This is a genomic window from Shimia sp., assembly GCF_039969785.1.
Classification (GTDB): Bacteria; Pseudomonadota; Alphaproteobacteria; order Rhodobacterales; family Rhodobacteraceae; genus Shimia.
This window is the reverse complement of the sequence record NZ_JBDVNC010000037.1, coordinates 1-115343: the sequence shown is the minus strand read 5'-3', so window position 1 is coordinate 115343 and position 115343 is coordinate 1. Positions and strand designations below refer to the sequence as shown.

The 115343-nt window shown below is 56.0% G+C and carries 103 protein-coding genes, 1 tRNA gene and 1 pseudogene (1 of these 105 running past the window's edge); 65 read left to right on the top strand and 40 right to left on the bottom strand.

Features of this window, described 5'->3' with window-relative positions; translation table 11 throughout:
• The 12 genes from ABJI08_RS17455 to folD form a co-directional block, all read left to right on the top strand.
• A protein-coding gene (locus ABJI08_RS17455; RefSeq protein ID WP_348403131.1) for an energy transducer TonB crosses the window boundary here: on the top strand, positions 1-967 show its 3' portion. The gene continues 110 nt to the left of window position 1, outside the view; 967 of the gene's 1077 nt are visible here — the last part of the coding sequence; the start codon falls outside the window, past its left edge; its stop codon occupies positions 965-967.
• Complete coding sequence (gene tolB / locus ABJI08_RS17450; RefSeq protein WP_348403130.1) at positions 964-2280, top strand: Tol-Pal system beta propeller repeat protein TolB; 1317 nt, start codon at positions 964-966, stop codon at positions 2278-2280. The genes ABJI08_RS17455 and tolB overlap by 4 nt, the downstream gene beginning before the upstream one ends.
• Before the next feature lie 74 nt (positions 2281-2354).
• Positions 2355-2864, top strand: a complete 510-nt coding sequence (gene pal, locus ABJI08_RS17445) for a peptidoglycan-associated lipoprotein Pal (RefSeq protein WP_348403129.1) — start codon at positions 2355-2357, stop codon at positions 2862-2864.
• A 5-nt stretch (positions 2865-2869) separates the two neighbouring features.
• Positions 2870-3700, top strand: coding sequence for a tol-pal system protein YbgF (ybgF, locus tag ABJI08_RS17440; protein ID WP_348403128.1), 831 nt, complete (start codon positions 2870-2872; stop codon positions 3698-3700).
• Entirely contained in the window at positions 3691-4905 is a 1215-nt protein-coding gene (gene tilS, locus ABJI08_RS17435) for a tRNA lysidine(34) synthetase TilS (protein ID WP_348403127.1), read from the top strand. Before ybgF ends, tilS begins: the two co-directional genes overlap by 10 nt.
• Positions 4906-5017: 112 nt before the next feature.
• A complete protein-coding gene (gene ftsH / locus ABJI08_RS17430) occupies positions 5018-6940 on the top strand; it encodes an ATP-dependent zinc metalloprotease FtsH (RefSeq protein ID WP_348403126.1) in 1923 nt (640 codons plus the stop codon).
• A gap of 63 nt (positions 6941-7003) precedes the next feature.
• On the top strand, positions 7004-7786 hold the full coding sequence (locus ABJI08_RS17425; RefSeq protein ID WP_348403125.1) for a methyltransferase domain-containing protein: 783 nt from the start codon (positions 7004-7006) through the stop codon (positions 7784-7786).
• A gap of 13 nt (positions 7787-7799) precedes the next feature.
• Positions 7800-8378 (top strand): sulfurase, encoded by a 579-nt coding sequence (locus tag ABJI08_RS17420; RefSeq protein ID WP_348403124.1) that lies wholly within the window; start codon positions 7800-7802, stop codon positions 8376-8378.
• Between the two features lie 87 nt (positions 8379-8465).
• Complete coding sequence (locus ABJI08_RS17415) at positions 8466-9173, top strand: cyclic nucleotide-binding domain-containing protein (protein ID WP_348403123.1); 708 nt, start codon at positions 8466-8468, stop codon at positions 9171-9173.
• Between the two features lie 176 nt (positions 9174-9349).
• Complete coding sequence (locus ABJI08_RS17410) at positions 9350-11026, top strand: formate--tetrahydrofolate ligase (RefSeq protein WP_348403122.1); 1677 nt, start codon at positions 9350-9352, stop codon at positions 11024-11026.
• A gap of 66 nt (positions 11027-11092) precedes the next feature.
• The gene (locus ABJI08_RS17405; RefSeq protein ID WP_348403121.1) at positions 11093-11389 is read left to right on the top strand and encodes a chorismate mutase; all 297 of its coding nucleotides are present in this window, start codon (positions 11093-11095) and stop codon (positions 11387-11389) included.
• Between the two features lie 74 nt (positions 11390-11463).
• Positions 11464-12366, top strand: a complete 903-nt coding sequence (folD, locus tag ABJI08_RS17400; protein ID WP_348403120.1) for a bifunctional methylenetetrahydrofolate dehydrogenase/methenyltetrahydrofolate cyclohydrolase FolD — start codon at positions 11464-11466, stop codon at positions 12364-12366.
• Positions 12367-12420: 54 nt separating this feature from the next.
• Here folD and ABJI08_RS17395 read toward each other — a convergent pair whose 3' ends face one another.
• Entirely contained in the window at positions 12421-12798 is a 378-nt protein-coding gene (locus ABJI08_RS17395) for a PaaI family thioesterase (protein ID WP_348403119.1), read from the bottom strand.
• Positions 12799-13050: 252 nt separating this feature from the next.
• Here ABJI08_RS17395 and ABJI08_RS17390 point away from each other — a divergent pair, with 252 nt between their 5' ends.
• Complete coding sequence (locus ABJI08_RS17390) at positions 13051-13743, top strand: LytTR family DNA-binding domain-containing protein (protein ID WP_348403118.1); 693 nt, start codon at positions 13051-13053, stop codon at positions 13741-13743.
• Positions 13744-13769: 26 nt separating this feature from the next.
• Here the strand turns inward: ABJI08_RS17390 and pdeM are convergent, their stop codons facing one another.
• From pdeM to ABJI08_RS17350, 8 genes are all read right to left on the bottom strand, one after another.
• Positions 13770-14432 (bottom strand): ligase-associated DNA damage response endonuclease PdeM, encoded by a 663-nt coding sequence (gene pdeM, locus ABJI08_RS17385; RefSeq protein ID WP_348403289.1) that lies wholly within the window; start codon positions 14430-14432, stop codon positions 13770-13772.
• A gap of 116 nt (positions 14433-14548) precedes the next feature.
• The gene (locus ABJI08_RS17380) at positions 14549-16972 is read right to left on the bottom strand and encodes a ligase-associated DNA damage response DEXH box helicase (RefSeq protein ID WP_348403117.1); all 2424 of its coding nucleotides are present in this window, start codon (positions 16970-16972) and stop codon (positions 14549-14551) included.
• Positions 16973-16989: 17 nt separating this feature from the next.
• Positions 16990-17280 (bottom strand): metalloregulator ArsR/SmtB family transcription factor, encoded by a 291-nt coding sequence (locus ABJI08_RS17375; RefSeq protein ID WP_348403116.1) that lies wholly within the window; start codon positions 17278-17280, stop codon positions 16990-16992.
• A 167-nt stretch (positions 17281-17447) separates the two neighbouring features.
• Positions 17448-18167, bottom strand: coding sequence for a hypothetical protein (locus ABJI08_RS17370; RefSeq protein ID WP_348403115.1), 720 nt, complete (start codon positions 18165-18167; stop codon positions 17448-17450).
• 40 nt (positions 18168-18207) lie between these two features.
• Entirely contained in the window at positions 18208-19440 is a 1233-nt protein-coding gene (locus ABJI08_RS17365; RefSeq protein ID WP_348403114.1) for a mandelate racemase/muconate lactonizing enzyme family protein, read from the bottom strand.
• A 64-nt stretch (positions 19441-19504) separates the two neighbouring features.
• Positions 19505-20593, bottom strand: a complete 1089-nt coding sequence (locus tag ABJI08_RS17360; protein ID WP_348403113.1) for a Zn-dependent alcohol dehydrogenase — start codon at positions 20591-20593, stop codon at positions 19505-19507.
• An 80-nt stretch (positions 20594-20673) separates the two neighbouring features.
• Entirely contained in the window at positions 20674-21882 is a 1209-nt protein-coding gene (locus ABJI08_RS17355) for a TCR/Tet family MFS transporter (RefSeq protein WP_348403112.1), read from the bottom strand.
• 270 nt (positions 21883-22152) lie between these two features.
• Entirely contained in the window at positions 22153-22338 is a 186-nt protein-coding gene (locus ABJI08_RS17350; protein ID WP_348403111.1) for a DUF6324 family protein, read from the bottom strand.
• Between the two features lie 71 nt (positions 22339-22409).
• Here ABJI08_RS17350 and ABJI08_RS17345 point away from each other — a divergent pair, with 71 nt between their 5' ends.
• The 5 genes from ABJI08_RS17345 to ABJI08_RS17325 all read left to right on the top strand — a co-directional run bounded on the left by ABJI08_RS17345 (position 22410) and on the right by ABJI08_RS17325 (position 32249).
• Positions 22410-22901: a GNAT family N-acetyltransferase gene (locus ABJI08_RS17345; RefSeq protein WP_348403110.1), complete on the top strand. Its 492-nt coding sequence runs from the start codon at positions 22410-22412 to the stop codon at positions 22899-22901.
• 43 nt (positions 22902-22944) lie between these two features.
• Positions 22945-23021, top strand: a tRNA-His gene (locus tag ABJI08_RS17340).
• A gap of 245 nt (positions 23022-23266) precedes the next feature.
• On the top strand, positions 23267-25624 hold the full coding sequence (locus ABJI08_RS17335) for a FecR domain-containing protein (protein WP_348403109.1): 2358 nt from the start codon (positions 23267-23269) through the stop codon (positions 25622-25624).
• A gap of 5 nt (positions 25625-25629) precedes the next feature.
• Positions 25630-30510: a PKD domain-containing protein gene (locus ABJI08_RS17330; protein WP_348403108.1), complete on the top strand. Its 4881-nt coding sequence runs from the start codon at positions 25630-25632 to the stop codon at positions 30508-30510.
• A complete protein-coding gene (locus tag ABJI08_RS17325) occupies positions 30510-32249 on the top strand; it encodes an adenylate/guanylate cyclase domain-containing protein (protein WP_348403107.1) in 1740 nt (579 codons plus the stop codon). The genes ABJI08_RS17330 and ABJI08_RS17325 overlap by 1 nt, the downstream gene beginning before the upstream one ends.
• 31 nt (positions 32250-32280) lie before the next feature.
• Here ABJI08_RS17325 and ABJI08_RS17320 read toward each other — a convergent pair whose 3' ends face one another.
• Positions 32281-32574, bottom strand: coding sequence for a DUF6476 family protein (locus tag ABJI08_RS17320; protein ID WP_348403106.1), 294 nt, complete (start codon positions 32572-32574; stop codon positions 32281-32283).
• On the opposite strand from ABJI08_RS17320, the gene ABJI08_RS17315 reads away from it, so the two are divergent.
• From ABJI08_RS17315 to ABJI08_RS17290, 6 genes and pseudogenes are all read left to right on the top strand, one after another.
• On the top strand, positions 32573-33604 hold the full coding sequence (locus ABJI08_RS17315) for an RluA family pseudouridine synthase (protein WP_348403105.1): 1032 nt from the start codon (positions 32573-32575) through the stop codon (positions 33602-33604). The genes ABJI08_RS17320 and ABJI08_RS17315 overlap by 2 nt on opposite strands.
• 246 nt (positions 33605-33850) lie before the next feature.
• Positions 33851-34747 carry an RNA polymerase sigma factor RpoH gene (rpoH, locus tag ABJI08_RS17310; RefSeq protein ID WP_348403104.1) on the top strand — a complete coding sequence of 299 codons (897 nt, stop codon included), beginning with the start codon at positions 33851-33853 and terminating at the stop codon, positions 34745-34747.
• 78 nt (positions 34748-34825) lie between these two features.
• Positions 34826-35764: a hypothetical protein gene (locus tag ABJI08_RS17305; protein WP_348403103.1), complete on the top strand. Its 939-nt coding sequence runs from the start codon at positions 34826-34828 to the stop codon at positions 35762-35764.
• A 63-nt stretch (positions 35765-35827) separates the two neighbouring features.
• Complete coding sequence (locus ABJI08_RS17300; RefSeq protein ID WP_348403102.1) at positions 35828-36796, top strand: Gfo/Idh/MocA family oxidoreductase; 969 nt, start codon at positions 35828-35830, stop codon at positions 36794-36796.
• Between the two features lie 91 nt (positions 36797-36887).
• Positions 36888-37156, top strand: a pseudogene (locus tag ABJI08_RS17295) (DksA/TraR family C4-type zinc finger protein).
• Positions 37157-37474: 318 nt separating this feature from the next.
• The gene (locus tag ABJI08_RS17290; RefSeq protein WP_348403101.1) at positions 37475-38344 is read left to right on the top strand and encodes a delta-class carbonic anhydrase; all 870 of its coding nucleotides are present in this window, start codon (positions 37475-37477) and stop codon (positions 38342-38344) included.
• A 79-nt stretch (positions 38345-38423) separates the two neighbouring features.
• On the opposite strand, the gene ABJI08_RS17285 is transcribed toward ABJI08_RS17290, so the two are convergent.
• The 3 genes from ABJI08_RS17285 to ABJI08_RS17275 all read right to left on the bottom strand — a co-directional run bounded on the left by ABJI08_RS17285 (position 38424) and on the right by ABJI08_RS17275 (position 41598).
• A complete protein-coding gene (locus tag ABJI08_RS17285; protein ID WP_348403100.1) occupies positions 38424-40244 on the bottom strand; it encodes a M3 family oligoendopeptidase in 1821 nt (606 codons plus the stop codon).
• Positions 40245-40369: 125 nt separating this feature from the next.
• Complete coding sequence (locus ABJI08_RS17280; RefSeq protein ID WP_348403099.1) at positions 40370-41308, bottom strand: alpha/beta hydrolase; 939 nt, start codon at positions 41306-41308, stop codon at positions 40370-40372.
• Positions 41308-41598, bottom strand: coding sequence for an SCP2 sterol-binding domain-containing protein (locus ABJI08_RS17275; RefSeq protein ID WP_348403098.1), 291 nt, complete (start codon positions 41596-41598; stop codon positions 41308-41310). The genes ABJI08_RS17280 and ABJI08_RS17275 overlap by 1 nt, the downstream gene beginning before the upstream one ends.
• An 82-nt stretch (positions 41599-41680) precedes the next feature.
• Here ABJI08_RS17275 and ABJI08_RS17270 point away from each other — a divergent pair, with 82 nt between their 5' ends.
• The 6 genes from ABJI08_RS17270 (at position 41681) to ABJI08_RS17245 (ending at position 47570) form a co-directional block, all read left to right on the top strand.
• A complete protein-coding gene (locus tag ABJI08_RS17270; RefSeq protein ID WP_348403097.1) occupies positions 41681-42250 on the top strand; it encodes a tetratricopeptide repeat protein in 570 nt (189 codons plus the stop codon).
• Positions 42251-42282: 32 nt separating this feature from the next.
• On the top strand, positions 42283-45111 hold the full coding sequence (locus ABJI08_RS17265; protein ID WP_348403096.1) for a helicase-related protein: 2829 nt from the start codon (positions 42283-42285) through the stop codon (positions 45109-45111).
• Positions 45112-45114: 3 nt separating this feature from the next.
• Positions 45115-45492 (top strand): RNA-binding S4 domain-containing protein, encoded by a 378-nt coding sequence (locus tag ABJI08_RS17260; RefSeq protein ID WP_348403095.1) that lies wholly within the window; start codon positions 45115-45117, stop codon positions 45490-45492.
• Between the two features lie 50 nt (positions 45493-45542).
• Positions 45543-45881, top strand: coding sequence for a ferredoxin FdxA (gene fdxA / locus ABJI08_RS17255; protein WP_348403094.1), 339 nt, complete (start codon positions 45543-45545; stop codon positions 45879-45881).
• A gap of 284 nt (positions 45882-46165) precedes the next feature.
• Entirely contained in the window at positions 46166-46684 is a 519-nt protein-coding gene (locus tag ABJI08_RS17250) for a CarD family transcriptional regulator (protein WP_348403093.1), read from the top strand.
• Between the two features lie 115 nt (positions 46685-46799).
• The gene (locus tag ABJI08_RS17245; protein ID WP_348403092.1) at positions 46800-47570 is read left to right on the top strand and encodes an ion channel; all 771 of its coding nucleotides are present in this window, start codon (positions 46800-46802) and stop codon (positions 47568-47570) included.
• Between the two features lie 10 nt (positions 47571-47580).
• On the opposite strand, the gene cobS is transcribed toward ABJI08_RS17245, so the two are convergent.
• The gene (gene cobS / locus ABJI08_RS17240; RefSeq protein WP_348403091.1) at positions 47581-48327 is read right to left on the bottom strand and encodes an adenosylcobinamide-GDP ribazoletransferase; all 747 of its coding nucleotides are present in this window, start codon (positions 48325-48327) and stop codon (positions 47581-47583) included.
• Positions 48328-48409: 82 nt separating this feature from the next.
• Between cobS and cobT the strand changes: the two genes are divergently transcribed.
• A complete protein-coding gene (gene cobT / locus ABJI08_RS17235) occupies positions 48410-49420 on the top strand; it encodes a nicotinate-nucleotide--dimethylbenzimidazole phosphoribosyltransferase (RefSeq protein ID WP_348403090.1) in 1011 nt (336 codons plus the stop codon).
• Positions 49421-49441: 21 nt separating this feature from the next.
• Here cobT and ABJI08_RS17230 read toward each other — a convergent pair whose 3' ends face one another.
• Entirely contained in the window at positions 49442-51325 is a 1884-nt protein-coding gene (locus ABJI08_RS17230) for a cation:proton antiporter (protein ID WP_348403089.1), read from the bottom strand.
• 21 nt (positions 51326-51346) lie between these two features.
• Complete coding sequence (locus ABJI08_RS17225; RefSeq protein WP_348403088.1) at positions 51347-51802, bottom strand: Lrp/AsnC family transcriptional regulator; 456 nt, start codon at positions 51800-51802, stop codon at positions 51347-51349.
• 156 nt (positions 51803-51958) lie between these two features.
• On the opposite strand from ABJI08_RS17225, the gene hppD reads away from it, so the two are divergent.
• Together hppD and ABJI08_RS17215 are read left to right on the top strand one after the other, a co-directional pair.
• The gene (hppD, locus tag ABJI08_RS17220; RefSeq protein WP_348403087.1) at positions 51959-53056 is read left to right on the top strand and encodes a 4-hydroxyphenylpyruvate dioxygenase; all 1098 of its coding nucleotides are present in this window, start codon (positions 51959-51961) and stop codon (positions 53054-53056) included.
• 137 nt (positions 53057-53193) lie between these two features.
• A complete protein-coding gene (locus ABJI08_RS17215; protein WP_348403086.1) occupies positions 53194-54072 on the top strand; it encodes a haloalkane dehalogenase in 879 nt (292 codons plus the stop codon).
• Positions 54073-54119: 47 nt separating this feature from the next.
• On the opposite strand, the gene ABJI08_RS17210 is transcribed toward ABJI08_RS17215, so the two are convergent.
• Entirely contained in the window at positions 54120-56570 is a 2451-nt protein-coding gene (locus ABJI08_RS17210) for a hypothetical protein (RefSeq protein WP_348403085.1), read from the bottom strand.
• Between the two features lie 167 nt (positions 56571-56737).
• Between ABJI08_RS17210 and ABJI08_RS17205 the strand changes: the two genes are divergently transcribed.
• On the top strand, positions 56738-57418 hold the full coding sequence (locus tag ABJI08_RS17205; protein WP_348403084.1) for an SIMPL domain-containing protein: 681 nt from the start codon (positions 56738-56740) through the stop codon (positions 57416-57418).
• A 49-nt stretch (positions 57419-57467) separates the two neighbouring features.
• On the opposite strand, the gene ABJI08_RS17200 is transcribed toward ABJI08_RS17205, so the two are convergent.
• From ABJI08_RS17200 to ABJI08_RS17185, 4 genes are all read right to left on the bottom strand, one after another.
• Positions 57468-58760 (bottom strand): O-acetylhomoserine aminocarboxypropyltransferase/cysteine synthase family protein, encoded by a 1293-nt coding sequence (locus tag ABJI08_RS17200; RefSeq protein ID WP_348403083.1) that lies wholly within the window; start codon positions 58758-58760, stop codon positions 57468-57470.
• A gap of 143 nt (positions 58761-58903) precedes the next feature.
• On the bottom strand, positions 58904-59548 hold the full coding sequence (locus tag ABJI08_RS17195; protein ID WP_348403082.1) for an SDR family NAD(P)-dependent oxidoreductase: 645 nt from the start codon (positions 59546-59548) through the stop codon (positions 58904-58906).
• Positions 59549-59561: 13 nt separating this feature from the next.
• Positions 59562-60014 carry a DUF1178 family protein gene (locus tag ABJI08_RS17190; protein ID WP_348403081.1) on the bottom strand — a complete coding sequence of 151 codons (453 nt, stop codon included), beginning with the start codon at positions 60012-60014 and terminating at the stop codon, positions 59562-59564.
• Positions 60015-60101: 87 nt separating this feature from the next.
• Positions 60102-60575 (bottom strand): NUDIX hydrolase, encoded by a 474-nt coding sequence (locus tag ABJI08_RS17185; protein ID WP_348403080.1) that lies wholly within the window; start codon positions 60573-60575, stop codon positions 60102-60104.
• A 177-nt stretch (positions 60576-60752) separates the two neighbouring features.
• Here ABJI08_RS17185 and iolB point away from each other — a divergent pair, with 177 nt between their 5' ends.
• Positions 60753-61559, top strand: coding sequence for a 5-deoxy-glucuronate isomerase (iolB, locus tag ABJI08_RS17180; RefSeq protein ID WP_348403079.1), 807 nt, complete (start codon positions 60753-60755; stop codon positions 61557-61559).
• Positions 61560-61608: 49 nt separating this feature from the next.
• Here the strand turns inward: iolB and ABJI08_RS17175 are convergent, their stop codons facing one another.
• The 3 genes from ABJI08_RS17175 to ABJI08_RS17165 all read right to left on the bottom strand — a co-directional run bounded on the left by ABJI08_RS17175 (position 61609) and on the right by ABJI08_RS17165 (position 65770).
• Positions 61609-62781 (bottom strand): glycosyltransferase family 87 protein, encoded by a 1173-nt coding sequence (locus ABJI08_RS17175; protein ID WP_348403078.1) that lies wholly within the window; start codon positions 62779-62781, stop codon positions 61609-61611.
• Positions 62782-63909: a glycosyltransferase family 2 protein gene (locus ABJI08_RS17170; RefSeq protein WP_348403077.1), complete on the bottom strand. Its 1128-nt coding sequence runs from the start codon at positions 63907-63909 to the stop codon at positions 62782-62784. It abuts the gene before it with no gap.
• Positions 63910-64075: 166 nt separating this feature from the next.
• Positions 64076-65770 (bottom strand): adenylate/guanylate cyclase domain-containing protein, encoded by a 1695-nt coding sequence (locus ABJI08_RS17165; RefSeq protein WP_348403076.1) that lies wholly within the window; start codon positions 65768-65770, stop codon positions 64076-64078.
• 190 nt (positions 65771-65960) lie between these two features.
• Between ABJI08_RS17165 and ABJI08_RS17160 the strand changes: the two genes are divergently transcribed.
• On the top strand, positions 65961-66851 hold the full coding sequence (locus ABJI08_RS17160; RefSeq protein ID WP_348403075.1) for a peptidoglycan-binding protein: 891 nt from the start codon (positions 65961-65963) through the stop codon (positions 66849-66851).
• A gap of 48 nt (positions 66852-66899) precedes the next feature.
• On the opposite strand, the gene xylB is transcribed toward ABJI08_RS17160, so the two are convergent.
• From xylB to ABJI08_RS17115, 9 genes are all read right to left on the bottom strand, one after another.
• Positions 66900-68333, bottom strand: coding sequence for a xylulokinase (gene xylB / locus ABJI08_RS17155; protein WP_348403074.1), 1434 nt, complete (start codon positions 68331-68333; stop codon positions 66900-66902).
• Positions 68334-68392: 59 nt separating this feature from the next.
• Positions 68393-69340 carry an ABC transporter substrate-binding protein gene (locus ABJI08_RS17150; RefSeq protein ID WP_348403073.1) on the bottom strand — a complete coding sequence of 316 codons (948 nt, stop codon included), beginning with the start codon at positions 69338-69340 and terminating at the stop codon, positions 68393-68395.
• A 34-nt stretch (positions 69341-69374) separates the two neighbouring features.
• The gene (locus ABJI08_RS17145) at positions 69375-70373 is read right to left on the bottom strand and encodes an ABC transporter permease (protein ID WP_348403072.1); all 999 of its coding nucleotides are present in this window, start codon (positions 70371-70373) and stop codon (positions 69375-69377) included.
• An 11-nt stretch (positions 70374-70384) separates the two neighbouring features.
• Positions 70385-71908 (bottom strand): sugar ABC transporter ATP-binding protein, encoded by a 1524-nt coding sequence (locus tag ABJI08_RS17140; protein ID WP_348403071.1) that lies wholly within the window; start codon positions 71906-71908, stop codon positions 70385-70387.
• Positions 71905-73041 (bottom strand): Gfo/Idh/MocA family oxidoreductase, encoded by a 1137-nt coding sequence (locus ABJI08_RS17135; RefSeq protein ID WP_348403070.1) that lies wholly within the window; start codon positions 73039-73041, stop codon positions 71905-71907. Before ABJI08_RS17135 ends, ABJI08_RS17140 begins: the two co-directional genes overlap by 4 nt.
• Positions 73041-74096, bottom strand: coding sequence for a sugar phosphate isomerase/epimerase (locus ABJI08_RS17130; protein ID WP_348403069.1), 1056 nt, complete (start codon positions 74094-74096; stop codon positions 73041-73043). Before ABJI08_RS17130 ends, ABJI08_RS17135 begins: the two co-directional genes overlap by 1 nt.
• A 19-nt stretch (positions 74097-74115) precedes the next feature.
• Positions 74116-75411 (bottom strand): xylose isomerase, encoded by a 1296-nt coding sequence (xylA, locus tag ABJI08_RS17125; protein WP_348403068.1) that lies wholly within the window; start codon positions 75409-75411, stop codon positions 74116-74118.
• Entirely contained in the window at positions 75408-76469 is a 1062-nt protein-coding gene (locus ABJI08_RS17120) for a LacI family DNA-binding transcriptional regulator (RefSeq protein ID WP_348403067.1), read from the bottom strand. The genes xylA and ABJI08_RS17120 overlap by 4 nt, the downstream gene beginning before the upstream one ends.
• A gap of 257 nt (positions 76470-76726) precedes the next feature.
• The gene (locus ABJI08_RS17115; RefSeq protein WP_348403066.1) at positions 76727-77638 is read right to left on the bottom strand and encodes a LysR substrate-binding domain-containing protein; all 912 of its coding nucleotides are present in this window, start codon (positions 77636-77638) and stop codon (positions 76727-76729) included.
• A gap of 177 nt (positions 77639-77815) precedes the next feature.
• On the opposite strand from ABJI08_RS17115, the gene ABJI08_RS17110 reads away from it, so the two are divergent.
• From ABJI08_RS17110 to ABJI08_RS17075, 8 genes are all read left to right on the top strand, one after another.
• Positions 77816-79321: an ABC transporter substrate-binding protein gene (locus ABJI08_RS17110; protein WP_348403065.1), complete on the top strand. Its 1506-nt coding sequence runs from the start codon at positions 77816-77818 to the stop codon at positions 79319-79321.
• A gap of 62 nt (positions 79322-79383) precedes the next feature.
• Positions 79384-80298 carry an ABC transporter permease gene (locus ABJI08_RS17105; protein ID WP_348403064.1) on the top strand — a complete coding sequence of 305 codons (915 nt, stop codon included), beginning with the start codon at positions 79384-79386 and terminating at the stop codon, positions 80296-80298.
• A 3-nt stretch (positions 80299-80301) separates the two neighbouring features.
• Positions 80302-81237, top strand: coding sequence for an ABC transporter permease (locus ABJI08_RS17100; RefSeq protein WP_348403063.1), 936 nt, complete (start codon positions 80302-80304; stop codon positions 81235-81237).
• Positions 81230-82861 (top strand): ABC transporter ATP-binding protein, encoded by a 1632-nt coding sequence (locus tag ABJI08_RS17095; RefSeq protein ID WP_348403062.1) that lies wholly within the window; start codon positions 81230-81232, stop codon positions 82859-82861. The genes ABJI08_RS17100 and ABJI08_RS17095 overlap by 8 nt, the downstream gene beginning before the upstream one ends.
• Positions 82858-83829, top strand: a complete 972-nt coding sequence (locus ABJI08_RS17090) for a 2-hydroxyacid dehydrogenase (protein WP_348403061.1) — start codon at positions 82858-82860, stop codon at positions 83827-83829. The genes ABJI08_RS17095 and ABJI08_RS17090 overlap by 4 nt, the downstream gene beginning before the upstream one ends.
• Positions 83826-84866: a DUF475 domain-containing protein gene (locus ABJI08_RS17085; protein ID WP_348403060.1), complete on the top strand. Its 1041-nt coding sequence runs from the start codon at positions 83826-83828 to the stop codon at positions 84864-84866. The genes ABJI08_RS17090 and ABJI08_RS17085 overlap by 4 nt, the downstream gene beginning before the upstream one ends.
• Before the next feature lie 47 nt (positions 84867-84913).
• Positions 84914-85639, top strand: a complete 726-nt coding sequence (locus ABJI08_RS17080; protein ID WP_348403059.1) for a ribonuclease activity regulator RraA — start codon at positions 84914-84916, stop codon at positions 85637-85639.
• An 84-nt stretch (positions 85640-85723) separates the two neighbouring features.
• On the top strand, positions 85724-87241 hold the full coding sequence (locus ABJI08_RS17075; RefSeq protein ID WP_348403058.1) for an aldehyde dehydrogenase (NADP(+)): 1518 nt from the start codon (positions 85724-85726) through the stop codon (positions 87239-87241).
• An 82-nt stretch (positions 87242-87323) separates the two neighbouring features.
• On the opposite strand, the gene ABJI08_RS17070 is transcribed toward ABJI08_RS17075, so the two are convergent.
• Both ABJI08_RS17070 and ABJI08_RS17065 read right to left on the bottom strand, forming a co-directional pair.
• Positions 87324-88091: a glutathione S-transferase family protein gene (locus ABJI08_RS17070; RefSeq protein WP_348403057.1), complete on the bottom strand. Its 768-nt coding sequence runs from the start codon at positions 88089-88091 to the stop codon at positions 87324-87326.
• A 17-nt stretch (positions 88092-88108) separates the two neighbouring features.
• Entirely contained in the window at positions 88109-88870 is a 762-nt protein-coding gene (locus ABJI08_RS17065) for a sulfite exporter TauE/SafE family protein (protein WP_348403056.1), read from the bottom strand.
• A 210-nt stretch (positions 88871-89080) separates the two neighbouring features.
• Between ABJI08_RS17065 and ABJI08_RS17060 the strand changes: the two genes are divergently transcribed.
• The 8 genes from ABJI08_RS17060 to ABJI08_RS17025 all read left to right on the top strand — a co-directional run bounded on the left by ABJI08_RS17060 (position 89081) and on the right by ABJI08_RS17025 (position 96951).
• On the top strand, positions 89081-90004 hold the full coding sequence (locus ABJI08_RS17060) for a TAXI family TRAP transporter solute-binding subunit (RefSeq protein WP_348403055.1): 924 nt from the start codon (positions 89081-89083) through the stop codon (positions 90002-90004).
• Between the two features lie 61 nt (positions 90005-90065).
• Positions 90066-91958 (top strand): TRAP transporter fused permease subunit, encoded by a 1893-nt coding sequence (locus ABJI08_RS17055; protein WP_348403054.1) that lies wholly within the window; start codon positions 90066-90068, stop codon positions 91956-91958.
• A 9-nt stretch (positions 91959-91967) separates the two neighbouring features.
• Positions 91968-92549, top strand: a complete 582-nt coding sequence (locus ABJI08_RS17050; RefSeq protein ID WP_348403053.1) for a cupin domain-containing protein — start codon at positions 91968-91970, stop codon at positions 92547-92549.
• Positions 92550-92572: 23 nt separating this feature from the next.
• Positions 92573-93232, top strand: a complete 660-nt coding sequence (locus ABJI08_RS17045) for a GntR family transcriptional regulator (protein ID WP_348403052.1) — start codon at positions 92573-92575, stop codon at positions 93230-93232.
• Positions 93233-93352: 120 nt separating this feature from the next.
• Complete coding sequence (locus tag ABJI08_RS17040; RefSeq protein WP_348403051.1) at positions 93353-94381, top strand: C4-dicarboxylate ABC transporter substrate-binding protein; 1029 nt, start codon at positions 93353-93355, stop codon at positions 94379-94381.
• Between the two features lie 75 nt (positions 94382-94456).
• Positions 94457-95092 carry a TRAP transporter small permease gene (locus ABJI08_RS17035; protein ID WP_348403050.1) on the top strand — a complete coding sequence of 212 codons (636 nt, stop codon included), beginning with the start codon at positions 94457-94459 and terminating at the stop codon, positions 95090-95092.
• Positions 95089-96444: a TRAP transporter large permease gene (locus tag ABJI08_RS17030; protein ID WP_348403049.1), complete on the top strand. Its 1356-nt coding sequence runs from the start codon at positions 95089-95091 to the stop codon at positions 96442-96444. The genes ABJI08_RS17035 and ABJI08_RS17030 overlap by 4 nt, the downstream gene beginning before the upstream one ends.
• A 9-nt stretch (positions 96445-96453) precedes the next feature.
• Positions 96454-96951: a heme-binding protein gene (locus ABJI08_RS17025; protein ID WP_348403048.1), complete on the top strand. Its 498-nt coding sequence runs from the start codon at positions 96454-96456 to the stop codon at positions 96949-96951.
• Here the strand turns inward: ABJI08_RS17025 and ABJI08_RS17020 are convergent.
• Positions 96948-97493 carry a cupin domain-containing protein gene (locus ABJI08_RS17020; RefSeq protein ID WP_348403047.1) on the bottom strand — a complete coding sequence of 182 codons (546 nt, stop codon included), beginning with the start codon at positions 97491-97493 and terminating at the stop codon, positions 96948-96950. The genes ABJI08_RS17025 and ABJI08_RS17020 overlap by 4 nt on opposite strands.
• Positions 97494-97531: 38 nt before the next feature.
• On the opposite strand from ABJI08_RS17020, the gene ABJI08_RS17015 reads away from it, so the two are divergent.
• A complete protein-coding gene (locus ABJI08_RS17015; RefSeq protein ID WP_348403046.1) occupies positions 97532-98902 on the top strand; it encodes a hypothetical protein in 1371 nt (456 codons plus the stop codon).
• 112 nt (positions 98903-99014) lie between these two features.
• Here the strand turns inward: ABJI08_RS17015 and ABJI08_RS17010 are convergent, their stop codons facing one another.
• Together ABJI08_RS17010 and ABJI08_RS17005 are read right to left on the bottom strand one after the other, a co-directional pair.
• A complete protein-coding gene (locus tag ABJI08_RS17010) occupies positions 99015-100409 on the bottom strand; it encodes an SLC13 family permease (protein ID WP_348403045.1) in 1395 nt (464 codons plus the stop codon).
• A 190-nt stretch (positions 100410-100599) separates the two neighbouring features.
• Positions 100600-101517 carry a LysR family transcriptional regulator gene (locus ABJI08_RS17005; protein ID WP_348403044.1) on the bottom strand — a complete coding sequence of 306 codons (918 nt, stop codon included), beginning with the start codon at positions 101515-101517 and terminating at the stop codon, positions 100600-100602.
• Positions 101518-101598: 81 nt separating this feature from the next.
• Between ABJI08_RS17005 and ABJI08_RS17000 the strand changes: the two genes are divergently transcribed.
• The 5 genes from ABJI08_RS17000 (at position 101599) to ABJI08_RS16980 (ending at position 106466) form a co-directional block, all read left to right on the top strand.
• On the top strand, positions 101599-102609 hold the full coding sequence (locus ABJI08_RS17000; RefSeq protein ID WP_348403043.1) for a TRAP transporter substrate-binding protein: 1011 nt from the start codon (positions 101599-101601) through the stop codon (positions 102607-102609).
• A 64-nt stretch (positions 102610-102673) separates the two neighbouring features.
• Positions 102674-103207 carry a TRAP transporter small permease gene (locus ABJI08_RS16995; protein WP_348403042.1) on the top strand — a complete coding sequence of 178 codons (534 nt, stop codon included), beginning with the start codon at positions 102674-102676 and terminating at the stop codon, positions 103205-103207.
• Entirely contained in the window at positions 103204-104586 is a 1383-nt protein-coding gene (locus ABJI08_RS16990) for a TRAP transporter large permease (protein ID WP_348403041.1), read from the top strand. Before ABJI08_RS16995 ends, ABJI08_RS16990 begins: the two co-directional genes overlap by 4 nt.
• Positions 104587-104682: 96 nt before the next feature.
• On the top strand, positions 104683-106170 hold the full coding sequence (locus ABJI08_RS16985) for an aldehyde dehydrogenase family protein (protein ID WP_348403040.1): 1488 nt from the start codon (positions 104683-104685) through the stop codon (positions 106168-106170).
• On the top strand, positions 106167-106466 hold the full coding sequence (locus ABJI08_RS16980) for a DUF2218 domain-containing protein (RefSeq protein WP_348403039.1): 300 nt from the start codon (positions 106167-106169) through the stop codon (positions 106464-106466). The genes ABJI08_RS16985 and ABJI08_RS16980 overlap by 4 nt, the downstream gene beginning before the upstream one ends.
• A 37-nt stretch (positions 106467-106503) precedes the next feature.
• On the opposite strand, the gene ABJI08_RS16975 is transcribed toward ABJI08_RS16980, so the two are convergent.
• Positions 106504-106965 carry an MOSC domain-containing protein gene (locus ABJI08_RS16975; RefSeq protein WP_348403038.1) on the bottom strand — a complete coding sequence of 154 codons (462 nt, stop codon included), beginning with the start codon at positions 106963-106965 and terminating at the stop codon, positions 106504-106506.
• A gap of 24 nt (positions 106966-106989) precedes the next feature.
• Complete coding sequence (locus ABJI08_RS16970; protein WP_348403037.1) at positions 106990-107490, bottom strand: hypothetical protein; 501 nt, start codon at positions 107488-107490, stop codon at positions 106990-106992.
• 455 nt (positions 107491-107945) lie between these two features.
• Here ABJI08_RS16970 and ABJI08_RS16965 point away from each other — a divergent pair, with 455 nt between their 5' ends.
• The 7 genes from ABJI08_RS16965 to ABJI08_RS16935 all read left to right on the top strand — a co-directional run bounded on the left by ABJI08_RS16965 (position 107946) and on the right by ABJI08_RS16935 (position 115019).
• Entirely contained in the window at positions 107946-108725 is a 780-nt protein-coding gene (locus ABJI08_RS16965) for a coniferyl-alcohol dehydrogenase (RefSeq protein ID WP_348403036.1), read from the top strand.
• Positions 108726-109306: 581 nt separating this feature from the next.
• Entirely contained in the window at positions 109307-110491 is a 1185-nt protein-coding gene (locus tag ABJI08_RS16960; RefSeq protein ID WP_348403035.1) for a 4-hydroxybenzoate 3-monooxygenase, read from the top strand.
• Positions 110492-110610: 119 nt separating this feature from the next.
• The gene (locus ABJI08_RS16955; protein WP_348403034.1) at positions 110611-110979 is read left to right on the top strand and encodes a protocatechuate 3,4-dioxygenase; all 369 of its coding nucleotides are present in this window, start codon (positions 110611-110613) and stop codon (positions 110977-110979) included.
• Positions 110980-111008: 29 nt separating this feature from the next.
• The gene (locus ABJI08_RS16950) at positions 111009-111860 is read left to right on the top strand and encodes a class III extradiol dioxygenase family protein (RefSeq protein ID WP_348403033.1); all 852 of its coding nucleotides are present in this window, start codon (positions 111009-111011) and stop codon (positions 111858-111860) included.
• Between the two features lie 295 nt (positions 111861-112155).
• The gene (locus ABJI08_RS16945; protein WP_348403032.1) at positions 112156-113163 is read left to right on the top strand and encodes a TRAP transporter substrate-binding protein; all 1008 of its coding nucleotides are present in this window, start codon (positions 112156-112158) and stop codon (positions 113161-113163) included.
• A 4-nt stretch (positions 113164-113167) separates the two neighbouring features.
• Positions 113168-113728, top strand: a complete 561-nt coding sequence (locus ABJI08_RS16940; RefSeq protein ID WP_348403031.1) for a TRAP transporter small permease — start codon at positions 113168-113170, stop codon at positions 113726-113728.
• On the top strand, positions 113718-115019 hold the full coding sequence (locus ABJI08_RS16935; protein WP_348403030.1) for a TRAP transporter large permease: 1302 nt from the start codon (positions 113718-113720) through the stop codon (positions 115017-115019). The genes ABJI08_RS16940 and ABJI08_RS16935 overlap by 11 nt, the downstream gene beginning before the upstream one ends.
• Positions 115020-115343: the final 324 nt, after the last annotated feature.

The window sequence follows — 115343 nt, the reverse complement described above, 5'->3', positions numbered from 1 at the left end:
GTCTGTGATCACCACTGAAGAGTTTGAGGCTGTGTTGAAGGCGCAGGAAGCGCCGACGCCCTCTACGGACGTGGCGGTGCCTGTGATTCCAGAGGCCGAGATCGAAACGCCAGCGGTGACATCGCGCGCAGATGCGCCGGTTGATGTGCCCACACCAACAGAAGCTGAGGCAGGCGAACCAGACGCCACGCCGGACCTGAGCGATCTGACAGCCCCCGAGCCGCAAGACGTGACAGATGAGGCACCGGTTTTGCCCACGCCGGAAGTTGATACGGCGGTGGTCATCCCCGAGCGGTCGTTGCGCCCCGTGCCGCGTCCGGTGCCGCGTGTGGCCCCGGAACCTGTGGCCCAGCCCAAGCCCGACACCACAATTTCGGACGAGTTACAGGAAGCCATCAAACCGGATGAGAGCGGCAAGGCTGCCGAAGAACCCAAGGAAGAAACGTCGCCCGAAGCGGCCAGCAGCGAGATTGTCACCGAGCCTAAAGAAGCAGACGCACCAGCCGCGAGCGCCGCGCCAAGCCGGTCGGTGCGCCCGCGTGTGCGTCCGGCCACCCGCCCGGAGCCAAGCAAGGGCACAGATGCCGCCGTTGCCGCAGCACTGGCCGAAGCCTCCAGTGAAAGCAGCACACCAGCGGCCCCATCCGGCCCACCGCTGACCAGCGGAGAGAAAGACGGTTTGCGGGTTTCAGTTCAGCAATGCTGGGTGGTTGATGTGGGCTCGCGCGCGGCGGATGTGACTGTGACGGTCGGGTTTTCGCTGGATCAGTCCGGCAAGGTTCAGGGCGACATACGGCTGGTAAATGCAACGGGCGGAGACGAATCCGCTGTGCAGACGGCCTATCAATCGGCGCGCCGCGCAGTTTTAAGATGTCAGAAAACCGGCTATGAATTGCCGATCGAGAAATACGATCATTGGCGTGACGTCGAAATTACGTTTAATCCAGAGAAAATGAGGCGCAAATGATACGGCTACTGGCGACCCTTTTGATGGCATCCATGATGTTGGGGCAAATGGCTCTGGCACAAAACGGACCGTTGCGGATCGAGATCACCGAAGGGGTGATTGAACCGCTGCCTTTTGCGGTTCCTGATTTTGTGGCGGAAAGTCAGGGGTCCAATCAGATTTCCAAAGACCTGAGCCGGGTGATTGCCGAAGATCTGAGCGGCACCGGGCTGTTTCGCGAAATCCCGGCCTCGGCGCATATCTCGACGATCACGCATTTTGGCAGCCCGGTCCAGTTTGCCGACTGGAAGGCGATCAACGCACAGGCGCTGGTGACGGGTGGTGTCACGGTCAGCGGCAACAATCTGGAAGTGAAGTTCCGCGTCTGGGATGTGTTTGCCGGTCAAGAGCTGGGCAACGGGTTGCGGTTCAAGGGCACAGTGGATGGCTGGCGGCGCATGGCGCACAAGGTGGCCGATGCGGTTTACAGCCGGATCACAGGCGAGGGCGGATATTTTGACAGCCGTGTTGTTTATGTCAGCGAGACCGGTCCCAAAAATGACCGCAAGAAACGTCTGGCGATCATGGATTACGATGGGGCCAACCTGCAATATCTGACCGACAGCAGCGCGATTGTGCTGGCGCCGCGGTTCTCTCCAACCGGCGACCGGGTTTTGTACACAAGCTATGAAACCGGGTTTCCGCAGATTTACGTTGTGGATGTCGGGTCGGTGCGCAAAAAGGCGCTGTCCAATGACACCGGCAGCATGAGCTTTGCGCCACGGTTTTCACCGGATGGCAAAAGCGTGCTGATGTCCGTGACAGAAGGTGGCAATGCCGACCTGTTCCGTATGGATATTGCCAGCGGCAAACGCCAGCGATTGACCAACGGTCCGTCAATTGAAACAGCCCCCAGCTATAGCCCGGACGGCAGCAAGATTGTCTTCGAGAGCGACCGGTCGGGGACACAGCAGCTTTATATTATGGGGTCCAATGGTGGCGAGGCGACGCGGATCAGCTTTGGTCAAGGGCGTTATGGCACGCCCGTCTGGAGCCCACGCGGTGATCTGATCGCCTTTACCAAACAAAACAAAGGCCGTTTCCACATTGGCGTGATGCGCACGGATGGCTCTGATGAGCGTCTGCTGACATCATCCTTTTTGGACGAAGGACCAACTTGGGCCCCCAATGGGCGCGTGATTATGTTCACGCGCGAAACTCGGGGTGCCGAAGGTGTTTCGGTGTTGTATTCGGTGGATGTGTCCGGACGTAACCTGAAACGGGTGCGCCTGAACGGTGGCGGATCAGACCCAAGTTGGTCGCCGCTGCAGTAGGCGATATTTATAAGGGGCGGTCATTATGATAAGAGACCGCTTAAGAATAAGGGATAAGAGGCGAGGCAATTGAGATGAAATATTTGACAAAAGCGGCCTTTTTGGTGGCCGGGCTGGCTCTGGCGGCTTGTAACGACACAAGCGGTTTGGCCAGCGGTACCAACTATGACACAAACTCGGCCATCACACCTGAGGCCGGAAGCGTGGAAGATGCGACGTCGGTGGCGCATTTTCAGCAGGTGATTGGCGATCGGGTGTTGTTCGATGTGGATCAGTCAACGCTGAATGAAACCGGTCGTCTGACCGTGTTATCCCAGTCCAACTGGCTGATGGCAAACGCGGAATATATTGCCGTGATCGAAGGCCATGCGGATGAGCAGGGCACACGAGAATACAACCTTGCACTGGGGGCTCGCCGTGCCAGCGCGGTGCGCGAAATGATGATCTCGCAAGGGGTGGCCGCAACGCGGTTGCGCACACTGAGCTATGGCAAGGAGCGCCCGCTTGAAGTGTGTTCCGAGGAAACCTGTTATGCGCAGAACCGCCGTGCTGTCACTGTGCTGACGGCCGGTGTGTCGGGGTAAAGATGATGCGTCGCTTTATTGCTTGTGCGTTTGGAGCTGCTCTTTTGATGGCACCGATGACGGGCGTCGCGCAGTCGCGCGACGAGACGCTGGCGGATATTCGCCAGCAACTGTCGGTTCTTTACGTCGATATTCAACGGCTCAAGCGAGAGTTGTCGACCACCGGCGCGCCGGGATCGGTCAACGGGTCCAACACGTTGGAACGGCTGGACGCAATCGAGGCGCGGCTTCAGGATTTGACTGGCAAGACTGAACAGCTGGAATATCGTGTGCAGCGGGTGGTTGATGACGGCACCAACCGAATTGGCGATCTGGAATTCCGGCTGGTTGAACTGGAAGGCGGCGATCTGAGTGCGTTGGGAGAAACCACAACTTTGGGTGGTGACACTGGTTCCGGGACCATAATTGTACCCGGTTCAAATGCTGGATCGAATGACAATTCAACAGAGTTGGCAGTGGGCGAGAGCGCGGATTTCGGACGTGCACAACAAGCGTTGGACGGTCAGGATTATCGTGCGGCTGTGGACCAGTTTACAGGGTTTGTGGATACGTATCCGGGCAGCCCGCTGGAAGCCGAGGCGCATCTGCGTCGCGGGCAGGCACATGAGGGGCTGGGCGAAAACACCCGCGCGGCGCGAGCGTTTCTTGAGGCGTATTCCGGCGCCCCACAAGGATCAGTTGCGGCTGAAGCGTTGTTCAATCTGGGTCGCTCGCTGGGCAAGCTGGATCAGATCAACGAAGCCTGTGTGACGTTGAACGAAGTGGGTGTGCGGTATCCCGGCGCGCGTGAAGTGGGGCTGGCACAGGCTGAAATGACCCGCCTGCAGTGCCCGTAAGTCTGACAGACCGGCTGGCACAATGGCTGGCCGGAGTTTTTCCTGAAGAGTCTATGCCCCGGATCGGGGTTGCCGTGTCCGGCGGCGGGGACAGCATGGCCTTGCTGGATCTGCTGAGGCAGGCTGGTGTGCCTTTGGCGGTGGTCAGCGTGGACCACGGTTTGCGCCCCGAGGCGAGAGACGAAATCGCACTGGTGGCGCAATATTGCAGCGCGCACGGGCTGGATCATGATATTTTGCAGTGGCAGTGGGACCAGCGCGGCAGCGTACAACACGCCGCGCGTGACGGGCGCAGTGCGTTGATTGCAGCATGGGCGCGTGATCTGGGTTTGCGACATGTGGCGCTGGGGCATACGGCAGATGATCAGGCCGAAACGGTGCTGATGCGGTTGGCGCGGGGCTCTGGCGTGGACGGGCTGGCGGCGATGCGCGACGTGGCGACACGCAACGGGGTACACTGGCTGCGCCCGTTGTTGGATACGCACCGAGAGACTTTGCGCGTCCATTTACGCGAGTCGGGTATTGGCTGGGCGGACGATCCCAGCAATGAAGATCCCACCTATGATCGGGTTAAGGCGCGTCAGGCTCTGGAGGTGCTGGCGCCACTTGGGCTGAACGTCGAACGTTTGACGCGCACCGCTGCACATATGGGGCGGGCCCGGAACGCGCTGGAATATGCCCTGGACGCTTTAGTGCGCGATGCGGTGACGCTGGAGTGCGGTGACGTGGTGATCGCGCAGGTCATATTTTCGCAGGCACCGCAAGAAATTCAAACCCGATTGGTAGCTCGTGCGCTGAACTGGGTATCGGGTCAAACGTACAAACCCCGGTTTTCGGCTTTGCAAGCGGCGCTGGCCCGCCCGGAAATTTCAGCGCTGCAGGGATGTTTGTTGATCCAAAAGGCTGGCAAGCTGCGTATTACTCGAGAATGGGCTGCGGTGGCGAAAACCCGCTGTGACGTCACGTCAGTGTGGGATGGTCGTTGGGTTCTGGCTGGCCCGCACGAAAAAGGGCAGGAGGTCAGGGCATTAGGGGAAGGCGGATTGGCTCAATGCGCGGACTGGCGCGCCACAGGGTTATCACGTCAAAGCGTGTTGGCGAGCCCGTCTGTGTGGCACGGCGAGTCGTTGTTGGCGGCGCCCTTGGCGGGGTTGTCTGAGGGGTGGTATGCTGAAATCATAGCGGATCGGTCGGATTTCTGCTGAATGTCTGGTTTCTAATGGCAATTATCGCATTGAACATGGCGGTGTGATGTCTATTTAACTGTAACGACCGCTGTGCTAGGGACAGCGTCGATCTTTACTTGGGAGATTTGCCTTGGGCAACGCACGCAATATTGCATTCTGGGTCGTTTTGTTTCTGTTGATTCTTGCTCTGTTCAATTTGTTCAGTGGCGACAGCACGACATTGCAAAGCCGCGAAAACAGTTATTCCGACTTCGTCTCGGCCGTTGATAACGGCACCGTATCCAGCGTGACACTGGATGGGGAAAAGGTGCGTTATACCACGAATGACGGATCAAGCTTTGTGGCGATCAAGCCCACAGATGCCGAAGTCACGACGTTGTTGATCGAAAACAACATTCCCGTGCGGGCCGAAAGCCAGGAACAATCCGGGTTTCAGTCGTTCCTGATCAGCCTGTTGCCCTTCCTGCTGCTCATCGGTGTGTGGATTTATTTCATGAACCGTATGCAGGGCGGTGGCAAAGGCGGGGCGATGGGTTTTGGCAAATCCAAGGCCAAGATGCTGACCGAAAAACATGGCCGGGTGACGTTTGACGATGTTGCGGGCATTGATGAAGCCAAGGAAGAGCTGGAAGAGATCGTGGAATTCCTGCGCAACCCGCAGAAATTCTCGCGTCTTGGCGGCAAAATCCCCAAAGGTGCGCTGCTTGTTGGTCCTCCGGGCACAGGTAAGACGCTGCTGGCGCGCGCGATTGCGGGCGAGGCGGGTGTTCCGTTCTTCACAATTTCCGGTTCCGACTTTGTTGAGATGTTTGTCGGTGTGGGTGCAAGCCGTGTGCGCGACATGTTTGAACAGGCAAAAAAGAATGCGCCTTGTATTGTGTTCATCGATGAGATTGACGCCGTTGGCCGCCATCGTGGCGCCGGATATGGTGGCGGTAATGATGAGCGTGAGCAGACGCTGAACCAGTTGTTGGTCGAGATGGACGGATTTGAAGCCAATGAAGGCGTGATCATTCTGGCCGCGACCAACCGTAAAGACGTGCTGGACCCTGCGCTGCTGCGTCCCGGTCGTTTTGACCGTAACGTGACCGTTGGCAATCCCGACATCAAAGGCCGTGAGAAAATTCTGGGTGTGCATGCGCGCAAAACGCCGTTGGGCCCTGATGTGGATCTGCGCATTATCGCGCGTGGTACGCCCGGCTTTTCGGGGGCTGATCTGGCCAACCTCGTGAACGAAGCTGCCCTGATGGCGGCACGTGTGGGGCGCCGGTTTGTCACCATGGAAGATTTCGAATCTGCCAAAGACAAGGTCATGATGGGCGCCGAGCGTCGGTCGATGGTGTTGACGCAGGATCAGAAAGAAAAGACCGCCTATCACGAAGCGGGTCACGCGGTTGTGGGTCTGGCTCTGCCGGAATGCGACCCGGTTTATAAGGCGACGATCATTCCGCGCGGTGGCGCGTTGGGGATGGTTGTGTCGTTGCCTGAAATGGACCGGTTGAACTATCACCGCGATGAATGTGAGCAACGTCTGGCGATGACCATGGCCGGTAAGGCCGCGGAAGTCATCAAATACGGCGAAGACCACGTGTCGAACGGTCCGGCGGGTGACATCATGCAGGCCAGCCAGCTGGCGCGTGCGATGGTGATGCGCTGGGGCATGTCGGACAAGGTTGGCAATATTGACTATGCCGAAGCACATGAGGGCTACAGCGGCAACACAGCCGGGTTTTCAGTGTCAGCGCATACCAAAGAGCTGATCGAAGAAGAAGTGAAGCGGTTCATTCAGACGGGCTATGACAAGGCGCTGGAAATCCTGACCGAGCGCAAGGACGAATGGGAACGGCTGGCCGAAGGTCTGCTGGAATACGAAACCCTGACCGGTGAAGAAATCAAGCGTGTGATGAAGGGCGAGCCGCCCAGTGCGGGTGATGATGACGATGGTGACAACCCGGACGAGGGCAACGCGCCCAGCGTGACGGCCATTCCGAAAACCAAACCGCGCAGCAAACCCAGCGGGGATGGCGGATTAGAGCCGGAACCCACAGCATAAATCAAAGAAGGTCGGGGATTTCCCGGCCTTTTTTCTTGGGCGGTCGAAGAAAGGTATTCTGACATGAGCGATTGGAACCCCGCTAGTTACGGGCGCTTTACAGATCAGCGTTTGCAACCGGCTTTGGATTTGTTGGCGCGCCTTGGCGCGGTGCCGGATGGCGATGTGGTTGATCTGGGATGCGGGAGCGGGGCCGTGGGTCCGGCTTTGGCGGCCCGGTTTGATGAGCGCCGCATTATCGGCGTCGATAATTCGCCAGCGATGTTGGCCAAGGCTGAGGCAACGGGTGCCTATGCGTCTTTGACCTGCGAGGATATTGGCACGTGGTCGGCTGAGCAGGCCGCCCCGTCGATAATTTTTTCCAACGCGGCGCTGCAATGGCTGGGGGATCACCAGCACCTGATGCCGCGTCTTGCGGGCACTGTTGCGCCGGGCGGTGTTCTGGCGGTGCAGATGCCGTTTCAGAATGCTGCCCCGTCCCATCAGGGATGGGGCGCGGCCTTTACCGCGTTGTTTGGCAACCGTGCTGTGGCGCAGGGACCTGATATTCTGTCACCTGAGGCGTATTTCGACCTGCTGTCGCCTTTGGGTGATGTGAGCCTGTGGGAAACCCATTACCTGCAACATTTGCCCGCGGCGCCCGGCGGCGCGCATCCGGTGCGATTGTTCACCGAAAGTACGTTTGCGCGCCCGTTTCTTGAGGCAGTTGACGCGTCCGGGCGCAGTGCCTTGGTTGCGCAATACGAGGCAGCCATGGCACAAGCTTATCCATTGCGGTCGGACGGCTCTGTTCTGTTCGCTTTTCGCCGCTTGTTTTTCATTTTGCGCCCCGAGGCGTCTCGTTGATCAGAGGGCTGATATGCCTGCCTTAAAACCTACGCACTATTATGCAGAAATCGTCTGGTTGGGGCGTGTCGTCCGCAATGATGACAATCTGAAATCTGAGGCGGTGCAGGCACTGACACTTGGGCTGGACGGACCAGAGGGCGAAGTACATGGCGGGCGGACACGCAAATCCTGTAGCCGGGTGTTGTCACAACATCCACGCGGCACAGAGATTGCCAACACGCGCCAGCTTTCGATTATGTCGCAAGAGGAACTGGACCTGATTGCGCAAGGGATTGGCCTTGATGCGCTTGACCCACAGATGCTGGGCACCTCGATCGTGGTGCGGGGTATTGATGATTTCACGCATGTTCCGCCGTCGTCACGATTGCAGGGCGACAGTGGGGCCACGCTGGTCATAGACATGGAGAATCGCCCTTGTGTGCTGCCGGGGCGGGTGATTGAGGATGCACATGCAGGACATGGCAGGGCCTTCAAAACAGCTGCAAAAGACCATCGCGGCGTGACTGGTTGGGTCGAGCGTGGCGGTGTGCTTAAACTGGGCGATATCCTGCGGTTACACATCCCCGATCAGCGTCCATGGTCTCCCTGAACGGGGCCAGCACAAAAAATCATTTTGCCGATTGCCCAAGCCGCGCTATCACATTGCGGTTTTGATTGAGTGAACAGGCCGTGTGTTGTGTCACAGACCTTAATATTTGAAATTGCCGGATTGATCGGTGTCGGGTTTTATCTGGGCAGTTACGCGCTGCTTCAGGCCGGTGTGCTGAAAGGCAATGGCTATGCCTATGCCGGGTTGAACCTTGCCGCTGCCAGTTTGGTGCTGGTTTCGTTGTTCAACGGGTGGAACCTGTGGTCCGCGATCATTCAGGCCAGTTGGATAACCATTTCGATCATCGGCATGACGCGGGTTTGGTTGCTGACGCAGGGATTGCGGTTTTCGCCGGAAGAGGAAGAGTTGCGGCAACGCCATTTCGCCCATATGCGGCGGCTGGATGTTAAACGGCTGTTTCGAGCGGGAGACTGGCGGGAAGGACAGCCCGGAGATCCACTGACCGAAGAGAACAGGCCGGTTGCCCAGCTCAGCTATGTCGCAAAGGGCGGTGTGGACATTGTTGTGGCGGGCAATGTGATTGCGGCTGTGGGGGCGGGTGAGTTCATTGGCGAGATGGCGGTTTTGGCCCGTGGTCCGGCCAGCGCAACAGTGGCGATTAATCAGCCGTCGCGATATTTCGCAATCACATCCGAAGCCCTGCAAAAGCTTATCCGACACAACGGAGAGATTGCGGCGCATCTGGAGGCGGCGTTTTCACACAGCGTGCGCGCAAAGCTGATCGCGACCAATGCCCGGTTGGAACAGGCGCTGCATGGCAATGCCGCCGAATAGGCAAAACCGATCACAGACCTGTCTTCGCATACAAGTCGGGGGTTTCCAAAAAGAAACCTTTGCACCGATTCCCGACGCAAGACGCATGGAAAATGTCGGAAATGCCGCCCGGCGGGGCTTTCGAACCGGTTACTAATTTGACCAGATGCAACAACATTGCCTGAATAGGGACCGCCATGAGTTTTAAAACTGACATCGAAATTGCCCGCGAGGCAAAGAAACGCCCCGTTCAGGAAATTGGGGCCAAGCTGGGCATCGGGTCGGACGATCTTTTGCCGTATGGTCATGACAAAGCCAAGGTGAGCCAGGAGTTCATCAACTCGGTTCAGGATCGTGAAAACGGCAAGCTGATCCTTGTGACCGCGATCAACCCAACTCCGGCGGGTGAAGGCAAAACCACAACCACCGTGGGGCTGGGCGACGGTCTGAACGCGATTGGCAAAAAAGCCGCGATTTGTATTCGCGAGGCGTCATTGGGCCCGAACTTTGGCATGAAGGGTGGCGCCGCCGGGGGCGGATACGCACAAGTTGTTCCGATGGAAGAGATGAACCTGCATTTCACAGGCGATTTTCACGCGATCACCAGCGCGCATAACCTGCTGAGCGCGATGATCGACAACCATATTTACTGGGGCAACGAGCTTGAGATTGACGAGCGTCGTGTGACATGGCGCCGGGTTCTGGACATGAATGACAGGGCGCTGCGCGACACGGTCACATCGTTGGGCGGCGTGATGAACGGTTTCCCGCGTCAGACAGGTTTTGACATTACCGTGGCGTCCGAAGTCATGGCGATCCTGTGTCTTGCCAACAATCTGGAAGATCTGCAAAAACGTCTGGGCGACATGATCGTTGCCTATCGCCGCGACCGCACACCGATCTATGCGCGTGACATCAAGGCGGACGGCGCAATGACGGTGCTGTTGCGCGATGCCATGCAGCCCAATCTGGTGCAGACACTGGAAAACAACCCGGCTTTTGTACATGGTGGCCCATTCGCCAATATCGCGCATGGCTGTAATTCGGTCATTGCCACAACAACGGCGTTGAAAGTGGCCGATTACGTTGTGACAGAAGCCGGTTTTGGTGCCGATTTGGGTGCTGAGAAGTTCATGAACATCAAATGTCGCAAAGCCGGGCTGGCGCCTGATTGCGTGGTTTTGGTGGCGACAATCCGCGCCATGAAGATGAATGGCGGCGTGGCCAAGGCTGATCTGGGTCCGGAAAATGTGGACGCGGTCAACGAAGGGTGTGCCAACCTTGGACGTCACATTGGCAACCTGAAACAGTTTGGCGTGCCGGTTGTGGTTGCGATCAACCACTTTGTCACGGACACGGACGCCGAAGTGCAGGCGATCAAAGAATACGTCGACGGTCAGGGCGCCGAAGCGATCCTGTGTCAGCACTGGGAAAAAGGGTCCGAAGGCACAATCGCGCTGGCTACCCGGGTGGCAGAGATCGCCGATGCTGGCGTGAGCCAGTTCGCACCGCTCTACAAAGACGAGCTGAGCCTGTTTGACAAGATCGAGCGGGTGGCCACTGCGATTTATCGCGCGGATGAGGTGATGGCGGACAAGAAAATCCGTGATCAGCTGCGCGCGTGGGAAGATGCCGGGTACGGACATCTGCCGGTCTGCATGGCCAAAACGCAGTATTCGTTCTCTACCGATCCAAACCTGCGCGGCGCACCAACCGGCCATTCGGTGCCAGTCCGCGAAGTGCGGCTGAGCGCCGGTGCTGGCTTTGTTGTGGTGATCTGCGGTGAGATCATGACCATGCCCGGCTTGCCGCGCAAACCGGCGGCTGAGAATATTCGCATCAACGAAGAAGGATTGGTTGAAGGGTTGTTCTGATACTCGATTGCGGATCGGGGTCAGGCGGGGTAGGGCATGCGCAGATTGTCCACAAGGAGAGCTGTGATGCTGAGCCCCGCCGACTGCCCCGATATGCCTGCCCTGCGGGCCCAGATCGACGCGTTGGACACTGAACTTGTTCAGCTTTTGGCGCGGCGTGTCGGCTATATCGACCGGGCGGTAGACATCAAGAAAGAGGCCGGATTGCCGGCCTCAATTCCGGCACGTGTCGAAGAGGTGATCGCCTCGGTGCGTGCCACAGCCGTTGACGGGGGATTGGACCCGGAACTGGTAGAGGCATTGTGGCGCCACCTGATCGACTGGTCGATTGCACGTGAGGCGCGCAGCATTGAATTCAGCTGACAGGCCGTGAGGTGTGGCAGCATTGGCAAAACGGTCAGGCTGGGGTCTGATCAGGATCCGACAGGAGACATGAGATGACGGCTCAGATCATTGATGGGAAAGCTTTTGCGGCTACGGTACGGGAAAAAGTGGCAAGCCACGTGACCCGGTTGAAAGAAGAAAACGGCATTACACCCGGTCTGGCCGTTGTTCTGGTCGGTGAAGATCCGGCCAGCCAGGTTTATGTGCGCTCAAAAGGCAAGATGACCGTCGAAGTGGGCATGAGCAGTTTCGAGCACAAGCTGGACGCCGATGTATCCGAAGCCGAGCTGTTTGCCCTTATTGATAAATTGAATGCTGACCCTGCAGTTCATGGTATTCTGTGTCAGTTTCCGGTTCCGGATCATTTGGACGAACGTGCAATTGTGGCCCGAATTGATCCTGCGAAAGATGTGGATGGGCTCAGTGTGACCAACGCGGGCCGTTTGGCTGCGGGCCAGGCCGCATTGATCAGTTGCACACCCCTTGGAAGCCTGATGTTGCTTCGGGATCGTCTTGGATCACTGTCGGGCCTGAATGCAGTGGTCGTGGGGCGGTCAAACCTTGTCGGCAAGCCGATGGCGCAGCTGTTGCTGGGCGACAGCTGTACCGTGACGATTGCCCATTCGCGGACCAAAGATTTGCCGGATGTTGTGCGGCGCGCGGATATTGTTGTGGCTGCGGTAGGGCGCCCGGAAATGGTACGCGGAGAATGGATCAAAGAGGGTGCGACGGTGATTGACGTAGGCATCAACCGGATCGACGCCCCCGAAAGAGGCGAAGGCAAAACGCGGCTTGTGGGTGATGTGCATTTCCAAAGTGCTGCCGCGGTCGCGGGTGCTATCACCCCTGTACCCGGCGGTGTCGGTCCAATGACGATTGCGTGTTTGCTGGCCAACACAATCACCGCCTGTTGCCGTGCCAATGGGTTGGAAGAACCCGAGGGGCTGACGGTCTAAGTTATTGACCTAATGTGAAGAATTTAGGGGCGGCTCTCTGGACCGTCGCTGGTTTTAAGCCTTGGAAGTGGCTGATACGGGGATCATTGTGCCGGTCAGAAAGGCGATATGACTGCGGTCCGAACCAGTGCAGGCGAATACGTCGGCCTGAACAATCACCAACCGTTTTCCAGTTTTTATGACGCGCCCGATGGCGTGCAACATGTCGCCCCTAGCCGGTGCCAGCAGGTGGATTTTCATTTCCGACGTCAACACTTCGGTTTCCAGCGGCATGACCGACAATGCCGCGTACCCGGCCGCCGAATCGCCAATGCCAAAGGTCAGTGCGGCGTGGCCAAATCCGTGCTGCTGAAGACAATTTGCGCCTACCGGCGCACTTATCTCAACCCGTCCTGGTTCTACAGAGACCAGTTTCGCTGAAAAAGTGGCCATCATCGATTGCTTCACGAAACTGTGTTTCACTTTTCTTTCGATTTCGGGAGATAATTGCATAAAAGAGGGTCTCTTTGATTAATAAGGCCGCGACGAATTGGAGTGTTTAATTGAATTACGGAATAGTCCAAAAGAAGATGAATATCTTATTCCAAAAGGGGCAGGGCACTAGGTGATACAGTGAAAAGGACGAGTTTCGTTTTTCGGCTGACGTTTCAGTCATTGTTTAAGCCCCGATTGTGGGCAATTTGTTTGTTGTTGTCGGTTGCCGCGATTGGGGCGGGGCCATTTGGTACATTTGTGTCCATGGATGCCGGTCAGCGGAGCGTCTATTGGTCATTGATTATAACATTGTCAGTGGTTTTGGGATATAGCGGGCATGCCCTGTCGCTGTTGATGATCAAAAAATGCCATGTGATCACTCGCTTTGCGCTGGAAGGGATCATATCTACGTCGTTGATTACACCTGTGGTCTGGGGGGTAGGGCGATTGTCGATATTTGCCGACGCTTCGGTGGATATTTCTTTTGCTCAGGCTTTTGGTTACGTGGCGTTGATAACGGCCGCGGTGGTCACTATCCGGGCCATTGTGATGCTGTCTTTTGGTTTGGAATCACGTGCCGTCACCCGGGTAAAACCACGTTTGGCACAACGCCTGCCAGACGATATTGGCAGTTATATTCTGTGCCTGTCAGTGTCGGACCATTTTGTGAAAATCGTGACGGATCGCGGTGAAAAATGTGTGCGTATGCGGTTGAGCGATGCGATCGCCGAAATGGAGGGCGTTGAAGGGTTTCAGGTGCATCGGTCTCACTGGGTAGCAAAAGATGCCATTCGGAGCGCGCATAATGGTCAGGGACGTGCGATGTTGTCACTGGCATGCGGTACGCAAGTTCCTGTCAGCCGAAACTATCGTCCAGTGTTAGAGAAGGCCGGGATTTTGTGAAGAAATCAGCGGGTCGTGCGGCGAAGCTAGCGCGGCATGGACACCATGCGGGGCGTTTGCCCGGTGATGATCGCGCGCGCCTCGGGGCGCATCAGGTCGCTCAATACGTCGTCTGAACTGCGCAGCCCGCCGGTATAGGTACCAAAGGCAGGCAGAATGACACGGTCGCTGTCAAACAGAAACGCAGGTCGCGAAATAGCGCGCAGGCGGGTTTGTACCCGAACTTTGGGGTGATAATGCCCTGAAATTTCGCCGCTTTTGCCCGGTTGCGCAATATGGCGAAAGGTCAACGGTGGCAGTGGCAGTTCGGCCAGATGCGTGCCGCCCAGATCAATCGGCCCGGGGTCATGATTGCCTTCGATCCAGACCCAGCGGCGTCCGGCCTGTAAGCGATTGATCCAAAGCCGGTCCGTTTCGGGCAGGGAACGCGCGGCTTCATTATCGTCAAAACTGTCGCCAAGACACACGACGGTGGCCGCATTGGTCAGGGTCAGGTCATTTTCCAGACGGATCAACGTATCGCGGACTTCGTAAGGTGGTAAAGCCGCGCCGCCGCGTCGTATGATCCGGTCAGATTTCCCAAGGTGCAGGTCGGACAGGACCAGCAACCTCTGTTCCTCCCACCAGAGCGCCCCGGAGCCCATGGCGGTGAGGGTTGTTCCGGCAAGGGAAAACTGCAAACCGTTCATGATACGTTCGTAGCGGTACCGGCTAACTGACGCAAGAGACATGTGAGACGGCTTGATCATATCGAACATTCGGCCGTCAATTGGGGGCAATTTTGTCCGCGCGTTCGCTCCAGATGCTACATTTTGGCGAGCCCGCTTTCCTTCATCAGCGCGTCGGTCTCCTCTGCCAGAAGACGTTCCTCTGCGCTGCCGCTCTGGACAGAAACCTTACCCATTTCCAAAAACAAAGGCGCGGAAAATGGGGTTACATGGGGGGTGCGTTTCAGATCGATCCGTCCCGAGACGCGCTCCAGCATGTCTTCAATGCGGGCAAAATCGACCAGCCCGCGCATGGCTTCGGTCCGGGTGATCTGCATCAACAGGTGATCAGGGTCGTATTTCAGCAAAGTGTCATAGAGTATATCAGAGCTAAATGTCGCCTGACGCCCGGATTTGCGTTTGCCCGGCGTGTTGCGTTCGATCAGTCCGGCAATTGTGGCGACGCCGCGAAAGGTGCGTTTCATCAAGGTATTGCCCGCCATCCAGCCGTCAAGACCATCGCGCAAAGCATTGAGATCAAACAGAGGCGTTGGATCAGTCACTGCGTCCAGTCCCCAGATCAATGTTGCATAATCTGTGGATACGAACCCCATGGGCGCGAGGCCGGTTTCCTCCATACGCTTTGTTAACAGCAACCCAAGGGTTTGTTGCGCGTTGCGTCCGGCAAAGCCGTAAACACATATGTTTTCGCGCCCGTCACGGGGAAAGCTTTCAATCAGCAACCGCCCGGGTTCCGGCAGGCAAGACATGCTTTTTTGCAGGTTCAGCCAGTCGGCGGTGTGCGGTGGCAGTTCGGCCCAGCTGTCTTGTTGAAGGTAGCGCAGGATGCGCTGGTTCAGCTGTGTCGACGTTGAGAATTTTGTGCCTGAAAACACAGCAATGCGCGGCTTTCTTGCAGCATTGCGCGAAACTTCGACGGTCATTTCGCGCAGGCCTTCATACCGCACAATCTGCCCACCGATCAGAAAGGTGTCACCGGCGCTGAGTGAGGCCGCAAAGTTTTCCTCAACTTCTCCCAGCGGCTTGCCACCGCGATTGCGTTTCAGGCGTACTTTGAGCGTATCGGTGTCTTGAATCGTGCCCGCGTTCATGCGGATAGCGGCGGCCGCGCGTGGGTCGCGCAGTTGCCATTGGCCGTCAGCGCGCTGCAAAAGCCGCTGCCAGCGATCATAGGCCCGCAATGCGTACCCGCCGGTGGCACAGAAATCCAGACAGGCGTCAAACGCGGCGCGTGTCAGGTCAACAAAGGCCCCGGATGCGCTCATTTCAGTATATAAATCGCCGGCATCAAAGGGCCCGGCGGCGGCGGTCAGCAGGATATGCTGGCACAAGACGTCATGTGGTCCGGCGCCGCGCGGGTCGCCATCCAGATCATGTGCGTGGGCGGCCTGAAGTGCTGCGACGCATTCAACGACTTCCCAGCGATTGGCCGGAACGAGTATCGCTTTGGATGGCGCGTTATAGCGGTGATTTGCGCGTCCGATCCTTTGAACCAGACGTTTGACGTTTTTAGGCGCGCCAACCTGAATGACCAGATCAACATCGCCCCAATCGATGCCCAGATCCAGTGACCCGGTGCAGACGATGGCGCGCAGGTCGCCGCGCACCATAGCCGCTTCGACGCGTTCGCGCTGAACCCGGTCAAGGCTGCCGTGATGGATGCCGATTGGCAGGTCGTCGTCATTGGCCAGCCAGAGGTTATGAAAGAAAATCTCGGCCTGTGCGCGGGTGTTGTGAAAGATCAATGTGGTTTTGTGCTGTTTGACCTGTTCGAGCACGGCCGGAATAGAATAAGCCGCACCGCCGCCGGACCATGGCGGAGCCTCGGTTGTTTCCAGCATGGTGATGTCGGGGTCAGGGCCGGGGTCGGCGGTGACAATTTCGCAAGGGTCAGGGTTGCGGGCGAGCAGGGTGGCGATGTCCTCGGGGCGGTTCACGGTGGCAGACAAGCCGACGCGGCGCAGGCCCGGGCAAAGCGATTGCAGGCGCGCCAACGCCAGAAACAGCTGATCGCCGCGTTTGCTTTCGGCCAATGCGTGAATTTCGTCGACGATCACCCGTTGCAGGCCTGCGAAAATGCGCGGCGCATCCGGGTAGGATGTCAAAAGCGCGAGGCTTTCGGGGGTTGTCAGCAGAATATGCGGAGGATCGGCGCGTTGGCGTTTTTTGACTGTATTTGACGTGTCCCCGGTGCGGTCCTCGATACGGATATCGAGCCCCATTTCATCAACCGGTGTGCGCAGGTTGCGTTTAATGTCTGCGGCCAGCGCCTTGAGCGGAGAGACATAAAGCGTGTGCAGGCCATCATGCGGCGCCCGGGCGAATTCGGCCAGCGTGGGCAGAAAACCGGCCATGGTTTTGCCGCCCCCGGTCGGGGCGATCAGCAACAGGCAGGGGGCTCCGGCGCGGGCCACCATGTCGCGTTGGTGCGGATGCGGGTGCCAGCCACGCCGGGAAAACCAGTTTTCGATATCGGGGGGCAAGGCGCCCGGATCGGCCAAGTTCGGTCTGCCCTCAGTCAGTCTGGGTTCGGGCTGCAAAACAGCCGGTAGAGCATTCCAATGACTTCGGCAGTGTTATTATCGGCCAGAGAATAATGGATTGTCTTGCCATCACGCCGTGTGGTGACAAGCCCCTCTTCGCGCAAACGGGCCAGCATCTGGCTGACGGCGGCCTGACGGATTTCCAGCAGGCTTTCCAGTTCGCCCACTGACTTTTCCCCCGAGCCAAGATGGCACAGGATCATAAGGCGTCCTTCGTGAGCAAGCGTTTTAAGATAGGCGGCGGCAGTGGCGGCACTGCGGGCCATTTCAGAGGGCGGGGCTGGTGGTTTTTGCATATTCACGCGCGTCGTTCCTTGGTCTTGCCTCCTCCTCTTAACATGGGATTGTGAACAAGGCGAGATTGCAGGTTATCAGAGCTTCGTGAACACGAAGTGGCATCAGGTCGGTCAAAACTGTGCTTGGGCTTGCGACCCTAGAAAATGGCGTTTTGGGCTTTGAGTATGCGCAGATTGCCCACGGTTTGAAATTCGTTTTGAATTGCAAAGGTAAGATCAGCACCGGATTCATAGCCCACCAGGGCGCAACGTTCATCCATGGAAGCCGCTGCGTTCACTGCGTCGCCAAATTGTGCCCCGGTGGGGTTTTCGCTAAACACATTGGACAGTCCCAAACAGCCTTCTGAACGGTTGACGATACATCCCGCGACAAACCGGTTTTGGTCAAGACGACCAAGAAAACAGACGTCTTTGCGATCAAGCAGGGTTTCTGGAAACATGCGTTGATCGGTTGGGGAGCCATTGCGTCGCCATCCGTCTTCCCACAGTTCTAGGTGTGTCGCCTCACTCACGACAGCCCACCCATCTGGCATCTTTGAAGGTTTCGGGTCCCTCCAAATCCACGATGCCTCAAACAGAACCTTGAAACCGTGTGTTTGTAAATCGAGCTGGCAAAAGCTGTCTTTGATACCCAGTTTGCCGCCAAAACGCGCTGACAATCGGGCCAGCTCTGACAGGATCGCATCCCAGGGTTCGGGTGAGGTTATCGTCATGTTGGAATAGTAAGGAGGCGCCGTGTCCAGTCCGACAAAGGCATATGGCAGGCGCTTGAATTGAAGCCGGTGCGCCGCGAAGACCGCGCCATACCAATCCGCATTGTTGTGCGCTGCCGCAATTGCACGTTGATCTGTTTTCATGGGTCACCGAATTGCGAAAGGTTGTATCTTGTGCCCATTGTCATTCTGTTTTGACCGGAGCGCCCCCGACAAAGTTGTTGCCGCCCCGGTAGGCGCAGGGCGCATCTTGCATTTCCAGATGCAGGCCGGTGTCGGTGTAGGGATGCGCGCGGGCGAGGTCTTCGTCGACGGTGATGCCAAGCCCCGGAGCCGTGGGTGCGGTGATGAACCCGTCTTTGACCGAGATCGCATGACGGATCAGGTTGGCGTGAAACTCGGTTTCGATGGTTTCAATCAACAGGCAGTTGGGGATTGATACGCCCAGCTGGATATTTGCGGCCCATTCGATGGGTCCTGCATAAAGGTGGGGCGCCATTTGAGCGTTATAAACCTCGGCAATTGCCGCCACCTTTTTCATCTCCCAGATCCCCCCCGCACGTCCAAGTGCCGGTTGCAGGATGGTGGCCGCGCCCTGGCGCAGAACCTCGCCAAACTCCGCCTTGGTGGTGAGCCGTTCACCGGTTGCAACTGGCGTAGTGACAGCGGCCGCAACCTTGGCCATTTCCGCAATATTGTCTGGCGGGACCGGTTCTTCGAACCAGAGGGGTGAATAAGGTTCCAATGCCGTGCCAAGACGGATTGCGCCCGCCGTGGAAAACTGGCCATGCGTGCCAAACAAAAGGTCCGCACGGTCGCCAATGGCCTGGCGGATAGCGCTGCAGAAGGCGACGGATTTCGTGATGTCGTTCATCGCGGGCATGTGTCCGCCCCGCATCGTATAGGGGCCTGCGGGGTCGAATTTGACGGCCGTAAAGCCTTTGTCGACCATGGCCAGCGCGCTTTCTGCGGCCAGTTCGGGTGAGGACCAGAAGGCGTCGATGTCATGATGTGGCAGGGGGTAGAGATAGGTATAGGCGCGCAAGCGGTCGTTCATCTGACCGCCGATCAGTGCGTATACCGGTCGATCACGATCTTTGCCAAGGATGTCCCAGCAGGCGATTTCTAACCCGGAAAACGCGCCCATCACCGTGAGGTCGGGGCGCTGGGTAAAGCCCGACGAATATGTGCGACGGAACAGGCGTTCGATATTTTCAGGGTTTTCGCCCGAGAAATACCGCTGAAACACGTCCCGGATGACAAGTATCATGGCGTCGGGACCAATCGAAGATGCATAACATTCGCCCCAGCCGATGATGCCGGTGTCGGTTGTAACTTTGACCAGTATCCAATAGCGCCCGCCCCAGCCGGGTGCGGGTGGCGCCGTGACGATGATGTCGAGATCTTGCAGTTTCATGATCGGTCCTTGAGATCGTGCGTACAGTTGTTCTCCGGCGAGGGGGTATTGAGAAACGACTGGTTCAGGTGTCGAAAAGGATAACGTTGCGCTTGGCTGAGCCGGATTTGGTGTCTTCGATGGCCTCGTTTATCTGATCGAGCGTCCAGCGGCCTGAGATCAGCTCGTCGAGTTTCAGACGGCCCTGCTGATAAAGATCAACCATCCACGGGATGTCGCGCTGAATAACTGCGTCGCCCATTTTTGAACCGATCATGCCCTGACCGATGGCTGCGAGGATCACCGGTTCGTAGGTGGATTTCGCGCCGGAATGGGGCATGCCAACCATGATTACCTTGCCACCCCGACCCAGATAGCGGGGCGCTTCGTCATAGGCCGGGATTGCACCAACCGTGACAATCACTGCGTCCGCGCCTTTGCCCATGGCGCGCATGGCACGAATCCATGGTTTCTTTTCGGTCGCCAGAATGCCATCGGTGGCGCCGAATTCTTTAGCGATTTCAAGTTTCTCTTCGCTCATGTCAATTGCGATGATGCGGCGGGCCCCGGCGATGCGTGCGCCCTGAATGGCGTTTAGCCCAACGCCGCCCGCGCCAATGACCACAACATCCTGACCAGCGCGCAATTCGGCGGCATTCACAACCGCGCCAATGCCGGTGATAACGCCACAGGCCACAAGCGAGGCGGCCTCCATCGGGATGTCGTCGGACACTTTGACCACCTGACGGTGGCTGACGACCACTTTCTCGGCAAAGGCTCCGGTGGCCATGGCTTGGTGCAAAGGCGTGTTTTGCGCGGTTTTCAGCGGGTGGCTGCCGCCGTCGATTGGGGTTTCGCACAGGGTTGGCTTGCCACCAGCACATGAGGCACAGGACCCGCAGGCGCGGATCAGAGTCACAATCACCGGATCGCCCAAGGCCAGCCCCGTGACACCGTCGCCTAAGGCGGAGACATGGCCCGCGGCTTCGTGGCCATAGACGGCGGGCAGGGTGCCGCCCCATGCGCCGCTGGCAAAGGTGATGTCTGAGTGGCAGATGGCAACCGCTTTGAGCGTGACCTCGATCTCGCCCATTGCGGGATCAGCCAGCAGAACGTCTTCGATTACAAGAGGTTGCCCGAATTCGTGGCAGACTGCGGCTTTGATAGTTTTCATGGACATCCCTCGTTTGCTCCGGGTCCAGATTGGCCGTCTTTGCGCCAAATGCTAGTCAAAAAACGCAAACGAGGTCGTTTTCAGGGAGTTGCTGGTCTTTTTGACCGTGCGAAGATCGCGACGGAGAGGACCATGAGGAAGGCTGAGACAAGGAACGGTGCGCCGGGCAGATAAACTGGTGCGCCTTCGCCCGAGAAATGCGCAAAGGTCTGGGTCATCAGCAACGGCGCGATAATGGTGGCGAGCGATGTGAGCGAGGCCAGAACGCCCTGCAGCTCGCCCTGTGAGTCATCGGGGATGCGGCGTGACAGGATGCCTTGCAACGCAGGCAACCCAACGGCACCAAAAGCAAAGACGGGAACCATCGCCAAGAGCAAAGTGCCGCTGCTGACAAAGCCGAGAAAGATGAACGAGGCGAATTCAACGGACAAGCCGATGATCACGGTGATCCGATTGCCGAAATAGCGGATGGAAGGCGCGATCAGAAAGCCCTGCACCAGCGCGAATGTGGTGCCATATGCGGCCAGAGAGACGCCGATCATGCCGGGCGACCAGCCAAAACGCTCGGTTGTGTAATAGGGCCAGACAGCGGGGTAAACAGCTGTCGCGACCTGATAAATAAAGAACACGATCAACAGCTTACCGACCGCTGGTAATTGTCCAAGCGCACGCAGAGAGCCAAGCGGATTGGAGCGGGACCACTGAAAAGCCCGGCGGGTGGCGTCGGTGACGGTTTCCTTGAGCACGACCCAGCCCAAAAGGGCATTGAGACCGGCCAAACCGGCCGCCGCCCAGAACGGTGCGCGGGTGCCAAATTCGGCCAGAACGCCGCCCAGTACCGGCCCCAGCACAAAGCCGATACCAAACCCCGCGCCCACGATGCCAAAGGCGGCGGCCTTTTCCTTTGGGGTGGAAATGTCAGCCATATAGGCCAGTGCGGTGGCATAGGTCGCAGCTGTGATCCCGGCGACGACACGGCCCAGAAATAACAGCCAGATGGTGTCCGCGAGGGCCATGACGACATAGTCGGCAGACATAATAACAAGGGACACCAACAGGACAGGGCGACGTCCGTACCGGTCAGAGAGGCTGCCCAGAAACGGGCCAAATAGAAATTGCATCACAGCAAAGACGGTGGACAAAACACCGCCCCACACCGCAGCCTCGGCCAGATCGCCGCCGGTGAGATCGCGGATCAAATCCGGCATCACCGGCAGAATAAGACCAATCCCCATGGCATCAATGACCACGGTGATCAGAATCACGAGGACGGGCAAACGGGTGAACATAAAATCTCCGGCTCAAATTATGGGCAGGGGGCCATGAAATTTGAATTGGGTCAACTGGTTTGCGTCGACGAGTTTGAATTCATGGTTAATGCGCTGATTTCACGTCGAAAACAGGTATCGGCAGCGCGTCGGTATTCCGTCGGTATTGCATCGGTCCGAAATTGACGATGTGGTGGGCGTTACGCCAACGGGCGTATTGGTGTCGGTTTTTTCAGAGACAAGCCGGACGTGCCCTGCCGATTTTGTCAGAAATGTCAGGCCGGACGGTGATCAGGTCATCAGGCTGGCCGTGGCGGCGGCGGCCAAAATCTCTTCTGCAATCTCGCGCGCTTCTTCAGGAGAGAAATCCATCGGAATTTCCGCGTCGCCGGCCTCCACAAAGATACGGACAAATCCCTGATCGGTTGGGCCGATCTGAAGATTGGCTTCTACGTCGCGTTCAGTATTGATGCCCATTGCGGTTCTCCTGTGCTTGTGTTTCGGGTAGCCTGAAAGACGGCAATTGGCAAGAAGTGTGAGGGCCTCTTATGAGTTCGGACAAAACGAAGCTGCGCGCGTTCACGAAAGACGATCTGGGCTGGTTGGTGCAGGTGCATGGTGAAATTTATGCGCGAGACGAAGGGTTTGATGAGAGCTTTGGTGTGCTGGTGGAGCAAATCCTGAAGGATTTCCTGAGGGATTGTGATCCGACTTGTGAGCATGGCTGGGTGGCCGAACAGGAAGGTATACCGCTGGGAAGTATTTTCTGTGTGCGGGGGGACGTGCAGGGATATGCCAAGCTGCGGCTTTTTATGCTGCTGCCAGAGGCGCGGGGGCTTGGGCTGGGCAGGCGTATGTTGGACACGTGCATGGGGTTTGCACGCGACAAAGGCTATCATGGAATGCGTCTGTGGACTCATGAAAGCCACGCGGCGGCCTGTGCGCTGTATGCCGCGAATGGGTGGTCGCTGACGGCGTCAAAACCAGTGACAAGCTTTGGTGTCGACCTGGTCGAACAAACTTGGGAAATTGCATTTTAGACGCTTGCATTCGTCGTGATTGCGGATTAAATCGCCTTTGCGTGCCGCCTTAGCTCAGTTGGTTAGAGCACTGGTTTGTGGAACCAGGGGTCCCCCGTTCAAGCCGGGGAGGCGGTACCAAACTACTCTCAATATGTCGAAGTACAGGTCCGAATGGGCTTTTCAAATGGCCAATCGCGGCGATTTGATGTCATTCTGTTTCTTGTTTGAGTTCAATGATTTGAATTGCGCCGTTACTGTTTCCGTTAATGTTGGGGAATGTGGCAGAATTATGAAAAACCTTGCTAAAATCCCACAGATGCCGAACCATGTGAACTTGCGAACGGAATATTTTTAGTCGCGTATTCAACAGTGGGAGTGCAGGAATGATTAGTCCTGCAGACTTTAAACGGAGTATACGTACCGCCCTGTTATTGGCCATTTTGGCGTTGTCAGTTGTTATTGGCAGTGCCCGGCTACCGGTCAGCGCGGAAACCGACCCTTTGTCGGCACCTTATGAACAGGTGCGATATTCGGGCGATGAAACCCTGCGCGAATTTGTAGCCAAATATCTGAATGATCCCGATCTTTGGCCCGCCGTTCTGAAAATCAATCAAATGGCCTCTCCGGCTGATCTGACACCCGGGACTGTGCTGGAAATGCCGGTGCGCCAGGTTGCAGCGGCTGACAGCGCGTTGATGACGTCTTTGGTGGCCATTCAAAAGGCGACAGCCGAAGGCGCGCGGTTGTTCGCGCCCAACGAGATTGGCAGCGCGATCAACGACCGGGAAACTGCAGTCGTGCATCGCGGCGAGGGCGAATGGCGTGAAGTTGTGGCCTTTTCCGGGTCCGCCACCGTGGCCGCGACCGAGGCGTTTGATATTGCGGTTGCCCAGCGTGACAAGGCCGCTGAGGCGCTGATCACTGATATTCACGGTGATGTCGAAGGGCGCGATCCTGCCGAGGCGGCATGGTCGGACCGGTCGCTGAATGACATTCTGGTGGAATTTGAGCGGTTGCGGACTTTGTCCAACTCGACCACGCAGGTCACATTCCGCGATCTGAGCCGGTTACGGTTGAACCCCAATTCCAACGCCACCATTCAAAGAATGCGGTCGGACCCGCTGACGGGGAAAGAAGTCACTAAGGTCAGTCTGTCAAACGGCGATTTTTATGCGTTGTTGAACCAGCTGTCGGATCGCGACAGTTTTGAAATTGACGTTCCGGGGATCAAGACCACCACGGAATCCGATGATTTCTGGATCAAGAATGACGACCAGAATGCGTTGTTTGTGAATTACGATTCCGCCGAGCTGGACATCGCCTCCGGGCAGGAAAACGTAACGCTTGGCAAAGATGAGGGCGTGGTGATTTCCCGGGATGGGCAAACCGCGCGCGCCGAAGTGTTAGAACGCACGCTGTTGTCGTCGCCTCAGGACAGGGCGGATGTGTATGGCAATGCGGTTGATCTGGTCTGGCAGGAGTATTCTGACGCGGCGGGTTATTGGTTTGAAGTGGCGGCGGACCCGGGGTTCAACCGGATGCTGTCAACTGAATGGGGCATTAAGCCGACATCGTTTCGCGTCGAAAACCTAGATCCCGGTGTGCATTACTGGCGGGTGGCGGCGCTGGACAAGCTGGGATTGCCCGGCAAGTGGAGCGAAACGCGCAAGTTTGAGCTTCGGATTGACGACACACCGCCGTTCCTGACGTTGTTTGCCCCTAGTGAAAACGCACAGTTTGAAACCGGCACCGTCGAGGTGTTGGGCGCGTCAGAACATGGCGTGCGCCTGACGTTGAACGGGGACAATGTGGATGTCGGAGATGATGGCGGTTTCCTGATTGCCAGCGTTCTGGTGCCGGGCAACAACCAGTTGTTGATTGTGGCGACGGATGCGGCCGGGAACACCTCGCAGAAACGGCGTCAGGTGCTGTACGAACCACGTAAGGCGGCAGAGATTACGCTGGATCAGAATATGCCACGCTCGGGCGATGTTTTGGTGAGCCGCACAGGCGAAATGACCGTGATGGCCACGACAACGGCGCAGGTCGGATTGGAAGTTGTATTACGCGATGGCGCTGGCGGAGACGTTGGCCGCACCCGCGTGGGTGGCGGCGGTGCGTTGGGCATTACGGTTCCAGTGAGCGAGACCGTTGCAGGATATTCGCTGGAAGTGGTGTCGCAGGGCGGCAGCCCGCTGGGTCAGGTGGCCTTTGAGGTGCAGCGCGACAGTGTGGCGCCGGAAATTGCGCTGGACGTGCCTCCGCCGCGTGCCACAACCGATGATCTGCTGGACCTGACTGGGTTGGTCGGGGATGCGGTCACGGCGACGCTGAGCGGTGAAGATCTTGAAATTTTTGACGGCTTTTTTGCCACGCAGGTGAACTTGTCCCCGGGAACCAATGTGTTTGAGTTCCGGGTTGAAGACGCGGCGGGCAATGCCGGGTTGTTGGTGGTTGAGACGGTTCTGGACCTTGAACCACCCGAAATTCTGGACGCGCGGGTGACGCGCCCCGGGGGTGATAATGGTCCGATTGAGATTGTGGTTGAGGCGCGTGATGCGTCCGGCCTGCGTCAGGCGGCGCCGTATCTGATCGAGGTCGGAGACGAAGAATTTGAAGGATATCTGCGCTGCGATAGCGCTGGCGGCATCTGTCGGGCAAGTCTGCCCGCGGCCAGCGGTGACGTAAGCCTCGTTGAGGTGATTGTGCAGGATTATGCAGGAAACGAGGCTATCCGGTGATGGGGATGAACGGACTGACACGCCGACTGGTGCGGCTGGGGCTTTACGCGACGCTTGTAACCGGACTTGCCGGGGGAGGCTCTGCGCAGGATTTAGCGCCGCCGCCAGATCAGGGATTGCTGGTGGTGTATGGCGTTTTGGCGCCCACGCGCGAAGGTGATATTGACCACAAGGAAACGGTTTTCTTTAGTGTTCCCAAGGGACTAAAAGACCGGTTTTACGTCCGGATATTTGACCCGGAGATGAGCGGTCAGCATGATTTCCGTTATGGCCGTTATGGCAACACGGAAACGGAGTACCGCGTGGTTGGCGGTGAGGGTGCCTTTAGTGGTATCGACATGCCCGTGCCCGTAGAGTCCGGCGCGCGGCCAACCAAGGTCAAAAAGTCCGAATTGCTGGCTGAGATGCCGGGCAAAGTGCTGCGCGAACAGACATTTGTCAGTGAAACCGAATATGATGGTGAATGGGTGTCGCTGGGGTCCATTCGGGCGCGTCAGGGCGAAGTGATCGGAGACCGGGCGTGGTTCCGGCTGGATGTGCTGGGCGTGGACGGCGACGATGGCAACGGATTTAACGTCGATGTCAGCCTGTCGCGGGATGTGCATCGCCGGCCCGAAGGCCTTGAGATGGTGGCCTATCAGCCGACTATTCGCTGGCCGGGCGGATCGATTGGCACGCGGGTTGAGCTGATGAACCCCGGTGGCGGGCCGCTGACAGTGCAAAATTTTGACGGTGCAGCGGGTGATCTGCGGTTGAACCGGATGTATTCCGACATTCGCTTGCGTGCCTCGGGTCAGGACACCTGGGCCTCTGAACAGGTGAAGCCGGAAGAAGACTTTCTGGCGATCACACTTCAGGGTGGATTTGAAACACCCAATGACATCACTCTGAGCGTGTTTGATCAGGCCGGTAAGGCGTTGCCGATCACCATGCCACCGCGGCAGGTGCCTCAGCCTGAACGCCCTGATGCGTTACCGCGGGTGCGTGAGCTGGCCGATTGTGCATCGGTGGCGTTTGACGGCAGCTATGATGCTGCGGATCCGTTGCTGTCCTATCGCTGGGATTATGGCGATGGTAGTTTCTCGCAAGAGCCGGTCATTGTGTACAGCTATTTGATGCCCGGACGATATGATGTGCGGTTGCGCGTGCAGGAACCCGGAACACGGGCGGCGCGCGGCAATGAGGCTTTGGTGCCGGTGCATGTGCGGGTGGCGCCACGTGCGGTGGCAGGCAATGCGATCACGGTTGCGCCGGGGGATTTCATCCCGTTTGACGCCAGCAGTTCTGTGCCCAGCGACAGCCCGATCACGCGATATTTGTGGACCTTTGGTGATGGCGCGCTAGCCAATACTGCCACGGCGGACAAATCTTATGCAGAGCCGGGTGCCTATCGGGCAGTGTTGCGGGTCACAGATGACAGCAACCATCCGTGCAACTTTGGCGTTGCGACCCGGATTGTGAATGTGAACTTTCCACCTGTGGCCGAGGCGGGCACGGATCTGAGCACCATTGTTGGGCGCGCAGTGACGTTGGACGGATCGGCAAGTTATGACGTAGACGGTGCCATTCGCGATCACGTTTGGGATATGGGCGACGGCACCGAGCTGGATGGCCCGCGCATTACGCATGTCTACACAGAGCCGGGCGTGTATCGTGTGGCCTTGTCGGTGACGGATGACAGCAATGTATCCAACGCCACCACGCAGGATCGGCTGACCATTAAGGTGAACGCACCACCTGAGCCGGTGATCGAGGGGCCAATGGACCCCATTGCCGTGGGCGAAGCGGTGCTGATGGATGGCCGCAAATCGCGAGACGCGGACGGCGTGATCCTGAGCCATCTGTGGGACTTTGGCGACGGCGCGATGGGCGAAGGCGAGGCGGCGGAATACGCCTGGGCCAGCCCGGGGGTTTACGAAGTTACGCTGACAGTAATCGACAATTCAGGCACGCAGTCAGCGACTCAGTCGGCGCGTTTCGAAGTGGTTGTGAACACGCGCCCGATTGCCGAAGCGGGGCCGGATCAGTTTGTCACCGCATCAGATGTGCAGTTTGACGGCGCAGCGTCGCGCGATATTGACGGCAAGATTGCGCAATACCTCTGGGAATTCGGAGACGGGCGCACAGGGCAGGGTTCAAACCCGGTGCATTCTTATCTGCGTCCCGGCGAATATCAGGTGGCTTTAACCGTCAAGGATGACAGCGGCGCGCCACAAAGCACGCATCGCGACACCATGCGCGTGACGGTGAACGCATCCCCCATTGCGGATGCAGGACCGGCGCTGACCGTGGCACCGGGCGAGGAATTTGTGCTGGATGCCGGGGCCTCGGTGGACCCGGACGGGCGCATTGCCGATTATGTCTGGCGATTTGACAATGGAACTACCAAACCCGGGGAGCGGGTGGCGCATAGTCTGGACCAGCCGGGGCTGCATCGCATTCTGCTGGAAGTCACAGATGATTTCGCAGGCGGCGGGGCGCGCGACGAATCCGAAGTGCTGATCACCGTGAATGCGCAACCGGTGGCCGAGGCCGGGCCGGATGTGTTGATCGCGCCGGATGAGACCATTCGGTTTGACGCGCGCGGCTCGTTTGACCGGGATGGCAAGCTGGCCGGGTATCGCTGGGAGTTTGACGATTTGCAGACACCGCTGGAAGCGGCGGTGATTGAGCGGGCATGGCCCACGGCGGGGATTTTCAACGCGCGTCTGGTGGTGCTGGATGACAGCGGTGTGGCCAATGGCACCGCAACTGATACGGTTTCCATCCATGTGAACCATCGCCCCGAGGCGGATGCCGGTCCGGTGGTGGATACTGACCGGTTGCTGGTTCAGCTGAATGCCAATGGCTCCAGCGACGCAGATGGAGATAACCTTGTTTATATGTGGGACTTTGGCGATGGGTCAGACCCCGTTTACGGGTTGGAAGTTGCGCATGTTTTCCCACGGGCCGGGCGCTATCCGGTGACGTTGCGGGTGGATGATGGATCAGGGTTGGCCAATGCGCGCGATGTGGACGCCACAACGGTGATCATCAATGCACCGCCCGTGGCGAATGCCGGGGGCAATCGCGACGTGTGTTCAGGGCAGTCGATCCTGTTTGACGCGTCTGCGTCCAGCGATGCGGATGGTGATCTGCTGCGCTATGCTTGGGATTTCGGAGACGAGTCCGGCGCTGATATTGTGAACCCATCGAAGATATACGAAATGCCGGGCACCTATCCGGTGACGTTGAGCGTTGCGGATGAAAGCGGGTCCAAACGGGGCACTGACATGGACCGGATTGCGGTCATTGTTCAGGAAGGCCCGATCGCCAATGCGGGCGAGGACATGACGGTCTGTGTCAATCAGGAAATCCGTATGGATGGTTCCGGCTCGACCGATGCGGATGGTTCTGTGAACGCGTTTGAGTGGAGCTTTGGCGATGGCAGCCGGGCCAGTGGTTCAACACCTGTCAAAAGCTTTGACCGGTCTGGCACCTATGCGGTGACGCTGACCATAACCGGCGATGCCAAGGGGCAATGCAGCCCGCTGGATACTGACGTCGTGAATGTGACCGTGTTGGCGGCGCGCAGCCAGTCGATTGATGCGGTGGAGCGGGCGCCTGCAGGGCAGCCTGTCGATTTCGCCGTGGTGTTGGGGAACGAGCCTGATACCGGCGAGCCGGTGGCCTATAACTGGACGTTTTCGGATGGCGGCACGGCAGAGGGCACGTCTGTGAGCCATGTCTTTGAAGAACCCGGCATCTATCTGGCAACTCTGGAGACCACGCTTGAGGGCGGGGTGCAGGATTGCGGCAAGCTGGTCACGCGCCACAAGGTTTTCGTGAACGCGCCACCGGAGCCAAACATCGACGGGCCGGACACGCTGGCGGTTGGTGAGCTGGTGACGTTTGACGCAAGCGGCACCGAAGACGCGGACGGAGTGATCACGAATTTCGCATGGGACTTTGGCGACGGCACAACCGGAACCGGTGTTGCGGGCAGCCATCGTTACGACGCGCCGGGCACGTACCAGCTGCGCCTAGCAGTGCAGGATGACGCCGGTGTGGATAACAGCGTCGTTGTGCTGGAGCGGGATGTGGTTGTGAACCCTGTGCCTATTGCAGGTCTGGAAACACCACCTGCCTTGTGTGCGGGCGTGCCTGAGGCGTGGATGGTGTCCACGGCAGAAGGTGTCAGCGTTGACTGGCAGTTTGGCGATGGTCAGTCCGGCACCGGACCCACGCAGGAACATACATTTGCCAAGCCGGGTCTTTATCCGGTGGCTGTGACCACCGATGACGGGCGCGGGTTGGCCAATTCTGTGTACCGCGAAGAAGTCTATGCGCGGGTGAATGCGATGCCAGAGGCTGATGCAGGGCCGGACCGCACGGTATGTCCGGGCGAACAGGTCACGTTCCGTGCAGGCGCGCATGATGCGGACGGGCAGATCACGCAATGGGTCTGGCGGTTCTCGGATGGTGTGGAACTGCAGGGCGCTGAAGTCAGCCGGGCGTTTGACACCGCCGGACAGCTTGATGTCGAGCTGAGCGTTGTGGATGACAGCGGCGCCATGTGTAACACCGGCACCGATATGGCGGCGATCCTTGTCAACGGCGCGCCTCAGGTGGATGCCGGACCGGACCGTGAAACGCCGGTTGGGGCGGCACATGATGTGCTGCGCTTTGACGCCAGTGGGGCCAGCGACCCGGATGGTCAGGGCCTGTTGATCAAGTGGGATTTCGGAGACCAGACCAACGTCGCGGGCGCCGTGTCGCGCCATCGCTATGCCAGTGCGGGCACCTATACCGTGACGGTCACAGCGCGTGACAGTACGGGTCTGGCCTGTGGTGTGGCCACGGATACAGCGCAGATCACGGCGCGGGCGCGTGAGACCGGCAACTGATGCGGTTTCCACTACCGCTTAAGTTCTTCCTGTTTGCAGCGCTGGTGGCGGTGGTGCCGCTGGCGTTGGTGGGGCAGAACCTTGTCCAGATCACGCGGGACGAGCTGAAAAGCGCGGCCAACGAAGATCTGACCGGCGTCGCGGCGCAGGTGCGGGGAGAGTTTGACAGCTATTATCAGGGTCGTTGGCTGGCTCCGTTGGCGGTGATCCGGTCTGGAGTGGACAATCCAGAGCTGGATGTGGCGCAAAAGGTGTCGCTGCTGACGCTGGGGATCGAGCAGCTGGAAGGCGTTGTTGCGCTGCAGTTGAGCGTCGAGGGGTCTGACGTTCCAATGATGGTGTCGGACCAGGAGTTCGCGCATAAGCTGGCGGAAATTGGTATGGACCCGATGGCCGAACTGGCGGCATCCGGCGATCTGATTGCCAGCATCGAAGGCACCGGCCAATACGGACGTCCGCTGATCCGCCAGATCAAAGAAACCGGGGATTGGATCGCCACGCTGGCCTTGCCGATGAACACAAAGATTGCCGGGCGCAAGCTGACGCTTGTGGCGCGGATCGATCTGGGGTCGCTGCGTACGTCGTTTGAGCGCCATCCGTTCAATCAACGCGGCGAGATCACCATTGTCGATCATGCCGGACGCCGTGCCCTGGTGGACGATCCTGAAGTGATCATGGACCGTGCTATTGTCGCCTCGGCCATGCCGTTGATTGTGGCGGGGGCACGGGCAGATGCGCTGGAAGGATACACGCGCCCGGACGGAACGGCGATGTTGGGTGCTTATGCGTTTCCCGACTGGTTCCCATGGGCTGTGATCACCGAGCTTAGCGAAGACAACGCTTATGCCGTGATCAACCAGATGATGGAACGAATTTTCCTTGTCGGTGCGCTGGGCTTTGCTGCGGCTTCGGCGGCCGCGTTGATATTCTCACGCGGGCTGACCGGGCCGATTGTCAAGATCGGGCGTGTGGCGGACGCCATTGGTGAGGGCGATTTTTCGGCCCGTGTGCAAAAGGTGCGGTCGCGCGATGAAATCGGCGACCTGGCCAAGCGCATCAACACGATGGCGGGCCAGTTGGGCGAACGGTTAGAGCTGATGAAGTTTGTCAGCCATGAAACCGTGAGCGCCATTCAGGCCCGCGAAGGCGAGGGCATCAAACGGGGCGGGGTGCGGCGCGACGTGACCATGCTGTTTTCAGATATTCGTGGTTATACGGCGTTTTCTGAAACCGTGACGCCGGAAGAGGTGATTGAAGTACTGAACCGGTATTTCGAGATGCAGTCCGGGATTGTCGAGAAACATGGCGGGGATATCGACAAGTTTGTCGGGGACGAGCTGATGGCGATGTTCGTGGGCGATGACAAAGAAGATCGTGCGGTGCGTTGTGGCGTCGAGATCCGCGATACGCTGGCGCAACATTTTGGTGGTCAGGATGGCAGCGCGGAACTGGCGGTTGGTATTGGCATTGCATCCGGTGCGGTGGTTTTGGGCGCGATGGGCGCACGTCAGCGGATGGATTACACCGTGTTGGGATCAACCGTGAACCTTGCCGCGCGTTTGTGTTCCAAGGCGGGGCCGTGGCAGGTGATGGTGGATCGCTCGACCTCTGATCTGGTGGATCTGGATCTGGTGGTGGATCAGCAGGCCCCGGTCGCGCTGAAGGGATATGCCGAACCCGTGCCGGTTTTCCTTGCCAATTTTGATGCCGAAGACGTCGCAGAGCAAAGCAGCGTGTGACTGTTCGTTAGGTTGCCGGGGCGCGTGGCCGCTATTTGACGTCGATTTCCTGACGCAAGGCACCGGTGATGCGGTCATAGATCAGGATGCGATTGTCGTCTGTGACCACGGCAAACCATCCCTCGGCGGCAGTGACTGCGTGGGCGCGTGTGCCTTCGGGCAAAGCGATCTCTTCGGGTAATACCGGGCCCGTGTCACGGAAGCGCATGACAATCAGGACAACAATCACTAAAAGCCCGACAATCATCACCCCTGTCAGACCTGTCACCAACAGGCGCAAGAACTTCAGATTGGCCGGTTCAACCGGTTCCGGAGACTGATCCATGTCCAACGCAACTGTTTCCTTTGTTATCGCAGAGGCCCCGCCCAAGCGCCTTGATAAGGCGCTTTCGCGCGATGTGCCAGTGGAAGCGACGTTGTCGCGCACGCGTCTGGCGCGGCTGATCGAAGAGGGGGCGGTTCGGCTGGACGGGGTCGTGGTGCGCGATCTGCGCTACAAGGTGGCCGGTGGCGAGACGGTAGAGATCACGGTGCCGCAGGTCGAAGAGAGCCATATTGGCCCCGAAGACATTCCGCTGACCGTTGTGTTCGAAGATGACGATCTGATTGTGGTGAACAAACCCGCTGGCATGGTGGTGCACCCGGCGCCGGGATCGCCAAACGGAACGTTGGTCAATGCGTTGTTGCATCATTGCGGCGACACGTTGTCGGGTGTGGGCGGAATGAAACGTCCCGGGATTGTGCATAGAATTGATAAAGAAACCAGTGGCTTGCTGGTGGTGGCCAAATCCGACAAGGCCCATCAGGGGCTGGCGGATCAGTTCGCCGCGCACAGTGTGGAACGCTATTACCGGGCGGTGTGTTACGGGGTGCCGGACGCCAATGATCCGCGATTGCGTGGGGTGCGTGGGGTGAGCTTTGAAAGCGGCAACATTATGCGTGTCACCACCCAGCTGGCGCGTCACAAGACAGATCGTCAGCGTCAGGCCGTGTTGTTTGAAGGTGGGCGTCATGCGATCACGCGCGTGCGGATTGTCGAACGGTTTGGCACGCCTGCGGTTGCGGCTTTGGTCGAATGCTGGCTGGAAACCGGGCGCACGCATCAGATCCGGGTACATCTGTCACATGCCGGGCATGGCCTGATTGGTGATCCTGTCTACGGTGGGCGCCGCAAATTGTCAGAAAAGGCCATTGGTCCGGGCGGTGTGGCAGCGACGCGCAGTTTTGCGCGACAGGCGTTGCACGCGGCAATATTGGGTTTTGAGCATCCCGTCAGTGGCGAAATGTTGCGATTCGAAGCGCCAATGCCCGACGATATGCAGGACTTGTTACAGTCTTTAGGGCATATCGGGTGACATAAATGCGCCCGTAAACTACTATTATTACGGCCTTTGTCATGAAAATCGTTGGAATTGGTGGTGGCGCGGCTTTGAAAATCCGTCACAATCTGCACATGGCTGTGAAGAAGCGGCCTGTGCCCTAACAAAACACCGAACGTTAACTTAGTCTTTTATTAAAGAAATGCTGCGACGCCTCTTGAAGGTGCAGTGGAACATATTACCTTAATGTTAATGATATAAACATTGGGAGGCCCGAGTAACATGAGCAACTATGCAAACCTTCCCGCCCCGACACCCGAAGGCGGACTGAACAGATACCTTCAGGAAATCCGCAAGTTCCCTCTTTTGGAACCTGAAGAAGAATACATGCTGGCTAAGCGCTGGGTAGAAGAACAAGATGCGCCTTCTGCCCATAAAATGGTTACCTCCCACCTGCGGCTCGCCGCCAAGATAGCCATGGGTTATCGCGGTTATGGCCTGCCGCAGGCTGAGGTGATTTCAGAAGCCAATGTGGGTTTGATGCAGGCTGTCAAAAAATTTGACCCCGAAAAAGGATTCCGACTGGCGACCTATGCCATGTGGTGGATCCGCGCGAGCATTCAGGAATATGTCCTACGGTCGTGGTCGATGGTTAAGCTGGGCACCACCAGCGCGCAGAAAAAGCTGTTCTTTAATCTGCGCAAAGCCAAGGCGCGGATTGGTGCGCTGGAAGAAGGCGACCTGCGCCCGGAAAATGTTGCACGGATTGCCAATGATCTGGGTGTGACCGAGACCGAAGTGATCTCGATGAACCGTCGCATGTCAGGAGGGGATGCGTCGCTGAATGCTCAGGTTGGTTCTGACGGCGAAGGCACGATGGAATGGCAGGATTGGCTGGAAGATGAAACCGCTGATCAGGCGTCGGATTATGAAGCCAAAGATGAGCTTTCGGCGCGCCGGGAGTTGCTGAGCGAAGCGATGGATGTGTTGAATGACAGAGAAAAAGACATCCTGACTCAGCGTCGGCTGATGGAAAAAGCTGTAACGCTGGAAGAACTGAGCGGTCAGTATGACGTGAGCCGTGAACGCATTCGCCAGATTGAGGTGCGTGCGTTTGAAAAGCTGCAAAAACGGATGCGCGAGTTGGCGGCGTCCAAGGGTATGCTCGCAACCACATAAACGCGACTTGGCAGCGTGATCAAAAGACCTTAGCCTCTTGCGCAACTGGCGCGAGAGGCTTTTTTATGGACGATTTATATGGGTGACCGGGGTCTGGTCCTGCACGTGCCGCAAAGCTGGTTGGAAGACGACACCCAGATGTTGCCGTTCTATCGGAAACTGGGGCAGGGGCTGGACCGGTTGGACGTGCCATGGGCGTTCGAGGGCATCGATCGCGCCATAGCGATCACCCGCATCGAAAGTGATCGGAAGTTTCATATTTTCAACCATGGTCGCGTTGAGCATTCGCGGGCGCTGAATGCAGGTGTGGCGTATATCTATCCGTTCTGGAACCTTGATCCGCGCGGTGTCCGGGCGTTTTCGTCGATTGGGGATCAGAAGTTCCGACCCTTTAAAATCGACAGTCCCAAGGTCAAACCGTTTTTCGGAAAGCTGCGCGACCGTTGGGTGACAGCACGAGATTCCCGTTATGATCAGCCGCGCAGCCCTGAGGAGTTGCCGGAGGGCGCGGTGGCGGTGTTTTTTCAAAGCGAAGCCGACCGCGACCTGGGCGAAACCTGTTATCTGGATCGCTGGACGATGCTGGAGACAACCCTGGAAGCCCGGGACGGACCGGTTGTGGTCAAGCCGCATCCGCTTGAGATGGATCAGGACATTTTCAACCGGTTGCTGGACGTGCAAAAACGCTATCCTCAGCTGGTGATCAGTCAGGGGAATATCCACGATATTCTAGCGGCTTGTGTGCGGGTGGTGACGATCAATTCCGCAGTGGGGATCGAAGCGTTCTTGCATCGAAAGCCGGTGATATTGTGCGGTAAGGCGGATTTTCATCATTTAACCATCGTTGCGCAGGATCGCGAGGCGCTAACGCAAGCGCTGCGGAATGAAGTTTCGGGCCGGGTATATGCCAAGTATCTGTATTGGTATTTTGGCAAAAATTGTGTGGATGCCGGGCGCGATGACGTGGCCGAGCAGGTGCTGCGGCGTGTGATTGGCACCGGGTACGAGATGTCCTAGCTGGCCCAGTTGTGCAGATGACGGACCCGTCTTAGGGTGTAAGCCAATCTGGGAGGAACAACGATGTCGGACACACCTGTACGCTGGGGCATTCTGGGCGCGGCTAATTTTGCAAGAGAGTTTATGGCGCCTGCTATTCACGCGGCCAAAGGAGCAGAGTTGACGGCGTTGGCGACGTCGAGTGTTGAAAAAGCCGCTGGTTTTCGCGCGATTTCTTCGGGCTTAAAGGTGCATCAGGATTATGAGGCTTTGCTGGCCGATCCCGAAATCGATGCGGTTTATGTACCGCTGCCCAATCACATGCATGTCGACTGGTCCATCAAGGCGTTGGAGGCTGGCAAGGCGGTGCTGTGTGAAAAACCGGTTGGTATGGATGTGGCCGAAATTGACACGCTGATTGCGGCGCGGGATCGGGCCGGGTTGCTGGCCGCCGAGGCTTATATGATTGTGCAACATCCACAATGGCAACGAGCGCGGCAGTTGTTGCGTGAAGGTGCGATTGGAGATTTGCGACATGTGAGTGCGGCGTTTTCCTATTTTAATGATGATGCGAATAACATTCGCAATCAGGCAGATGTGGGCGGCGGCGGTCTGCGCGATATTGGCGTCTATGTGATGGGTGGTGTGCGGTTTGTGACCGGGCTGGAGCCTGAGGGTTTGGATTATGCCCGAGTTGAGATGCAGGACGGCTATGATGTATTTGCCGATATGAGTTTCCGGTTCCCGGGGTTTACTTATCAGGGCTATACCGCGATCCGCATGGCGCCCCATCAGAGCTATGTTTTTCACGGCACGAAGGCAGTTATGAGTTTGAACTGCCCGTTCAATGCTACAGTATTTGATCAGGCCGAGGTTAAGATTTCCTATCCGGATCAAACGATTAGAGTGGAGCGGTTTCCGGGTCTGAACCAGTATGTGCTGCAAGTTGAGGCCTTTGGGCGCAGTTTGATGGATGGGACCGCGTATGCGTGGCCTCTGGAGCAGGCGCGGGGCACGCAGAAGATGATTGATATGGTTTTGGCAGAGGCCTGAGCGCGTCGGGATTTGGGCAACGCTCACCCACCCGCCCCGTTGCCCAAATCCCGACGAACCTGTTGATCTGCGTCTTTGATGGGAGGATGAAATGGCCGGAGGATGGGCACGCGATGGTGCGGTGAGCGAGCAGATTGAGGCTTCGCTTCGCGATAGCTGGATCGGATGCAGGCGCAAAGGCGTCCGGTGGGCGAAAGCCTGATGCGCTGCGCCGAATGTGACGAAGACATCCCGGAAGCCCGGCGCAAGGCCATACCTGGGGTCAAGCTTTGTATCGACTGTATGCAGGAACGCGACGCGGGGTTTCAGGCGCGTGGCGGAATAAACCGGCGCGGGTCTAAGGACAGTCAGTTGAAGTGAGTATGGGGCGCCAGGTTCGTGGAAAAATGGCATGACGGACTGTCGTTTCGTAGCCGAATAAAGGTGTAAATTGGATGCATCTTAATTCAAATTGACTAATCCTTTAAATTTTTAGATCACTATTCACAAATCCGTGATGATTTCCGATTTTTTGTTTAGAAATGCCTAAAAGGCGCGAGTTATAATTCCGTGGGGTTGATTTGCGTTAAAGAATAGCGGTTATTGAATTTGGAGTTGAGAAACAAATTCTTTATATCGAATACTTAATACTGATATGTAATTTGATTTTTGCTCAAAACTAGTGAACAGGGACATTTTATGACACACTCAAGTAAAGCAGTTATGCTTGGTTCGGTTGCGGTACTTCTGCTAGCCAATGTGGCCGTGGCCTCGTCTGACACCCATGATGCCGTTGCTGACGACGTTGTTTCGCAACAGCGTCAAACGTTGGCCGAATCCACGACGGGCAAAGGATACGGGCCTCAGTCGCCGCGCGATCTTGATGAAATTGCGGGAAATAACGCGCGCGATTTTGGGACTGCGCCAGCACATACGCAAATGAACCTTTGCAATATCCACTTTCATGAGAACGCTGAGCACAGGGGTGGGAGTTTCACCACCTATGCAGGCAACGGTGATGGGCATGGGTATGGCACCGGTTACAAATATGACGGTGACCTGACAGAGGCCGAGCTGGCCCATTATGACAAGCCTGTTGGCAAATCTGATCACGGCACTTTGGAGCCCGGAGATACGATTGAAGTGCATTATGTGCACAGCACAGCCAAGATTTCGCCGGGCCCGACACTTGGATCGTGTCTGAATGACGCGATTGGGAACCCGCAGTTGCGGGTAGAAACGCAGGTTTTCGTTCTGGTCAATGATGACAGCGCGCTGAACTTTGTTGAGCTTGCCCATACTGAAGAGGTCGGGGGTCTGCATCAGGCGCCAAATATTCCGTCCGACACCGGAACACCCATTCAATATGCCGGGTCTACGACAGGTCCGGGTTACAACGAAAAAGGATCACCATTCCAGGTGACGTGGAACGTGCGTCCGGGAGTTGCCAAGTTGAGCATTGCGTCGGTCGACGAATGGCTTCAGGGCAACGTATTTGACGAAGACCACGCGCATGGGGTGCGCAACCTTGTGGTGAATCCTGACCTGTTGTCGCAGATCGGTAACTAGATACGAAAAAGGGAAGCGCCTTTTGGGCGCTTCCTGAATTGTGTGTGCTGGTCTTTCGGATGTGTTTGGGCAGCGCTGATCAGGCTTCCATTGCTTCCAGTTCGTCAATCATGTCTGAGATCATGCTGAGGCCTTTGTCCCAGAATTTCGGATCACTGGCATCAAGGCCAAAGGGCGCAAGCAGTTCCTTGTGATGCTTGGAGCCACCGGCGCGCAGCATGTCGAAATACTTATCCTCGAACCCGGCGTCGCCTTCGGCGTAGACGGCATAAAGCGCGTTCACCAGACCGTCTCCAAACGCATAGGCGTAGACGTAGAAAGGCGAGTGTACGAAATGCGGGATATAGGCCCAGAAGGTTTCGTATCCTTCCATGAAATCAAACGCTTCGCCAAGGCTTTCGGCCTGTACTGACATCCAGATGGCGTTGATGTCATCCGGGGTCAGTTCGCTTTCGCGTCGGGCGGCGTGCAGTTTGCATTCAAAGTCGTAGAACGCGATCTGGCGCACGACGGTGTTGATCATGTCTTCGACTTTACCCGCCAGAAGCACCTTGCGCTGTTCCTGGGTTTCGGCACCATCAAGCATGGCGCGGAAGGTCAGCATTTCACCAAACACTGAGGCGGTTTCGGCAAGGGTGAGCGGCGTGGAGGAGAGCATTTCCCCCTGATCGGCGGCCAGAACCTGATGCACACCGTGGCCGAGTTCATGGGCCAGCGTCATCACATCGCGCGGTTTGCCCAGATAATTGAGCATCACGTAAGGGTGCACATTGGTGACGGTTGGATGCGCAAAGGCGCCGGGGGCTTTGCCCGGTTTCACACCCGCATCAATCCAACCTTTGTCAAAGAACGGTTCTGCAATCTCGCCCATGCGAGGATCAAACGCCGTGTAGGCATCCATCACGGTTTTGCGGGCGTCGTCCCAAGAAACGGTTGTGGGATCTTCCATGGGCAGGGGGGCGTTGCGGTCCCAGACCTGCATTCGGTCCAGCCCCAGCCATTTGCGTTTCAGGTCGTAATAGCGGTGGCTGAGCTTGGGGTAGGCGGCAACAACCGCGTCGCGCAGGGCCTGAACCACTTCGGGTTCGACATCGTTGGACAGGTGCCGCCCGGTTTGCGCTGTGGGCATGTTGCGCCAGCGGTCGACGACCTCTTTTTCCTTGGTGGCGGTATTGTGGACACGGCTGAAAATTTTGAGGTTGTCGTTAAAGACGCGGGCCAGTTCCTGGGCGGCGGCCTGACGTTTTTCGCGAACCGGGTCGGTCAGAAAGTTGAGCGTGCCTTCGATGTTGAATTCTTCGCCGTCGACCTCAAATGTCAGCCCGGCGATGGTTTCATCAAACAGGCGTTCCCATGCGTCGCCGACCACACCAAGATCGTGCAGGAATTTCTCCAGTTCATCGGAAAGCTGGTAGGGTTTCATTGCGCGGATGCGGTCAAACACGGGCTTGTAGCGTGCAAGCTCGGGGTTCTGTGCAAAGGCTGTGGACAGAGTTTCGTCTTCGATCCGGTTCAGTTCAAGCGTGAAAAACACCAGAGGAGTTGAGAAATTTGTCAGTTTTTCCTGACAGTTGGCCATGAACTGAGCGCGCTGTGCGTCGGTGGTGAGCTGGTAATAGCGCAGGCCCGCATAAGACATGATGCGACCCGAGACCTGAGAGATTTTCTCGTTGCGTTGAACGCAGGTCAGCAGGTCGTCGGCGGACAATGTGGCCAGCTTGTTTTCATAGTCGGCGGCGAAGGCAGCGCATTCTTTTTCCAGAAACGCGAGATCGGCGTCCAATTCAGGTGCGTCGTCGCTGGTGTAGAGGTCGCTCAGATCCCATTCGGGCAGGTTGCCGAGACCGTCTGAGCCGCTTTGGGCATTGGCATCACGGACGGGGAAGGGAAGGTTCAGCATTCAAAAGCTCCGGTTGGAAAAACGTGTTGAGACACAGATAGGCAGAGCAGTGCGTCGGGTTCAAGGGGGAGGGGAGCCGGAGAGGCGCATTAGCCTTGCGTGACGCTGGTCTGGCCGGACGGCGTTTAACTGTTTTCAGCGAACAATGCAGCGCACTGGTCGAAGATGCGGTTGCGCAGTTCCGGGATCTCCATCAGAACTTCGTGCTGTCCGCCGGGCACCATCTCGAGTTTGCCATTGGGCCACCGGTTCATGCGTTCAGCAATGGCGTCCGTTGCCACAATTTGTTCGCGCTCTCCAAGGAACGTGATGCAAGGCACGTCTGGAGAGGGACGCAGATCAAGGGTGCGACATTCTCTGAGGGCTTCGTGCAGCCAGTGCAGGCTGGGGCCACCCAATGCAAGGTCCGGGTATCCGCGCATCTGAGCCTGCATATAGCGGTACATATCAGGATCGGTTGTCAGCGAATTACCCTCAAAGGGTTTGTCGAGCACATAGGTTTCCTGACCCGTGCCCGGGGCAAAGCGGTGTCCGTGTCCTGCCCGCGAGCTGGCCCATGAAATGGCCCATGCTGCCGGGCGCATCAGGGCTGATAGCTGAATGCCGAACATCGGCGCGCTGAATACCGCCGCGTTAAAGGGTTTGTTTTCCATGAGGGCACGCAGGCAAATGCTGCCCCCCATTGAATGCCCGATAATGAAATACGGCTTGGGCAGGTTTTCCTGTTCGGCAGCTTGCAGAACCGCGTCCAAATCCAGTTGAAAGTCAGGAAAGTCCTGAACATACCCTGCGCGACGGTCATCGAGCAGGCGATCCGCGAGCCCCTGTCCGCGCCAGTCGATTGAGACTTGTGCAAAGCCGCGCGCCGCGAAATCCGCAGCGCTGCGGCCATATTTTTCGATATATTCCGTGCGCCCCGGGAGCAGGAAAACCGTACCGCGGGCGTTGGTGGATGGCCAGTAGGCCATGCGTATGCGCACCCCGTCTTCAGCATGAAGCCACCAGGCCCGCGCGGGCGGTCCCTCGGCGACGTCGTGGTAAAAAGGGGCGTCGCGCAGCTGCATCAGGCCAGAACAGAGCCCAGACGCATTGCCGCGCCCATGTCGCCATCAACCGTCAGCTTGCCGGACATAAAGGCGGCTGTCGGGTTCAGGTCCCCCTCGAGAATCGACTGAAACGTGTCCACATCTGCGGACAGCGTGACGTCGGTGTCTTCGTCTGAAGCACGCACTCCGTCGGCATCGATGACCAGGCTGCCTTCGCCTTCGATCTCAAATTTAGCCGATCCGTCAAAGGCATCGCCGCTTAGTTTTTCAGTCAGGGCCTTGACGGCGTCTGCCACGATTTGGCTCATGTGGTTGATCCTTCACATTGTCGTGCACATCTTGGGTTTACAGATTGCACAGGCTACAGTCTCTTACGTTATGGTCAACTTAATGCGATTACTCAAACTTTTCGTCGCGGCATCTACGCTGATTTCCACCGGTCTACAACCTTTGGTTGCGACCGCGCAAGAGGCTGTTGTGCCTGATGACAGCGCGGTTCCACTGATCGAACAATTGCGCGACTCGAGCCCGGAACGTGCTGAGACGCTGGCAGATCAGGTGCGGCGCGAATGGAGCGCCTCGGGGTCGGCCACAGCGGACTATCTTTTGACACGTGGGCGCAAGGCGATGGAGCGGGATGATCCGCATGCCGCCGTTGAACATTTTACGGCAGTGATCGACCATGCCCCGGAGTTTGCGCAAGGCTGGGCAGAACGCGCACGGGCGTATTACGATCTGGAACTTTATGGTCCGGCTTTGGGTGATCTGGAGCATGTTCTGGCGCTGAACCCCAATCATTTTGAGGCCATCATGGGGCTGGCGGTCATATTGGATTCGATGAACCGTGCAGAAGATGCCTATGAGGCGTATCGACAGGTCGAGGCTATACATCCACATCAACCGGGCCTAACAGAAGCGTTGCAGCGACTCGAACCGATGGTTCGGGGCAGCGATCTCTGAGGCGCGTATAAGACCACAACAGGCAAATCAATATGGTCGGGGAACGGCAGATAACGGCGGTGCTGGGTCCGACGAATACGGGCAAAACGCATTACGCGATCGAACGGATGCTTGGGTATCGGGCCGGAGTGATCGGGCTGCCGTTGCGGCTTTTGGCGCGCGAGGTTTATGACCGGATTGTTGCTGTGCGCGGGCCCTCTGTGGTGGCACTGGTCACCGGCGAAGAGCGTATTGTACCGCCGCGTACACAGTATTGGGTGTGCACAGTCGAGGCGATGCCAGAAGGCATGGGGCCCGATTTTCTGGCGATTGATGAAATTCAGCTTTGCGCCGATCCCGAGCGTGGGCATGTCTTTACAGATCGGTTGTTGCGCGCGCGCGGCACGCAAGAGACGCTTTTTCTGGGCAGCGATACGATGCGCAGCGTGATTTCCGATCTGGTGCCTGACGCACAGTTTATGCGGCGCGAACGGATGTCGACGCTGAGCTATTCCGGGGCGCGCAAGATTTCCCGCATGCAGGCGCGGTCGGCCATTGTCGGGTTCTCGGTCGACAACGTATATGCGATGGCCGAACTGATCCGCCGCCAAAAGGGTGGTGCTGCGGTGGTGATGGGGGCGTTGTCGCCCCGCACACGTAACGCGCAGGTCGAGCTGTATCAGAACGGTGACGTTGATTTTCTTGTGGCCACGGATGCGATTGGCATGGGGCTTAACCTGGATATCGACCATGTCGCGTTTTCGTCCGTTACCAAGTTCGACGGACGCCGAATGCGCCCGCTGGCGCCCAACGAGCTGGCGCAGATTGCCGGACGCGCCGGACGGGGCATGAGCCATGGCACATTTGGCGTGACGGGCGAGGCGCGGGCGTTGCCTGACGAGGTGGCCGAAGCCATCATGGAGCATCGCTTTACGCCTATCCGCAAGCTGAACTGGCGCAATCCACATCTACGGTTTGGCACCATTGATGCGTTGATTGCTTCGCTGGACGAGGCACCGGATGATCCACTGTTGATGAAGGCGCGCGAGGCCGACGACCTTAAAGCGCTGAAAACTTTGGCAGGGCAAGCGGAAATCCGCGCACGGGCCAGCGATGCGAATTCGGTCAAATTGCTGTGGGACGTTTGTCGTATACCCGATTTTCGCGGCATCAGTCATGCAGAACATGCTGGCCTGATCGAAGGCATCTTTGCCTATCTGCACGAGCGGGGACGGGTGCCAAATGACTGGCTGGCACGTCAGGTGCGGCGGCTGGACCGGGCGGATGGCGATATAGACACACTTTCCAAACGTCTGGCATTTATTCGCACATGGACATATGTCGCGCAGCGTAAAGAGTGGATAGATGACGAAAACCATTGGCGTGGCGAGACTCGCGCGGTAGAAGACCGCCTGTCAGATGCGCTACATGAGCGATTGACGCAAAGATTTGTGGACCGGCGTACATCTGTATTGCTGCGCCGGCTCAAACAGAAGGAGGCCCTCTTGGCCGAGGTAAACGATAACGGTGAAGTGACAGTCGAAGGCGAATTCGTCGGACGGCTCGAAGGGTTCCGCTTTAGCGCGGACAAGGCAGATAGCGGGCAGGAAGCCAAAACGCTGCAACAGGCGGCTGTTCAGGCGCTGGCGCCGCAGTTCCATCTGCGCGCGGATCGGTTCTATAACGCGCCGGACACAGAGATCGACTTTACCGAACAAGGTGGTCTGATGTGGGGCGAACATGCCGTGGGCAAGCTGGTGGCGGGTGCCGATCCGCTTAAACCGCTGGTGCATGTGTTTGTGGACGAAGAGGCCGGTGCGGATGTGTCGCAAAAGGTCGAACGCCGTTTGCAGCATTTCATTGATCGCAAGGTTGCCGCGCTGTTTGAGCCGCTGCTGAACCTGAGCCGGGATGAAGAGCTGAATGGCCTTGCACGTGGTTTCGCGTTCCGCATGGTCGAAAATCTGGGCATCATTCCGCGTGGCGACATCGCCGATGAGGTTAAGGAACTGGATCAGGATGCGCGCGGTATGCTGCGCAAACATGGCATTCGGTTTGGTCAGTTTACAATTTTCATGCCTTTGCTGCTGAAGCCAGCGCCAACGCGGTTGCGTCTGGTGCTGTGGTCGCTGACCAATGGGTTGCAGGAATTCCCCGAAGCACCGCCTCCGGGTTTGGTGACTGTGCCGGCTGGTGATTCTGCGCCACGAGGGTATGACGCGATGTCCGGGTATCGCGCCGCAGGTGAGCGGGCGATCCGTATCGATATGCTGGAACGACTGGCAGACATGTTGCGGGTCGAAGACAGCCGTGGTGGTTTTGAAGCCAAGGCGGATATGTTGTCGATCACTGGCATGACGCTGGAACAGTTTGCCGACCTGATGCAGGGCTTGGGCTATAAGGCCGAAAAAGGCGAACGCGACAAGGTGAAGGCCGTTATAGCAGACGCTGCACCGGCTGATGAAGCACCCGCAGAAGCAACGACGGGTGATGATGTTGTGGACGCCGACACAACTGCCGAAGTTGTTGCCGAGGTTTCTGACGCAGAGGCTGCTCCTCAGGAAGCAGCGGCTTTGGACGCAGATGCTGATGGCGCAGAAGCGCCCGCGGCGCCTGAAAGCGAAGTCTTTTTCACCTTTACCTGGGGTGGACGGCAAAATGCCCGTGGCCCACGTCGTGGCGCGCCTCAGGGTCGTCGTGACCAGGGTGGTGCCCCGCGTGGCAAAGGTGGCCAAGGCAAGGGTGGTAAACCCAAGGGCAAAGGCCCGCGTCGCGACACAGGCGCGAAACAGTTCCAGTCACGCCCGCCCAAAAAGGAAAAGGCGATTGACCCGGACAATCCGTTTGCAGCCGCGCTGATGGGACTGAAAACCAAAGAGTGATGCGTGAGCGAGGCGACCCCTAAACAAAGGTTGGATAAATGGCTGTGGCAGGCGCGTTTCTTTAAAACGCGCTCGCTGGCCACCAAAGTTGTTACCGGCGGACATGTGCGGGTGAACAGCACCAAGACGTCCAAAGCCAGTCACGGGGTCGGTTCCGGAGATGTCCTGACATTTCCTCAGGCGAAACGGGTGCGCGTGGTGCGCGTGGTTGCTTTGCCCGAAAGACGGGGACCAGCAAGCGAGGCGCAAACGCTGTATGAAGATTTGACGCCAGAACAGGAAACTGTTCCCAGAGCGCCCGGATCGGACGGAAAAGGACGCCCAACCAAGCGGGATCGCCGCAATCTCGTTTCTTTGCGCGCTTCGCGTCTTGAAGATTAAGTCACTCTGATTTAGGCAGAGCTTCGAACCAGATGTGGATGAACTGAGCCATGACATACATCGTCACTGAAAACTGTGTCGCGTGCAAATACACTGACTGTGTGGAGGTCTGCCCTGTAGACTGCTTTTACGAGGGTGAGAACTTTCTCGTGATCCACCCGGATGAATGCATCGATTGTGGCGTGTGCGAACCGGAATGCCCGGCAGATGCCATTCGTCCGGATACCGAGCCAGACATGGAAAAATGGGTTGAATTCAACCGCAAATACTCGGAAATCTGGCCTGTCATCATCTCCAAGAAAGAGCCGCTGCCCGAAGCGGACGAGCGTGATGGTGAAGCGGGTAAGATGGAAAAGTATTTCTCGGAAGCACCGGGTGAAGGCGGTTGACCTAAGGTCAAAAAGTGATTCGCTTTGAATTCCAGAGCCTGTATGATCGAAAAAAGCCGGTAGAAGGCTGAAAAACATAGAAGAAACCGAATCCTTTGGCTGACAAGCTTTCAAAGGGTCAGTTTTTATGTTATATTAACGTCACAAATTAAAAATGCCCGTGAGCCATCCCTGCGTCTGTGCCGAGGTGGCTTTTTATACCAGAGAACACCCGCGTCGGGATTACGGTTTCCCGAACGTGGTTTTTTTGTCCGGTATGATTGGGCGTATCGTAGGAAATGTGCATGAGCAAATCTAAGAAAAACGAATTCCGTCCTGACGACTTTGTTGTGTATCCGGCGCATGGCGTTGGTCAGATCGTATCGATCGAGGAACAGGAAGTCGCCGGGATGCAGCTGGAGCTGTTTGTGATCTCGTTTGAAAAAGACAAGATGACCCTGCGGGTGCCGACCAACAAAGCCACCGAAATTGGCATGCGTGGTCTGAGTTCACCGGACGTGGTGAATCAGGCGATGAGGACGCTAAAGGGTAAGGCCAAGGTCAAGCGCGCGATGTGGTCGCGTCGTGCTCAGGAATATGAACAGAAAATCAACTCGGGCGATCTGATTGCGATTGCCGAAGTGGTGCGTGACCTGCATCGCAGCGATGACCAGCGCGAGCAGAGCTATTCTGAACGTCAGCTTTATGAAGCCGCCCTGGAACGCCTGACGCGCGAAGTGTCAGCTGTGGCCGGTGGTGACGAAGTGGCTGCCGCCAAGCAGATCGACGATGTGCTGGTATCGCGTGCTGCCGCTGCTGCATAAGCTTTAAATACAAGACAGATTTGGGCCGTTCCTGATCAGGGGCGGCCTTTTTCTTTGCCATCAAAGTCTTGCGCGACATTCCTCGGCCTTGTTTAGTAGGGCTGAGGGAGTGTTTATGGCGCATTTGAAGGCAAAGATTAACGAACTTTACACCGGGAACGACCGGCGTTCGGTGCAGTTTCGATATGTGCTGATCCTGTTTGATGCGGTGACGATCATTTTCTTTGTTGGCACCGCGCATTTGCGGCATGGCCCCGGGTTGATCGTGCTGAGCCAGCTTGTGGGGCTGATCATTCTGGCGGACCTGGTGGCCCGGTTGTGGATTGCTGAGGATCGCATGGCGTTGTTCAGCCGCCTTTACACCATTGCCGATGTTGTCGTCATACTGTCGCTGTTTTTTGATCCATTCCTGTCCGGCAACGTCGCGTTCCTGCGGGTGTTGCGCGGTTTGCGGCTGATCCATTCCTATCAGTTGATGAATGACCTGCGGCGTGACAGCCGGTTTTTTCGCATGCATGAAGAGACTTTGCTTGCCTCAGTCAATCTGTTCATTTTCATCATGGTTACGACGTCAATTGTGCTGGTGTTCTTTCTGGACCCGGAGTCTACGCGCACCCCGTTTATTGACGCATTGTATTTTACCGTTGCCACGCTGACGACCACGGGATTTGGCGACATCACGTTGGGGACTCCGGCCGGTAAGGTGTTTTCTGTGGTTGTTATGGCGATTGGGGTGGCGCTGTTTGTGCGATTGGCTCAGGCGGTGTTTCAACCCAACAAAGTGCGCTGTGAATGCATGCATTGCGGATTGTTGAAACATGATCAGGACGCGGTGCATTGCAAACACTGCGGCGAGACCATTCGTATTGAAACCGAAGGGTTCTGAGGTGCAGGTTTCAGACGGTCAGGGCCACAAGCAAGGTGATTTCTGTAACCTGTTGCGTTGCGCCAAGCACGTCACCGGTTTGCCCGCCGATTTTTGTGCGCGCAATCAAGCCACAGATGACAGTCGACATTCCGGCGAGCAGGGCCAGTGAGAGGCCTGATAGACCCATCAACGCGACGGCAGCGGTCACAGCCAGACATGCGCCCAAGGTTGTTGTTGGAACGCCAGGGCGGCCCTGTGCGTGGCTGAGGCCGTTGTCGCGGGCATGTGGCAGGGCGGTCATGAGGGCTGGCATGATGGCACGTGACAACAGGGCTGTGATCAGAAGAGGCCACAGCCAGGTGTCTGATTGCAGGATGATTCCCACCGCCAGCCAGCGTGCCCCCAGCGACAGGCACAGCGCGATAACGCCATAGGCGCCGATCCGGCTGTCTTTCATGATCTCTAACCGTCGGTCGCGTTCCCAGCCACCCCAGAACCCATCGGCGCAATCCGCCAACCCGTCTTCGTGCATGGCGCCACATATGATGACGCTGACGGCGACCCAGACCAGCGCGGCCAGCGTGGGCGGTATGCCCAAGGCGAGCGCGGCGGCGGTTGGTAGGGCGGCCATGGCGGCAATCACGGCCCCGGCAATGGGATAGGCCCAGGATGCGCGGGCGCCCCGGCTGAAATCAGCGCGCATGGGCAGGCGTGACAGCAAAGCGATTGCCGTCAGAATATCTCCGGGATGGAACAACTTGTCGGATCTGGACATGGCTGCGTCTTTTCCTGCCTTGCCGGGCGTTGGCATTCAGGTAAACAACGCGGGAGATGAGAGATCAACAGGAGCTAGCCCCATGTCTGCAGAATTTTCCACCCTGAGCGCGTTTCGTGACTTGCTTGAAGCGGCACCGGGGGCTGATCAGACCGCATTGGGCGAAGCAGAGGCCCGCAACGGGCAGTTGACCAAGCCTCCGGGCGCATTGGGACGGCTGGAAGACATGGCGATCTGGTACGCGGGCTGGCGCGGCACCGCGCGGCCCGAGATTACAGCTCCACAGGTGATTGTATTTGCAGGAAATCACGGCGTCACGGCGCAGGGGATTTCGGCTTTTCCGGCGGAAGTGACAGAACAGATGGTGCTGAATTTTCAGCATGGCGGCGCGGCGATCAATCAGCTGAGCCGGGCCGCAGGAGCGACGTTGGATGTAATTGCGTTGTCGCTGGAGACCCCCACGGCAGATTTCACGCAGGGCCCGGCGATGCAGGAAGACGAAGTTGTGGCGGCGCTGAACGCCGGTTGGAACGCGGTGAACCCGGATGCGGACCTTTTGGTTGTGGGTGAGATGGGCATTGGCAACACCACGTCGGCAGCAGCGATTGCACATGCGCTTTATGGCGGTGTTGCCGAAGACTGGGTTGGGCGCGGAACGGGTGTGGATGACGCCGGAATGGTCAACAAAGCGCGCGTGGTGCGCGAAGGCGTGGCGGCACATGGCGCAGGAGATGCGCTGGATATTCTGCGCTGTCTTGGCGGTCGTGAATTGGCGGCAATGGCTGGTGCCATTGCGCGTGCGCGCAATTTGCGCATTCCGGTCATTCTGGACGGGTTCATTTGTTCGGCAGCGGCGGCCACCTTGGCTGAGACTGTTCCGGGCGCGTTGGATCACGTGATTGCCGGACATGCCAGCGCAGAGGCTGCGCATGGTGCGGTGTTGGCAAAGCTGGGCAAGGAACCAGTGTTACGCCTGAACATGCGCCTAGGAGAAGCATCAGGTGCCGCCGTGGCAATCAACGTGCTGAAATCCGCCGTGGCATGCCATTCGGGTATGGCGACGTTCGCCGAAGCGGGCGTATCTGACGGCTGAGGCCAGTTGAGACTGGCGGGGTCAGGACCGCTGGTCGGCGTCGTCTTCCTGTTTTTGCTCCAGCAAACGCGCCTCAAGTTCGGTTTCCAGTTCTTTGGCGCGGGCAATATAGGCGTCGTTTTTGGCGACGGGGACATCCTCTCGCCAAAGCTCGGCCAGTTCCTGAACCGAATAGCGGTCGTGTTTGTAAAAAATCTGCTCGGCGCGGGCGGCTTCGTATTCGTTCAGCCCCATGTTTTCCAAAACATAGCGCCCCGCGCGTAGAGAGCTGTCAAACATTTCGCGCACAATGTCGTCGGCGCCCGCCTGATACAGCCGGAACACCTGACCACGGTCATAGGCGCGCGCCACGATGTGCAAGTCCGGGCGTTCGCGCCGTGCAAATGCTACCAGCTTGAGCGCGGCTTCGGGGTCGTCGAGCGCAACTACCAGAACATGCGCCTCGCTCAACCCGGCGGCGTGCATCATTTCCGGGCGGGTTGGATCACCAAAGAAGCCTTTGACGCCAAAACGGCGCATGTTTTCGATGGTGCGAATGTTGTGATCCAGCACCACGGTTTGAAATCCTGCCGAGCGAACAAGGCGGTTCACGATCTGCCCGAAACGGCCAATACCCGCAATGATAACCGGACCGCGTTCGTCAATTTCGTCGGCTTCGGGCAGGTCGGATTCGCCGTGATCGCCCGCATACTTGGACAGCAGGTCATAGATAATGAACAGCAACGGGGTGATCAGCATCGTCAGGGCCACAACCAGCAACAGCCGTTCCGACGCCCAGACCGGCAGGACATTTTGCTGCATGGAAAATGAGATCAGTACAAAGCCAAATTCACCCGCCTGGGCAAGGCTGAGGGTGAACAACCACAGGTCGCGCTTTCTCAGGCCAAAGGCGTGGCCCAAAACAAACAGAATGGCAGCCTTGAGCGCGATGATGCCCACCGCGATGCCGATGATCTGACCCGGCGATCGGGCCAGAACGGCAAAGTCGATCTGAGCGCCAACCGTTATGAAAAACAGGCCAAGCAGCAGCCCTTTGAAGGGTTCAATGTCGCTTTCCAGCTCGTGGCGAAACTCGGAATTGGCCAGCAGAACGCCCGCGATAAACGTGCCAAGCGCAGGTGAGAGGCCGACCAGCATCATCAAAAGCGCAATGCCAACCACAATCAGCAGCGCCAGCGCCGTGTACATTTCCGGTAAGCGCGCCGCATGGATAAAGCGAAACACAGGCCGGGTCAGGTACATGCCGCCAAAAATAATGCTGCCAACAACGCCAATTGTTACCAGCGTAACGCCCCATCCGGGCAGGCCTTCGACCAGCGACAGAGAGTGCTCGGATGCCGCTGCGGCTTCTTTGTGGATCGAGCCATCGGTGGCGATTTGGTGGATTTCAGGCAGGGCAAACAACGGCAGGATCGCCAGCATCGGGATCACCGCGATGTCCTGACTAAGCAGAACGGAAAAGGCCGAGCGTCCGCCGCCGGTTTGCATCAACCCCTTTTCCGACAGGGTTTGCAGGACAATCGCGGTTGAGGACAGTGCGAATATCATGCCAATCGCAATCGCTGTATTGAAGCCCATTCCGAAATACATCGAGGCCGCAATAACCGCGCCGCCCGTCAGGCCAATCTGTAGCCCGCCCAGACCGATGAGTTTGTCGCGCATCGCCCAAAGCGCGCGCGGGTCAAGTTCCAGCCCGATCAGGAACAGCATCATCACCACGCCAAATTCGGCGTAGTGCAGCAATTCACCAGTTTCGTAGCTGCCGACCAGTCCAAATACCGGGCCAATCAGGATGCCTGCCGCGAGATATCCCAGTACCGACCCCAAACCAAGCCGGGCCGCGATTGGGACCGCGATGACTGCGGTCATCAAAAAGATGGTGGCCGAATAAAGTACGCTTTCCATTCTAGTCCTGTTCTTGCCGCGCTAGGTCGGCAGTGGTGCGTCTCGTTTCAGCTGGTCCATCACGATCTGGCTTTGCACCCGGCTAACGGCCGGGTGGGCCAGCAGAATTTCGTGAATCAACCGGTTGAGGGCGTTAAGGTCGCTACAATAGACCCGCAGCAAATAATCTGCATCCCCGGTTAGTGTCCATGCGCTCACAACTTCGGGACGCGTGCTGATCAGGGTTGAAAAGCTGCGGGCCTGTTCCGGTCCATGGGTGCCAAGCTGAACCTGAACAAAGGCTTGTACGTGCAGCCCAACCTTTTCCGGGTTCAGACGGGCAAAGTAACCCTGAATATATCCTTCTGCCTCTAGCCGTTGACGTCTGCGCCCGATCTGGCTGGGCGACAGGTTGAGAATATCTGACAGTTCCTGAGCCGTCAGATGCGCATTTTTCTGAAGCGCCGAGAGCAGTCGGATATCGATCTGGTCAAGCATGTGCGGAAAACTCGCATAAAGTGGGTCGCATACGCATAATCTACGCGTAGTTTATGAAATTTGCACGACACTTCGCGAAGTTTTCGCACCGTGGAGCGCTTATTCTTCACTTAGCGAACGAAAAAACAGCATTTTACCCAGAATAGGAGACGCGACATGGGACCTTTCCCACATGACGCCCCGCGCGCCGAGATTTCCGACTATAACCCGGCGGGAACCGACGGATTCGAGTTTGTGGAATTTGCCCACCCCGAGCCAGAGCAGTTGAGAGCGCTGTTTGAACGAATGGGATTTGCACATGTCGCAAATCACAAATCCAAGGCGGTTGAGCTGTGGCAACAGGGCGATGTGACCTATGTTCTGAACAACGAACCGGGCAGTTTTGCATCGCGGTTTGTTGAAGAGCACGGGCCCTGTGCGCCGTCGATGGGGTGGCGTGTTGTGGATGCGCAAAAAGCGTTTGAACATGCTGTGGCTCAGGGGGCAGAGCCGTATACAAGCGACGACAAAACGCTGGATTGGCCTGCGATCAAGGGGATTGGCGGCAGCTTGCTGTATTTCACGGATCAGTATTTCGACACCTCACCCTATAACGATGAATTTGACTGGACTGTGACCTCCAAGCCTGAGGGTGATGGGTTCTACTATCTCGATCACCTGACGCATAATGTGTTCAAGGGGAACATGGACAAGTGGTTCAGGTTTTACGGCGACCTGTTTAATTTCCGCGAAATCCGGTTCTTTGACATTGAGGGCAAGTTTACCGGGTTGTTCAGCCGTGCCCTGACGTCGCCTTGCGGGAAAATCCGCATTCCGATCAACGAAGATCGCGGCGAGACAGGTCAGATCGTGGCCTATCTCAAGAAATACAATGGCGAAGGCATTCAGCATATCGCGGTAGGAACTGATGATATTTACGCGGCAACTGACAAAATTGCGGATAAAGGTCTGAAGTTTATGCCGGGGCCAAACGAGGCCTATTACGACCTGTCATATGAACGGGTTGCAGGACATGACGAACCCAAGGCCAAGATGATGAAACACGGCATTCTGATCGACGGAGAAGGTGTTGTTGATGGCGGGGAAACCAAGATCCTGCTGCAGATATTTTCGAAAACCGTGATTGGCCCGATCTTCTTTGAGTTCATTCAGCGCAAGGGCGATGACGGGTTCGGAGAGGGGAACTTTAAGGCTCTGTTTGAATCGATTGAGCGTGAGCAGATCGAAAGCGGCGAACTGAGCGCAGCCGAATAATCCGGTCCAACCGGAGGGAGGGGAGCGTCGTCCGACCATTGGGTCGGGCGGCGTTTTTTCGTTGGCGGGTTGTTTTGAGAGGGTGACAGAGATCAGGCGCTGGTGCAGCATATGGGCAGCTTTTTCCGGAGGATCACATGACATACGCGGCGCTGAGCAAGAAATATGTCACGGTTGAGGGCAGGCAGATGGCTTACGCCGAAATGGGGTCGGGTGATCCGATTGTGTTCCTGCATGGCAATCCGACATCGTCCTATCTGTGGCGAAATATTGTGCCTTATGTTCAAGGGCTTGGACGCGTCATTGCGCCGGATTTGATTGGTATGGGGGACAGTGACAAGCTGACGGATGTGGGGCAAGACAGCTATCGGTTTGTTGAGCATCGCGCGTATCTGGATGGGTTGCTTGATCAGGTTATTGGGGATGCGGACAACGTCACACTGGTGATCCATGACTGGGGGTCGGCGCTGGGGTTTGACTGGGCCAACCGGCATCGGGACCGGGTGCGGGGCATCTGTTATATGGAAGGCATCGTGTGCCCGATACCGTGGGACGATTTTTCGCAAGCGGCCCGGCCCATTTTCGAAGCCTTTCGGTCACCCGCGGGCGAAGAGATGATCCTTGAAAAAAACCTGTTCATTGAGGCGGTTTTGCCGGGGTCCATCCTGCGAGACTTAGACCCGGAAGAAATGCGGGAATATCGACGGCCATTTCTGGCCAAGGGCGAAGATCGGCGCCCCACGTTGACATGGCCCCGCCAAATTCCGCTGGACGGGACACCCAAGGATGTCGTGGACATAGTGCAGACCTATGCGGAATGGATGGCTGAAAACACTTTGCCAAAACTGTTCGTGAACGCAGAGCCGGGGGCAATATTGATCGGACCGCAGCGTGAATTTTGCAAAAGCTGGAAAAATCAAACCGAGGTGACGGTTGCGGGCAGCCATTTCATTCAGGAAGACAGCCCCGACGAGATTGGCGCGGCGTTGCGCGATTGGTTGCGCGGGCTTGACTGAAATGTGAGCTCCGGGCGGTTGCGAAACCGTGTCCAAGGCGCGTTGGCTCAGCCTTTGGGCATCTTCAAAGTGATGTTTTTGCCGGATTTGATATAGCGCAGTTCCTGATCGCCGATGGCCGCGACTTTGCCGCCGTCTATCCGGTCGCCGACCTGAACTTTTTTGTATCGCCCATTCGCCAGTCGCACCAATGCGCGGCGGTTGGAATTGGTGCCGTACACGCCAATCAGGTTCACTTTTCTCAGGTTGATGGCGTTTTGAATGGTTGCCTGACGCGCCACAGAAGCTGTTGTCGGGATCTTGGGCGTCATGCTGGCGGCGGCAGGGACAGCAACAATTGGTTCGGTTGGTTTTGACCGCTGGGCCAGTTGGGCAATGTTGCTGGGGCGCTGGCGTGGGCGTTTTGAAACGGCCACGGCGAGCTCGGTTGGAGTGGTGTCGGCTTCGGCAGCTTCTTTTTCAGTTGTTGGGCGCAGCTTGGGACGGATGCTGGCAAGCTCGTCCCGTGACAAGCCACCCAACGTGGCGCGTTGATTGCTTTCAAGCAGGTTTCCCGGGCGCAATTTGGGGCGTACCAACGCCAGCCGGGATGCGTCTTCGCGTGACAAAGCGGGTTCTGGAGCGTTGCTGCGGGTGGGCAGGCTGGCCGGCAGGACAGGAGGTTTGCCCAGATAGACCATCACGCCCTGGGGTGTCAGTGCGCCAGACCGGGTTGCAATCACCAGTCCGCGGTCGTCGAGATCAAAGTCAGTGCCCGGCGCCACAGGGTTTAGCTGGCCCAACAAGGGTTGATCGATCTGAAAAGATGCCGGGTCGGGCAATGCCACGGCGTCATGCGCCATCAGAATGCGGTCGATGGACGTCGCATAAAAATTCTCGGTGCTGCCCGCCGTAGGTGTGGCGGGCGGTAAGGGCGCGCGTTCCCAAATGCCGGTCACGGCATAGCGGGATTCCGCTTCGTTTTCGCTGAGCACGGTCGGATGCGCCAGATCGGTCATCGCTTCGACTTCGGCGCTGTCGGTGATGCTGTCCGGGGTTGCGGGTTCCAGTACGCCCGTATCCAGACTTGCGGAGTCGCGTTGTGGTGGCACAACCGGCACATCTGCCTGAGACGCTACATCGGGGACTACAACAGGTGCCGGGTCATCCGCGACAACCGCGGCTTCGGGATCAAGCAGAACGATCTGAGAAGGTTCGTCGCGTTTGAATAGCCCGGCGACACCATCTTCCAGGAACACCGTGGCCCAAACTGCGACAGCGACCAGAAACAACAGCAAGGCGGCTGTCATAATCAGACCAAGGTATTTCGGCTTGCCGCCGATCTCTTGCTCGGCGCGCGCGCCGAACACGGTCATACGCTGTTTTTCGGCAACTTGTTTTGGTTTATCAGCCTTTGCAGCAGTCCCGTCTGAATGTGTCGTATCTGTTGGCGGGGCAACCGAGGCGGCGGATCGTTTTGCGCGCCGGCTAAAGAATGAACTGGGCGCTTCTGTGCCTGGCTCTGGTGCCGGGTTTTTGGCCGCGTCCTCTGATTTCGGCCTGGGCGCTGGATCGGCTTTGAGACCTGCGGCGACTTTTGCCGGGTCAAACCGTAAGTTGCGTTCGGCGGTTGGGCCGGTATCGCCCGGGATGGTTGGTGCGTTGGCGCCGACAGAAATGCGGCTGGCGCCGCCAAGCTCAGTTTTTGCCGCCGGTGCGGGATCATCGCGACGGGCGCGTATTGATGCAAACGAAACCGGCTCGCCAATGTCTTTAGCGGTCAGAGGTGGAGGACTCTCGGCGGCATCTGTGGCGTCTGGTGCGGGCGGATCCGGGTCCAGAGCCGCCTGTTCAACTGGCTGTTCTGCGGGTTGGGGCGCGGGCTCGGGCGCGACGGCTTCGGCCTCGACGGGCGCGTTCCTGATCGGTGCAGCTTTGACCGGTTCAGCTTTGAACGGCGGTGGTGCGAGCGGACCCTGGCCAACGATCTTGATCGGCGTGGGGTCCAGGACGATTTCTATGTCGCCAAAAAACTTTTCGGCCACAGATGACGTGCCGAAATTTGGAACACCTGCATATTCACCCGGCTCGGGCATAGCCGTGAAACACACCGGGTTGAACGCGTGTTCGGCAGCAAAGGCTTCGGCCTCGTCCAAGGTTTCGCGGGCAACGGCAGCAACCTGAGTTTCGCGGCCCTGTGCACAGATGTCGAACGACAGCTGGTCCACACGGTAGGGCGTGGCCTCTTCAAGGGCTGCTCCGGCGAGTTCGCGGCGTTTGGCGTCGCGTGCGCGTCCGGTGTTCAGAGACAGGTATTTGATCTGGTCGTTTGGCAGAACCACCATGGTGGCGAACGGGCCTTCGCAGGCCTCTGTACCCAACGTTCGTAATGATTCCAGGTCGGCGGCAAGGTCGTCGGCACTCAGCGACACTTCACCCAAAAGGTGCCAGCCATCGGCCACACGCTTAAGCAGGCCAATTCCATCAAATGAAAGCGAAAGAGCGAAGGACGGTTTCATATCTAAAATAATAGCACTCGAACAAGGCAGATTGGAGTCTTCTGCAAGTAATTGAAAGATTTATAGCAAGTAATTGCCAAAGGGGAAGAAAAAGACTTGGCCCCTGTGGCAAAGCGTCGGTCACATACTACATGATGGGGTGTCCGTTCGGCATTCAGGAGAAAAACATGCGGTTTGGTTTGGTAGTATTGCTTTTGTCGAGTTTGGCAGGAGGCGCGTTTGCGCAAGACAGAACAATTTCGCTAAATGGGACCGGGGTTGTTTCAGCAACGCCAGACATGGCGGTGATTTCGCTTGGGGCGACGCATCGGGCCAAAACTGCCAAGGCAGCGATGGCGGCTGTTAATGCGTCGGTGACAGAGGTCCTGACGGAATTGGCCGAAGAGGGCATTGACGCGCGCGATATTCAGACAAACGGATTGTCGCTGAACGCGGTACGCGATCATAATAATTATGGCGAGACTGGTCCTAAGCTGGTGGGATTTGAAGCCAGCAATCGCTTGTCCATCCGGGTGCGCGATCTGGGGGAAGTTGGTGAGATCTTAGGCGTGTTGATTGCGGTCGGAGCAAACGGTGTGGATGGTATCCGGTTTGATCTGCAGGAGCCGCGCCCGCGTCAGGATGAAGCGCGGCGGTTGGCTGTGGCTGATGCCCGGGCCAAGGCCGAACTTTATGCCGAGGCCGCCGGAGTGCAACTGGGAGAGATTGTGTCGATCAGCGAAGCCGGCCGCTCTGAGCCGCGCCTGGAAATGATGCGCGAGTCGGCGATGTCTGATTCCGTGCCGATCGCTGCAGGCGAGTTGAGCATTCAGTCTCAGGTGATGATTGTATGGGCCTTGGTTGACTAAAATCAGTGTATCACAGGGCGCATTACGCGCTCTGTGACGAGTTTTCAGATCAGGCGTGTGCTTTGGTAAGCGCCTGATCCAGATCGCCGATCAGATCAGCGGTGTCTTCGATGCCAATTGAGACGCGCACCACATTTGGGCCAGCACCTGCAGCTTCCAGTTGTTCCGGAGTGAGCTGGCGGTGAGTCGTAGAGGCCGAATGGATCACCAGTGATCGCGTATCGCCTAGGTTGGCGACGTGGCTGAAGATTTCCAGGCTATCGACAAACTTTACACAGGCATCATAGCCGCCTTTCAGAGCCACGGTGAACAAACCACCGGCACCTTTGGGGCAAACCCGCGCGGCGCGTTCTTTGTAAGGAGACGAGTCCAGCCCGGCGTAAGTCACGTGGTCAACCAGATCATGGGTTTCGAGCCAACCCGCGACCTTTTCGGCGTTCTCGACATGGCGCTGCATGCGCAGTGACAGGGTTTCGATGCCCATCAGCGTGTAGTGCGCGGCTTGTGGGTTCATGGTCATACCCAGATCGCGCAGACCAATGGCGATGCCATGGAACGTAAAGGCGAGCGGTCCAAACGTTTCCGCAAATTTCAGCCCATGATATGCTGGTTCCGGCATGCTGAGCGACGGGAACTTGTCCGACGCGGTCCAGTCAAATTTGCCCGAATCTACAATGCAACCGCCTGTGACGGTGCCGTTGCCGGTGAGGTATTTGGTGGTCGAGTGCACTACAAGCGTGGCGCCCATGCTGATCGGGTTGCACAGGTATGGCGTGGCGGACGTGTTATCAACGATCAGCGGCACGCCTGCGGCGTCCGAAATTGCAGACAGAGCCTCGATATCAGACACGTAACCACCCGGGTTGGCGATGGATTCGCAGAACACGGCGCGGGTGTTTTCATCGATCGCGTCTTTGACGGCGTCCAGATCATCAGTATCGACAAACTTGGCGGTCCAGCCAAAGCGTTTGATGGTCTGGCTGAACTGGGTCACCGTGCCGCCATAAAGGCGGGTCGAGGCCACCACGTTGCAGCCCGGCTGCATCAGCGGGAACAGTGCCATGATCTGGGCGGCGTGGCCGGAGGAACAACACACGGCACCAACGCCGCCTTCAAGGGTCGCAATACGTTCCTGAAGCACAGCCACCGTGGGGTTGGTCAGGCGGGAGTAGATGTAACCGACTTCCTGCAGGTTGAAGAGGGCAGCAGCGTGTTCAGCGTCGCGAAACACATAAGCTGTGGTCTGATAAATCGGAGTCTGGCGGGCGCCGGTTGCCGGGTCGGGGCGTGCGCCTGCGTGAATTTGAAGTGTATCAAAGCCGTAAGTTGGGCCGTCAGACATTTGGTAATTCCTCCCTGATAAATTGTTGGCAACAGTGTTAGGGACAGGTGCACCAAGGTGCAACGGGCGCGTTAAAAGTTTCAATTTCTGGAATATGTATCACCGGTTCGGAATGCTGAACATGGACAGACATCTGTGACGCATCAAAATGCGTGTGGTCGCCCGTCCCAGTTTTCAAAACACCCGGTGGTGTCGAGCGATAGCGCGTCGAACCGGGCTGCAAGGCCGGTCGCGGCCTCGTCCACTGAAATATCCGCTTGTGAGCCGCCCATGTCGGTGCGGACCCAGCCCGGGTGATAGATGCCTACCGCAATCCCGATGTGATGCAGGTCGGTGGCCAGATTGCGCCCCAGATTAAGGGCTGCCGCCTTGGACGCGCGATAGATATATGCCCCGCCCGGTGCGCGTTCCTGCGACGCCATGGTTGAGGAAATAATGGCGATTTTGGGCGCGGCGGACAATTGCAGGTTTGGCAACAAAGATTGCACAGTCATAAAAACGCCGGTGACATTGACTGCAAAGCTTTGTGCCCAGATTTCAGGCGCGTAGCCTTCGGCAAGGTTCTCGTGCTTGTCCAGATAAACGCCTGCGTTGCAGACCAACAAATCGATGGGGCTGGTGTCGAGTTGTTTGGCAAGCGCCGCCTGGCTGGCCGGGTCGGTCACATCGAGATGTTCAAATTCGCCGCCTTTGCGGGATGTGCCTGTGACCTGATGTCCCTTTGCCCGCAATGTGGTGTCGAGCGCCTGTCCAATACCGCGATTGGCACCGGTGATCACGATATGCATTGGCGGTTGTCCCCTAGTTGGTCTTGCGTCCGATATTGAACGGCAGTGGTGTCACTGGCACGCCATCTTCGATCAGAGCCTTGGCGTCTTCGAGTTTGGCAGAGCCGTAAATTGCGCGTTCCTCGGTCTCGCCCTCGTGCATGGCGCGGGCTTCGGAGGCAAAATTATCGCCGACATTCTCGGAATTCTCTTCGACCTTGCGGCGCAGTTCGGCCATTGCCTGTTCGGCAGGGGACGCAGGCGCGGAAAGTGGGCGGTCTTCCTGGGGCTGTTCAGCCGGTTCGGCCGGCGCGGTTTGGCGGGCAGGGCGCACACGCGGTGCCATCATGGCCTTTTCGACATTTGTGTCCCCACACACAGCGCACGTCACCATGCCTGCCGATTTCAGCTTGTCAAAAGCCTCGGCCGACTGAAACCAGCTGTCAAAGCGGTGGTCGTTTTCGCACTTTAGTGTGTAGCTGATCATGGTCCTGCCAGTGTGATTGCCAATTTATGGTCGGCAGACGTTAAGTCTTGCAAAGATAGACGGCCCCGCAGGCGCATTCAAGGTGGACTATGGCAGGGTTCGGGGATCAAATTTGCGCACAATTCGTGCCAGCTCGGGGTTTTCGATCCGGGCTGCTGCCTTTTTCCGGCTGAGCCATTTGCGCCGACGTTCATCGCGTTCCGGGAATTTGTTGTCCAGTTTGCGGACTTCCAATGGAAACAGCAGGACCGAGCAGGAGCCGGCGCGCCAGTCTTTGCGGTCTTTGGTGTAGGTGTACATGCCGAGACTGTGTTTCTTGGTGCGACCACGCACTCCGGCTTCTTCCCAAGCTTCCTGAGCCGCGGTTTGATGCGGTTTCAGGCCTGCGATTGGCCAACCCTTGGGCAAAATCCACCGTTGTGAACGGCGCGACGTGACCAGCAGAACCTCGATTTTGCCTTTGTTCAGCCGATAGACCAGCGCACCAAACTGCAGGTGTTTGCCTTTTTTGCCTGCCGCACGGACCATTGCGGCGATATTGGCGGGATTTTGCAAACCCATCGGGCGTCCCCTTTTCTGCCAACTGCTCTTGGTACATCTTATCAGTTTCAGAAGGGATAACAAAGCATTCCTTCAGATTTGTGAACCTGTTATGGCAAGATGATAAAACATTTCGAGTCTCACAATCCCCGCCTAGCACAACCCGGGATTGGGCATCCAGCACGAAGAGGAAACCAGATGAGTACGTTATTGCGCAAACCCTTTGGGACACACGGCCAGGTGCATGACATTACGCCGTCTTCGGCCGGTTGGCGCTATGTCGGGTTTTCGCTTTATCGGTTGAGAAAAGGCGAACAGGTGGCGGATGTTACCGGTGCGCGTGAGGTTATTCTGGTGATGGTCGAAGGGAAAGCGGCGTTTAGAGCTGCCGGAACGGACTGGGGCGTATTGGGCGACAGAATGTCGGTCTTTGAGAAGACCGCGCCGCATTGTCTTTATGTTCCCAACGATCAAAGCTGGCAGGCCGAGGCTGAAACAGATTGTACAATTGCGGTGTGTTCTGCGCCGGGGCGCGGTGGCCACGAAGCGCGCCGGATTGGGCCTGACGGGATTACGCTGACCCAGCGCGGGACGGGCACCAACACGCGCTATATCAACAACATCGCGATGGAAAACGAAGACTACGCGGACAGTCTGTTGGTGACAGAAGTGTTTACGCCTGCGGGCCACTGGTCGTCTTATCCCAGCCATCGCCATGACGAGGACGACTATCCCCGGATTACCTATCTGGAAGAGACCTATTACCACCGGCTTGATCCGGCGGACGGGTTTGGCATTCAGCGCGTTTATACCGATGACGGCAGTCTGGATGAAACCATGGCTGTGAGCGATGGCGACGTTGTCTTGGTGCCGCGCGGTCACCATCCCTGCGGCGCGCCATACGGGTTTGGTATGTATTATCTGAACGTTATGGCCGGACCTTTGCGCAAATGGCGGTTTGAAATGGCACCGCCGGTAAAGTGGATCGCCGAGCGCGACGCCTGATATTCTTTTCCAGGCGCGCTTGGTTGGTCAGAGAACCGGGGGCGCCTGATCAGGCCCGTTTGCGGCGAGAGGTCAGGTCGTGACGACACATCCACAAGGACCGGAACACCAGTGGCAGCATGACCAGTGAGCCCAGGTGGCGGAACAGGCTCCAGATTGTACCTTCAAAGTAATAGCCGGTGGTGACGCCGCTGATCAGATAGGCCACCTGATAGAGCGAGAGAAATACCGCCACGGGCACAAAGGCCCTTGCCACGGCCACGGCGCGCGCGTCGGGTGAGGCCAGCAAAACCCATGTGTGCACCACGATCCATGATACATAGAACTGTGCATGCCCGACCTTGTACGTCACAAAGATCGCCATGATGCCCAGCAGCAGAACGAGGTCCCACGTCTGACGGGTGGCCCAGCCCCAAATGGCAATCGCAACTGTGACCAGAATAACGACATAAGAGTTGATCCGGATCAGCATTTTCGTGAAGTCCACGATATGCAGGACGTCTTTGCTCCAATCCAGAAACTGCAGGAACGACAGATGTTTGGCACCGCGACTTGATCCAAACAACAAGGGATTGAGCACCGATGCTCCCCAATAAAGATAAGCTGCATACATCCCCAGAGCAAACGTAATGGCGGCAAAGATCAGCACCCGAAATCGGATTTTTCCACGCAATCCGACAGCCAGAAACGGCGCAAAGAGCAGGGGGTAGAATTTCAGCAGAGCGGCCAGACCAATGATCATACCAGTGGTAGCGTGCCAACCACGCGATCGGGCGACACAGGCGGCAAGCACAAGAAACCCAACCACGCCGTCATTGATGCCAAAGACAAAAACGGTGATCGACACAATGGGTGTGCAGACCAGCAGAAGAATGGCGGTTTGCAGGTGTTGCAGCCGGTCTTGTTGTGCGTCTTTTGGGGCCGACACCAGCAAGAGCGCGGGGCAGGTCAGTGTAATCAGCGTGAACGTGATCTTGGGGCCAAAATCGCCAAAAATCAGCAGTTTTGCGAAGAGCGCGTGCAACGGTCCATAGGCGTTTGGTGGGATGTAATTGCCGTTATATTCGCTGATCCACGGATCGCCGCTGGCCAGACCTGCTTTCCACTGGAGCAGATACGGGAAATAATCGTGCCGGATGCCGCTGAGCACTGTGACCAGCAAAGCAAGGGCAGCGCAGCCCGCATAAAGCAGTAAGACACGCTGGCGGGTCATGCGGGGCATCTATTTGTTCCACGTCAGCAGGGCGGAGGCGGCATAGTTCCACGCCGCCCCGACCAGTATTCCGGCAAGTGCGGATGCAAACCAGATCGTGCTGGCGGATTCAAAAAGGTATACAGCGACGCCAATATTGGCCAGCGCGCCCACAAGGGACACAAGACAGAATGACGCCCAGCCGCGCAGCATGGACCAGCCGCGCAATCGTCGATCATAGTAGGTGAAGAAGTTATTGACGAAGAAATTGGCGGTCATGGCCAGAAATGTCGCACCGATCTGAGCGTTGACGAAAACGACGCCGTTCCATTTGAAAAGCACGGTCAGCGCCAGCATGTGCACGACAACCCCCAATGCGCCAACAATCGAGAACATCACAAATTTCGTCGGAACAAATTTGCCCACGCTTTTAGCGATCAGCAGTTCAAGGAATTCCAGCAAGACCTTGTTGTCGAGCTTGCTTTTCCCGAAGGCGCGGGTGCGAAATTCGAACGGAACTTCTGCGACCCTGAGCTTTTCGCCGGGGGTGGCGAGATAGTCGAGCAGTATTTTGAACCCGACGCCGGACAAGTCCGCCGCACGCGTGCGAAATTGCGACGTGTTGAGCATGAAAAACCCGCTCATGGGGTCGGACAGGTCGACTTTGGTGATCTGTTTGGACAGTTTGGTTGCAATACCTGACATGCGCGCGCGGTCCTGGTCCCAATTGCCCAAACCGCCGCCCTGGGCATATCGCGAGCCGACAACAACGTCCGCACGGTCTGATTTGAGAATCGAGAGCATTCCGGTCAACTGGGTTTCGTCATGCTGCATATCCCCGTCAATCACTGCAGCAAACGGAGCAGAGGTGGAGAGTATCCCTTCGATAACGGCGGTGGACAGGCCACGTCGGCCGATGCGTTCGATACAGCGGATTCGCCCGTCTTTTTGCGAAAGTGCGCGGACCGCATCGGATGTGCCATCCGGGCTGGAATCATCCACAAAAATAAGTTCGTAAGGGATGTCTTGCAGGGCGTCGTCTACTTTTTGAGCCAGCGTGGCGACGTTCTCGCGCTCGTTGAACGTTGGCACAATAACCGCAAGGTCAGGGCGGGACATCGTGGCTTTTGCCATCAGGTCTGAAGGGGACGCCTGCACGGTATGACTGCTCCATAATTCCAGCTCAAAGCCGACCAGCGCGACCCCGGAGAATGTGACAAATTCTAATTCACAACCAAATTGGGTGCCATTGGCAAGACGACGTCTGAACCCTTTGCGCGCTACATATCCTGTGCACGGGCAAGAGCAAGTTAATTGGAGCGTCTCAGGCTTTCATACCCGCCATGTGCAGGCCGGTAATGTAGCGGTTCTGGTCGCCCGACAACGCAAAGACATTGCGGGCCTGAATGACCGCAATCGTATCACCGGGTTGCAATCTGAGGGCTGTTTCAACCGCCTGAGAGGCCTCTGCGCTTTGACCGAGGTGGGCATGAGCGGCTGCCAGAACGCGGTAGAGCGTCGCATATCCGTGGTTGATATTCAGACCGTCCCGGGCGATCAATATCGCATTCTCGTAGTCGCCGGATTGCAGCGTGGCCATGGCAAGGCCCCCAATAATGGACAGTGCCCACGGGCTTCTTCCGCCAAGCAATGATGCCTTTTGAAAGCAGTCAATGGCGTCGGCGTGATCACCGATCCATGTGTATGACCACCCACTGAGCGCCAGAGTTATGAAATCGGACGAGGATTGACGTAGTGCATATTCGACAACTGCCCTGAGCGCGGCGGGTTCGCGGACTTGCGAATATGTGGTGACACCCAGCGCCAGTCGCAACAAAGAATGGTTTCCCACAAGCGGTTGGGCGGCGGCGCACCAGGCCGGGATCGACTTGGCATATTCCTGCGTGATTTCATCATATCCCATGGCCGTTGCAGACAGGTATGACACCAGCGCGAGCGCAAAAGGGTGTGGCTGCGTGGGGTCCTTGTCGATTGCCGCGCTGGAATATTTCAGCGCAGAGGCGAAGGCCTCGGGGTCCAGCCGGTCGATGGCGATCTGACCGCGCAATTCGCATTGGTTGGCCGTCATGTCCGCGATGGCGATCTTGTCAAGCTGGCGGCGTTCATTGTCAAAGGTTGCCGTCATGATCTGGCTGACAAGAGTTTCCGCTGTTTCATCCTGCCAGTCGAATGCGTTTGCAAGATCGCCGTCGATCTTGGTGGACCACAACTCACCAGACTCCGGGTCAGTGTATTTGATTTCGAGTCTCAAGCGACCGCCGCTGGCGCGAATGCGACCCGACAGAACATAGGCATTATTCCGGGTCTTCTGAGCGGTGACTGAAAGCCAATGCGTGGCCCCTAGATAGGTCATCAGGTCGCCGGTCAAAGCCTCTGAAAGCTCTTTGACCTCGTCGCGCGGGTCAGAGGTTGCAATCGGGCAAATCACGATGTGGGGGCGCTGGGTGGCGTTTTTACCGGTCAGTTTTTGCCCCGGAATGGAGCCACGCGTCCAGACGCGGACGGGTTTGGAGATATTTTTGAGATCATGTTCGCCAGCATCATCAAACGAAGGTCTGAGCGTGCCGTCGAGGCTCCCGAATACGGCATCTGAAATAGCAATGCTGCCCGGAGCTGCAATTTTTTCAAGACGCGCGGCAACATTTACGCCATCCCCAAAAACGTCCTCTTCTTCTTCAATGACGTCGCCCAGATGCAGCCCCAGTCTGAGCTTCATCATCGGCAGGGATTGCGATGCAAGGGGAAGCATGCCGTCTTTGGCAATCATATCCTGAATTTGCAGAGCGCATGTGGCCGCGTCAGAGGCTGCGCCAAACAGCACAATCCAGCCATCGCCCATGCTTTTGACAACTCTGCCACGCCGCGACGCAACAGTTGGGCCGAAAACCTCGGATCTCAGGCGCCGCAGGGCAGCCAGAGTGCCTTCGGTGTCTTCGCCCAGTAACTCGGAATAGCCAGCTACATCTGCCGCCAAAACTGCAGCAAGACTACGTCGCATCAACGATCTCCCTACAAGTGTTAATTTCTGTCCGCTTGGTCAACTCTGGCCCGGTTGTCACCATTCCACAAGAGAATTGATGCGGTGCAGGTCTTTGCGCGTGCGGGACTAGCGAGATCGGTTTTGTTGAAAAAAACGTCAAACTCGGATAAGCTCCGTAAATTCAATTGATTAAAGGGAGCCTGTCGCGATGCAGCCAGACTGGCGCCAAGTTCAGACGCAATTAAAAAAAATGGGCCATTATTTGGGAGCCATTGATGGTATCCCCGGGGCCGTCACAAAACGTGCGGTTAAGGCGTTCCAAAAGGTGGCGGGATTGGTCGAAGACGGGGTTGTCGGGCGCATGACGCGCAGCGCGCTGGCACAGTTTGAACCGTTATTGGACCATTCCATCACGACAGCTGCCGAGCTGGCAGACCTTTCTTACAAGGTTAAGAAAAAGGGGCTGAGCAGCGTAAATAAAACCCTGAAAGAGAAGTTTAATATTCAGATAGAGAGCCAGTGCCCGGTCAAAGGGGTAGAGGCCTATATGCTGAGCAATCGGTGCCTGTTGGTGCCGGGCAGTAATTCGGTTTGGGATTATGCAAAGTTCAATTTTCGGCTGTTGAATATCGGTGTGCCGCGTCTGAGGTTTAAATCAGGCGAAAAGGGGAAAACGACGACAGACAGTGACGGAAATATCTGGCATCAGGGGTTCTTTGCGCATGCCAATCATATTGGAACGTGGATTGGGCCAAACAAAGCCAACTGGCCAAAGCTGATTATTGGGCACTCTCTGGGGGCGGCGTCTGCTCAGTTTTTGTCGACCATATGGCTTGCGCCCTCGATCGGATTTGCTGCGCCGCGTATTCTGAAATCGTCACAATCTGCTCAGTTCAGGAATCTGTCTTTGTCGATTTGCCGCAAGGACGATGTGGTTTGCAGGCTGCCGAGCGGGTTTGACAGGATTGGTTCGTCTCGTACGTTGATCCACAAGTCTCGGAAGTTTGGAATGAACCATAAAATGTCGGCTTATATTGATGCTTTGGAAAACCAGGCTTCCGGGTTGGATATCCCGGATGTTTGGCGTCCGCAGGGCTGAGTTAGCACACCCTGCGAATGGGACGTTTTGATTGCCCGGAACCTGTTGTCAGTTGGTCCAGGCGTCTTTGAAAGTCTGGTAGCACCCGGCATAGAGTTGCTGGCTTTGTTGCGCCGCGTGAATGGTTTTTTCTGCTTTGGGCACGTTCAGAACGTCTTGCGAATTTGCGTCATCCGTGGCCAGCATTGCCAATCGCGCGGCCCCCAGTGCTGCGCCCTGTGCGCCGCTTTGAGGTATCTTCAGGGTCAGCCCTGTTGCGGATGCAATGATCTGAAGCCATGCTTCGGATTGGCTGCCACCCCCGGCAACCCAAACGGTGTCTGGCAGGGATCCACATTGGTCCAGTGCCGCGCAGCAATCGGCAAAAGCAAAAGCCACACCTTGCATAACGGCCTGCACCATATCAGGCAAGCCGTGCGCGCGGCGCAGGCCCAGAAAAGAGCCGGTCGCATCCGGGGCGTTATGCGGGGTGCGTTCACCAGACAAGTACGGCAAAAAGGTGATCGGCGACGGTTGGGCAGGATTGTTCGGTACCAATGCAGCCAGATCAGCGGGTTTTTGACCGGTAATCTGGGACAGCCACGACAGCGCGTCTGTGGCCGACAGTATGACACCCATCTGGTGCCAGGTGTTTGGGACAGCATGGCAAAAACTGTGCACGGCGCCGTCGGTGTTTGAGGCAAAGCGATCCGTTACGGAAAACAGAACTCCGGATGTACCTAGCGACAGGAAACCATCGCCGGGTTTCACAATGCCCAGACCACAGGCCGTTGCCGCATTGTCCCCTGCGCCCCCGGCCACGGTGACGTTGCCGACTCCCCAGCTTTGCGCAAGTTCGCCGCGTAATGTACCTGCCGCCTGATTGCCCTCGACCAGTCGGGGCATGTGATCGCGGGTTAGTCCGGTGGCGGCCAAAAGGGCGTCGGACCAATCGCGCTTTGCGACGTCCAGCCACAGCGTTCCGGCGGCGTCTGACATTTCCGATACGTATTCGCCGGTCAGCCAGAGGTTCACAAAATCTTTTGGCAACAGCACTTTGCGAGTTTTCGCAAAAATCTCGGGTTCGTTTTTATCGACCCAACGTAGTTTTGGCGCAGTGAACCCGGCCATGACGATATTACCGCCAATGCCGCGAAAATCTGCGCGGGCTTCCAACTCGGCACATTCCGCCTGGGCACGTCCGTCGTTCCACAAGATCGCGGAACGCAAGGGACGGTCATCCCCGTCCAAAAGCGTTGCCCCGTGCATTTGACCCGACACGGCAATTCCGCGCAAAGCTGCGAATTCTTTGGGTGCTTGTTCGCGCACTTGTCCGATGGCGGATTCACAGGCGCTGATCCAAGATAGCGGGTCCTGCTCGCTCCACAATGGATGTGGACGCTGGACGGTCAAAGGGCCATGTCCCACAGCAATTTCCGTCTGCGAGGCGTCTACCAAAAGCGCTTTGACACCTGAAGTGCCCAAATCCAGTCCAAGATACATTGGTCGTCCTTTAGGAAGTGAAAGGGGTCATCAGCGCGCGCCGATGACCCAAATTAGCCCTAGAATGGGCTGTCAGGAAAGTAGAAATCCATCGCGTTTTCGGGTGTCACCAGGACGGAACCGATGACAAACGACCCGGAAACCGGTGCGTTTGAGGTCATGCCAACCGCTGTCAGTTCTATGGCCGTTGCGATCATCGAAGGTGGATAGGTGACGTTTGCGGGCATCATTGGATCACCATCGGCTGTCCGCTTGATCATCTCTTTCATGCCTGCGCCACCAAGGACGAATTGCACGTCGCTGCGACCCGCAGCTTCGATTGCGGCAAGAACACCGATCGCCATGTCGTCATCTGAGGCCCAGACGGCGTCAATATTTTGATATTTAGACAGGAAATCCTGCATGACTGTAAAGCTGTCATCACGGTTCCAGTTGCCGTGCTCCATGTCCAGAACATTGATGCCAGATCCGTCGATGGCGGCGGTGAACGCATCAACGCGTTCATTGTCGATGGTGGTGGGAATACCCCGGAACACAACGATATCGCCGCCGTCTGGCATTTTGGATACCATGTATTCACCGGATACTTTGCCAAAGCCGCTGTTGTCGCCGGCGACATAAAGGTCTTCGATACCCGGTACAGACAAGCCACGGTCAACAACCGTCACCCAGGCACCGCTTTGCGCAACGGCCTGAACCGGTGGGGTCAGAGGATCGGATTCAAACGGCAGCACAACCAGTGCGTCGATATTGCGTGTCGCGACCATGTCTTCGATGTCATTGACCTGTTTTCCAGGATCAGACGCCGTGGCCAGAACAAAATCGAGGCCCGGATAAACTTCCTCCAAACGCTCAACGGTTTCTTTGGCATGGAAATTCATACCCCCGGCCCAACCGTGCGTTGCCGCAGGAATTGAGACGCCAATGACCTTGACATCGTCAGCAAAGGCGGCTGATCCAACGGCAGTTGCAAGCGCAGCTGCAATAAATGTTTTAGTGTGTTTCATAGTGCTTCCTCCCATGAAGCCTGGTTTTTACGGCCTAGTCGGCCGCTTTGCGTTCACGCTGTAAGATCACAGCGAGAATGATAATGACGCCCTGAATTGCCCCGTTCAGGTAGGGGGATACAAAGTCGGTCAGATTCAGAATGTTGCCGATCAGGCTGAGGATCAAAACACCGATCACGGTGCCCCAGACACGGCCGAACCCGCCCTTGAGGACGGTGCCGCCAATGATCACAGCAGCAATCGCTTCGAGTTCCCACAGAACGCCTGTTGAGGCAGATGCCGACCCAAGGCGCGGTACGTACATGATGGTTGCGATGCCGACCAGTATTCCCAAAGCGGCATAAGAAATCAGACGTGTGCGTTTGACGTCAACATTTGAGTAATGCGCGACGTGTTCGCTTGACCCGGTCGCGGCGCAATGGCGTCCAAAGACCGAGCGGGACATCACAATTTCACCAATAATGACAACCAGCGCAAAGACGATAATTGGCCAGCTTATGCCCAGAATACCGTCGAAATAGACGGGGCGATAAAAGGTGCGCAGACCGAAATCCAGCGACAGCGTTCCGCCGTCGGCCAACCATGTCACCAGCGAGCGGTAGATGCCCATGGACCCAAGCGTTACGATAAAGGCTTCGATCCCAAGAGTTGTGATCAGAAACCCGTTTAAAAGCCCGGCACACATCCCGGCGACAATGGCCACAACCATGCCCAACAGAATGATGGGTATGCCTACGCCCAAGGTGGGCAAGGCTGCATTCATCACCAAAATCATCAGCCCGGCAATAAAGGCCGCCATAGAGCCGACAGACAAATCCAAACCGCCTGCGGTTATGACAAATGTCATGCCCACTGCGATGATGCCGATAAATGCGGACCGCGCCAAAACGTTGGTGATGTTGGCAGCACTGAGGAAGTTCGAGTTCATCATGGTCCCGATCAGGACCAGAACGATCAGAGCGAGGATCGGGCCGAGAACCGACATAGAGGGCAGGGTGCGCGCAGAACTTGGGGCGTGTGTTACATCTGTCATTACTTGGGTCCTCATGCCATCTCGGGGATGGAATTTGTTTTTCGGTTTAGTCCCATGGACAAACGGACAATGGCGTCTTCGGACATCTCATCGGGGCCGAGCGTGCCGCCAATCTGGCCCAACCGCATCACGACCACGCGGTCCGACAATCCGATCAGTTCGGGCATTTCAGATGTGATCATGATGATGGAATGGCCTGCATCAGCGAGCTTGCGCAAAAATGCATAGATTTGCTGTTTGGTGCCGATGTCGATGCCCCGGGTGGGTTCGTCGACGATCAGAACGCGGGGCTCCGACAGCATCACTTTTGCCAAAAGCAGTTTTTGTTGGTTTCCGCCTGACATGTTGCCAACCGCAATTTCGCGTGTGCCGGTTCGAATATCAAATTCGGAAATCGCCTTGGTCAGCGCCTTTTCCTCTGCGGCTTTGTCGATGAGCAGGCGGCCGAATTTATGCAGGTTTTGCAGCGTCAGATTTTCGCGCATTCCGCGTTCTAACAGCAGGCCGCGCAGCTTTCTGTCTTCAGTGAGATAACACAGGCCCGCCCGTTGTGCTCCGCCGGGGCTGCGAAACTGAGCAGGCTTGTCAAACAGCGTCACAGTATCTGAGGTTGCGGGGCGCAAACCTGCCAGACCTTCCATAACTTCGGTGCGACCCGCGCCGATCAGCCCACCGATCCCAAGGATTTCGCCCTGCCGCAAATTGAAAGAAACGTCTGTCGCAAACCCGGGCACGCTCAGACCCTTGACCTGCATCACAATCGGCGCATCCACAGGCAGGCCGGGTTTCACAGGGTAGAGGTCAGACACGTCGCGCCCGACCATTGCCGTGGCCATTGAGTCTTCGTTGATGTCGCGCGTGGGGCCGGAATGCACCACATTGCCGTCGCGCATCACCGTGACATGGTCCGAAATGGCGGCAACTTCGTCCAGCTTGTGCGAGGTGAACAGCACGGCTGTGCCTGCGTCGCGCAAAATGCGCACCTGGGTGAACAACACCTCGGTTTCACGGCTGGTCAGGACGGCTGTTGGTTCGTCCATGATCAGCACGTTTGCGTCCCGGGACAGCGCCTTGGCAATCTCGACCATCTGTTTGTCTGAATTGGACAGTTTTGACACCATTGTGTCCGGCGAAACATCGCATTGCACGCGGGCCAGATAGTCGCGGGTGCGTCGGCGCATTTCGGCCTTGTCCAGCAAGACACCGCGTTTCAGTTCACGTCCCAAAAAGACGTTTTGTTCGACGGTCAGCTGTTCAGCGAGGTTGAACTCCTGATGGATCATCACCACGCCCGCCAGTTCGCCATCATGCAGGCTGTGAAAGGCGGTTGGAGTTCCGTCTACGATCAACTGACCCGTGGTAGGGGGTTGATAACCGGCCAGAATTTTCATCGTTGTTGACTTGCCAGCCCCGTTTTCGCCGATCAACGCGTGTACCTGACCTGCGTGCAAAGCAAGGTCAACGCCGTGCAGAACTTCGACCGGGCCGAAGCTTTTGCTGACATTGTTCAGAGCGATTGCAGGGCTGCCAGTCATAGGTTTGTCCAGGCGGCGTTTTCGCTGGATGACGTGACACATGCATTGATGAACCGCATGCCCGCCATGCCTGAGGAAATATCTGGCAGATGGCCCATTGCACTGGCGCGGTCTGTACCGCCTTGCACGGCACGGATTGCGTCTGCTGCTTCGTTATAGATGGTGGCAAAACCTTCCAGATATCCTTCGGGATGGCCGCCCGGAATGCGGCTGACGGCGCTGGATGCCTCGGTCGCGCCTGCGCCATTGCGGGTCAAAAGCCGTTTGGGTTCGCCATGTGGCGTGTGCCACAGATAGTTGGGATCTTCCTGTGCCCATTCCAACCCGCCTTTTTCGCCGTAGATGCGCAGCTTGAGGGCGTTTTCATTGCCCGGAGCTACCTGGCTTGACCAGAGCATTCCGCGCGCACCGCCCTCAAAGCGCAGCATGACGTGCGCGTTGTCGTCCAGAGCGCGACCGGCGCCCCAGCATTGCAGATCGGCGGCCAGGCATTCGACATTGAGACCGCTGACAAAGCAGGCAAGATTGTGTGCGTGGGTGCCGATATCGCCCACCGAGCCGCCCGCGCCGGACCGTGCCGGGTCGGTGCGCCATTCAGCTTGTTTAAGGCCTTCGTTCTCCATCGGGGATGTCAGCCAATCCTGCGGATATTCGGCGTGAACAATGCGGATCGCCCCCAATTCACCAGATGCCACCATTGCGCGGGCCTGCCGGATCATCGGGTAGCCGGTGTAATTGTGGGTCAGTACAAACAGTGACGCGCTGTCTGCGACAGCTTTTTCAAGTGCGTGCGCGTCTTCCATCGTAGAGGTCAGCGGCTTGTCACAGATGACATGGATGCCTTGTTCCAGAAATGCTTGTGCTGCGGCTGCGTGCACATGATTTGGGGTGACGATTGCGACGGCTTCAATGCCATCTTCGCGCGTGGCTTCTGCCTTGGCCATTTCAGTAAAGCTGCCATAAGAGCGCGCAATGCCAAGCGCCTTTGCGCTGGCGGCGGATTTTTCTGGCGTAGAGGACAACGCCCCGGCCACAAGCTCAAAGCGATCATCAATGCGCGCCGCAATCCGGTGCACGCCGCCGATAAAAGCGTCATTGCCGCCGCCCACCATTCCCAGTCGAATACGTGCCATCACTCTATCCCCAGCATTTTGCGATTTGCCGCTTCATCTGTGCCGCCATCGGCGAAATCATCGAACGCTTTTTCCGTGACACGAATGATGTGGTCCGAAACAAATTGTGCGCCTTCGCGGGCGCCGTCTTCGGGATGTTTCAGGCAGCATTCCCATTCGACAACCGCCCAGCCATCAAAGTCATTGGCGGCCATTTTGGAGAAGATTGCACCGAAATCGACCTGACCATCGCCAAGGCTGCGGAACCGTCCGGCGCGGTCTGTCCAGCCCTGATAGCCGGAATAGACGCCCTGACGTCCGGTTGGATTGAATTCCGCGTCCTTGACGTGGAACATGCGGATGCGGTCCTTGTAGATGTCGATGTTGTCAAGGTAATCAAGGCATTGCAGTACATAGTGCGAGGGGTCATACAACATGTTCGCCCGCGCGTGATTGCCGGTGCGTTCAAGGAACATTTCGAAGGTGATCCCGTCATGCAGATCTTCGCCGGGGTGAATTTCATAACAAACGTCGACGCCGCATTCCTCGGCATGGTTCAACAGTGGCAACCAACGGGCGGCCAGTTCGTCAAACGCAGTTTCGACCAGCCCGGCAGGGCGTTGTGGCCAAGGATAAAGGTACGGCCAGGCCAGCGCACCGGAAAACGTCGCATGTGCCGTGATGCCCATGTTGCGCGATGCGGAAATGGCTTTCTTGACCTGATCCACGGCCCAGGCCTGACGCGCTTTGGGGTTGCCGCGTACTTCGGGGGCTGCGAACCCGTCAAATGCAGCGTCATAAGCGGGGTGAACTGCCACAAGCTGACCTTGCAGATGGGTTGAAAGCTCGGTGACTTCGACGCCGTTTTCCGCAGCTACTCCTTTGAACGTGTCGCAATAGTCCTTGCTTTCGGCTGCCTTGGCCAAGTCAATCAGACGACCGTCCCAGCTTGGCACCTGAACACCTTTGTAGCCGCAATCGGCTGCCCATTTGGTGATGCCGTCCCAGCTGTCAAAAGGGGCTTCGTCGCCTGCAAACTGCGCCAGGAATAGCGCCGGACCTTTGATCGTTTTCATTGCGTTTCTCCTTGTCCGCTTACACGAAGCGATTGACGATATTTTCCAGTATTTCCTGTCGGCCCGAACGTGGCTGGGGGTCAATGTCTTCCCTCACAACCCGCGCTGCGATGCTGTCCAGATCGCTGTTCAGCATGGACTGAGCTGATGGAGTATCCCAGCCGGCGTAACGCTCGGCGCGCATCGCCTCGAGCGTGCCGTCCTCCAGCATGGCTGCTGCCGCTTTGAAGCCACGTGCACAAATATCCATGCCGCCCGCATGGGCCGCGATCAGATCCACAGGGTCGAGCGATTGACGGCGCAGTTTGGCATCAAAATTGGTGCCACCCGTTGTGAAACCGCCTGCTTTGAGCACTTCGTAATAGGCCAGTGCAACTTCGGGGGTGTTGTTGGGAAACTGATCCGTGTCCCAGCCAGATTGATAATCGTTGCGGTTCATGTCGATGGAGCCGAAAATCCCCAATGACGCTGCAAGTGCCAGTTCGTGTTCGAAAGAATGGCCAGCAAGAATGGCGTGCCCTTGTTCGAGGTTCATCTGGACTTCGTTTTCCAGTCCAAAATCCTTTAGGAAGCCATAGACCGTAGCAACGTCATAATCATATTGATGCTTTGACGGTTCTTGTGGCTTGGGTTCGACCAAAATCGCGCCCTTAAAGCCAATCTTGTGCTTGTATTCGACGGCCATCTGCAAAAAGCGCCCGGCCTGTTGGCGTTCCCGTTTCAGGTCAGTGTTCAGCAGGGTCTCATACCCTTCGCGTCCGCCCCAAAGCACATAATTTTGCCCGCCAAGTTTGTGCGTTGCATCCATGCAGGCTTTGACAGTTGCTGCCGACCAAGCAAACACATCCGGATCAGGGTTTGTCGCTGCGCCGGACATGAACCGGCGGTGGCTGAACATATTGGCGGTCCCCCAAAGAAGCTTGGCCTTAGAGGTTTCCGATTTGGTGCCGATGTAGTCGACGATGTCTTCAAAGTTGCGCAGGCTTTCAGAAAAGCTGTCACCTTCGGGGCGGATGTCTGCATCATGCCAGCAAAAGAAGGGGACGTTCAGCAATTCGAACATTTCAAAGGCAACATCAGTTTTGAGCCGCGCCAGATCCATGGTGTCCCCGAACCACGGGCGTTCGAATGTCTGCGCGCCAAACGGGTCGCCTCCGGGCCATGCAAAAGAATGCCAATAGGCTACGGCGAAACGAAGATGGTCTTCCATGCGTTTGCCCATGATAACTTCGTCAGGGTTATAATGGCGAAAAGCGATGTCGCTGCTGTCGGGATCGAATTTGAGTGGTGCGATGCTATCAAAAAAATCGGTCATGGGTTTTGGTCTTTCATCGTAGAATCTGTGGTGTCAGCTGGGAGGTTGTCCCGGACGTAAATTGTGGGCACTAAATCGGGTAGGGGGGGCAAGGGTTGTTGGTCGATCAGGGATCGCAAAACGGCAAATGCCCGGTTGATTTCAACATCGGGTCTTTGATCGATCACCAGATCAACGTGGCCCTCCAGCAAGGCGCGCCGCGTATGCGGAACCAGCTCGTGCACAACGCAGAACGGTTTGAATTGCTGCCTGTGGTGCAGGGCGGCGATCAGGCCACTGTTGCCTGCGCCAACATTGTAGATGGCGGTCAGTTCGGATTGGACCTCAAGCTGGGTTTCTGTTTGTGCTCGAACGATCGCGGCATCGTCCTTTGTCATCACAGTTTCCAGCAGGTCAATTTGTGGATAATCGGCGTCTATGACTTCGCGAAACCCGGCGAGGCGTTCGTCGTGGTCCTGTGCATCCAAAGACCCGGCAAAGGTTTGCACCAGCCCTTTTCTGCCCGCATGAGACATGCCTATCAAACGGGCTGCGGTGCGTCCTGCGACGGTGTTGTCAATGCCGATATAGGCAGAGCGATACTCTTCGGGCAGATCAGACACCAAGCCGATTATTGCAATTCCCTTGTCGCGCAACTGTTTCAGTGGCGCTTCCAACGCGCCACCTTGAAGTCCGACGATGGCCGCGCCGTCGAAGTTTTCGTCTACTAAGGAAACAAGGCTGTCATGTAAGCCACTGATGGCAAATGCGGCGATTTCAATGATCTCAACACTGACTCGGTCCGAAGCAAAATGTTGGGCCGTTGCACTCAGATGTTGTCGCATACGGTTGAAAAATGCGTTTGAGCCTGCCGGGATCAGGAAGGCCAGTCGGTAAGTGCGGCCACGCGACAAATTTGCGGCTGCCACGTTGCGCACATAGCCCAGCGACGCGACCGCCTCCTGGACTTTGCGCATAGATTTCTCTGCAACATTTCCGCGCTTGTTAATCACGCGGTCGGCGGTCGCATAGCTGACACCAGCGGCGCGCGCTACATCGCTTAAAGTAGGGCTATCCATATTTCCTCCCAGGCAGCGAACCAAAATTCGCTAGCATGACGACATTGGTAGAGCGCAAAATGATATACGTCAATCATAAAATGATAGACGTATGTCAGAGTGACTGTGAGATGTTCTGATAGAAGTCTCTGCTCTGTTCTTGAATGGCACAGTTGTTGGGTTTTATTAGCAGCCAAGCCTGATCTTAAACGACAGGGGGTGCGAGCGATATCGGCGCCTTGTCAAACGGATCTAGTTGAAAAGCGTCTTTCCCAAATTTAATCCCGGTAAGGTTTGAGGACATCAATAATCAAGTCTTTTACGCGATCTCGTACGGCTGATTCTTGTCCTGATCGCGAAACCAGATACATGTCGGATCGAAATTGTTTTGGCAGTTCAAGATCTCGAAATACGATGTTTTCCAGCTGCATGACGCGCACAGATCTGGGCACAATCGCAAAACCGAGACTGTGATTGACCATGCTGATGACAGCGTGCGTCTGGCTGGCCTCGATTTTCGTATCGGGCATGATTCCACAGCCAGCAAATAGCGCGCCCAGCGTTTCCATAAGAAAGCCGCCACGGTCCTTTGTGAATGACACGTATGGCTGATTGTCAAAGTCTGTAATCGACAAATCGACTTTTTGCGCAAGATGGTGGTCTTTGGGAATCGCAACAACGAAAGGTTCGCTCACGGCCTTAAATCGCTGAATTTCGCCTCGCGGCTGTTCCATTCTGGTCAAGCCCAAATCGATTCTTCCTGAGCGTTGCGCCTCGACGACTTCGTATCCCATCATTTCGATCGGAGTGAGGCCGACATTCGGCATGGTTTCCTTCATTCGCTTCGCAATCAGTGGTACAAATTTCATCGCCGCCGATGGCACGAATCCAATCGAAACATTTCCGTACTCTCCGCGTTCAGCCTGACGCGCGTTCAGGATAGCGTGTTCGGATCGTTGGATAATATCGATTGCACTGTGGTAAAAGCTTTCGCCTGCAGACGTCAGGCGAACATGTCTGTTTGTGCGCTCAAGAAGGGTCAGGTTAACGCGCTCCTCAAGAATTCTGATCTGACGCGACAGGGGCGGTTGTGTCATGTTCAACCGGTCTGCAGCGCGCCGAAAACTCAGCTCTTCAGCCACAGCGACAAAGCAACGCATTTGAAAGTACTCGAACTGACCCAGGGCCATGTTGCTAATTCCTTAAAGGATGTTTCGAAATTCTTATTGATACATTTATTGTATCACTGCAATCCAAATTTGAAATTTACAATGCTCTCATCATCCCCAATTTAAAGGACGTATCGTCGGGATCCTTGGACGCCAAGCGGCGAGAACCTTTAACTTTGGAAACTTTGGGAGGACCAAATGAACCGAAAAACACCCCTTGTGGCAATGTCGCTGCTCGCGTCGACGCTTGCCTTTGGAGCACATGCACAGAGTAACTCTGTGACTGTCGTTCTATCGGAAGAACTCGAAATCGTTGAACCGTGTTCTGCGACGAAATCCAATGTTGGCCGTGTTCTCTTTCAGAACATTTCCGAGACGGTCACGGAAATGGACCCCACAACGGGGCTTCAGCCGCGATTGGCCGAAAGCTGGGAGGATGTGGGCAATGGTACCTGGCGGTTTAAGCTGCGCGAAGGCGTGACCTTTAGCGATGGTTCTGCGATGGATGCCGAGGATGTTGCGCATTCATTGGTCAGAATGAAATCTGAAGCCATCGCGTGTGAGATTGGCGCGAAGTTCTTCGGCGGAATTGAGATTACGTCGAACATTGTTGACGCGCATACAATTGATGTGACCGCCAACCCGGCCCAGCCTATTCTGCCGATGCTGATGTCGACCGTGACGGTGACACCGTCCACCACGCCTTTGGACAAGTTTGTTGATCATCCGATTGGCACAGGCCCCTATACATTTGATGAATATGCCCGCGGCCAACATATCAAGCTGTCAGCGAACCCGAGCTATTGGGGCGACCAGCCGACCGTTCAATCGGCCACGTACGTTTTCCGTGCAGACAGCGCCGTTCGTGCGGCAATGGTTGCAGCCGGTGAGGCTGACATAGCTCCGAATATCGCGCTTCAGGATGCCCGTGATCCAGCAATGGATTTCTCTTATCCAAACTCTGAAACGGTCTTCTTGCGCCTTGAGCACGCATACGCTCCTCTCGACGATCGTCGGGTGCGTGAGGCGTTGAACCTCGCCGTTGATCGCGAAGCATTTGTTGGCACAATTCTGGCGAACGGTACTTTGCTTGCGACCGGCATTACACCGCCTTCCACGATTGGGTATGATCACGACCTCAAGCCTTATGCCTATGATCCAGAGCGCGCCAAAGCGTTGCTGGCAGAAGCCAAGGCGGACGGTGTTCCTGTTGACACAGAGATCACGCTGATCGGCCGTATCAACAACTTTGCGAACGTGCTTGAAACCATGGAAGCCTTGCACGCCATGTATCAGGACGTGGGTTTCAATATGAAACTTGAAATGGTCGAAGTTGCCGAGTGGCTGGAGCGTTATGCGAAACCCTTCCCAGCTGACCGTGGTCCGGAAATCATCGAAGCTCAGCACGATAATGCCAATGGCGATCCTGTGTTCTCGATGTATTTCAAGTACCATTCCGAAGGTCAGCAATCTGGTTTGACGGATCCTAAGGTTGACGCTTTGATTGCAGAGGCGACCGCCGCCACAGGCGAAGCGCGTGCAGCGAAATGGAGCGAGTTGTTCGGGTACATCCACGAAGAAGTCATCGCGGATGTTATGTTGTTCCATATGGTTGGATTTAGTCGCGTCAACGACCGTCTCGACTTTGCGCCGACAATCCGCACGAACAGCGAACTGCAGTTGTCGCAGATCGAATTCAAGTAAAAAACCAAGGCTGCGGACAGCATCCGTTGTCCGCAGCAAACTCAATCAAAAGGTCCGGCACAATGCTGAATTTTCTGGGAAAACGAGCAGTCGCAAGTGGCATCTCACTTGTCGGACTGATTTTGCTCGTGTTTTTCCTGAGCCGGTTGACCGGTGATCCGACAGGTCTCTATTTGCCGCTCGATGCGTCAGAAGAAAGCCGTAATCAATTCCGCGCCATTCATGGGCTTGATAAGCCTCTGTTTGTGCAGTTTCTCAACTATATGGGCGATTTGATCCGTCTTGATTTTGGTGAATCAATTCGGCGTTCGGAGCCTGCCATCGATGTTGTTCTCAGGGGGTTTGCCTGGACGCTGCAGCTTGCGCTGATCACCATGTCGCTGGTTGTCGTGCTTGCCATCACACTTGGGTCTCTGGCGGCCTATCATGTCGGGGGTGTGTTTGATCGTATCGCCACCTTCTTTTCACTGGTGGGCGCCAGCGCCCCTGATTTCTGGGTCGCGATTGTCGCCATCGTTGTATTTTCTGTGACCTTGGGTTGGGTTCCAACGTCAGGCACGGGAACGGTTTGGCACTGGATCCTTCCGATATCCGTCCTATTTATCCGACCTTTCGGACTGATCTTACAAATTGTGCGGGGGTCCATGATCAATGCGCTCGGCTCGGCATATGTGAAAACTGCACGTGCCAAGGGCATCAAGAACCGGCCAATTATCTTTGTTCACGCGCTGCGCAATGCACTTCTCCCGGTTATTACTGTGATTGGAGATCAGGCTGCCGCGCTCTTGAACGGGGCCGTCGTGGTCGAGACTATCTTTGGGTTTCCGGGAGTCGGAAAGCTGATGATCGATTCCATACTGCAACGCGACTTCACCGTTGTTCTGGCGGCCATTATGGTCACCGCAATGGCGATTTTCCTCATGAACATCCTGATCGACATTCTCTACTCGATCCTTGATCCCCGCATCAGGTACTAATCCATGGCCCATATTGACCAAGTATCCCCGACCCAACCCGAGCTTCCCGACGCGCCCAATCCGATCGCACAGACGCTGCGTATGCTTTGGAATGACAAGTTTGCATTTGTCTCGACAGTTTTCCTTTTGCTTGTCGTGTTCTGCGCCGTCTTTGGACCGCTCTTGTTCGAAGACATCGCCACAAAACAGAACTTGCGCGGACGCAACGCGCCGCCGTTCGATTTTGAAAAACACTGGCTATTCTGGCTTGGCGGAGATGCGCTGGGTCGCCCGCTGCTTGCCCGCATAATCGTTGCCGCCCAAAACACGATATTTGTGGCTGCAGGCGCCGTGTTCTTTTCGTTGGTCATTGGGACTTCGCTGGGGCTGCTCGCAGGCTACACAACGCACAATATCAGTCAGGTTATCATGCGGCTGGCCGATATCATCATGTCATTTCCGTCGTTGCTACTGGCGGTGATTGTGCTGTTTATGTTGGAAAGTTCGGTCTTCAATCTGGTGATCGTTTTGGCGATCACGCGCATTCCGATTTATTTGCGAACCGCCCGCGCCGAAACGCTTGAGGTGCGCGAAAGAATGTTCGTTCAGGCAGCGCGGGTTATGGGCGCATCGACACGCAGGATCATTTTCCGGCACATTCTGCCAGTGGTCTTTCCGACTTTGATAACCATCGCCACTTTGGATTTTGCCTTTGTGATGCTGGCAGAATCGTCCCTGTCGTTTTTGGGGATTGGTATTCAGCCACCCGAGATCACGTGGGGGCTCATGGTTTCGCAGGGGCGCCCGTATTTGACGACGGCCTGGTGGCTGTCTTTCTGGCCGGGTCTGGCGATCATTCTGACCACCTTGTCTTTGAACCTTTTGTCTCACTGGATGCGAACCGCACTTGATCCGGCACAGCGCTGGCGCCTTGAAAACGTGGGGAAGAAAAATGGGTAAACGTCTTTTAGAAGTTCGCAATCTCTCGGTGGATTTTCACACCTCTCACGGAACAGTCCACGCCGTGCGTGACGTAAGCTGGCATCTGGATCGCGGAGAAACACTGGCCATTCTGGGCGAATCCGGGTCTGGCAAGTCGGTGTCGGCTTCCGCTGTGCTCGATCTCATTGACATGCCTCCCGGCGAGATCACTTCGGGTGAAATCCTTTTTGAGCACAGGGACCTGTTGGACATGTCCTCAGAGGAACGACGTGAGCTGAACGGTCATCGCATTGCAATGATCTTTCAGGACCCTCTGAGCCATTTGAACCCGGTCTACACAATCGGCTTTCAAATTGCGGAAACCATGGCGGCGCACGGTGTCAACAAGTCCGAAACACGTGCGCGCACACTTGAATTGTTAAAGCGGGTGGGCATTCCAGACGTTGAGACTAAAATCGACGCCTATCCTCATCAGTTTTCCGGTGGGCAACGCCAACGCATTATGATTGCAATGGCCTTGGCTCTGAAGCCGGATATCCTGATCGCGGATGAACCGACAACAGCGCTTGATGTGACCGTGCAAGCGCAAATACTGACATTGTTGGAAGAGCTTCAAAAAGAAACCGGGATGGGGCTTTTGCTGATCACGCATGACCTTGGTGTTGTGGCCGAGGTCGCAGATCGAGTTGTGGTGATGAACGCGGGTCAGGTTGTTGAGACGGGCAGCGCCCGCGACGTCTATCATAATCCCCAGCATCCCTACACAAAGAAGCTGATTGCCGCAGTGCCCGGAGCAGGCGAGCTGGCAGATCAACTTGATGCGGCCATCAAACCCGTTTTGGATATAAGAGGTCTGACAAAGCACTATGGGTCATTTGTTGCGCTGGACGATGTAAGTCTGACGGTGCTGCCCGGCGAGACTGTTGCGATTGTTGGCGAGTCTGGGTCGGGAAAGTCGACCTTGGCAAAAACACTATTGCGATTGGAAGACGCAACCGATGGGCAGGCATTGTTCGAGGATCGCGACCTTGTCAGCATGAGCCCAAAGGAGCTTTTTGATACCCGCCGCGACATCCAAATGGTTTTTCAGGATCCGACACAGTCGCTTAACCCGCGCATGTCGATTTTTCAGATCATTTCCGAGGCGTTTGTCATTCACCCCGACATTTTGGCCAAACCTCAGTGGAAAGCCCGGGTCTGTGAATTGTTGGAACAGGTCGGATTGCAAGCAGCACATATCCATCGTTATCCGCACCAGTTTTCGGGTGGTCAACGGCAACGTATCGCCATTGCGCGTGCCTTGGCGCTGCAGCCTAAGCTGATCATTTGCGACGAAGCGGTCTCAGCTCTGGACGTTTCCATTCAGGGGCAAGTTCTGTCGCTGTTGACGGCATTGCAGTCAGACTTGGGGGTTAGTTTCCTTTTCATCGCGCACGATCTTCCTTTGGTACGTGATTTCGCGCACCGGGTCATCGTGATGAAAAACGGCAGAATTGTTGAACAAGGGCCGGTGGGTCAGATATTCAATGCCCCGCGCGAGGACTACACGCGCAACCTGATCGCGGCCAGTCTGGACCCGGACCCCGACGTTCAGGCGCAAAGGCGGGCCACTGCGCAAAATATACAGGAGTTGGTCGAATGACAAAGCCGCAAGTTTTGGTAATGTCGCCAATCTGGCCGTCTGTTCTGCAAGACCTTGAACGTCATTTTGTTGTGTACCGTCTTGATCTGGCCGAGGACAAAGCCGATTTTCTGAACAGGCTCGGTGGCAATTGTCGCGCGGCGATCATCAGTGGCCATTACACGTTCGGAGAAGAAGAGCTGCAACGTTTGCCACAACTTGAAATTCTGGCGTGCAACACCGCAGGTTTTGAGATGATCGATGACAGCGTTCTAAGGCAAAACGGCATTCCCTTTACAAATGCCTCGCTGGCTTTGAGTGACGAAGTTGCAGATACCGCCGTCATGTTGACGTTGGCCGCGCGCAAGGAACTGGTAAAGGCAGATGCATATGTTCGGTCCGGCGAGTGGGGCGCGCAAGGACCCTATCCGTTGCTGTCCTCCCTTAAAGGCAAACGCGCAGGTATCCTTGGTCTTGGAATAATAGGGCAGGAAATTGCCAATAGACTGCAGGCGCTTAAGCTTGACATCGGGTATTGCACACGTCGGCGCAAGGACAATGCCTATCGCTATTTTCCAGACGCAGTGTCTTTGGCAAATTGGAGCGACATCCTGATTGTTGCCGTGCCTGGGGGGGCGGAGACAGAAGGGATGATCGACAAAAGTGTTCTTTCTGAGCTCGGCACGCAAGGGACATTGATCAATATTGCGCGCGGCAGCGTTGTCGACGAAGAAGCGCTGATCTCATGCCTGACGTCCGGGGCGCTCGGTTCAGCCGGACTAGATGTTTTTTTAAACGAACCAGACCCAGACCCGCGCCTAACAGAGCTGCGTAACGTTGTTCTCTATCCACATCATGCAAGCGGAACTAATGAAACACGCTGTGCTATGTCTCAGTTGGCCTTGAACAATCTGATTGCGCATTTTTCAGGCGCGTCTCTTATTTCCCCAGTTTTCGAACTTGATCAGCGTAACAGGACTATTTCATGACCGGCACCTTCAAGTACTTTCTATGGCCGTTTGTCTTCACAGCCATTGGGCTGATGCTGGCGTTTTGGCTGGGTTACAATACCACCGGCACCATGGGCGGAGCGATCTCGTTTTTCCTGATCGGATCTGTTTTGGCAGTCCTTGAAATTTCGCTGAGTTTTGACAACGCCATCGTCAATGCCAACATTTTGGAAAAGATGGAGCCCAAGTGGCAGCACAGGTTTCTGACGTGGGGAATCGTCGTCGCGGTCTTTGGGATGCGTATCATTTTCCCGCTGGCCGTTGTTGCAATCGCTGCAAAAATTGGTCCGATATCGGCAATAGTGCTTGCCGCTTCAGACCCTCAGGAATACGCGCGCATTATGGATGACTCCCATATTGGAATCTCGGCCTTTGGTGGCACATTCCTGATGATGGTGGCTCTGACGTATTTCATTGACCAATCGAAAGAGGTTGATTGGATCCGTGTGATCGAGTGTCGTCTGCGAAGCTGCGCATCGATCCGCGGTCTGGAAATCGCGTTTGTGCTGTTTTTGGCTCTGATGTTTACAACGTCCCTGACCGGCCCAGACAGCGCAACCTTTCTGTTCGCGGCAGTGTGTGGGCTCGTGACGTTCCTTGCTGTGGAATTGCTTGGGCATATTCTGGATGCAGAAAAAGAAGTTAACAACCTTGCTGCCAAAGGTGGTTTCGGGGCTTTCCTGTATCTCGAAGTTCTGGATGCCAGCTTCTCCTTTGACGGTGTAATAGGAGCATTTGCCTTGACGCAGAACCTGTTCCTGATCGCAATTGGCCTTGGCATCGGCGCCTTTTATGTGCGTTCCATGACCATCATGTTGGTCGAAAGCAAAATGCTGACGCAGTTTCGCTACCTTGAGCATGGCGCCTTCTACTCGGTGCTCGTGTTGTCGGTGATCATGTATGCACAATCGCTTTGGCATATTCCCGAACTCTTTACGGGACTGGTAGGAGCCGCGCTCATTTGTTTGTCGCTGTTTTCGTCAATCCGCCACAACAATGCGGAGCGAGAAATATGACACAAGATCTCGATAAAAAAACGAAGAATAACTCGAAAGGAAATCCGATGTCCGAGCATCCACTGAAGCCAGAGACGCGTGCGCTGCTGGAGAAAGTTTCTGTCGCAACACTGGCTACTGTTATGTACAAACACGGATTGCGAAATCAGGTGATACAGGATGTGCGACCGCTGTCGCAAAAAGGGCGTAACATGGTCGGACCGGCATTTACCTTGCGCTATATGCCTGCCCGCGAAGATCGTAACCAGCTTGTCGAGTTTCGGAACCCACAACATCCACAGCGCCACGCTGTAGAGATTTGCCCGGAGGGTCATGTGATGGTGATGGACAGCCGCAAAAGCGCATATGCCGCTTCGGCCGGGGATATTCTGATTAATCGACTTATGGCGCGGGGCGTAGCTGGTGTCGTGACAGATGGCGGGTTTCGGGACGCGATGAACATCGCTGAACTGGATATCCCGTCTTATCATCACCGCCCGGCGAGCCTAACCAACCTCACAACAAACGAAGCCATCGACATCAATGTGCCAATCGGATGCGGTGACGCGCCAGTGTTTCCGGGTGACATCATGGTTGGGGATGATGACAGCGTGATTGTCATACCGGCCCATCTGGCCGATGAGACCGCCGCCGATGCGACAGAAATGACCGCCTACGAGAATTTTGTTCTGAGCAAGGTGAAATCCGGAGCGTCGATCATCGGGCTGTACCCGGCAACCAAAGAAGAAAACCTTGTTGAATTTCAAAAATGGCGTTCTGAGCAATCGGAATAATATTTGGTGAGCGCGAATGGACCTAGTATATGCGCCCCGGTTGATGAATAGATTGAAACACAGAAACGAAATTGAGATTCACAGATGAAATTCGAACCGCATGGAAAACACCTGGTTGCTGGAAACTGGATCGCGGGAGAGAACGTTTTCGCCTCTTCCCCCGCGCATGGTCCAAGCCATCAGTTTTCGGTTGGTACGCCTTCGCACGTAGATGCAGCCTGTCAGGCCGCCGAGGAAGCGTTCTGGACTTTCGGCTATTCTTCAAGAGCAGAGCGAGCAGCCTTTCTGAACGTAATCGCAGACGAAATCGAAGCCAGAGCCGAAGCAATCACCGAAATTGGCAGTCAGGAATCCGGTTTGCCCGAAGCCCGGCTTATGGGTGAACGAGGGCGCACTGTCGGGCAACTCCGGCTGTTCGCAAACCATATTCTGCAAGGTGACTACCTTGACGTGAGACACGATCTCGCGTTGCCAGACCGCGCGCCAGTTCCTCGACCTGATATAAAGCTTGTGCAGCGTCCAATTGGACCAGTCGCGGTGTTTGGCGCATCGAATTTCCCGCTGGCGTTTTCGACGGCTGGCGGCGACACAGCTGCCGCGCTGGCCGCTGGGTGCCCTGTTGTGGTCAAAGGCCACAGCGCGCATCCAGGAACGGGCGAGATTATCGCAGAAGCGGTTTGTGCCGCAATTCAGAAATGCGATGTCCATCCCGGTGTATTTTCGCTCATTCAGGGCGGTAAACGTGACGTCGGTACGTCGTTGGTACAGCATTCGCTGATCAATGCCGTAGGCTTTACCGGCTCTCTTGCCGGTGGACGGGCGCTTTTCGATCTTTGCGCGCAGCGTCCCAATCCAATTCCGTTTTTTGGAGAATTGGGGTCGGTAAATCCGATGTTCCTGCTACCAGGTGCTGTCGCGTCGCGCGGTGTTCAGATCGGAACCGGTTGGGCGGCATCTCTCACGATGGGTGCGGGGCAGTTTTGCACCAACCCCGGGGTGGCAGTTGTAATTGATGGTCCAGAAGCAGAGGCGTTTGTGCAGTCTGCCAAATCTGCGTTGGAAGCGGTTTCTTCGCAGGTAATGCTAACGGACGGGATTGCTGATGCTTATCGGGCGGGGCAGAGCCGCGTCGCTAATAGCGACGGCGTAGAAGAAATTTTCAGCTCTCAATGTGCTGACCGGTCTGCCAGCCCGTTTCTGTATGAAACGACAGGGGATCAATGGCTCCGTAATGGGAACCTGGCCGAGGAGGTTTTTGGCCCTCTTGGGCTGGTGGTTCGGGTACAAGACATTGCTCAGATGAAAGAAGTTGCGCTTGCGCTTGAAGGGCAATTGACCTGTACGGCGCACATGGACGAAGCGGACTCTGATCTGGCCAAATGCCTGTTGCCAATATTTGAACGCAAGGCGGGTCGGGTGCTGTTCAACGGTTTCCCAACCGGTGTCGAAGTTTGTGATGCGATGGTGCATGGCGGCCCTTATCCGGCATCGACAAATTTTGGAGCGACCTCTGTCGGGACATTGTCAATCAGACGGTTCTTGCGACCTGTTTGTTTGCAGGACCTTCCTGCGGCACTGTTGCCGGATGATTTTGAAAAATGAAAAATTGGGGGCGCGGCGTCGCCCCCTTTTTTAGGCCGAAACGTGTCTGTCCCGTTGAAGTCAGGCAATCAGCCGTTCGAAGCTATGTCGATGCATCGGCAGGCCGTAGCGGCGCAATATTCAAAAATTCTGATAGCCGGGATTTCGGGTAAAACGCTTGGGTAAACGAAGGCCGGTCTTTTGCGCGCTGGAACCAATCTGTCACACGTGGAAACATGTCTTCCCACATGTTAGCGAAAGAAAGATCATCCATGCGGTCGACAAGCGGTAAGACGATGATGTCCGCCAGCCCAAAATTTTCGCCAGAAATCCATGGGGCGTCAGCCAGCCTTTTTTCCATACGCACCAGCGTCGCGTTGAACTGGTCCATTGCGGCATCGACCTCGGAGTCGTCAAAGCCCTTGCGGCCCATGCGTTCATAAAACTGTTTGCGAATAGGGCGCACATTGGCCTGTTGTTGCTGAAAAGTTTGGTCATCCAGGTCGTCGTAACGCGGCAAAAACGCCATGTTGAATGAGGGCACCCGAATTGCCGCTGTAGGAACTTCATCCAGATAACGGCCCCATGCTCTGACGACGGCGCGCTCAGCAGGGTCGGTGGGTAGCATTGCGACCGACGGAAAAACCTCGTCAAGATATTCGCAGATAACACCGGAATCCGTAATGATCGCACCGTCATGTATCAACGTTGGCACGACCCCGTTGGGGTTGATGGCCAAGTACTCGGGCGTCAGATGCTCTTTGGTTGCGAGATTGACCAATTGGCTCTGATATTTGAGGCCCTTTTCAGCAAGGCAGAGACGCACTTTTTGACTGCATGTTGAGTGGTTCGCGTGAAAGAGTTTAAGCATGTGTAATGCCTCCGGGGTCAGGTCGGTGGTGAGAGAAAATGCGCCAATCCATTCCAGATCGGCAAAATCGCGGCGATCATCAACATGCCTTTGACAAGCAGCGGAAAGGTCGATGCCTTTAGTCGATCAACCAACATGTTTCCGATCCACAGACCAGCAAAGGCCGGGATCATCACGAATAATCCAATGACAAGGGCTGTGGGCTGATAGAGACCCGCGACTGCAAGCGCGGGCATATGCAGTGCCGAGAACACAATGAACATAAGGCTGTTGGCGAAAATGAAGGACGGGCGCGACAGCCCTGCGGCATAGAAAAAGGGCGTGCCGACCAAACCAGACATGCCCATTGTTCCGTGCACCAGACCGGCAGCACTTCCGATAATGGGTGCAAGCCGATTTTGTCGTTCTGGCGTCAGGGTTTTGCCGCTCTTGTTTTTCTTGAAAAGGTAAAACAGGACCAAACAGCCGAGTAGAATTTCGAAGTAGGCATTCTCGACGTTTTTGAGCACGAAGGTCCCGAACAGCAGGCCCAGCAGTCCGGTTATGAGAAAGCTGCGCATAAAAGGGATGTGGTGGTGCGCGCGAAATTTCCAAATTTGCCAGAGGTTTGTTGCGACAACCGGCGGCACTGCGATCGACAATGCCAGCGGCAGCGATCCCGTCGCTGTGAGCATCGGTATGGCGATCATCGGCAAACCAAACCCGATCGCACCCTTGGACAATCCGCCGATAAAGAATGTCACGGACGCGACACATAGAATGACAAGATCAGCGGTCATGGGCGATGTGGCCTAGAGATTATGTTGGCTGTTTCAAGAAGTCGTCGACGATATCTTGCGTGATTTCTTGATTATCTAGACTTTTAAGAACACCACAAGAAAAATCGATAAAATATTGCATTATCGTTTTACACCGATATTGTATTCAGAATCTACGGTGCGCGAATGGTTTGAGTTGGCTCGCCAGGAGAACAGATAAGGGAGGTCTCTATGAATATCGCAACAAAAGTTCTGGCTGTTGCAGCCATGGCCATCGCGCCAATGACCGTATCCGCGCAAGAGCTGCGCATCGGCACTGCGAGTTTGGGCGGCGCATATTACCCGATGGGGCAGGCGCTGAGCAACATGGTCAACAAACATGCCGAGGGCTACACCATGGTCCCGATTGTGACGGGTGGTGGCGCGGAAAATCCGCGCCTTGTTGATTCCGGTGAGGTCGAGCTGGGTATCGCACCTGCCAGCCTGAGTTTTCTGGCAGTAGGCGGCAAGGGCCCCTACAAGGAAGCGCTGGACATCACAGCCATGGGGCAATTGCATTCAAGCATCCTGCACATGGTGACGCTGCCGGGATCTGGCATTGAAAGCATCGAAGACCTTAAAGGCAAGAAGGTCGCGATTGGACCTGCAGGCGGCGGCACACTCAGCATGACCCGCAACCTCTTTAAGCTTTATGGCATGACGCTGGAAGACATCGTTCCAAGCTTTTTGTCCTATGCAGACGGATTCAGCCAGTTGTCTGATGGCAATGTCGACGCCGCATTTGCGCTTGCGGGGTATCCAACCTCTGCAGTGATGCAAACAGGGGCCACAAAAGAGCTGAAGTTCATTGAACTTGGCGACGCGAAAATGGCAGAGCTGACAGAGATGTTCCCATATTACTCCAACGTGACAGTGCCTGCAGATGTCTATGACACAGGCAGCGATGTCGTTGTGATTGGTTCGGCTAACATGCTGATTGCCAAGGGTGACATGGATGATGCGCGCGCGACGATCTTGTTGGAAGCCATTTATGGCAACCTGGATGATCTGATTGCTGAAAACGCTTTGGCAAAACAAATTGTACCAAAAGCGTCGCTTGATCTGCCGATCCCGCTGCACCCTGCTGCGCAGGCGTATTTCGAATCCTTGAATTAAGACCAAACAAGGGGCGGCCATTTTGCTGCCCCTTATATTTTTCGCAGGAAAAAACAGAGTTATGACGGGTGCGCAGCACATACTAGGCAAAGTTGTGTCGGTTACGGCGATTTGCCTGAGCCTTTGGCATCTTTCGATTGTCGCAGGTTTCGGCAGTTATTCGACGATGGACATACGCAGCATTCATTTGACGGTTATGCTGGTCCTTGTCTTTCTTGCGATAAAAAAACCAGCGGGCGAGGGCGCAAGCGCGTCTGCCATAAGTTCCCGCGACCTAATCCTGCGGGTCACTTTGGCCTTGGTGTCGCTGGGGGCTGGCATCTACACCTACCTGCGCTGGAAACCGATTGCATTTAGCGGCGGTGTTACAAATGACTATGACGCATATGTCGGCATGGTTGTGATCCTGTTGGTGCTGCTTGCTGTGATCCGGCGTATTGGTTTTTTGCTCAGCCTAATCGCCGTCATCTTTCTTCTCTATCCACTCGTCGCCCCTTATATGCCCGGCGTATTTGAGGGCCGCGGCTATAGTGCGGAGCGTGTCGCAATCTTTATGGCGACGGGGACCGAAGGTATTTTTGGCATCCCGCTAGGCGTTTCGGCGTCGTACATCATCATATTTACGATTTTTGGCGCGTTCCTGAATAACTTTGGCGCAGGTGAGTTCTTTTTCCGTATTGCAAGCGCGTTGACCAGTGGAACGCGAGCCGCATCCGCCAAAACGGCTGTGATTTTTAGCACGTTGTTGGGCATGATCTCGGGCTCGGCGGCTGGCAATGTTGCTGTGACGGGAACCATGACCATTCCGATGATGAAGCGGGAAGGTTACAAGCCCAATCAGGCCGCCGCGATCGAGGCGGTTGTGTCGACCGGGGGGCAAATCATGCCACCGATCATGGGCGCTGCGGCGTTTATCATGGCCGAGATCATCGGCACGCCGTACCGTGATGTGATGCTGGCCGCATTGATCCCAGCGCTGCTCTTTTTCTCGTCTATCCTGTTCATTGTGCACCTGCGTGCTGTCAAATCCGGCATGGTGGTCAGCGTTGCCCAAGAGACAACTGAACCTTTGTCCAGCGTGTTGCTACCCGGATTGCGATTTGTGATCCCCTTTGCTTTGCTCGTTGGGATGATGGTCATTGGCTATTCGCCTTTCCGCGCGTCATTTGTGGGCCTCATCGCGTTGTTGGCCGGTTGCTTTTTGTTTGAGTGGCGCGACATCAAAGGTTATGTCGGCCGCATTCTGAAATCGCTTGAGGAGGGCGCGCTTGCGGTGCTCTCAATTGCGGCGGCGTGTGCTGCCGCTGGTATTGTTGCCGGTGTGCTTTCGATGACGGGTGTTGGGTCCAAAATATCGGGATTGATCATTGACGTTTCTGCAGGTCAGCCGCTGATTGCTTTGGCGATGACCGCGCTTATGGCCATTGTTTTGGGGATGGGACTTCCGACCACCGCCGCTTATCTGATCCTGGCAACGGTTGTGGCTCCTCCACTGGTGGAGATGGGAGTGCCGATCTTGACGGCGCATATGTTCGTGTTCTTCTTTGGCTGTATCTCGACAATCACACCGCCGGTGGCGCTTGCGTCTTATGTCGCGGCGGGCATTGCGGGCAGTGACATCAACAAAACCAGCTGGACCGCATTTGCATATGGCATCACCAGCTACATACTGCCCTTCATGTTCTTTTTCGGACCGGCGTTGTTGATGGACGGCACCGCAGTTCAGATATTCGCGGCAATCATCATCGGACTGATCAGCGTCTATTGTATCGCCGCAGCAGTGGTCGGTTATTTCCTGCAGCCGCTGGGTGCGGTTGGCAGGGCCACGATGGCGGCAACTGGCCTTTTGTTGATGTACCAGTCCCCTGTCACAAACGTCGTCGGTTTGGTCATGCTCGCGGGCATGGTCGTGGTTGCGCGGCTGAACCTGACCCCACAAAATCAAAAGCACTGAGGAGCAGTCATGCATAAAGAATACCGACGCGTCGTTACCGGACATGACGAGAAAGGCGCGGCCATCATCGAAAGCGACGAGATCGCGACGCAAATACTGGAACGGCCCAACCGTCCGGGCGTCCGGCTGACGAATTTTTGGCGCTCTGATCAGACACCTGCCGAATATGATGGGGCAACTGAAACATGCACCGGTCCATTCATTTTGCATCCGCCCGAAAATGGCACGATGTTTCGGTGCGTCGAGTTTCTGCCTGAAGACCCCGAAGTGATGGCGCGGCTTTCAAGCGAGGATGGCGCGGCTGCCTTTGCCGAGATGGGCGCAGGCGCAAATATTGTTCCGGGCGGACGTCATCCGTGGATGCATCGCACGGATTCAGTTGATTATGGCATCGTCATGAACGGTGAAATCTGGATGGTGATGGATGAAGAAAAAGACGATGTGCTGCTCAAAGCCGGAGACGTTGTTGTGCAGCGTGGCACCAATCACGCCTGGGCCAATCGGGGCACCGAACCCTGCACAATAATGTTCGTGTTGGTCGACGGTGTTTCGCAAGCCGGTAAGGGCAAAGGCATCCCCAGTCGCGACTAATTGAAAGCAGAAAGGCAAGTTAAATGAATGTGATCAACTCTGGCAGCAAAGAGGGTTCGGCAACGCATATGGCCTATCTTTCGCTGCGTGAGATGATCCTGACAGGGGTGTTGCCCGCCGGAGAGAAACTGAAAATCGAACAATTGCGTAAGCTGCTCGATATTGGCGCGTCTCCGGTACGCGAGGCGCTGAGCCTTTTGACGTCGGACTTGCTCGTCGAGCGCATAGATCAGCGTGGGTTTCGCACGGCACCGGCGAGCTTGGCGGATTTTGAAGACATCCTGGACACGCGTTGTGCCTTTGAAGACATGGCATTGCGCAGATCAATTGCGCAGGCCAGTTCGGACTGGGAAGATCATCTTGTATTGTCACATCACCGGATGAAACAGGTCGCTGGGACACCGACCTTTGAGGAAGCACATAAGGCGTTCCATGTGGCCTTGATAAACAATGCTGGATCGCCGGTTCTTGAGCGATACTGCAGCCAGCTCTATGATCTCAATATTCGGTACCGCTATCTTGCCGCGTCTGGGGAAAGCTATCAAAGCCGTGATATTTCTGCCGAACACTCTGATATTCTGGAAGCGACGGTCAGCCGAGATGCCGAAACTGCGTCAAAGGCGTTGCTCAACCATTACCGCCTGACGGGGGCGTATTTAGCGACGCAATTGAGCGGTTTATGACGCGGAAATTATTACCTAAAGGTGGCCTGATCTGGGCGACCTGTCTCACCTCTTGCCGGATGCCAGCAAGGCAAGAGGGATCAAACTTTAAAACTGGCAAAAACCATCTGGGAGGATGACATGAAATCATTCAAGCGCGCGGCAGTTACTGCCTTGCTATTGGCATCAACGGCGGCATCGGCACAGTCTATCGATGGCCCCGAAGTCAACTGGAGCCTGTCTATGTGGGGCAACCCGCGGGCACTTTCGGCTGGAATGGAAGCCATTGCCGAAGAGGTTTCGGCCAAAACTGGCGGCAAATTCAACATCAAGGTGTTCTACGGTGGCCAGCTTTCCGGCGCGCGCGAAAACCTTGACGGCTTGCAGTTGAACGCGTTTGAGGGCGCTGCCATTTGCAACTTCTATCACCCCGGCAAAAACCCGGCGTGGATGGTGTTCTCGCTTCCATTCCTGCCGCTTGGCGACCCTGCCGTTGACCAGTATGTACGCTCAAAAATGTTTGAGCATCCGGCAATTGTTGCTGACATGGAACGTTGGAATGCGATGCCCTATCTGACCGGCCTGTTGCCGCAGTATGAGATTCTGGGCAAAGGCGATGCGCCAACGGCGTTGGCCGACTGGGATGGTATGCGGGTTCGCGCAGGTGGTGGTCTGGGGAGCGCCATGGAAGCGTTGGGCGCGACCAAGACGACCTTGCCTGCCGGAGAAACGTCAACCGCATTCCAGCGCGGCGCGGTCGACGCCGCAGCCTTTCCGTTTACATATGCGCATGTCTCCTTTGGCATCGCAGAGGAAGCAGATTGGTTCACAGGCAACCTTGCGCCGGGCACATCTGAATGTGGCTGGGTCTTTAACAAGACCGCCTATGACGGGCTGCCCGATCAGTACAAAACGCTGCTGATGGACTTGCGCAAGATGGGTATGGATGTTGAACAGGCCGCATATGCCGAGCAGGATAAAAAGAACCTGCCGATGTTCAAAGAAACCATGCAGGAAATCACCTATAGCGACGAAGACCTCGCAAAATTCCGTGAGGTTGCCGGCCAGCCGGTATGGGACGCGTGGATTGCTGCCAACAGCGATAAGTTCGATGCGCAAGGTCTGTTTGATGCAGTTTGGGATTACGCAGAAGAAGCTAAAAACCAATAATGCAACAATTGTCCGGCCCTCATAAGGGGGCCGGATCCGCGGTCCTGACAGGACCAGCAGACGAAGGACAGGCAAATGGCACAGGATATTGAGGCGGAGCACAGTCTACTTGCGCGCCTGCATCGCGGTTTCATGCCGATCGAAGATTTCGCCAACCTCGCGGCGGCGGCGGCGATTATGTTGTTGATGGTGTTGGGCGTGCTGCAGATCGTTCTGCGCACCGTCTTTAATACGCCAATCACCGGCTATATCGATCTGGTTGAACTGTCGATGGCAAGCATGGCGTTCCTGGGGGCCGCTTATACGCAACGTCTTGGTGCTCATATCAGGATGGAATTATTGGTGGGCCGTTTGTCGGGCCGCGCGCTTTGGGCGATAGAGGCCGTAGGTGCGGCCTTGGCGATGTTCATCATCGCAGTGTTGATCTATCACAGCTTTGGCCATTTCCTGCGTGCCTATACACTGGGTGACACGACAATTGATGCGGAATTTCAGACTTGGCCGTCCAAGTTGCTGGTGCCAATTGCCTTTACTATCTGGTGGGTCAGGCTGGCACTGCAATTTGTTGGCGCACTTCGATTGGCAATCTTTCCGGATGCAACGCCAATCGCCGTAGTCGTGGCCAAAGACGTGGCAGAACAAGCGCAAGACGAAATTCACGAAGTCATGGGGGACGACGGCGACCTTCAGGGACCGGAGGGCACGTCATGATTATTGGGATAGGCATGTCCGACCCGTTTCTTGTGGGTGTTATCACGCTGTTTTTGCTTCTTGGGCTCATTCTGATCGGCGTGCGGGTGGTGTTTGCCGCCGCTATCGTGGGGCTGTTGGGTCTTGTTGAGCTGCGCGGGTGGGGACCTGCAGCGGGCATCGTCGGTACGATACCGCATGCGAAATCGTCAACTTATGCGCTGTCGGTTCTGCCGATGTTTATCTTTATCGGCTTCTTGGCATTTCACGCAGGCATGACACAGCAGTTGTTTGACGCGGCGCGCAAATGGCTGGGCTGGATGCCCGGCGGTCTTGCCGTTGCAACGGTCTTTGCCACGGCAGGTTTTGCAGCCGTTTCCGGCGCATCCACCGCAACCGCCGCTGTTTTCAGCCGCGTCGCAATCCCCGAGATGTTGAAGTACGGATATGATCGGCGCATGGCAGCGGGCGTTGTGGCGTCAGCGGGCACGCTGGCCACGCTTATCCCACCTTCTGCGATCCTTGTGATCTATGCCATCATTGTCGAACAATCCGTTGGCAAGCTGCTTTTGGCAGGGTTCTTGCCCGGTATTTTCTCAGCCGTCGTTTACGCAGGTATCATCGTCGTTTGGGCCATGGCCAAACCCGGTTCGGCCCCTTCTGTCACGGGCTTTACATGGGGCGAGCGGATGCGCACCCTGCCGGGCATTTCGCCGATCATTTTGGTGGTGATCATCATCATGACGTCAATCTACGGAGGCTGGGCCACGCCAACCGAAGCAGGCGCGCTTGGCGCGTTTGTGGTGTTTGTCCTCGCGCTGATCCGGGGCACGCCGGTGAAGTCCATCAAGAACTCTCTGATGGAATCCGCCAAGCTGACAGTGATGATTTTCTCTCTGATCTGGGGCGTGCTGGTTTTTGTCCGGTTCCTGGGCTTTTCCGGCATCCCCGGCGCATTTACGGAATGGATCGTCGGGCTTGATATGGCGCCGATGACAATCATGATCTGTATCTTGCTGGGCTATGCCGTTTTGGGCATGTTCATGGACGCCATCGGCATGCTGCTGTTGACGCTGCCGGTTGTTTATCCTGCGGTCATCGCGCTTGGGTTTGATCCGATCTGGTTTGGCATCATTGCTGTCAAAATGGCTGAGATTTGCCTGATCACTCCGCCGATAGGGTTGAACTGTTTCGTCGTCAATGGCGTGCGCCCCGATATTCCGCTTGGGCAGGTCTTTCGGGGTGTCGCGTTGTTTTTCATTGCTGACGTCATCACAATTGCTGCCTTGCTCATGTTCCCTGAGATCGTGACATGGTTGCCAAATTTTGACTTCGAAGCATGGTGGTCCGGTCTGTGGGCCGCCACCTCTTAAGGAGACGTAATGCGTTTGCACACTTCCCTTCCGCTTGACCGCGCCAATGCCATCATTACCGAAGCCTTGCAGCTTGGCAGGGCGGCAAATCTTTTGCCGCTGACAGTTGTCGTGCTGGACGCGGGTGGAAAAATGGTGGCGATGCAATGCGAAGATGGCTCTGGCATCATCCGCTTTGAGGTCGCGTTTGGCAAAGCCTATGGCGCGTTGGGTATGGGCATTTCCAGCCGTTTGATCCGGGACCGTCTCAAGGAACGTCCGACGTTCCAAGCCGCCTTGGCAACGGCCTCTGACGGGCGGTTGATCCCTGTGCCGGGCGGCGTTTTGGTTGAAGATGCTGAGGGTGTCACGTTGGGTGCCGTCGGGATAAGTGGGGACACATCGGACAAGGATGAATATTGCGCGATCGAGGCCATCAAGGTCGCTGGTTACAGGCCAGAACCTGCAGACCCCAATCCGGACTGGCGCACTTCATCTCTGTCGGATCATTATCCGGCGTCCAATTAAAGCGGCAGGTCGATATGGCGGTGAGTGACCTGCAAACGCGGCAACTGGGCGTCGTCGGGATTGGACAGGGTGAAAGTGGATTTGCCTTCAAACTCTGCAGGAATGACCATGGCACGCAGGAAACTCGCCACGCCCTTTTCGTGCAGCGAAACCGCACGGACCGGCGAATTTGCCGCCTCGAACCAGCTGTCTCCGACGTTCATAGTCTGGGTGTGATCATCCGCTTCAAGTCGCAAACTGCCCCGCACCAGATGCCGGATGCCTGCGCCCGTATGCGTGTGACGGTGCGCCACAGCGCCCACCGGAAAGCAAACTTCATCAATGCGCATGAAGGCCCCGCCAGCCGGATAATCACAGGGATAGCAGGCCAAAACGTCGACGCCGCTTTGGGCCGTTTCGGACAAGACAAAGTCCAGCCCCCTCGAAGCGCTGTCGAGTGTCATCTGCCCTGCAGGATGCGCCGCCCCTGCATTACGGAGCGGAACCCATCTCGCATGCACATGGGTTGGACCCATAACGGCTCCACCGCGTATCAAGCTCATGAACACTCCGGATCCCTCTCTTCTGCAAGTCAGCTTATATGACGCGAACGCTCCTCGCCACTACGCTCATCGCAGTGTCCATCGCAGTTCTTGCCGCGAACACGATCGGGGGTGCTTTGGCGCAGAATGCCGCCCGTATTTTGTTTGTTGCTCTGTGCCTTATTGGCGTGCGGACCAGCACATTGCGCGAGTTTCTGCTTTTGAGCGCTGCGTTGATCCTCGGAGGTCTTCTGTATCAAAGCTCTGATGGGCGTTTGGCCTTGCTGGCGGGAATGGATCTAGCGTCCTATTTCGCTGCCTTCATTGCTTTGCTCACCGCCCTGAAAATTGGAGCTGAACGGTCCGCGTCGGTGTTGTCCGTTGGTCAATATCTGATCCGCCAACCTTCTGGACGCAGGTTTATTGCAACAGCATCGGGTGGACATGTCTTGGGTGTGTTTTTGAATTTTGGCGCGGTCAGCCTCATGGCGCCGCTCATTCAATCCGCCACCAAGCGTGCGGACGGGAGCATCGACCGAGACCTTGAGCGTCGCCAAATGTCTGCGCTTTTACGTGGTTTCGCCTGGATTTTGCTTTGGGCCCCGACAACGTTAACGCAAGCCGTTCTTCTCACGCTGTTCACTGAGATTGATCAGGGCAAGATTGTTTCGTTTGGTGTTGCCACATCGCTGCTTATGATGGGACTTGGGCTGGCCTATGATCGCTTTGAATGGCGTGGCCAAGCGAAACCTTTTTCAGATGGGGCCGCTCCAGTGTTCCCCCGTAAGGCTTTTTTTCGGCTCGCCTTGGTTTGTGGTTCGCTTATTGGGGCCACGGGTGCTCTGCAATTGAGAATGGGTTACAATACTGCCCTGTCCTTGATGTTCATTGCGCCAAGCGTGACATTCTTCTGGTTTGTTATGCAGAAGCCCGCAGGTGTTTCATTGGGCCGCCAACTTGCATCATTTGGACCAGCGCTGCAAAGTGACGCGCCAGGGCTGGCACGTGCAGCCATTGCACTGGGTTTGTCCGGGTTCATTGGCCGCGCCCTGGCGGATGTTTTACCTGTTGCAACGATTGCCACGCAAACAGATCTTTCTCAAATGCCGGGCTGGCTCTTTCTTGCAATCCTGCCTTTGCTGATCACATTGGGCGGGCAGGTCGCGTTAAGCCCGATCATCCTTGTGGTGTTTATCGGGCAGGTCGTTCAATCCTTTCCAACGCTGCCTGCTGAGCCGACACATATCGTTTTCGCGCTGAGTGCGGGCTGGGCAATTTCGATGTTCGCGTCCCCCAACGCCACGGCGACATTGTTGATTTCCGCGACCTCTAGAATTCCTCCCACAACCCTGACCTGGCGATGGAATTTGCGCTATGGCGCAATCTGCTACATCGTCCTGTTGTGTATATTTGCCTTGCTAGAATCTTGATCGCCACTCTGATTGGGGGCATTCAGTTTCAATATTATAGCTCCAGCTGAAATATCGATTGTTCCAAGGGATACGGGAACGTTGCGTTTCTCTGAGCATCACCATCCGGGGTCTAGTGAAAGACACCTAGCCAATGTGCCCATGCAAAGTGGGTCGGGGCTAGAATAAATAGGCCAACAACGAAGTAGCTCAGCATCAGATACAAGCCATGCCCAGACGGGACCTTTCCGACACTCATTGTGAGAAGTATCGGAGGCACAAGATAGGGCAACGGAATGATCACCCATGTTGGGACTTGAACCAGCAAAACGGACTCGATCGACCAACCTGTGGTTACAGAAAGCTGCTCGGCAAGAGGGGTCATGATTGCAGGTGCGGTCGGTACTGTCGTCCCGGCCGCAACCAGCATTCCAAGCGCACTAAGTGCAGCGAACACCGCGATATCACTTTGTAGCCCGTCCATGTCCAAGGCATTTACAAGATAGGTTCCCGCTTGGGCGCTCAAGCCGGTGTCAGCGACGACAGCTCCGAAACCGATAACGCCAGCCACGAAAAACAACGGTGCGAAGTTCATCTTTTGCGGCAACTCGCGCATTGCAAGTGCGCCGACGACAGGTGATGCACATAACAGCGCTGCACCCATCGCAATCCAGGCCGGAGAGACGCCGTGCCAGGAATCCGTAATCCAAAGAATGACGGTTGTCGTCAGCACAATCGCAAGTCTGAGTTCGACACCCGAGATTTTGGTGTCCGCTGTAACATCGGACAGATATGATTGGGAATCGCGAAAGAACCACCAGCTCAGAGCAACGATTGTGGCCAACCCTAGCCCGCCGAGGACCGGAAAGTTGATCGCCAGATAGTCGCCATAGGAAAAAGAGACCTCATACAGGTTTTCGGCGGTCCCGGTCATAACGAGGTTGGGCACGTTTGAAGGAAGGATCGTAAATGCCGGCAGGGATGTGCTTAATCCAGCTGTGAGCACCAGCCCGGATCTGCCTTTTGATCCCTCCGAGAACCCTAAACGTTTGGCAAGCTGGACAGCGATTGGCGCCATAAGGACAGCGCGACCGATCGCTGTCGGAACAATAAACGACAGGCCCAGACCTGTCACGGCAACAGCCGCCAAAGCTCCAAGATAGCCTGACGGCGCAAAAGCGAACAATCGACTTACAATACGGTCTCCCAATCCACTGGCAATCACCGATTGGCCTATGATCAGCCCCCCAAATATCAACCACATCGCATTTGAGTGAAATCCAGAGAATACGCGATCAGGTGGGGCGATCATCAATCCCGCAGCCATCAGGAGAAACAACAAAGAAGTGAAAAACTCTGGAATGGCGCCAGATATCCACAGGCCAAGTGTTATGACAGCTACACCGGCCGCCAATGTCGCGTTGGGATCGTCACCTGAAATGGCGTGCCCGCACAATCCGGCGACGATGAGAAACACCCCGGTGACAGTAGCACATAGGGCGGGAAGTGTTCTGAAATTGACGGCCATGCATTGAATCTGTCTGCCAGAGCGCTTGAGCGCATCTCCCTGGCAGCACCGCCTCCATTGATCTTTATATCAATGAAGTTGATTACCCGTCCGAAGGGCCAAGTCCATTCAGACGCATTCATACACTCCATGAACGAAATCGCTTTTGGCCGGAAAGAATGCGGCTGGGCTCAAACAAACGATCAAATGGTTACACGGACTTAAGACTTGCAGAAACTTCGTCAGTGATTGCCGATACCCGTTCGCGCAACCAGATATGCGCCGGGTCGTTGGTGCTGCGCTCATGCCAGATCATGTAGATTGTGACTCGGTTGCTCTCGAAAGGGAGCTTGGCAGAACTCAGGCTGCTGAGCGTCCTGATTCTCATGTAGCTTATTTCGGTTGCGATAAGTCGCGTCCCCTCAATGAAGGGCGGGATTGCATTGAAGTTTGGCACGGAAACGATTGGGGGTTTGATTTGTGATGCTTCCACTTCTGGAAGAACCCGTAGCGATGTGCCGCCGCCTGAGAACCGCACCGTTAGGTGGTCGGCTTCGCAATACTCTTTCCAGCTCTTCGGAGCAGATCGCATTTCTCCGTCAAAGAAACACATCATTTCCCCGGAAAACAACGCTTTCTGGAAAATATCGGGGCCGTCGGGTGGCAATGGTGTAAGTGCAAGGTCGCATCGTGCGTCACGCATCAATCCAACTGTGGGCTGACCCGATGGCATGAACTCGAACTCGACATGGACACCTTCTTCCCGCGCGTCTCTGAGTAGCCTGGGGAAAACCAGATCGCGTTGCATATCATTGGCAGCAACAACAAAACGCATCCGTTCTGCTTTTGGATCAAATGCACGTTGGTCGGTCAGCCCGTTAAGGATGTCGAGCGCCTTTTGAACAGGTTCTTTCAGTGCAAGAGCGGTTTCAGTAGGCGTCAATTTGTGGCCGGAACGAACAAACAAGGGATCGTGCAGTACCTTGCGCAACCGGGCAAGCGTGTGGCTGACAGCCGACTGAGTTACCCCAAGGTTATCCGCCGCAACCGTGACCGAGTTGTGCTCAAGGATCGCCAGAAATGTCGTCAGAACGCGCCCGTCGAGATCAAGTACATCGAATTTACTCATGCGAACTATGAATAGACATGAATGGATTGAATGTCGAGTGGCACGTAATCTTCGTTGCGATGACAAGCAGGGAGAAACGCAATGAAACTTTTTATTTTGCTCGGGGGAATGGCAACGGCCATTACGACGACGCTCGCTACGGTTGCCTATAGTGAGGAACTCACTGTGGCGACTTTCATACCGCCGCAGCACCACATCAACGCGAATTTGTTCAAGTGGTTTGGTGAAGAAATCGAAAAACGATCAGGTGGCACACTGACGATGAGCCTGTATCCGGCTGGTCAGCTGGGTGCTGGGCCAGTTCAGCAGTACAAGCGCGCAGTTGAAGGTGTCGCAGACATTACGTTTGGCCTGCAAGCCTACACGCCCGCGATCTTCCCAAAATCGATGCTGATTATTCCACCCGGCAAAGCGACAACTGCGATCGAAGCCACCGAACGTCTGTTGTCTGTCTATGATGACCATCTGGCGAGCGAGTACGAAGACGTAAAGCTGCTGGGCATTTTTACCGTGGCAGGCAACGCATGGGCTGCAACCAAAGACGTCTCAACGCTCGACGGCTTAAAAGGCGCAAAAATGGTTCCCTATGCAGCCATGACGACGCCGATTGTCGAAGCTTTGGGTGGGGTGCCCGTCCAGATGCCGGTGACAGAGATGTATACCGGTCTGTCAACGGGCACGATCGATGCCACCACGGCAACCTACAACAACATGACACCGCCATGGAATTTCTGGGACGTCTCATCCCACTTTGTCGAGAACGTTCCAGTTCAGTTTGCAGAGTTCTTCGTGGTCATGAACAAAGAACGTTACATGGATCTTTCCGAGGAGCATCGCGCCATCATTGATGAGCTGGCGGGCGAGGTGTTCTCGATGAAAGGTGCCGAAAGCTTCCACGGTGCCGACATGGGATCGCTCGAAGCCATGAAAACCGCTGATGCGATGAACAAGGTCGAATGGATCCACGTAACGGATGAAGAACGGGCTAAGATGGACGCCGCAGTTTCTAAGGGTTTGGAGGCGATCTTTGCCGATTATGACTCTCGCGGCATTTCGAATGCCCGCGAGATCTACAACGCCATCAACCAGTAACGAACCACTTGGACGCGCGTCTTGTCTGGCGCGCGTTCGACTTGTGCAACAGGGGGGCGGAACGATGAAGCGCATCAAACTACCAATATGGATCCGGACACTGGACAGAGCGCTAGTAATCCTTGCGTTGCTCGGAGGAGGGGCCGCATTGGCCTTCATGGTATTTGTCAGTTCTTTCAATGTGGTCATCATGCGCAAAGCACTGAATGCGCCGATCCGGGGCGCAGAAGATCTTCTCATTCTCAGCCTCGTCATAATGGTGGCATTTGCCATTCCGTTTGGTGGGCGAACCGGCGCACATATTGAAATTGAGCTTTTGGAATCGCGGATGTCTCCGATGTTTGCCCGCTGGTCCATGCTGATCATGCGGCTCGTCGCAGGCGCGCTGATGCTGACCATGGCGTATCAGCTGATCCATGCCGGACAGAAAGCAACGAAGTTCGGTGAAACAACCCAGCAGTTATTGATCTCCTACGAGCCGTTCTACTATCTGCTGGCGCTGGGTGTCGCGCTTTATGCTCTTGTTATCCTCTCAGACATTTATCAGTTGGCAAAATATCGCAGAATTCAGCTGTTACTTTGGGGAGAAGTGCTATGAGCATGACCCTTCTCGGAGTACTGGGGCTATTGTCTTTGATGGTTCTATTGGGCCTGCGGTTTCCGGTCGCGCTTTCCATGATATTTGTCGGTGTTTTCGGGACAATTGCCGCAACCACCAATAAGTTTTATCTGATTGGAATGGACGCAGACAAAGCCTTTGCCAGAGGCATTCGTACGGCCATGTCGAACCTTTCAGGCGAAGCATTTGAGGCCGCGTCAAACTATAACTTGTTGGTCATTCCAATGTTTGTGCTGATGGGAAATCTGGCCGGTGTCTCAGGCATGTCCGCCGACCTTTTTAACGCCGCGTATCGCTGGATGGGACATTTACGGGGCGGGCTGGCTTCGGCCACGATTGCGGCCTGTGCGGGTTTTGCGGCCTTGTCGGGATCATCACTCGCGGCGGCGATCACAATGGGTCGTGTGGCCCTGCCGGAGATGAAGAAATTCAACTATTCGGACAGTCTGGCGACTGGGTCGGTTGCTGCAGGCGGGACACTGGGATTTCTGATCCCGCCCTCGGGGGGCATGGTGATCTATGCCGTTCTGACAGAACAAAGCATTGGCCGTTTGTTCATGGCGGGGGTGATCCCGGGGATGCTGCTGACCCTTTTGTTCATCGGCGCCATTTACCAAACCGTGTTACGCAAACCCGAAGCCGGACCCGCAGGCCCCAAGGCGCCCTGGCCTGAACGCCGTGCAGCCCTTTTCGCAGCGCTGCCTTTCTTTACCGTTGTCGGGATCACCATCGGCGGCATGTATACCGGGTTTTTCACACCGGTCGAGGCATCTGCTGTCGGTGCATTTCTTGCCATGGTCGTCGCGATTCTGCGCCGATCTCTGGGGCTGCGCGCCGTCCGAGAAGTCATTCTTGAAACCATGAAAGCATCAGCGACGGTGTTTCTGATCCTGATTGGGGCGTTTGTCTTTATTCCCTTTATGTCGATCACCGAATTGCCCGGACAGCTTGTTACCCTGCTGACGTCGCTTCCGATTGGCGATTACGGTGTCCTCTTGATTATCATCCTGATCTACATGTTTCTTGGCATGTTCCTTGAAGGCATCGCGATGCTTGTGCTGACCATCCCGGTGGTATTGCCAATCATTGCCTCGCTTAGCTTTGGATTTGATCCGGCGCTGGCCGACATGAAAATGATCTGGTTCGGTGTCCTCGTCGTGATCGTGCTTGAGATGGGGATGATCAGTCCGCCGGTGGGTATCAACGTGTTTGTGGTGAAATCTATCGCGCCAGACGTACCGATGTCTCATGTGTTCCGCGGGATATGGCCGTTCTGGTTCGCCATGGCGCTGATGCTGGTGCTGCTCATGCTTTTCCCCCGCATCGCGGTCTGGCTGCCCATGACGATGGTCGGATGATCGATACGAATGAATGGTTGGCGGATTACCCAGGACCCACGTCTGCAATTCGACCAACCACCTTGAATGAAATCGTTTCAAAGGAGCGAGAGACCAATGAGTAATATGGATCAGCTGATTACTACCAATATTTTCATCAACGGTGAAGCGCGGCCTGCCTCAGATGGCAAGGTCTATGCCATTCATAATCCGGCGCGTCCGGACGAACTGGTCGGGCATGCGGCGTCCGCGACCGTGAAGGATGTTGAGGATGCGGTGCAGGCGGCGCATGCAGCCTTTCCTGCCTGGTCCTCGCTCAGCATGGCCGAGCGGGCAACGATGCTTCGGCAGGTCGCGCAGCAACTTGTGGCTGATGAAGAGGATGTCAAATACCGCTCGCGCCTGTTCACCCGCGAACACGGCAAAATTGGACGCGAAACGCTGATGGAAATGTCCCGTCTTGGCGACCGGTTTATGCAGTCTGCCGAATTTGGCGAACGGATGGCGATTGACGAACAGATCAAGGGTCCACCATTTGATACGCTGGTCACGCGCCAGCCGCGCGGTGTTGCCGCGCTGATTGTGCCGTGGAACTGGCCGCTATCGATCCTTGGCGCAAAACTGCCTCAGGCATTGATTGCCGGGAACACAGTTGTCGTGAAACCATCGGCGAACTCGGCGCTGGCACCCGCCCTGACACTACAGATTATCGCCAAGCTGCTGCCGCCCGGCGTGGTGAACATTCTGACTGGATCGGCGTCCACCATTGGTGACCCGCTGGTCGGACATCCATTGGTGCGTAAGGTCAACTTTACCGGTTCGACCACGATCGGGCGGCACGTGATGAAGACGGCTGCCGACAATATCACACCCGTGACGCTTGAGCTTGGCGGTAACGATGCCGCGTTGGTTCTGGAAGATGTCGAGCTGGATGATGATGCCTTCAACCGCATGTATTGGGGCACATTCGGGTCGTCAGGGCAAATCTGTATGGCGCTAAAACGGCTCTACGTACATGAGAGCCGCTATGACGAAGTGGTCGACGGGCTGACGGCGGCCTGTGAGCGCGCGGTTGTCGGGGACGGGTTGTTGCCTGAAACGACCATGGGACCGGTGAACAATGCCAAACAGTTGAAAGTCGTGACCGATATGATCGCAGAGGCGCGCGCCAAGGGTGCCGAAGTGCGCGAATGTGGTCAGGTGCCAGACGAAGCACTTTACAATGGGGGTGGCTATTTTCAGAAACCGGCATTGGTTTATGACGCGGATCCCGAACTCTCAGTCGTGCGCGAAGAGCAATTCGGACCGACCCTCCCGATCCTGAAGTTCAAGACAGATGACGAAGCCATCGCCAAAGCCAATGACAGTGACTTTGGTTTGTGTTCTTCCGTCTGGACTCCCGATCGGGATCGCGCCGTTGCGATAGCCCGGCGGATTGAAGCCGGGTACACGTACATCAATGCACATGGTCCTACGGCACAGGACAGCCGCGGGCCGTTCGGTGGGTTCAAACAGTCCGGCATTGGACGCAACCTTGGGTATGATGGTGTATTGTCCTTTGCTGAAGCGCATACGATCACAGGTCCCGAGGGGTTCTTGTTATGAGCGGTATTCTGAGTTCAACTGCGCGCGTCGTGGTCTCCCCTGCGCTCAAGTATCTCAAACAATTGGCGAAACATTTTTCGCACAAAGTCGATGTCGAAATTGAGGAAGATGAAGCCACTGTTCGGTTGAGCTATGGCTATTTCGACCTGCGGATTGATGGTGAGGATGTGTTGGTGATGCAGACATTTGCCGACACGGATGAGCACCGAAAACGTCTGGAGCATGTGGCGGCGTCACATCTTTTGCGGTTTGCCTTTCGAGAGCCACCGGAAATTTCCTGGACTGACGATACCTGAAAGTAAATGGCGTGTCCGGCAAAGGACATGCCAGCCATTAAGTTATTTGGATCAGATCTCCGACCTTAAGCGTCCCGCCTGACACCACCTGACAAAACACCCCAGCGCGATTCGCGAGCAACGTCGAAACCTGTTTTTTCGACATCATATTGAGATAACGACAGGGTTGGCAGGGTCGGAGCCCTTCCAGCGTTACATCACCTATGGTGAACTTTTGTCCGATTAAGTCATTTGGGTCGATGCCCTCGGTCGTCAGGTTGCGACGGTGTTCATGCACGAGCAGGTCTGGGCCGTGTTGGCTTTGCATCTCACGTATGGTTTCGATGGGAAAAAGCGTGATCCCACGCGCGCCCGGAGATCGTGAATATTTGCCTAGCCCGGTTGCATACCGGTCGCCTTCGATTCCTTGATCAGTGATTGCAACGACAAACTCTGATGAAACCATAGGGCGTCCGGTCCGAACCGCGGTGTGAATGTGAAGAAGTCTTGCTTGGTCCATGCTGACAGCCTCATTGCGTTGATTTCAATTTGAGCACCGGTATTTGTCTTCGAGCCTGTGCAAAAGCGCCATCGAGCGCGGCAGGAAGAAATATGAGTTAAGAAGGATGTTGAAGATCAAAAGGATCACGCCGCGGATGTACCCAGTGGGGTAGTTCGGTGAGATCAGATCAGCGATCCAACCAAGAACTGCGCCCACAACCAAAACCCAGAACGTCAGTACCAATACGGTCTTCCATTTTTTCGGCGGATGCCCCGCATTTTGATTGCCAAGAAGCGTTTCAAGGTTCCAGATTCTGTTTTTTACTACCTCTCCCTCAGTGTAGGCGGACAGTTCGGTGACCAGTTCTGCGCGGGCTTTAGATTGTTCCCAGCCAATCAGGTCATCCAAAGTCGCAAAGGCAAGCACGGTTGAAAACGTATCTCCAGTCTCTTGGGACGGAGCATTGTGGCGTACTTCGATAAAACCGGGTTGCAGTTTCAGAGCCTGCTCAAAACGCTCAAGTATTTCGTTTGCTGCCTCCATGTCCGTCTGGCGAATCCGTCGAATGATGACTGACAAAATTGGAGAAGAGGCTGACATTTTGACCCTCGCGGTTGTGGATGTGCCACGCGCTAATTCTTGGCGAACGGCTTACTTCAGAATACGCCTGAGGGTTTCGCATCACAAGAGACGGCCAGACGTGCCTCCGGCGGTTCTGAGAAGTTTGGGTCGATTTAAGATGTGCTTGGCACGGCATCGAATGCTGCATGAAAAACACGGCGTTTTGAAAGGTATAGTATTGATTTTAAATCTAAAAATTTTAATCATAGTGAGGTGGGGCTAACGTAGTCTGCGTTCATGAATAAGTAATTCTTACCGCTCGAAATGAAATTTGTTCATATTAGATATGACATGACATGAGTGGATATCGGTCGTTCCGCTGGTTAGAGTTTGTCCAATATTGCTCGAAATCAGTATCAAATAGGGATGGAACCGAAATGCTTGAAGGTAAAAAAATTATCGTAACTGGCTGTTCCTCAGGGATCGGTGCAGAAACAGCACGGCTCATTAAATCGCATGGCGGAATGGTCATCGGCATCGACCGAAATGAACCGGCTGCCAACGTGGACACTTTTTTTCAAGCCGACTTGTCCAGCAAAGCTTCCATTGATGCGCTTGTTAAGGCGCTGCCAAAAGGGGCGGATGGGCTGGCCAATATCGCCGGAGTTCCACCAACGGCTCCGGCTGATCTGGTGATTCAAGTCAATTTGGTCGGTCTGAAATACCTGACGGGCAAGATCGTAGATGATCTCGCAGATGGCGCGTCGATCGTGAATCTTGCGTCACTGGCGGGTGCTGGCTGGCAAAACGCAGTTGATCAAATCAAGGATGCTGCGACCCTCGACTTTGACGAGGTCAATGATTTTGTCGAAAAGTACAAGATCAAGGAAACCCAAGGCCGTTCCTACTTTTTTGCTAAGGAGGCGTTGGTTGTCTGGACAATGCAAAACCGATGGACTTGGCGTGATCGCGGCATTCGCATGAACGCGGTTAGCCCAGGGGCCGTTGAAACGCCGATATTGCAGGATTTCTTGGACACGCTTGGCAAAAAGGCCGAGGAAAGCCGCAAAGTGATGGATCGCTGGGGCACGCCAGAGGATATCGCGCCGGTATTAGTATTCCTCTTGTCGGACATGACACCCTGGATTCGCGGTGTGAACATTCCGGTCGATGGTGGTCAGGTTGCAAACGTGATGTGCAACATGAACGGTCTGTAACAGACAACCATTCGAAAAGTTGCGCGGCCTCGCTTTTTTGCGGGGCCGTTTTTTGTTGGTTCGATTTGGCCGAGAAAACTAACCTCACCAGAAGTGGAGCAGTAACATTGCTCTTTGGAATTGCGGCAATTTTGTTCTGTCTGCGGATGAATTTCTTTCGGCAAATTCTTAGCTCCACACCGCGCGCGCATATGCAGAAGGGTAAAGCATTGATGTGGGGCAGGTTGGTGCGAAAATCAGGTAATATGCTGAAAATAAACAGTAAAAAATTGCAATTTAATTGACGGGCGCAGTAGGGCCTTCTCTGTCGAATGAGCGGTTCTCATATTTAGTATGACGCGACATGAATGGTCTTAATGGCTGGATTAGCTTAAATTCATCTTAACACAGGAGGAACACATGCTGATCGCCAGAAACGAAATTGAACCCGCTGCACCGGCGTCACCTGCCTGCCTGAATTGCCCATCGCGAACGGCTGCTTGCGGCAGAACCGCAGTTTCACAGATCGGAATTCTTACGTCGGAACTCTTCAATGAAACCCCGTCAATTTCCGAACACAAAAATGAGAAGGAAGTTTAGTGATGCATGTCCCCGTCGCTATCATTGGAGCCGGACCTTCCGGTTCGTTACTTGCATGGATTCTGCGCCAACGCGGTATCGAAAGCATTGTCTTTGAGAACCGTAGCCGCGCCTATGTCGAAGGGCGCATTCGCGCCGGCGTCATGGAGCAGAACGCCGTTGATCTGATGGTTCGCTCGGGGATTGGGGATCGCTTGAAAAGGGAATGCATGTACCAACCCGGTGTCGAGGTTGGCATCAATAACACGCACCATTTCATCAACTTTGAAAAGCTGATTGGCATTGGCGTGACAGTTTATGGTCAGTCAGAAGTGACAAAAGACCTGCTGGCAGGCTTGGACGGAGAAGGGCACAACGTCCTTTATGAAACACCGGTCACAGGGGTGTCTGATCATCTCGGCGACAAAGTCACAGTGACCTACGAAGAGGGTGGTGTCGAAAAGCAGATGACTGCGGATTTCGTGGTCGGGGCTGACGGCTATCATGGCGCGTCTCGCAAATCTCTCCCCGAGGGTGCGATCACCATGCACGAAAAAACCTATCCGCTTGGCTGGCTGGGCGTGATGGTTCGAGCCAAGCAATCCAAACCTGTAGCGTTTTTCACATACCATGATCGCGGATTTGCGCTCTTGAGCATGCGGACGCCTGATATCCAGCGTCTGTATTTGCAAGTCGCCAACGACGAGAACCTTGACGAATGGTCGGATGATCGCATTTGGGAGGAGCTGGACACCCGTATGGGCACCGAAGGGTGGGAACTTACGCGGGGTGAGATATTTCAGAAGGATCTCGCTCCGTTGCGCAGTTTCTTCTGCGAGAAGCAGCGCTATGGCAACATGTTCCTGGCGGGTGACGCGGCGCATATTGTTCCGCCGACTGGTGCCAAGGGGCTGAATTCAGCGTTTGCCGATATCAGCGTTCTGTCTGCCGGGCTGATCCAACACTACACCAAGGACGATAGCTCTATTCTGGATCAGTATTCGGATCTGGCCGTAGCCCGCAATGTTCAGACCCAGCGGTTCTCTTGGGCCAATACAGCCAAATATCATGTCTTTCCGGGATCAAATTCGTTTGATCGGCGCATGCAGCAGGCTGAGCTGGAATACATGGTCACAAACGAAACCGCGCAGATTTCCTATGCCCAACAACACACAGGGCTGCCGTTCGCACATTGGCCAGAACTTTGAACCAAGGCCGATCAAGGTGCGTGAATATCGACAACGGATGAGCAGAAAAAAGACCCCGGCATTGTAAATGCACCGGGGGGCGCAAATTCCAAATTCTTGACGAGAAAGGAGTAATGGACATGACAAAAGACGCTAAAGACTCAAAATATATTCCGGGAACAACCGTGTTTACGGGCCATGAATCGGCGAAGGGGCTCAAGCTTAATAAGTTCGCTTATTCGCTACGGCTGGCAGACAACCGCGATGCCTTTGGGGCTGATCCCGCTGGCTATATGGACAAATATGGTCTCTCGGAATGGGAGAAGGAAAAAGTCCTCGCCAAGGATGTAAAAGCGTTGGTCGAAGAGGGCGGTGGCAGCATTTACATGCTGATCAAACTGGGCGGCGTTACCGGTCAGGGGCTAGCCTCGATGGGCGCACAACAACGCGGTGAAACGCTGGATGAGTTCATGGCGACGCGCAACGTCCCACTGAAACAAAACACCTAATCGAAGTCAGATCACAGAGGATTAGTAAAATGGGAAAAATTGTTGCAGGTGTGGGGTCGTCGCATATTCCGTCAATCGGAGATGCTTACGATCAAAATGACCAGTCTCCTGAATGGCAACCGTGCTGGGACGGATACAAACCCGCCAAGGCATTTTTGAAAGAGAAAGGCGTAACGCACGCGATCGTCATTTATAACGATCATGGGTGCGATTTTTTCTATGACAAGTGTCCGACTTTCGCGCTGGGGGCGGCTGATGAATATCCGATTGGCGACGAAGGTTGGGGCATCAGAGATCTGCCGCCAGTAAAGGGCGATCTTGATTTTTCATGGCATTTGGCGAATTCGCTTATCAAAGAGAGCGAGTTTGACCTGACGGTGTGTCAGGAAATGGTGATGGATCACGGCCTTTTGGTTCCGCTACCGTTGCTGTTTGACCACGACCCGGATTGGAACGTTAAAACGGTACCATTGCATATCAACGTGCTTCAACATCCGTTGCCGACCCCCAGCCGCATTTGGCAGCTTGGCCAAGCTCTGCGAAAGGCGGTTGAATCCTATCCTGAGGACGCACGTGTCGCTGTGGTTGGAACCGGGGGCTTGTCGCATCAGCTTAATGGTCAAAGGTTCGGCCACACCAATGAAGATTGGGATCATGAATTCCTCGACAAGATCGAAGACAACCCCAAAGCCCTGATCGACATTCCGCATGACACCTGGATGGAGCGCGGAGGCGCGGAATCCGTTGAGATGATGATGTGGCTGGGCATGCGCGGTGCGCTGACCCCAGAGGTCAACAAAATCCACCGCAGCTACTATATGCCAATGCTGACCGGAATGGCCGTCACTTGTCTGGAAGACAAGACACCGGCCGCGGTCTGAATCCCTAATGAAGAACCCTCCTGATCAGGAGGGTTCTGACCAAAGCGTACCTCGTGTCTATGTCATTGGCACCGGTGTTCTCATCAACGAGAGAATGCGCTGACAAAAGTCAGCGATAACGCGGCGCCAGCGTTCCGCCGCCTGCGAACTTCGGGGCACTGCGGGACTATCGAGTTTGACAAAAGATTTTTCGGCATTGAGCGCCGCGCCGTAGGCGTGTCCTCGACCGAGGCGGGCGTTGCGTATTGCATTGCTGTGTTTGCCAACCCATCCAATAAACCTAGTGGAGGAAACCATGTCACTGAATTTACAAAGTTTTACAACGGCGTTGGGGCTGTGTCTGGCAACGTTGACAGCGCTGCCTGTCGCGGCGGAGACCGAACTAAGTCTTGCCAATTTTATTCCTGCGCGTCACCCGATGAATGCCAAAGTGTTCACACCGTTGGCGGATCAGCTGGCCGAAACCTCCGGCGGTGACCTGACAATTCGGATTTACCCGTCAGGCGAACTTGGTGCCGGACCGAAGCGGCAGTTCAACCGCGTCGTAACAGGCGTCGCCGACATCAGCTTTGGGCTTCAAGGCTACACCTCTTCACAATTTCCGCGCACGCTTGTCGCTGAATTGCCGGGCCTTTTCGACTCTCCCGAGGACGCTGTCGCTACCATGTGGCGCAATTATGAATTGATCGGTGAAGACTATGCCAAGACCAAGGTTCTGGCCGTTTGGGTGAATTCGCCGGCTGTGTTGCTGACCCGGGATCGCGCCGTGAATTCGGTCGAAGATCTTGCCGGGTTAACCATTCGCGCGCCGTCCGCAATCGGAGCAAAGGTGCTTGAGGCCTGGGGTGCCAATGCAGTGACCATGCCAGCACCTGAGATTTACAACGCATTGCAAACCGGAGTGATCGACGGCGTTTTCATCGGTGCAGATGCAGTAAAATCGTTCCGGCTTGACGAAGTGACGAAACACGCGGCCTTTGATTTGCCCAACACCGTAACGACCTTCTTTCTTCTTATGAACCAAGGCTCTTGGGATGGCTTGTCGACCGAACAACAGGCGCAGCTGGACAACATTTCCGGCCTGACCCTGAGCAAGCAGGCGACAGAGGTCTATGCGGCATCCGGCGCCGCATCACGGAGCCACCTTGAGGGGTTGGAAGGTTACTCTGTGACCAACTTATCTGCCGAAGAAAGCGACCGCATGGTTGACATGCTGGATGACCTTTATCTGGCCGTGGCCGCCGATTTAGATGATCAGGGCATTGATGGTCAGGCTGTGCTTAACGGCTTGCTGGAAAACTGATCCGATGTCGGACGAGACACAAAACAATACGAAACCTGTCGCCCCGGAGACCAAAATCCGGGCGGCAGTCCAAACAGCCAGCAAGTTTAACAGATGGCTGGCGATCATGGCTGGTGTCGCAATACTTGGCATAGCGATCTTGATCGTGGCCAATGTGTTGCTGCGATATTTTACCGGCAAGGCCATCATCGGCGCCGAGGAAATCGTTCAGGTGACGATGGTTCCGGTGATCTTTTTAGCCATCGGATATTGCGGCCAGATTGGCGGCCATATCAGCGTGGATATTCTGGAACCCTTTCTGCCGCAGTGGTTCTGGCGGATTGTTGATCCGATTGTCCGAACGGTTGGCGCCGTCGCTTTTGCAGCTATGTGCTGGCAGGCTATTCAGTCGGGGATCATGGCCGGAGAATTCAATGAAACAACGAACATACGGCGCATCCCGCATCAACCCATGTGGTTCATGCTTGCCCTTGGGGCAGGATTTGCAGGGATAATCGAGTTGACCAAACTTTGGAAAACACCGGGTAGTACGTTAGTGATCGAGGATAAAAACGATGACCATTGAAATTGTCGGATTGATTGGAGTTCTGGGCCTGTTTGGTTTGCTTGCATTGCGCATGCCGGTAGGGCTCGCTCTGATTGTCGTAGGAACTCTGGGCATCTGGTCGCTCAGCAATAGTACAGTCGCGCTGGCAACTCTTGGCGACGAAACCTGGGTCGTGGTTACGCAATCCACGCTAACCGTGATTCCCCTGTTTATCCTCATGGGCAACGTGGCAAGCATTTCAGGAATGAGCCGTAACCTCTATGATGCGGCCTTTGCCTTTATCGGTCATCGCCGTGGCGGGCTTGCCGGCGCCACGATTATCGGCTGCGGTGGTTTTGCGGCTTTGTCTGGCTCCTCGGTTGCATCCGCGTTGACGATGGGACGCGTGGCGTTGCCTGAAATGAAACGGTTTGAATATGACGATCGACTCGCGACCGGCGCGGTTGCCGCCGGGGGCACATTGGGAATTCTGATCCCACCGTCCACAGGGTTTATCGTCTATGCGATCCTGACCGAGGAATCGATTGGTCAGCTTTTTATCGCCGGAATTCTACCGGGTCTTTTGTTGATGATCCTGTTTGCTCTGACAGTCAGTGCCGTTTGCTGGTTCAACCCTGCACTGGGTCCAGCCGGCCCACGCAGTTCCGCCGGAGAGCGCATTAGGTCTTTGGCAGCCGCGGCTCCGCTTATTCTGATTATTCTGGTGACAATCGGTGGTATCTACCTTGGGGTTTTTACACCGGTCGAAGCCGCTGGGGTAGGTGCCGTCCTGACTAGTATCGTAGCGCTGCTCAGAGGAACCGTTACCATCTCTACCGCTGTCTCGGTTTTGTTGAGAACAGTGAAAACAACCGCTATGACCTATCTCATTTTGATCGGCGCGCATGTCTTCACACCGTTTCTGGCTCGTAGCCGATTGCCCGATTTGTTGGTGGAGCAGCTGATTGGGTTAGGGCTGGGGGCTTATGGAACGCTGATCGTCATCCTTCTTGCGCTCATCATTCTGGGAACCTTCCTTGAGGGGCTGGCAATGTTGGTGCTGACACTCCCCATCATTTTCCCGATCATTCTGGCGTTGGGATTTGATCCCATCTGGTTTGGCGTGCTGATGGTGATTGTTCTGGAAATGGGCCTGATCACACCGCCGGTTGGGCTGAATGTCTTTCTGGTCAAAATGATTGCGCCCTCTGTTCCGCTGTCGAAGATTTTTTCGGGTATTGCGCCATTTTGGGTCGCCATGTTAGCCGCGCTTATCTTGCTTATTCTATTTCCGCAAATCGCATTGTTTCTACCTCATCAGATGTTTTGATGAACTTGGAATTAATAGAGGGTAACACTTGGCCCCTGAGTGGCTTTGTCGCACAAATCCGTTTCTGGGCGCGCTTCCCCTTTCCCCGGACGGACTTATCCTACCGGTTCAGTGTTGGGTATGCCAAGGGTGACCTCCCCCCCGAGGCTCCCTCATTCATAACGAGAGTTTGGACCTGTCGCAGTTTGATGCCGCTCCTTTGATAGCATTTACTGCAATAGAGGAGATGAACTATGGGACTGAAACGGACGGATGAATTCCGCCAAGATGCGGTGCGTATCGCGCTGACCAGTGGGCTGACGCGTAAGCAGGTGGCTGATGATC

What these genes read in the sequence shown, in the direction of transcription:
- ABJI08_RS17405 (WP_348403121.1), top strand. Translation starts at nt 11,093, where the DNA reads ATGCTGAGCCCCGCCGACTGCCCCGATATGCCTGCCCTGCGGGCCCAG.
- ABJI08_RS17120 (WP_348403067.1), bottom strand. Translation starts at nt 76,469, where the DNA reads ATGGATAGCCCTACTTTAAGCGATGTAGCGCGCGCCGCTGGTGTCAGC.
- ABJI08_RS17275 (WP_348403098.1), bottom strand. Translation starts at nt 41,598, where the DNA reads ATGAGCCAAATCGTGGCAGACGCCGTCAAGGCCCTGACTGAAAAACTA.
- ABJI08_RS17135 (WP_348403070.1), bottom strand. Translation starts at nt 73,041, where the DNA reads ATGGCACGTATTCGACTGGGAATGGTGGGCGGCGGCAATGACGCTTTT.
- ABJI08_RS17045 (WP_348403052.1), top strand. Translation starts at nt 92,573, where the DNA reads ATGAATGTGATCAACTCTGGCAGCAAAGAGGGTTCGGCAACGCATATG.
- ABJI08_RS16940 (WP_348403031.1), top strand. Translation starts at nt 113,168, where the DNA reads ATGTCGGACGAGACACAAAACAATACGAAACCTGTCGCCCCGGAGACC.
- iolB (WP_348403079.1), top strand. Translation starts at nt 60,753, where the DNA reads ATGAGTACGTTATTGCGCAAACCCTTTGGGACACACGGCCAGGTGCAT.
- cobT (WP_348403090.1), top strand. Translation starts at nt 48,410, where the DNA reads ATGTCTGCAGAATTTTCCACCCTGAGCGCGTTTCGTGACTTGCTTGAA.
- ABJI08_RS17150 (WP_348403073.1), bottom strand. Translation starts at nt 69,340, where the DNA reads ATGAAACACACTAAAACATTTATTGCAGCTGCGCTTGCAACTGCCGTT.
- ABJI08_RS17360 (WP_348403113.1), bottom strand. Translation starts at nt 20,593, where the DNA reads ATGAAAACTATCAAAGCCGCAGTCTGCCACGAATTCGGGCAACCTCTT.
- ABJI08_RS17145 (WP_348403072.1), bottom strand. Translation starts at nt 70,373, where the DNA reads ATGACAGATGTAACACACGCCCCAAGTTCTGCGCGCACCCTGCCCTCT.
- ABJI08_RS17320 (WP_348403106.1), bottom strand. Translation starts at nt 32,574, where the DNA reads ATGGATCAGTCTCCGGAACCGGTTGAACCGGCCAATCTGAAGTTCTTG.
- ABJI08_RS17335 (WP_348403109.1), top strand. Translation starts at nt 23,267, where the DNA reads ATGATTAGTCCTGCAGACTTTAAACGGAGTATACGTACCGCCCTGTTA.
- hppD (WP_348403087.1), top strand. Translation starts at nt 51,959, where the DNA reads ATGGGACCTTTCCCACATGACGCCCCGCGCGCCGAGATTTCCGACTAT.
- ABJI08_RS17175 (WP_348403078.1), bottom strand. Translation starts at nt 62,781, where the DNA reads ATGCCCCGCATGACCCGCCAGCGTGTCTTACTGCTTTATGCGGGCTGC.
- ABJI08_RS17085 (WP_348403060.1), top strand. Translation starts at nt 83,826, where the DNA reads ATGACCGGCACCTTCAAGTACTTTCTATGGCCGTTTGTCTTCACAGCC.
- ABJI08_RS17020 (WP_348403047.1), bottom strand. Translation starts at nt 97,493, where the DNA reads ATGAGCTTGATACGCGGTGGAGCCGTTATGGGTCCAACCCATGTGCAT.
- ABJI08_RS17210 (WP_348403085.1), bottom strand. Translation starts at nt 56,570, where the DNA reads ATGAAACCGTCCTTCGCTCTTTCGCTTTCATTTGATGGAATTGGCCTG.
- ABJI08_RS17185 (WP_348403080.1), bottom strand. Translation starts at nt 60,575, where the DNA reads ATGGGTTTGCAAAATCCCGCCAATATCGCCGCAATGGTCCGTGCGGCA.
- ABJI08_RS17160 (WP_348403075.1), top strand. Translation starts at nt 65,961, where the DNA reads ATGCAGCCAGACTGGCGCCAAGTTCAGACGCAATTAAAAAAAATGGGC.
- ABJI08_RS17115 (WP_348403066.1), bottom strand. Translation starts at nt 77,638, where the DNA reads ATGGCCCTGGGTCAGTTCGAGTACTTTCAAATGCGTTGCTTTGTCGCT.
- ABJI08_RS17000 (WP_348403043.1), top strand. Translation starts at nt 101,599, where the DNA reads ATGAAACTTTTTATTTTGCTCGGGGGAATGGCAACGGCCATTACGACG.
- ABJI08_RS17330 (WP_348403108.1), top strand. Translation starts at nt 25,630, where the DNA reads ATGAACGGACTGACACGCCGACTGGTGCGGCTGGGGCTTTACGCGACG.
- ABJI08_RS17030 (WP_348403049.1), top strand. Translation starts at nt 95,089, where the DNA reads ATGATTATTGGGATAGGCATGTCCGACCCGTTTCTTGTGGGTGTTATC.
- tolB (WP_348403130.1), top strand. Translation starts at nt 964, where the DNA reads ATGATACGGCTACTGGCGACCCTTTTGATGGCATCCATGATGTTGGGG.
- ABJI08_RS17425 (WP_348403125.1), top strand. Translation starts at nt 7,004, where the DNA reads ATGAGCGATTGGAACCCCGCTAGTTACGGGCGCTTTACAGATCAGCGT.
- ABJI08_RS17200 (WP_348403083.1), bottom strand. Translation starts at nt 58,760, where the DNA reads ATGTCTGACGGCCCAACTTACGGCTTTGATACACTTCAAATTCACGCA.
- ABJI08_RS17010 (WP_348403045.1), bottom strand. Translation starts at nt 100,409, where the DNA reads ATGGCCGTCAATTTCAGAACACTTCCCGCCCTATGTGCTACTGTCACC.
- ABJI08_RS16975 (WP_348403038.1), bottom strand. Translation starts at nt 106,965, where the DNA reads ATGGACCAAGCAAGACTTCTTCACATTCACACCGCGGTTCGGACCGGA.
- ABJI08_RS16950 (WP_348403033.1), top strand. Translation starts at nt 111,009, where the DNA reads ATGGGAAAAATTGTTGCAGGTGTGGGGTCGTCGCATATTCCGTCAATC.
- ABJI08_RS17355 (WP_348403112.1), bottom strand. Translation starts at nt 21,882, where the DNA reads ATGTTCACCCGTTTGCCCGTCCTCGTGATTCTGATCACCGTGGTCATT.
- ABJI08_RS17095 (WP_348403062.1), top strand. Translation starts at nt 81,230, where the DNA reads ATGGGTAAACGTCTTTTAGAAGTTCGCAATCTCTCGGTGGATTTTCAC.
- ABJI08_RS16945 (WP_348403032.1), top strand. Translation starts at nt 112,156, where the DNA reads ATGTCACTGAATTTACAAAGTTTTACAACGGCGTTGGGGCTGTGTCTG.
- ABJI08_RS17005 (WP_348403044.1), bottom strand. Translation starts at nt 101,517, where the DNA reads ATGAGTAAATTCGATGTACTTGATCTCGACGGGCGCGTTCTGACGACA.
- ABJI08_RS16965 (WP_348403036.1), top strand. Translation starts at nt 107,946, where the DNA reads ATGCTTGAAGGTAAAAAAATTATCGTAACTGGCTGTTCCTCAGGGATC.
- ABJI08_RS17395 (WP_348403119.1), bottom strand. Translation starts at nt 12,798, where the DNA reads ATGGCCACTTTTTCAGCGAAACTGGTCTCTGTAGAACCAGGACGGGTT.
- fdxA (WP_348403094.1), top strand. Translation starts at nt 45,543, where the DNA reads ATGACATACATCGTCACTGAAAACTGTGTCGCGTGCAAATACACTGAC.
- ABJI08_RS17050 (WP_348403053.1), top strand. Translation starts at nt 91,968, where the DNA reads ATGCATAAAGAATACCGACGCGTCGTTACCGGACATGACGAGAAAGGC.
- ABJI08_RS17370 (WP_348403115.1), bottom strand. Translation starts at nt 18,167, where the DNA reads ATGAAAACAGATCAACGTGCAATTGCGGCAGCGCACAACAATGCGGAT.
- cobS (WP_348403091.1), bottom strand. Translation starts at nt 48,327, where the DNA reads ATGTCCAGATCCGACAAGTTGTTCCATCCCGGAGATATTCTGACGGCA.
- ABJI08_RS17250 (WP_348403093.1), top strand. Translation starts at nt 46,166, where the DNA reads ATGAGCAAATCTAAGAAAAACGAATTCCGTCCTGACGACTTTGTTGTG.
- ABJI08_RS17025 (WP_348403048.1), top strand. Translation starts at nt 96,454, where the DNA reads ATGCGTTTGCACACTTCCCTTCCGCTTGACCGCGCCAATGCCATCATT.
- ABJI08_RS17075 (WP_348403058.1), top strand. Translation starts at nt 85,724, where the DNA reads ATGAAATTCGAACCGCATGGAAAACACCTGGTTGCTGGAAACTGGATC.
- ABJI08_RS17350 (WP_348403111.1), bottom strand. Translation starts at nt 22,338, where the DNA reads ATGGGCATCAATACTGAACGCGACGTAGAAGCCAATCTTCAGATCGGC.
- ABJI08_RS16955 (WP_348403034.1), top strand. Translation starts at nt 110,611, where the DNA reads ATGACAAAAGACGCTAAAGACTCAAAATATATTCCGGGAACAACCGTG.
- ABJI08_RS17315 (WP_348403105.1), top strand. Translation starts at nt 32,573, where the DNA reads ATGTCCAACGCAACTGTTTCCTTTGTTATCGCAGAGGCCCCGCCCAAG.
- ABJI08_RS17285 (WP_348403100.1), bottom strand. Translation starts at nt 40,244, where the DNA reads ATGCTGAACCTTCCCTTCCCCGTCCGTGATGCCAATGCCCAAAGCGGC.
- ABJI08_RS17090 (WP_348403061.1), top strand. Translation starts at nt 82,858, where the DNA reads ATGACAAAGCCGCAAGTTTTGGTAATGTCGCCAATCTGGCCGTCTGTT.
- ABJI08_RS17035 (WP_348403050.1), top strand. Translation starts at nt 94,457, where the DNA reads ATGGCACAGGATATTGAGGCGGAGCACAGTCTACTTGCGCGCCTGCAT.
- ABJI08_RS17265 (WP_348403096.1), top strand. Translation starts at nt 42,283, where the DNA reads ATGGTCGGGGAACGGCAGATAACGGCGGTGCTGGGTCCGACGAATACG.
- ABJI08_RS17305 (WP_348403103.1), top strand. Translation starts at nt 34,826, where the DNA reads ATGGGTGACCGGGGTCTGGTCCTGCACGTGCCGCAAAGCTGGTTGGAA.
- ABJI08_RS16935 (WP_348403030.1), top strand. Translation starts at nt 113,718, where the DNA reads ATGACCATTGAAATTGTCGGATTGATTGGAGTTCTGGGCCTGTTTGGT.
- ABJI08_RS17205 (WP_348403084.1), top strand. Translation starts at nt 56,738, where the DNA reads ATGCGGTTTGGTTTGGTAGTATTGCTTTTGTCGAGTTTGGCAGGAGGC.
- ABJI08_RS17300 (WP_348403102.1), top strand. Translation starts at nt 35,828, where the DNA reads ATGTCGGACACACCTGTACGCTGGGGCATTCTGGGCGCGGCTAATTTT.
- ABJI08_RS17055 (WP_348403054.1), top strand. Translation starts at nt 90,066, where the DNA reads ATGACGGGTGCGCAGCACATACTAGGCAAAGTTGTGTCGGTTACGGCG.
- ABJI08_RS17365 (WP_348403114.1), bottom strand. Translation starts at nt 19,440, where the DNA reads ATGAAACTGCAAGATCTCGACATCATCGTCACGGCGCCACCCGCACCC.
- ABJI08_RS17420 (WP_348403124.1), top strand. Translation starts at nt 7,800, where the DNA reads ATGCCTGCCTTAAAACCTACGCACTATTATGCAGAAATCGTCTGGTTG.
- ABJI08_RS17040 (WP_348403051.1), top strand. Translation starts at nt 93,353, where the DNA reads ATGAAATCATTCAAGCGCGCGGCAGTTACTGCCTTGCTATTGGCATCA.
- ABJI08_RS17345 (WP_348403110.1), top strand. Translation starts at nt 22,410, where the DNA reads ATGAGTTCGGACAAAACGAAGCTGCGCGCGTTCACGAAAGACGATCTG.
- ABJI08_RS17230 (WP_348403089.1), bottom strand. Translation starts at nt 51,325, where the DNA reads ATGGAAAGCGTACTTTATTCGGCCACCATCTTTTTGATGACCGCAGTC.
- folD (WP_348403120.1), top strand. Translation starts at nt 11,464, where the DNA reads ATGACGGCTCAGATCATTGATGGGAAAGCTTTTGCGGCTACGGTACGG.
- ABJI08_RS16985 (WP_348403040.1), top strand. Translation starts at nt 104,683, where the DNA reads ATGAGTAATATGGATCAGCTGATTACTACCAATATTTTCATCAACGGT.
- ABJI08_RS17270 (WP_348403097.1), top strand. Translation starts at nt 41,681, where the DNA reads ATGCGATTACTCAAACTTTTCGTCGCGGCATCTACGCTGATTTCCACC.
- xylB (WP_348403074.1), bottom strand. Translation starts at nt 68,333, where the DNA reads ATGTATCTTGGACTGGATTTGGGCACTTCAGGTGTCAAAGCGCTTTTG.
- ABJI08_RS17110 (WP_348403065.1), top strand. Translation starts at nt 77,816, where the DNA reads ATGAACCGAAAAACACCCCTTGTGGCAATGTCGCTGCTCGCGTCGACG.
- ABJI08_RS17245 (WP_348403092.1), top strand. Translation starts at nt 46,800, where the DNA reads ATGGCGCATTTGAAGGCAAAGATTAACGAACTTTACACCGGGAACGAC.
- ABJI08_RS17195 (WP_348403082.1), bottom strand. Translation starts at nt 59,548, where the DNA reads ATGCATATCGTGATCACCGGTGCCAATCGCGGTATTGGACAGGCGCTC.
- ABJI08_RS17165 (WP_348403076.1), bottom strand. Translation starts at nt 65,770, where the DNA reads ATGCGACGTAGTCTTGCTGCAGTTTTGGCGGCAGATGTAGCTGGCTAT.
- pdeM (WP_348403289.1), bottom strand. Translation starts at nt 14,432, where the DNA reads ATGAACGGTTTGCAGTTTTCCCTTGCCGGAACAACCCTCACCGCCATG.
- ABJI08_RS17280 (WP_348403099.1), bottom strand. Translation starts at nt 41,308, where the DNA reads ATGCAGCTGCGCGACGCCCCTTTTTACCACGACGTCGCCGAGGGACCG.
- ABJI08_RS16980 (WP_348403039.1), top strand. Translation starts at nt 106,167, where the DNA reads ATGAGCGGTATTCTGAGTTCAACTGCGCGCGTCGTGGTCTCCCCTGCG.
- pal (WP_348403129.1), top strand. Translation starts at nt 2,355, where the DNA reads ATGAAATATTTGACAAAAGCGGCCTTTTTGGTGGCCGGGCTGGCTCTG.
- ABJI08_RS17065 (WP_348403056.1), bottom strand. Translation starts at nt 88,870, where the DNA reads ATGACCGCTGATCTTGTCATTCTATGTGTCGCGTCCGTGACATTCTTT.
- ybgF (WP_348403128.1), top strand. Translation starts at nt 2,870, where the DNA reads ATGCGTCGCTTTATTGCTTGTGCGTTTGGAGCTGCTCTTTTGATGGCA.
- ABJI08_RS16960 (WP_348403035.1), top strand. Translation starts at nt 109,307, where the DNA reads ATGCATGTCCCCGTCGCTATCATTGGAGCCGGACCTTCCGGTTCGTTA.
- ABJI08_RS16995 (WP_348403042.1), top strand. Translation starts at nt 102,674, where the DNA reads ATGAAGCGCATCAAACTACCAATATGGATCCGGACACTGGACAGAGCG.
- ABJI08_RS17225 (WP_348403088.1), bottom strand. Translation starts at nt 51,802, where the DNA reads ATGCTTGACCAGATCGATATCCGACTGCTCTCGGCGCTTCAGAAAAAT.
- ABJI08_RS17105 (WP_348403064.1), top strand. Translation starts at nt 79,384, where the DNA reads ATGCTGAATTTTCTGGGAAAACGAGCAGTCGCAAGTGGCATCTCACTT.
- ABJI08_RS17410 (WP_348403122.1), top strand. Translation starts at nt 9,350, where the DNA reads ATGAGTTTTAAAACTGACATCGAAATTGCCCGCGAGGCAAAGAAACGC.
- ABJI08_RS17070 (WP_348403057.1), bottom strand. Translation starts at nt 88,091, where the DNA reads ATGCTTAAACTCTTTCACGCGAACCACTCAACATGCAGTCAAAAAGTG.
- ABJI08_RS17325 (WP_348403107.1), top strand. Translation starts at nt 30,510, where the DNA reads ATGCGGTTTCCACTACCGCTTAAGTTCTTCCTGTTTGCAGCGCTGGTG.
- ABJI08_RS16990 (WP_348403041.1), top strand. Translation starts at nt 103,204, where the DNA reads ATGAGCATGACCCTTCTCGGAGTACTGGGGCTATTGTCTTTGATGGTT.
- ABJI08_RS17215 (WP_348403086.1), top strand. Translation starts at nt 53,194, where the DNA reads ATGACATACGCGGCGCTGAGCAAGAAATATGTCACGGTTGAGGGCAGG.
- xylA (WP_348403068.1), bottom strand. Translation starts at nt 75,411, where the DNA reads ATGACCGATTTTTTTGATAGCATCGCACCACTCAAATTCGATCCCGAC.
- rpoH (WP_348403104.1), top strand. Translation starts at nt 33,851, where the DNA reads ATGAGCAACTATGCAAACCTTCCCGCCCCGACACCCGAAGGCGGACTG.
- ABJI08_RS17130 (WP_348403069.1), bottom strand. Translation starts at nt 74,096, where the DNA reads ATGAAAACGATCAAAGGTCCGGCGCTATTCCTGGCGCAGTTTGCAGGC.
- ABJI08_RS17140 (WP_348403071.1), bottom strand. Translation starts at nt 71,908, where the DNA reads ATGACTGGCAGCCCTGCAATCGCTCTGAACAATGTCAGCAAAAGCTTC.
- ABJI08_RS17190 (WP_348403081.1), bottom strand. Translation starts at nt 60,014, where the DNA reads ATGATCAGCTACACACTAAAGTGCGAAAACGACCACCGCTTTGACAGC.
- ABJI08_RS17375 (WP_348403116.1), bottom strand. Translation starts at nt 17,280, where the DNA reads ATGGCCCGCAGTGCCGCCACTGCCGCCGCCTATCTTAAAACGCTTGCT.
- ABJI08_RS16970 (WP_348403037.1), bottom strand. Translation starts at nt 107,490, where the DNA reads ATGGAGGCAGCAAACGAAATACTTGAGCGTTTTGAGCAGGCTCTGAAA.
- ABJI08_RS17080 (WP_348403059.1), top strand. Translation starts at nt 84,914, where the DNA reads ATGTCCGAGCATCCACTGAAGCCAGAGACGCGTGCGCTGCTGGAGAAA.
- ABJI08_RS17100 (WP_348403063.1), top strand. Translation starts at nt 80,302, where the DNA reads ATGGCCCATATTGACCAAGTATCCCCGACCCAACCCGAGCTTCCCGAC.
- ABJI08_RS17290 (WP_348403101.1), top strand. Translation starts at nt 37,475, where the DNA reads ATGACACACTCAAGTAAAGCAGTTATGCTTGGTTCGGTTGCGGTACTT.
- ABJI08_RS17015 (WP_348403046.1), top strand. Translation starts at nt 97,532, where the DNA reads ATGACGCGAACGCTCCTCGCCACTACGCTCATCGCAGTGTCCATCGCA.
- ABJI08_RS17060 (WP_348403055.1), top strand. Translation starts at nt 89,081, where the DNA reads ATGAATATCGCAACAAAAGTTCTGGCTGTTGCAGCCATGGCCATCGCG.